The following is a 115343-nucleotide window of genomic DNA, read 5'->3' as shown; positions in this document are numbered from 1 at the left end:
ACGACTATCTCGCCAAGCCGGTCAAGCTCGCCGCGCTGCGCGAGACCTTGGCCCGCTGGTTGCGCGTCGCGCAATGAGGGCGGCTCAGGGAGCGGGCTCGTCGCTCGGAAAGAGCTCGCGATAGAGCGAGGCGTCGAAGACCGCTTCGATCCTTTGGATCCGACCCTCGTGCACGCGCGCCCATTGCGCCGCTTCGACGGCGTGCTTCTCGGAGATCTGGATCCGATAGGTCATGAAATGGCAAACGTCCTCGCCGTCGACAAAGACCTTGCGGATCTCTCTGTCGAGGATGATGCCGCTCGACAGGGTGGCGTACTGGATGAAGTCGTCCGCTCGGTCGAACCTCGCAATCGGACTGCGATAGCAAAACCCCGTGTCGGCGAGAAGGCCGCGCATCGTCTCGTAGTCCCGTGCTAATTGGGCGACGAGATAGGCATCCACGATCGACAGAGGGTCTGGGGTCACCGTTGGCTCCCGGTTCGGCGAGAAGGACGGGGTTCGCTGCGTAGGTGTGGTCGGGGGCGCCGGAGTTTGAAGGATGGGTTTCGCTTCGCTCTACCCATCCTACGTTCACTTCGATTCGGTTTTAGTCCTGGGTTTGCGATTGGGTCTGTGTCTCCGGAGGCGGCGGGAACCAGGTCCGTGCAAGCTCCTCGTGCAGTTCGCCGATCCCGACCTGAAGGTCGTCGATGAAGGCATGCAGCTGCTGTTGATTGAGTCGACGCGGCTCGGTCCCTTCGAGATTACGCTTGAGGCGTCCTGCGACGCGCAAGGCGGATTCGTTGCGTGGTAGCTTCGAAAGACTGGCCCGTAGCGCTTCGATGCAGTGCACGACCGAGCGAGGGAAGCTCCCGTTCTGAAAGAGAAAACGCAGGACCGGACCACGCAGCACGCGAATCTGCTCGCTGCGCCGGTAGGCCTGATAGGCCGTCATGGATTTGAGCACGCTGACCCATTGTATGGTCTCGAAGGGCCGTAGCTCGGTCGTCTCCTCGGGCAGCAGATTGGCGGAGCGCACGTCGATGATGCGCGTCGTCATGTCCGCACGTTCCAAAAAGCGCCCGAGGTGCAGGAAATCATAGCCCTGGTCGTGCAGCATGGTCCCGGAGAGCAGGCCGTTGATGTTCTGCGCACCCTGGATCACCCGCTTGAGATACGCGTGCCGGCCGCCCTTCGTCATTCCCTTGGGGAGGTCCTCGCGGGCGAACAGATAGATCTCGTTGAGCAGCTCCCAGACCTCGCGCGGTACGAAGTCGCGAATGGTGCGGCAATTCTCGCGTGCCGCGATCAAGGCGGAGGCGATGGATCCGGTATTGCGCTCGTCGGCAATAAAAAAGCGCACCACGTTGCGCTCGCTATAGTCCTTGTAATGCTCCTCGAAAAGCGCATTCGCCCCCGTGATGTCGACCAACGGCCTCCAACCCGGCGCGATGCCTTTCGGCAGGTCGAGCAGGAGGTTGGCGTTGACCGTCACGATACGGGCGGTATTCTCGGCCCGCTCGACATAGCGGGCCATCCAGTAGATGTTTTCTGCAACACGCGAGAGCATGCGTTCCGACCCCTATGCTCGATTGGATTCGCGTCGGTCCATGCCGACGGCTCGGCCGCTCATTCCTCGGCCTGCGGCGGCTCTGGCACGATCCAGGTGTCCTTGCTGCCGCCGCCCTGGGACGAGTTCACCACCAAAGACCCTTTGCGCATCGCCACCCGTGTCAACCCGCCCATCGTGACCTGCTGGCGGTCCGCCGAGAGGATAAAGGGGCGCAGATCCACATGACGCGGCTCGAGCTTCTTGCCGATGATGGTCGGCACGGTCGAGAGCTTCAGTGCAGGCTGGGAAATATAGTTGCGCGGGTCTTTCTTGATCAGCTCCGCGAAGTGCTCGCGCTCGGCCTTGGTCGACGCGGGTCCCACCAGCATGCCGTAACCGCCGGACTCGTTCGCGGGCTTCACCACCAGCCGTTCCATGTTTTCCAGCGTATAGGCCAGGGCGTCCGGCTCCATGCAGCGGTAGGTCGGGACGTTCGGGATGATGGGGTCGGCGTCGAGATAATAGCGGATCAGCTCGGGCACGAAGGCATAGACGACCTTGTCGTCTGCAACCCCGGCACCGGGCGCATTGGCCAAGGCGACGTTGCCGGCCTTCCAGGCACGCATGAGTCCGGGCACGCCGAGCGCGGAGTCCGGCAGGAAAGCCTCGGGATCAAGGAAGAGGTCGTCGATGCGGCGATAAACCACATCGACGCGGGCGAGCCCGTCGACGGTGCGCATGTAGACGCAGTCGTCCTTGTCGACGAAGAGATCGCGCCCTTCGACCAGCTCGCAACCCATCTGTTGCGCCAAATAGGAGTGCTCGAAATAGGCCGAGTTGTAGATGCCCGGGGTCAGCACGACCACCGCGGGATAGTCCGCGGGACGCGGCGAGAGGGCCGCGAGGGTGTCGAAGAGCTCCGATGGATAATCATCGACCGGCAGCGGTGCATAGTGCTCGAACAGCTCGGGCAGCACGCGTTTGGTAACCAGGCGATTCTCCAGCATGTAGGAGACGCCCGAGGGGACACGCAGGTTATCTTCGAGGACGTAGAGGGTCCCGTCCGCGTCGCGCACCAGATCCGATCCGCAGATATGCGCCCAGATTCCCAAGGGCGGGTCGACACCGACGCACTGGGGGCGGAAGTTCACCGATTTGGCGAGGACCTCGGCCGGGAAGACGCCGTCTTTGATGACTTTTTGATCGTGGTAGAGGTCGTCGATGAAGAGGTTCAGGGCCTGCACACGCTGGCGCAGTCCGGCATCCACACGCTCCCACTCCGACTGTGCAATGATCCGCGGGATGATGTCGAAGGGCCAGGTCCGGTCGATGGCGCCGCCTTCCTCCGAATAGACGGTGAAGGTGATCCCCATCTCCTTGATCGAGACATCGGCGGCCTCCTGGCGGGCCACCAGCTCCTCGGGGCCGAGTGCCTCGAGATCGGCAAGCAGGCCGGCGATCGCACGGTGCCCGTTGCCCGCGACCAGTTCGTCGTAAAAACCCTCTGAGGGGTAGGCATTCCAATCGATACTCATGCTACTCACTCGCAGACCAGGTGTCGGGGATGGCTCGGTCGGAACGATTTGCGACGCCGATCAATAGGGGACCGACCTCGAAACCTCATGCTCGGAGTATGCTGGACAAGGGCTGCGACGTCTATCCGCTCGCGCGGTGCCGAGGCGGCTGTCTCGCAAGCCGGCCTTCGGACGCGCGCCGCAACCCACGCAACCGATCGCGGCCGCGCGACCACCCGGCATCGACCGCCCGACATCGACCACCCGACATCGACCATACAGACACGATACATCATGACCTACTGCCTCGGACTCGCCCTCGACGAGGGCCTTGTGATGGCCGCCGACTCCCGCACCAACGCCGGCGTCGACTATGTCACCACCTTCAGCAAGCTGCACGTCTTCCAACCTGCGCAGGACCGAATCTTCATCCTCATGTCCGCGGGCAACCTGGCGACCACGCAGGAGGTGCTCAACCGCATCCGACGTGATCTGGACCAGCCGCGCGACGCACGGATCCTCGAGGATCGAGACCACGAGCGATCTCGAATCGACCTCTTGAGCGCGCGTTATCTCTTCGAGGCGGCGGATTATGTCGGGCGGGTCAGCGTCGGCGTGCAGCGCGATCATTCCCCGGCACTGCGTCAGAGCGGCGTCAGCGCCGAGACCACGCTCATTCTGGGGGGCCAGATTGCCGGTCAGCCACACGGTCTTTATATGATCTACCCGCAGGGCAACTATTTTGCGGCCTCGCCCCAGACGCCCTACCTGCAGATCGGCGAGACCAAATACGGCAAGCCGGCACTGGATCGCATCGCCGAGCCCGGGCTGTCGTTGGAGAACGGAGCGCGTCTGTGCGTGGTCTCTTTGGATGCGACCTCGCGCTCGAACATGACGGTCGGTCCGCCGTTCGAGGTCGCCATCTATGCCAAGGACAGCCTGACGCTGACGCATCGGCTCAAGCTGACCGCCGATTCACCGGCGTTGCGCACGCTCTCGCGCAGCTGGAACGAGGGCATCCGCAGTGTCTTCGATCACCTGCCGCGTTTCGATTGGGAAGCGATGGGAGAGACGCCGACCGACCGGCTACCGACCTAAACCGCGTCCGGAGCGAAATACGTCGTTTTCGCTTTGTGCTTAGCGTCGGAGCTGGCGCCGCCAAGCCATTTCAACACATTACGCATACCGCACCGGGCGCGGTTTAAACGCGTCAATCGTAGTGCTCCCGCGGCCGGGCCACCCGCCCGGTTAGAAAGGAGCACGCCGGATCGACTCGGGCGCGGCCGGCAAGCGCAGTACGACCGAGCAACATCCGAAACAGCATGGTCTCGCGGTTGGTCAGGGTGATCTCGATCGGCCAGTCTTGTCCGGCCAGCATGAGCCGGCTGCGGATAATGTAGCGATCTTCGCGGTGGCCGCCGGAGTCCGTGACCCGCCGTTGGTCGATGACCAGCGCCTCGCCGTGGAGCACGACATCGGTGCGCTTCTGCAGCGGATGCACGCCGAAGCGGACGTAACGCTCGCGGCCTCGATGGAAGCCGTCGACATAGAAGGCATGGAGGGTCGAGGTGCGCGCCCCCGTGTCCACCTTGGCCTTGACGAGGCTCAACCCCAGCTCCGGGAGGGCGATCCATTCACGCCAGCCCAGCAGCAAGGTCTCGGAGGTTGTGCCGTGGGTCATCGCCAAACCTCGCTCAACGCGGTCAAATACACCATCCGCACGCCGCTTCGTCTCCCGCTCGACATCGACTGCCAAGGCCCGATGTTAAACCGCGCCCGGCGCGGTCTGCGATGTTTTTCGATGAGATCTCCCAAGCCAAACGCAACATGAAAATGACGCATGTCGCTCTGGACGCGGTTTAGATCCGGCAGTTGAGCGCTTCGTGCTGCAAGCAAGGCTCTGACGTCGTTGGTGATCTTGGTCGTTTGACGGCTCACCTGCCGGGTGATGGCCGCTACGGCCCCTGGAGCACGCCCCACGCGGCGTCCGACTGCGCTGCAACGCGTTGTCGTAGAACCACTACGGCGCCTCGTCGCGCCTTGCCGGACACCACGCGCGACGCACTCCAGGGGCCGTTCAACTGCCGGATCTAGGTTAAACTGGCGGGACCGTTCGGGCGAGCTCGATCAACGTATTCCGGAGACATTATGTTTAGACCGATCCAGATGACCCTGCTCGTTGCCTTGGCCCTGCCGCTGGCTCAGAACGCCGTTGCGGAGCAGGGAACCGCCAAGATTCTTGCACCCTGGGAGGCGAACGGTCAGCTTTTTCAGATTGCCGTGGACAAGCTCCAATTCATCGGCACCTTCGAGGGCATCATGTACATCGAGCACGGCGAAGGACTCTTGGATGCGGCGCTCTTCACCTGTCCCTCGACCCAGATCATCCATGTCCTGAGCAACCAGCTCGAGAGTCACGGCTTCTGCACCATCGAGAGTCCGACCGGTGACTCGGTCTACGCCGAGTTCACCTGCAACGGCGAGCCCGGCTCCTGTAAGGGCACCTTCACGCTTACGGGCGGAACCGGCCGGCTCGCCGGGATCACCGGTCAGAGCGATATGATCGTGCGCACCGCGCTGAGCGGCACCGCCATGAACGAGGCGACCGGCGGTACAGTGTCGGCGGCGAAGGGGCTCGCCATCTGGCCGGAGATGCGGTTCGAGTTTCCCGGCAAGAGTGCGAAATCCGGCATGCTCGGCACCGGCCCCGGCTCAAACGGAGGGGAAATCATTCCGGAGATGTTGAATCCGGTCGATCCGGGCAGCAGCGTCGTTCCCGAGGCATCCGCCGAGGGAGCAGCCTCCGGGACGTCGCCGGCGAGCGGGTCTGCGCAGGGCGCCACGACGGGCGAGCGCTGACCGGGTGGCCCGCCGAGACTCGCCGAGTCGGCGACGGGGAATAGGCCGTTTGTCGGGCGCGGCCTTCACCGGTGCGCTGCTTATGGCGTTGCTTTCAGGTGTTCCGGCCTTCGCGGCCGGACCCCGCGAGATCGTTGGAATCCCGATCGTCGAGGACGACGGCTCATTCTCGATCAAGGGGCAGTCGATCGAGCTTTTCGGGATCTATCTTCCGCAGACCGAGCGCCAGTGCCGTCGGTGGGAGCGCCCCGTCCGCTGTGCGCCGCGCAGCACACTCGCGCTCGATTTCCGCGTCAGGGGGTTCGTGAGCTGCGAGCCGCGCGGCCGATCCGAGGCCGGACGCATTCAAGCGATCTGCCACGTCGATCGCACCGGGCTGAGCCCGGGCGAGGACTTGGCCGCCTATCTCATCCAGCGCGGCTGGGCGCTCGCACTCCCGGGTGCGCCGTTCGAATATCACGCGATGGAGCGTATCGCTCGGACGAAGCAGCTCGGCGTCTGGGGTACCGCCGTCGATTCGATCAGCCCGCGTTGATCTGCCGCCGCCGCGATCAGGCTTCGGGCTCGAACGCCAAGGAGACCGAATTGATGCAGTATCTGAGTCCTGTCGGTCTCGGCCCGTCCGGAAAGACATGTCCGAGATGGGCGCCGCAGCTGTTGCAGATGACCTCGGTGCGGCGCATGCCGTAGCTGACGTCGTCCTCGGTCGCGACGGCATCCGGTGAGGTCGGCTGCCAAAAGCTCGGCCAACCCGAGCCGGAATCGAATTTCTCGCTCGCGTTGAACAGCGGCTCGCCGCAGCAGGTGCAGCGGTAGATGCCGGGATCCTTGGATGCGTGATACTGCCCTGTGTAGGCCGGCTCGGTGCCTTTCTCCCGACAGACGCGATATTGTTCGGGCGTCAAGGTTTCACGCCATTCGAGATCTGTCTTCTCGATCTTATGACCCATAGTAACCTCGTGTGATTCGGTTTCGACGATCCGCTCGACAATCGGATTGGTCATGAGCGGCATTGGCTTGAGCCTCGGGCGAGGCGACCCGTATACTGGCCCCATCCTCGGGTCCGAATCATGATGATTCGCGACCCCGACCGCGACTCGGTTCCGCTTCCATCCCGATCATGATGTTATCCGTGACGCCCCGCCCGAATGCCTTGCTCGCACGAGCGGGTGGTATGGACGAGCGAGGGCGGAGTCCAGGGAGTCCGGCCCTGCTGGACTGCGCTGCGCTTGTCCACCCTACGTCGCTTGTCCACGCTGCCGGCAGCACTCTTTTCGGTGGGATGGTCGGGTTTGCGCGTTCTTCGCTAGATGCAAGGGTGGGGTCGCATCGCCGCGATGTCCACTCGCTGCCGCGCCGGTCCGTACACTGGGTCCCGGGCCGTTCCCCGATCGACGCGAAACCCGTGTCGACCGACGCAGATCCGGCGTATGCACACGAGGCGATTGCCTGAGATGTTCCTGCGGAACCGACACCCTCTCTGGATCCGCCTGGTCTTGATCCTCGCTGCCATTTCGCTGTTCGTCTTGGCCTACCAGTGGGGGAATCAGTACCAGCGCCGCAGCGCCGCATCTCCGGTGATCGGCGGGTTGCTGATCCGCCCGCCCGCGAGCCTGCCGGATTTCGAGCTGCGCGAGGCCCTAGGCCGTACCTACAGCCAAGAGGATCTGTCGCAAGGTTGGACCCTGCTCGCCTTCGGCGATCTGTCGCGCGCCTCGGGACAACTCGCCGTCCAGCGTCTGATCGATGTCTACAACCGGGTGGCCGACGAGCGCGCCTTGCGCAAACAACTGCGCTTGGTTCTCGTCACCACGGGTGATGATCCGAACCTTTCCCGGGATTTCGCCGGTCTCTTGCCTGCGCTGAAATTACTCGGCGGCGACGCCGAGCAGATCGAGCGTCTTCGGGCCGACATCGGCCTCGGCAGCGCGGAGACACCGGCGATCTTCGTCGTTGCACCGGGTGGATATGTGCTTGCCTTCCTTCCCGAGACGGAAGGCGCTGCACAAATGGCCGACGATCTAAAGGCCATCCACGCCGGCTCGGAACTCTTATTGCCGGAGACACCATGACGGAACCCTTACGGGGCGTGGGGGCGCGGCTTTTCGTCGCCCTGCAGCATATTATTCCTCAGCACCCGTTGTCGGCCCTGATGTATCGGCTGGCGCGCGTTCGGTGGCGTCCGCTCAAGGATCTGTTGATCGCGATTGTCCTGCGTCTCTACAGGATCGATATGGCCGAGGCGGCAGAGTCGAACGCGAGGGCCTATGTGCACTTCAACGCCTTCTTCACGCGTGCGCTGAGACCCGACGTGCGGCCGCTTGATCCGGACCCGCTGGCGGTCGTAAGCCCCGTTGACGGTACGATCAGTCAAAGCGGTCGGATCACCGCGGGCCGTGTGATCCAGGCGAAAGGTCGGGATTACAGTGTCGAAGAGCTCCTCGGGGGAGACTCCGAGCGGGCACGTGTCTTCGACGGCGGCACCTTCGTGACCATCTATCTGGCGCCGAGCGATTACCACCGCATCCACATGCCGCTCGGCGGCGATCTCGCCTGGATGCACCACATCCCGGGACGGCTGTTCAGCGTGAACAACGTCACGGCGGATCTGGTGCCGCGTCTGTTCGCCCGCAACGAGCGGGTGGCCTGCCGATTCGAGACCGACGTCGGTGCGATGGCGATGGTCCTCGTCGGGGCCATCTTTGTCGGCGGGATCGAGACCGTCTGGGCCGGCGAGGTGACGCCTGCACGAGACGGGGGTCGGGGCTCGCATGCGGGCACCGGAGTCGACTCGGTCCGGCTCGAGCGCGGCGCCGAGATGGGTCGCTTCAATCTGGGCTCGACCGTGATTCTGCTCTTCGAGCCCGGTCGGGTGCGGTTGGACGAGACGCTTGTGCCGGGACGCAAGGTTCGACTCGGGCAGCGGCTCGGCCGACCTGCGGCGGCGTCCGAGCAGGTCGAGACCTAAACCGCGTCCAGAGCCAGATGCTGATTTTCGAGTGAGTGCGACGTTTGGTGCCTTCACAACCCTTATCGGGGACGCGGTTTAGAATGGTATATTTTTTAATCTCTTAAACCGCGCCGACGCCAACGGTCGTCAAGTCTGCCGGGGCCGATCCCATCCAAAACCATCGCATATCGCGCTGGGCGCGGTTTAACGCGAGCCCGAAGCGAACCGGAGGCGCTTGCATGTCCCATCTCTTCCTTGCCGTGACCGCCCACGGTTACGGGCACCTGGCGCAGGCGGCGCCGGTGGTTCATGAGCTGGCGCGGCGTTTGCGCGGTCTGCGGATCACCCTGCAGAGCGACATCGATCCGGGCTTTGCGCGCAGCCGACTGCCGCCCGGGTTTACGCAGATCCAGGAGGCGACGGATATCGGCCTGCTCATGGACGGTCCGCTCGGCACCCGCTGGTCGGAAAGCCTGATCCGATATGCGGATTTCGAGGCCGACTACGAACGGCGGCTCGAGCGCGAGACTTCACTGCTGCGCCGCGAGGCGCCTGACCTGGTCTTGGCCGATGTGCCCTGGCTGCCGCTCGATGCGGCGCGGCGGGCGGGCATCCCGGCGGTGGCGCTGTGCTCGCTCAACTGGTACGACATCCTGCGCGAGAGCCCGGTTGCCGATCAGGTCCCCGCACCTGTGATGGCGCGGATGCGGGCGGTCTATGCCGCGGCCGAGCGCTTCATCCGACCGGCCCCCTCGATGGCTATGTCGTGGCTGCCCAATGCGATCGATGTCGGCCCCATCGCGAGCCGTTATCCGGATCGTCGGGAAGAATTGCGGGCACGCTGCGGCGTGTCCGCCGATCGCCCCTTCGCCCTGATGCAGTTCGGTGGCTTCGAGGGGTTCGATCCGCTCGCGGTGTGGCCCGAGCAGGATCAGGTCCATTGGTTGGCTCAGGATCTACCCGCGGGGCCGAGGCGCGATGCGACCGCGATCTCCTCCCTGGGACTGCGCGTGCCCGACGTCATGTCCTCCTGCGATTTCATGTTGTGCAAGCCCGGCTACGGCAGCTATTCCGAGGCCGCCGTCAACCGGATCCCCGTGCTCTATGTCAGACGCGGCGATTGGCCGGAGGAAGCCGCCCTGATACCCTGGCTGGCAGAGCGGATGCCGACACGCGAGATCACGCGGGAGGATCTTCTGGCGGGACACCTCGCCGAGGCCATCCATGCGTTGCGCACCGCCGATCGACCGCCTGCCGTAGAGCCGACCGGCATCGAGGAGGTGGCGGATCTTCTGGAGCCACTGCTCGTCAAGCGGCTCCGTCCTGCGGGTCATGCGTCCCGGGTCGCTCACTCCGGTTCGACGGGCGCCGCCTTGCCAACCTCAGTGGTGGAGGGGTCATGACATCCTTCGGTGCCGATCCAAAGCGGGTCCGACGCCTGGCGTTTCTGGCGCTGGCCTTTATGCCGCTTGTCTCTTGGGGCAGCGTGGCCGGTCAATCCACCTCGAGGGAGGGTGCCGAGACGCCGCAGGCCGGAACGGAATCAGCCAAGAGCGAGGCCGACACCCTAAAGCCAGCCAAGGCCGCTCCCGCCAGGCCGGCATTGCCGGTGGCGCCGAGCGGACCGCGTCCGAGCCGAGCGGAGGTCATCGCCATGATCCCTGCGGTCGCCCGTCGACATGGGGTCGAGGAGGAATTGGTCCGCGCGGTGGTCGCGGCGGAGTCGAACTACAATGCCCACGCGGTCTCGCGCGCCGGCGCGGTCGGGCTGATGCAGTTGATGCCGCCGACGGCGGCGGACTACGGAGTGACCTCTCTCGCCGATCTCTTCGACCCCAAGATCAACCTCGACACCGGCACACGTCACCTCAAGCGTCTCCTGCGCAAATACAACAACGACTACGGTCGGGTCATCATGGCCTACAACGCCGGCGAAGGCGTGGTCGATCGCACCAACAGCCAGGTGACCTATCTTGAGACGCTCAACTACACCGAGGCGGTGATTACCTATTACCGCCGCAACGGCGGGACTGCGCCGACGCAGGTGGCCTTGAATCAGGTCCGGACCCTGCGCGGGACGCGTGACTTGGGCCAGGCGCGACGCCTGATGAAAAAATATCTGGATCCGTCGCTGTTGTCGCTCAAGGTCAAGCCGACGCTCGACCTGCGGCGCCTCAACCCGGCCCTTCACGAAGTGGGGCCAGAGAGCAAGCCGATGTTCGAGCTGGGCGCGTCCGGTCGGCCCTGAGTCCGGTTACGGATGGCGCATCGTCGGCATCGCTCGAGAGGAGTCTCGGCACATGGTTTACGGGTTCACGGCACTTCTGCTGATCCCGCTCGTCTGGGGTCTCTGGATCTTCAATCGCTTGGTGCGCCTGCGCAATCGCGTCCGTGCGGCCTGGAGCGATATCGATGTTCAGCTCGTTCGGCGTCACGACCTGATCCCGATGTTGGTCGAGGCGGTGCGCGGTTATGCGGCGCATGAGCAGACACTCTTCACGGCCGTCGCGGCGCTGCGCACCCGTGCGGTGGAGACGGAAAGTCCCGCCGAGCTGGCGACCCTGGAGGCGGCGCTGGAGCAGTCGCTCGGTCGGTTGATCCTGCTCGAGGAGGCCTATCCGGATCTCAAGGCGAGCGAGAATTTCCTGCGCCTTCAGCGCGATCTCGTCGATGTCGAGGAGCATCTCCAATACGCCCGCCGTTTTTACAACGGCGCGGTGCGCGAGTTGAACGACGGCATTCAAAAGGTGCCGGATCTGCTGATCGCCCGGCTGTTCGGATTTGCGTCGGCCGAATTCTATCTGGCCCGCGCGTCCGAGCGCGCAGCACCGCGACTCGAGGACGAGACATGATCGACGGCCTTCCCGTTCAGGTTGCCGGGCGCACCGCCTTGTCCCGGATGCAGGCATGGGCGACGCCGAGGGGGCGATCGCTCCTCGGTTTCCTGCTCCTCCCCCTGCTTCTGCTCGCGATCGGCACTCAGGCCGGTGCTGCGGAGGAGATCCTCTCCTTCCACAGCGATCTCTGGATTCAGCCCGACGGCAGCCTCGACGTGACCGAGACCATCGCCATTCGCGCCGAGGGCCGCGAGATTCGCCGCGGCATCGTGCGCGAGTTTCCGACCCGCTATCGCGACCGCCTCGGTAACCAGGTCCGGGTCGGTTTCGAGCTGTTCGGCGTGGAACGCGACGGCAAACCGGAGCCTCATTTCATCGAGCGCGTCTCCAACGGCGTGGAGATAAACACCGGCAACGACGATCTCCTCGCCGTCCCGGCGACCTATACCTACCGCATTCGCTATCGCACGACCCGCCAGCTCGGGTTCTTCGACGGGCACGACGAGCTCTACTGGAACGTCACCGGCACCGGTTGGATCTTTCCGATCCTCGCGGCGAGCGCCACGGTGCGTCTTCCGGCCGATGCCCCGGTCGCGGACCTCTCGGCCGAGGGCTATACGGGGCTTCAGGGCGCTGTCGGTCGAGACCTGGTCGCCGAGGTCGTCTCGCCCGACGAGATCCGCTTTGCGACGACAAGACCCCTCGGTGTCGGCGAGGGTCTGACGATCGTTGCAGGCTTCCCGAAAGGTCTGATCGCGGAGCCGACGGATGCCCGGCGCCTCGGCTGGCTGCTGTACGACAATCGCGGGGTGTTGGTCGCCCTGGTCGGGCTCGTCCTCCTGCTCGTCTATTACGGCACGACCTGGTGGCGCGTCGGGCGCGACCCGCAGGCCGGCCCGATCTTTCCGCACTACCGACCACCCGACGGACATTCACCCGCGGGTCTGCGCTATCTGAGCCGGATGGGCTACGACCACCGCTGTTTTGCCGCCGATTTAGTCGAGACGGCCGTGAAGGGCCATGTGGTGATCCATCAGGAAAAGGCCGGCTGGCGCGACACGTGGCGGCTCGAGCGTTTGCGCGGCGCCGATCCGGCAACGCTCACGCCGAGTCAAGCGACCCTGCTGAGGCTGCTCTTCGCCAAGGGCGATCAGCTGGTGCTGACCAACACGCAGGCGGATCGGGTCGGCCCGGCGCAGAGCGGACACACGCAGAGCCTCGCGCAGCTCTATAGCCCGCGCTTTTTTCTCGTCAACGGCGGCAAGCTCGGCATAGGGATCGCCTTCTCCGTGCTCTACGGCGTTTTGGCCTGGATGGTCGCGGGCGGAGACGGGGTACCGGCCATGCTCGTTCTGTTCGGGCTTGCCTTCGGTGCCCATGTCCTCTTTGCTTGGCTGCTGAAGGCCCCGACCACCGAGGGGCGACGGTTGCTCGACCGGATCGAGGGTTTGAAGCTTTACCTGAGTGTCGCCGAGCGCGACGAGTTGAAGGCGCTCCCCGGACCGGGCAGCGATGCGCCGCCCCTGCTGGATGCCGAACGCTACGAGGCGCTCTTGCCGTATGCGCTGGCCCTGGATGTCGAAGAGGCATGGACCCGCAAATTCACCCTTGCCGTCGGCGCCGCGGCCGCGGCGGCCGCCGCGGGGGCCATACACTGGTACCGAGGCCGCAGCACCGCGGGGGATCTTTCCCGCATGAGTCGGTCGCTCGGCCAGACCCTCAGTCGCCAAATTGCCTCCTCCGCGACACCGCCCGGCAGCAGCTCGGGCGGTGGCGGCGGCTCCTCCGGAGGCGGCGGCGGGGGCGGCGGAGGACGCGGGCGGTAGGACAAGCGCTGTAGGATGGGCGAGCGAGGCGGGTAGGGTGGACGAGCGAGAGCGAAGTCCACCGAACCCCGCGCCGACTCCGGCGGTCGTCAAATCTGCCGGGGCCGATCCCATCCAACAGCATCGCATACCGCGCTGGGCGCGGTTTAATCCATCAGATCGGCCTCGACCCCGAGCGCGCTCAACGCTTCGCGGCGCGCGGCAAGATAGCGCTGGAAGCTCGGCTCCCACAGATAGGCACCTGTGGCGACATAGTCCAAGGCGCCGTGGATGTGGAATGCCTTGAAGTAACCCTCGGTGCGGAAGACCTCGCGCCCGGCGGCATCGAAGAACACCAGGCTGGGTGTGTACTTGATGCCGAGCTCCGCGGCCCAGTCGCGGATCGGGATCTCGCGTCCGTCGACTGTCTGGACGGGGTCGCGTGAATAGGTATCCAGGATCACCCCGTCGAAGGCGCTCAGCGAGTAGACGACCGGCTCGCGCTCGAGGATGTCCTCGTGCAGCTCGTCGCAGTCTCGGCAGGTGGGCTGCTCGAACATCACCACTAGAGGACGCATGGAGGCATCGCGGTTGTCGGCAAGCCGGAATGGGGCGGTCAGGAAGCCCCCCCGGGTGTGCAGTGTGCCCTTGGCCTCGGCGGAATCGAGTCCGGCGGCATAGTCTGCGAATGACTCGCCGACCTGCTCGCGCCGCTCGGCGACATAGGCGAGCGCGGCCTTGAAGCGATGGGGCGGGAAGTAGCCGTTGATCCGCAGAACGACCTGCCCGGCCTCGTCGAGCAACAGCATCGTGGGTGTGAACTGAACCCTCAGATCGGCTCCGAGTTGTTTCTCCGTGGTGGACTCGCCTGACAGGCCGGTCACCTCGCGGTCACCCCAGAGATTGATGGCGACGACATCGAAGCTCGCCTGCATCAGACGGGCAATCGACTGATCGGCGAGGTTCTCCTGCAACAGCTTGGCGCAGTAGGGGCAGCCGTCCTGATAGAAGTAGAGGATCAGGCGTTTGTCCTGCACGGTGGCCTCGGCGACGTCCTCGCGGAGATCCAGAAAGGACACCTTGAACCACTCCGGCTGCTCGTGATACCCGGGGTTCTGCATCCCGGGGCCCAGCTCGGCGGGTCCGTCGCTTGCGGCTGCGGCGAGCGTGCCGAACAGAAGCAGGCTCCAGGCCAAGCGGTGGATCCCGATCGAAGGCGTCTTCATCGTTCCAGTCTCCTCTGTGGTCCAACGGGGCTACCGAGCGGCGGGTGCGCTTTCCGGTTCCCCTTATTTTGGTGCGGCTCGGGCGACACGGCGCCTTTGCTTGAGATGTTCGGCGATTGCGGAGGTTCCTGAGTCCGGTGTCGGAAATAAGTCGAGCACCGAATCCAATCGTTGTCGTTGTCGTTCTCGATTACGACAACGACAACGACAACGACAACGATAACGACAACCCTGGCAAAGGTGTTCTCTCGTCGAGTTGTTTGACTTGCTTTTGAACTGCTCCTACACCGCGTCCAGAGCGAGATGCTTATTTTCCAGTGAGTTCGACGTTTGCTGCATCCACTGCTCTTAGCGGGGACGCGGTTTAGAATTCAATATTTTCTAAGACTTTAAACCGCGCCAGCTCCGACAGTCGTCGGGGCTGGCGCGGCCAAGCCATTCCAACACATTACGCATGTCGCACCGGGCGCGGTTTAACTGTTTCGATCGGGTGTGACTCTGTCGGGGCAATCGAAACGCCGCTCTTCGGCATAGGGAAAGACGTCTTCCAGGTGGCCTGCCCTGATGTGCTCCTGACGCGCCCGCCACCAGGCCGGGTCGAACAGCTCGCTGTGCAGCTCCCGGAAGACCTTGCGGATGCGCGGGTCGGTCAGCAGGAAGGTCTCGAACTCCTCGGGGAAGACGTCGTTCGGCCCCGCGCTGTACCAGACCTCTTCGGCCATCTCCATCTCGGGGTAGGGCGCGGGCGGAATCTCCCGAAAGTGGCACTCGGTCAGGTAACAGAGTTCGTCGTAGTCGTAGAAGACGACGCGACCCTGACGCGTCACGCCGAAGTTCTTGAAGAGGAAATCACCCGGGAAGATGTTGGCCGCAGCGAGCTGCTTGATGGCGTCGCCGTATTCGCCGATCGCGTGGCGGATGTCCTCGTCGTCGGCCGTGTGCAGATAGAGATTCAGCGGCGACATGCGTCGCTCGATGTAAAGGTGCTTGATGATGAGCTGATCGCCGTCGGACTCCAGACTCGTTGCGCAGTCGGTCTCCAGCATCTCGATGAGGGCGGCCGAAAAGCGGTGACGCGGAAAGGCGACGTGCGAATACTCCCAGGAGTCGGCCATCCGCCCGACGCGGTCGTGCAACTTGACCAACTGGTATTTTTCTTTGACGGTCTCGCGAGTCATCTCCTTCGGCGGAGGGAACCGATCCTTGATGACCTTGAAGACGAAAGGAAACGAGGGAAGGGTGAAGACGCACATCACCATCCCGCGGATGCCGGGGGCAATGACGAAGTCGTCGGCCGAATACCTCAAATGCTTGAGGAAGTCGCGATAGAACTCCGCCTTGCCGAACTTCTGCAGGCCGATGGCGGTATAGAGTTCCGCCTTCCCCTTGTGCGGCATCAAGGGTCGCAGGAAATCGACGACGGCGGCCGGCACCTCGGTGTCGACCATGAAATAGGCGCGCGAGAAGCTGAAGACATCCGAGATCTCGTCCCCGCCCGAGAGCAGGGTGTCGACATAGAGTCCTCCGGGTGCTCCCTCGTGTCCCTCGTCGTTGAGGATCGGGATCGCGAACGGGATCTGGGCCGCCCCGTTGATGGCCTTGCCGATGATGTAGGCGGCCTTGTTGCGGTAGAAGGGCTCGGAGAGGACGGCAAGCTGGAAGTTCTGGTGCAGCGCGCGCCTGCGCGGGAAGCGGTCGCGCACGGCGCGCATCAGACAGCGGATGTCATGCCGGCGATTTCGGAAGGGGCGCTGAAAACCCATGTCGCCGAGGATGCGGGCGATCACCCGGGCGAAGCCGTCGCGCGCCGGGTAGTAGGGGCGAAAGATCGGGATCTCGGCCTCGAGGTGCTCGGTCGAGATCATCGGCCACACGAAGATGTAGCTGTTGTTGTAGTAGCGCCGATCGAAGAGCCGGCAGAACACCGAGTTGTAATAGGTCTCGGCCAGCTCGGGTTGGTGATGCAGCGGCAGGAGGCGCATGTACTCGATCTTCACGCGGCGCCACAGGATGTCGGTCGGGTCGCGCAGATGAAACTCGCGGCGCAGCAGGGCGACCGTCTCGCCGACTCGCGCGTCGTAGTAGCTGATCCGCTCGCGCGCTGCAGCCTGCACCGCCGGCCAATCCGCCGTTTCAAAACGCTCCCGCGCCCCGCCGGTGATCTCGCGGAACAGCCGATAATGACGCCCGAATCCGTCGAGCATCGCCTCGGCAATCTGTTTCGCCTCGGTCCACGCCATGGTCTTCCCTCGCTGTACCTATCCGGATTGAGCGTCGCCGGGTGGTGTCCCGGTTAAACCGCGCCCAGCGCGGTATGTGATGTTTTTGGATGGGATGGGCCCCGGCAGACTTGACGACGGCTGGAGCCGGCGCGGTTTAATCGAGATCCAGCGGCCCGTCGGCGACCAGGATACCGTCTTCGTCGCAGTAGACCTGATCACCCGGGGCGAAGCGCACGCCGGCGAACGTGACCGGGATGTCCCGTTGCCCTTCGCCGCGCCTGAGACTCTTGCGTGGATGTGTCCCCAATGCCTTGACCCCCAACGGCATGGCGCCGATGTCGCGACTGTCGCGGATGCATCCGTAGAGGATGACCCCGGCCCAGCCTTGCTCCACGGCACCGGCGGCGATCAGGTCGCCGAGCATCGCACAGCGCATGGAGCCGCCGGCATCGACCACAAGGATGCGGCCGTGGCCTGGCTCGGCCAGGGTCGACTTCACCGGAGAGTTGTCTTCGAAGCACTTGACCGTCACGACCGGCCCGCAAAAGCGGGTCCGGCCGCCGAAATCACGGAAGATCGGATCGCAGATGCGAGCATGCGCGTCGTATCGATCGGAGAGGTCAGCGGTCTTGAATTCGTGCGACGCGGATGGTGACTCTATGGGCATGAGGGGGTATGGGCGGGTTTGTCGGCGGAGCGCCGAGTATAACCGAGCGCACGCGTATTTTCGGCGCAATCGAGCGGCCACCTCAACCTTTAGGGGCTCGTGACGCCTAGGGGCTCGTGACACTGCTCCGCGGTGTCACGCATGCCCCGTGGCGCTCTGCGCCACGTGCCACGATTGCCGGAGTCACGAGCAAGGGTATAAACCCGAGCTGTCTAGTCTGAGATTTATCAATGCATCGCATCAGAGCGATGCCTAGACTGCGCATCAACCTCATTCCCCGAGCAGACCTCGGGTGCCTCGGTCGCGAAGACCGATGCGCTCGGCGATGCTGCTCGAAGCACCATCGGAGCCAGACCATGACCCAGCAGACCCGGACCGCGACACGCTCGACAGGCACCACAACAGCAACCACGCCTTATTGGTTGTGGGCCCCGGTGCTCGCGACGACGACCATGCTCGCCGTTCTCTTGTTCATGCCGATGCCGTGGGCGCTTTGAGCGAGGATGTCGGGAGGATGATGGAGACTCCACATCGGCAACCCGGTCGGTTGCAGCACTTTCCGATCTCCTTCTTCGCGATGGTGATGGGCCTGTCGGGCCTCACCATTGGCTGGGAGAAGGCTCAGATGGTCCTCGCACTCGACTTGGGTATCACCCCCTGGTTGATCGGCGTGACGAGCACGCTCTTCATTGTCTTGATGCTGCTGTATACGGCGAAGCTCGCCCTGTATCGGCATGCCGTGATCCAAGAGCTACGCCATCCGGTGAAGCTCAATTTTTTTCCGACCATCTCGATCAGTCTGCTCCTGCTGTCCATCGCCTTTTTACCCGTCATGAACGACGTGAGTCGGGCACTCTGGATGGCGGGGACGGCGCTTCATTTGGTCTTTACACTCTATGTCGTGAACGTCTGGATCCATCACGAGCACTTTCAGGTGCATCATATGAATCCGGCCTGGTTCATTCCGGCGGTCGGGAACGTCTTGGTGCCTGTGGCGGGAGTGCCTTTGGGGTATCAAGATATTTCATGGTTCTTCTTCAGTACCGGAATGCTCTTCTGGCTGATCCTGATGACGATCATCTTTTACCGGGTGCTGTTTCATCATCCGATCGAAGAGCGCTTGATGCCGACGCTTTTTATCCTGATCGCGCCGCCCGCCGTCGGGTTCATTGCCTATTCACGGCTTGTCGGTGAGCTCGATGCCTTTGCGCGGGTGCTCTATTTCATCGGTCTGTTTCTGACCTTGCTGTTGTTCACGCAGGCAAACCGATTTCTGAAACTCGGGTTTTTCCTCTCCTGGTGGGCCTACTCCTTTCCCCTGGCGGCAATCGGTATTGCAAGTCTCTTGATGTTCGAGCGCACGGGACAGGACATCTACCGCTATCTCGGGCTCGGCCTTGTGACCCTGCTGACCGGAATCGTCGCCTTGTTGTTGGCACGCACCGCCATTGCGGTACGACGCAACGGGATCTGCGTGCCCGGTCATTGAGGTCAGCGGCGGGCGCGGGGCGACGGATTTGCGAATCCGTCGTTTCGATGTCCCGATGCCTCCGAGTCGACCGATCCTTCTCGGTCGCCGAGTCTCCGAACCGATTTCGTACTCGAGGAACCACCATGTCCGACGTCGCCCCCGCGGTGAAATCGAATCCGATCTATGCCTTTGTTTTTCTGATTCTCTCGTTCGCGGCAGGGCTTCTGTTGGCCTATCTGCGCGGGCCTCAGACACTGCCGGCCGAGCCGCCGAGCGAGATCCTTGCAACGCTCGACTTCGCCGGGTCCGACGGGACTGTCTCGACGTCCGTCGGGACGGATGCCGAAGTCGAGCCGGGTTCACTGGATGGGCGTCTGGGCGATGCCGAGGCCAGGATCCAACGTCTGGAACAGGACCTGGTTGCGGTAGCGGAGCAGCAAGCGGCGTTCGCACTCGTCGTTTCGGAGCAAAAAGACCATCTGGCCGAGATGCTCGCCGAGCCCCGTGCAACGCCTGCGGCCGACAGCGCCCGGGCTGACGTGAATGACGCAGCCTTCGCGAACCGGTTGAAGGATGACCTTGCGCGTCTCGGCGCGCGTTTAACCGAGCGCGGCCATTTAGTGACATTGACCGAATCGGAGTTGCGTTTCCCGGTCGGCGAAAGTGCGCTTGCGTCGGGGCGTTCCGAGGGACTCGAGGCGATCGCCGAGGTCCTCAAGCGACATGATCGCCTAGTGGCCCGTGTCGAAGGTCATACGGATCGTTCCGGCAGCGCAACCCGGAACCTGACGCTTTCGCAGGAACGCGCCCGCGCGGTCAAGGATGTCTTGGCTGCGAGGGGTATCGGCGCCGAACGCATCGAGATCGTCGGGATAGGGGAGACTCGACCCATCGACGAGGGCCGGAATGCCGAGGCGCGGCAGCGCAATCGGCGTGTCGAGGTGTACCTGATCGAGCGTTGAACCGAAACCGCGCCCGGTGCCATATGCGTCGTGTGTTGGATTGGCTTGGCCGCGTCGGCTCCGACAACTGTCGGAGCCGACGCGGTTTAGATCCGGCCGTCGCGGGCATCACCCGGCCGGCGAGCCTGCGGACGACCGTCATCGTCAAGTCGATCAAACCTTCGCATGCAGCAGGAACGGGGCCGCCGCCTGTAGGCTGAATCCCTCGAACAGGTTGTCTTTACGCGAGGATCTGCGATTCCTTAATGTCAACAATATTAGAAAATGATAATGTTATGATATATCGAATTGATTCGGGAAACGCACATGCGCAATCCACGATCGACCCCGCCCCATGAGACCGGCACGCTGTTGCCGAGCACCGACACCCGGCCTGCACCGAGCCGGATGGCGTACGGCCTCGGGGTTACTCGGCCTTGTCGGCCTCGTCCTGGTGTCCTTGGGCGTCTACTGGTCCATTCATCCAACCGGGTTGGATGGTGCCGCGGCCGCGCTAGCCGAACTCTGCGAGCCGGCCGGCGATGCAATCTCGGGCGTCCATACGGTGACGATGGCGGTCGGGATCGGCGATGCGCTCCTGACGAAGCCGGGTGGGTTTCTCTACAACGATCGCTCGCCGCCGGGCGTCTTTCTCGACAACACCCAGAGCTGGGAATGCGGCAACCTGATGGCGCTTCGTGACTTCGTGCGCGCGCTGCGGAATGATTTCACCCGTTCCCAGAGTCAATCGGTCGAGAAACGCCTCGGCCATTTCGGCGTGCGTTTAAGCGCCAGTGTTTCGGACAGCGACTTGGCCTCCTACATTGCGAAGGCGAACGCTGCGCTCATGGATCTGCGGATCCTCATGCAGCAGGGCTAGGCCTTCGGCTTTAGAGGATCCCGTTCTCTGGTGTGCCCGAGGACTTCGGCCTGGAACAATCGGATCCCGGCGACCACGTCGTTGCGCTTCTGCAGCAGTTTCGCGATCGGATCGCCCAGCGCCTCGCGATCGAGGCGATCGAGCGCGAGCAGCTGCTCGGCCTGTCGATGGACCTGTCGGTGCAGGGCGTCGAGCGCGCGGAAGCTCGGCATCTCGCCGTAACGCGCTTGGCCGTTCCCCAGGTACCAACGCCCGAAGTCGCACAGGTCGGGGTGGAGCTCCGGCGCTCGGGTTGCGGTGTCGGTCGAGATGTGGCGGACCAGGCGATTGACCCAGTCGCGATGGATCGCCTCGAGGCTCAGGAGCGCGAGATCTTCGGTCGACCAATCCACCTCGGGGCGGTGACTCCAGAGTTGCGGAGGACGGAAGCCCTCGATCCAGGATGCGAGCCGCTCCGGGGGCATGGGGTCTGCAATCCCGTAGCCTTGCGCCAGGGTGCAGCCCAGATCCATCAGCAACAAGCCATGCGCAGCGGATTCCACACCCTCTGCAATCACCTCGCGCTGGAAGGCGTTGGCGATCCCGATCACGCCCTTGACCAGACTGCGTCCGTCGCGTGAACGTAGGATGTCGCGGACCACGGTCTGATCGATCTTGACGACCTGGGCCGGAAGACAGCGAAAATCGGTCAAGGACGCATAGCCGTTGCCGAATCCGTCCAGGGCGAAGTGAACGCCGAGCACGGCGCATGCTCGGATGACCGATGCGGTGGTTTCGATATCGCGCAGTGCCTCGGACTCGATGATCTCGAACAACAGGCGCGCCGGGTCGATGGACGGATAGCGCGCCAACACCTCCTGCAGGGCCGCCACGAATCCGGTGTCCTGCAGCGAGCAAGCCGAGAGATTGAGGCTCATCGTCAGATCCAGCCCGGCCTCCTGCCACTGTGCCAAGAGTGCGAGCGCGCGATCCATCACCCACCCGTCGAGGTCATGGAGAAGCTCGTCGCCCTCCATCAGAGGCAGGAACTCCCCCGGCGGCAAGAGTCCGCGCTCGGGATGCTGCCACCGGACCAATGCCTCCACGCCGACGACCTGCCCGGAGCGCATGTCGACGCGCGGTTGGACGTGCAGTCTCAGCTCGTTGCCTTCGATCGCCTCTCGGATTCGGACCAGCTCGAGCCTGTGGACTTGATCGGGTTGGTCCTTGACCGCCTTGAAGAACTGGTAGCGATTGCGTCCCTGCTGCTTGGCCTGATACATCGCGTGATCGGCGTGACGCAGGAGGGTGTCTGCATCGCCTGCGTCCTGCGGGAAGAGTGTCACGCCGGCACTCCCGGTGACGGCGAGCGAATGGCCGTCGATCAGAATGGGTTGGGCGAGCGCGGCGAGCACGCGTTCCAGAAGCGCGGCGCAGTCCGACAGAGACTCCATGTGGTTCATCAGAAGCACGAACTCGTCCCCGCCGAGCCGGGCCACCGTGTCGTCCTCGCGCACGCATCCGCGTAGTCGGCTGGCGACCGTCACCAGCACCCGGTCGCCCATCTTGTGCCCGTGGGTGTCGTTGATGGGTTTGAAGCCGTCGAGGTCCAGATAACAGACCCCGAGCAAGAGACCTTGCTCGCGGGCACGCACCACCGCCTCGTCCATGCGTTCGGCCAAGAGCCGCCGGTTCGGCAGCCGTGTCAAGGGGTCGTAGAGGGCAATTTCTTCGAGTCGCCGTCGGCTGTCGAGCAGCTTCTGCTCGTTGCGACGCCGCTCGAAGGCACCGCCGATCAGGTCGCCGAGAAAGCCCAGTGCGCGCATCTCCGAGTCGCGCCAGCTGCGCGTGTCGCTGAGCATCTCCATGGCGACGAATCCGCCGATCCGACCGGCCACGCGAATGGCGACCGCGGCCACGGATCGGACCTCGAGCTGCTCGAGCTGCTCGCGGTCGACACGCCAGGTCTCCGGGAGCTTGGTCACGTCGTCGATCCGGATGTCGTCGCCGTGCTGCAGGGTCTCCATCCAGCGTGGAATGAGCGATGTCGGGACCGGCGGTGCCCCGGCGTCTGCAAGCCCCAGACCGCTCGCCGTCCATTCCTGGGTATTGCGCATGGTCGTGCCGTCGCGGCTCAGGACGAAGACATAAGCCCGCTCGGCACCCATGCGTCGTGCGATGGTCCCCAGGGCATTCTCGACCAGCGGGCCGACGGCATCGGCGGGGGCGGCCACCAAGGAGCGCGATGTCTCGACCAGAACGGTTTCCAGAGTGACCAGGTACGAGAGTGCTCGCTCCGCCTGTTTGCGCTCGGTGATATCGGTGCCCGAGCCCAGCCCGCCGATGACCCGTCCGGCAGGGTCTCGGATGCGGCTGTTGTTCCACTCGATCAGACGCTCCGAGCCGTCGGCGCAGAGGAGCGTGCCCTCGACCGCGACTAAGGCATCGGCGTGGTCGTTCGTGATACGCGCCAGGATCTTGCGTGTCTGCTCGCGCTCGCGTTCGGGCACGAACGAGTCGGCCCAGTCACGTCCGACAATCTGCTCGCGGTCGAGGCCCAAGACCTCGCAGCACTTGCGGTTGACGAGCTGGACGCGCCCTTGCGAATCCATTCCGACCAAGAGGACGGCAGCGATGTCGAGGATGGGATCGAGGCTGTCGATGCGTTCGTCAACGGGGTCTGACCCGCCGTCCGCGCTCGGATCTGCGTCGCACGCATTCGGCTCGGACGCGGTTCGGGACGACGCGCCCGGATCGCGGTTCAGGAGTACGGCCAGCCCCAAGGCGAAGAGTATCGACAGGGCCCAAGGCAAGACACCGGCCCATGACAGCAGACGGAGCCGCTCTGCGTGCTCGGCTGCGGCGAGATCCAAGACGAGATAGACCAGAGGGGCTTCGGGCGGTGTCGCGGGATCCTTGTCGGGACTGCTTGTGTGTTCCGTGCGGCCGGCGCTGATGACGCCGAGCAGGCGCTTGGGCGCTGTCCGGATTTCGAACTGCGTGTCCATCGGCGATGCGACGGCCGCGCCGATGAGCTCTGGCGGGATCGCGAGGGACGCGCCTGCGAGTGTTGCTGGTGAGTCCGCTTCGGATGCTGATGCGCCGCCGTCCGGTCGGTCGGTGTGCTGTGGATCAAGGTCAAGGTGGCCGAGCGCGAGGACGTAAGGCTGCGTTCTCTCCGGGGCGAGGATCTGCTCTGCGGCATTTGGGCTGCCCTCGGACGACTCCGTCGCAAGCCGGGAGGCAAGTCGCAGCAACAGCGCCTGCGCTGATGCCTCCTGCGCAATCAGAACGCGTGCCGGAATGCCGTGCGAAAGCTGATAGGCGAGATGCAGGGCCAGCGCCAGACCTAGAACGAGCGCGACCAGTCCGATCGGCGATCTTTGCGCCTGTGTGCGAATCATTCGGGGGAGGTTGCGGTATGGACCCTAGCTTCGCAGCGGTACACACGAAAGGCGAGATGGTTTTCTTCCGCTCACTCTATCACGGGCGCTATGACAGACGACAGCGATCTGAATGGAGCGATTGCGGAGGCACAACAAAAAGACCGGCGGAGTTTGTCGCTCCGCCGGTCGATTTGGATCGGCCGGATCACCGACCGATGGCGCTTGCAGCCCCGAGTCCGGGCTCGGACTCGGGGCGGGACTGAGGTCTGCTCAGGTGAGGTCTGCTCAGAACTGTGCCTCTTCGGTCGAGCCGGTCAGGGCCGTCACCGAGGATGCACCGCCTTGAATGGTCGTGGTGACGTCGTCGAAGTAGCCGGCGCCGACCTCCTGCTGGTGCGAGACGAAGGTATAGCCCTTCTCGCGCGCAGCGAACTCGGGAGCCTGCACCTTCTCGACATAGTGGCGCATGCCTTCGCCGCGGGCGTAGTCGTAGGCGAGATCGTACATGTTGAACCACATGCTGTGGATGCCGGCCAGGGTGATGAACTGGTACTTGTAGCCCATGGCGGCGAGCTCGTCCTGGAACTTGGCGATGGTGGCATCGTCGAGGTTCTTCTTCCAGTTGAAGGACGGCGAGCAGTTGTAGGCCAGCAGCTTGTTGGGGTTCTGAGCGAGGACGGCTTGTGCGAACTCGCGGGCGAAGCCCAGATCCGGGGTGCCGGTCTCGCACCAGACCAGGTCGGCGTAAGGCGCATAGGCCAGACCGCGGCTGATGGCCTGCTCCAGACCATTGCGGACCATGTAAAAGCCGTCGTCGGTGCGTGCGCCGGTCACGAACGGACGGTCGTTGTCGTCGACATCGGAGGTCAGGAGGTTCGCGGCCTCGGCATCGGTGCGGGCCAAGAGCAGGGTCGAGACACCCATGACGTCGGCTGCGAGCCGCGCGGCGACCAGCTTCTGCACCGCATCGCGGGTCGGCACCAGTACCTTGCCGCCCATATGGCCGCACTTCTTGACCGCGGCGAGCTGGTCCTCGAAGTGCACCCCGGAGGCGCCCGCGGCGATCATGTTCTTCATCAGCTCGAAAGCGTTGAGTACGCCGCCGAAGCCGGCTTCGGCATCTGCCACGATCGGCAGGAAGTAGTCGATGTAGCCCGCATCACCCTGTTCGATGCCCTTGGACCATTGGATCTCGTCGGCACGCTTGAAGGCGTTGTTGATGCGCCGCACCATAGTGGGGACAGAGTCGTAGGCGTAGAGTGACTGGTCCGGATACATGGTCTCGGAGGTGTTGCCGTCCGCGGCGACCTGCCAACCCGACAAATAGATCGCCTCGATTCCGGCCTTGGCTTGCTGCATCGCCTGACCACCGGTGAGGGCGCCCATGCAGTTGACGTAGCCCTTCTTCGCCTCGCCGTGAACCAGCTTCCACAGCTTCTCGGCGCCGCGCTTGGCATAGGTTTGCTCAGGTTGAACCGAGCCGCGCAGACGCACGACATCTTCGGCGGAGTAGCCACGGGTTACGTCGGTCCAGCGGGGGTTTTCGGCCCAGTCTTGCTTCAGGGCTTGGATCTGTTCTTGGCGGGTCATGGTGGTGCTCCCATTGAGTCTTTTAGCCGATCCGCTCGACCCGAATTGCCGGGTCGCCCTGTCGGGTATCAGTGGTGTGCCCTTCAGGTTTGCAGATGTTTGACCGTCCTACTCGGTCTTAAACCGAGAAACTACCGGGGCTTCGACCATTTGGCGAGGCAATTATCCTAATTTTCTTTATTGTTTTTGATAACTCCCAATGAACGCCGACGCATTCAGGACAGAAGCGATGGAGAAGGGCCTCTCGCGGGGCAGTCTCGATCCGGATCCGATCCGCTTGTTCGAGCAGTGGTACACCGCCGCGATCGAGACGGCGCTGCCGGAACCCAACGCCATGAGCCTCTGCACGGTGGACGAGGGCGGTCAGCCCTACGTCCGCACCGTGCTGCTCAAGCTCTTCGACCGCGAGGGGTTCGTTTTTTTCACCAACTTCGAAAGCCGCAAGGCCCGGCAGATCGACCGCAACCCGCAAGTCGCGGCACTCTTCCCCTGGGTGGCGTTGGCGCGGCAGGTCCAGATCACGGGACGCGCGGAGCGTATCCCGACCACGGAATCGCTGCGTTACTTCGCCACCCGACCGCGCGGCAGCCAGATCGGCGCCTGGTCCTCGCCGCAGAGTCAGGTGATTACCTCGCGGTCGTTGCTCGAGGCCAAGGTCGCGGAGATGAAGCAGAGGTTTGCGCACGGGGAGATCCCGCTCCCGGATTTTTGGGGCGGCTATCGCATCGTCCCGAGCCGGATCGAGTTCTGGCAAGGGCGCGAGAGTCGGCTGCACGACCGTTTTCTCTACAGCCGCGAAGGCGACGGGTCCTGGAGGATCGAGCGGCTCGCACCTTAAACCGCGCCCGGTGCGATATGTGTAGTTTGTTGGATTGGATTGGCCGCGCCGGCTCCGGTAACTGTCGGAGGGTGCGCCGTTTAAGCTATTAAAAAATCTTAAATTTTTAGCCGCGTCTCGCCGAGATCAAGGACATCTCCGAAGCCAAACACAACATGAAGATGACGCATGTCGCTCTGGACGCGGTTTAGCCTTTGATGCGAAGGACACGTCGTGTCGTCTCAGAGCGCCCCGGCGTCCTTCAAGAGCCGGTGAACCGCCTCGGCGACCTGCCGATAGCCGGCCGCGTTAGGATGGATCTGATCCGCTTTCAAGTCACGGTCGGCGAGGACATCGGCCAGCACCTTGTCCTCGAGCGGGATTTCGAGATCGTCCGCCAGCTCCCGATAGAGTGGATGGGTGCCGAGGAACAACCCCGGCTTCGGGATGCCGAGCAGCACGACCGACGCGCCCCGGTCACGCGCAAACATGACCATCTGCCGGAGATTGGCCTTGGTCTGCTCCAGGTCGCGTCGGCGCAGCATGTCGTTGCCGCCGTGACCGAGGATCACCAGGTCCGGCTGCACGACGTCGAGTATTCTAGGCAGGCGAGCGAGACCGGCGTCGCTTTCCTCCCCCGGCACGCCCGCGTTCACGACCTCGCGACCGCCCAGCACCGCCAAAACCTCCGCGAAACCCTCGCCGCTGCCTGCCCCGGTACCGCGCGTGAGGCTGTCGCCGAACGCCAGGATCACCGCGTCGCTCGGCAACCGCGGAAGCTCGGGCGCACGGCTGCATCCGACGAGCATAAACGTCGTCAACAACAGGATAAGAACGCGATGGGTCATCTCGAGAAAACTCGACCCGTTCATGTGAAGGTGCCGATCCCTTTCATCGGGATTGCCGAGATCGAGAGCGTGGATGTCGCAACCATCCTCCAAAGACGGTCTTGCAGGTCAGTGAGAGCGGGAACTGACGAACTGGTCGCAGCGGTCCGTCGCGACGAACTCGATGATGGCTCGGGCATCATCCGAGCAGCTTTTGAAGACAAGACGTTCCAGGATTGAGGGGCCATGCCTTAGGATGAGGGTGCCGATCAGTTCGTCGACAAAGGATTGTGTCACTTCGATCCCGGCGAAATCGAAGACGACCTCGCGACCCTGTGCCAATGCTTCCGCGGCCTGTTCGCGCACAGGCACAGCGGCGGCTCGCAAACCCGCGAAGTTAACCTTGATGCCGTCCCGCAGTGATAGGCGGGTGCGCTGTGTTTCGATGCTCATGTTTCGATAATGGGGTCGAAGCCGGTGAAAAGTAAAGCCTGTCTACTCGAAACGAATCGGTACACGAGGCATGTCCTCTAGTGTCGGCAGCAGTCTTCCGATCCTTATCGTCTCAAGCTTAATACGCCGCAGTTCCAGAGCGACCGAGACCCCTTGCCAGAATGTGCCGACCGGCAGAGAGCCACCGGCCGTTGCTGGGTTGTGGTAAGCGTCGCCGCTGGCAATCAGCGCCCGTCCATCGGCGGCACGAGCGATGCGCAAAACGGTCGTCAAACCGACGCCCTCGTTGACGGTATCCGTCCGGATTCCCAAATCCCGGTTGCAGCTCACCCTTGGCTTCATCGCGGTCAGGATCGCCTCGCGGTGGGTCTTTCGTCGCAGATCGGGGTGGTCACGCAAGGTCCCCAGAAACCCGCATCCGTTGTCGGTGACGGCAAGCCTGAACAGATCGTTGCGCTGGTAATACTGACCAGCGATCCACACCCGCGCCCCTTTGTACCCCGCGCGTCGTGCATGTGTCAGGGCGTTTTCAAGCAACTCGCTCAAGACATACTTGATCGGCGAGCCCAGGCGAGTAGCTTCGGTCTGACCGCTCATGTCGTCCGGTTCTTCGTTGAGATCTATCCCAGGAACCGCTCCGATCAAAGCGTTCGCCAACCGCCCCGCGGCGTCACTCGCTGCGGTGTGATCGTCTATACACGTCAGCTCGACGAGTGAATCTCGCCGGTCCCAGCGCTGACCGGCGGGCGTGAAGCCTTGTAAATCAACGCCTCTGAACAGGTCCATTCGTTGAAGGTAGCTACCCACATCGGCGCTCACGCGGTGAACGACAACTCTTTGCCCCCAGCCCTGAAGCTCTTGAAAAGTTGCGCCCAGTAGGGTGAGGCCAAAAGGGTCGACAAAGCGCAATCGTGCAGCATCAATGACCACATCGCTTTCTTCGTCTTGGATCGCCTGACAAACCGCAATGGTCTCTCCGCAAGACCGGGCAGTCAGAAACCTGGGCAATTGGATCACCGAAACGGAACCTCCGGTTGTGCTGCCGTCGCCCATGTCGCCTCAACCTCTATGGAATCAGCCTATCGAACCCGCTGAGACAAGCTCGCGACTTTGTCTTCGAAAGACTGGAGCCTCACCTGCCCATAGGGTTGGAAGTGGGTTGATCGGATCAGTGCAACACCGCTCTCCTGCCCAACGATTAAATTCTTGACCATCCCCTGTTCTTTCTTGTCCGCCGCGTACACCCTCGCCATGATCGACGCATCGGCATCCTCGAGCGCCAGAACAATCTGGGTGCCTGCGTTGGCGAAGATCGACGGATGGAAGTCGCGAGTCTCCTGGGACGACAAAATCAGACCCAATCCATATTTCCGCGCTTCCTTGGCAAGGTCGGTGATCTTCGGGTCGTTGCAGAGCTTGTGCGCCTCATCCACGCACACCATCAAGCGCAAGGATTTGGACATGCCGTTGATCATCATGGCGGCGTAGACCTTTTCCAGGAGGAAGCGAGACGCAGCCAGCATCAGATCTTTGATGCCGGCCGTCAGCAAGATTACGGTGGTCCGCTGGAAAAGGTCATCGAAGCTAAAGCTTGCCTTGGATTGATTGAAGACCCCGCTCATGAACAGCGGTTGCAAACGCACCTGCAGGTTCCTGATCTGTCCGCCGTGGCCGGACCACTGCTCCAGCACCGCCTCCAACATCTCCAACGTCGGCGGTTCCTTGTCCGCAGGTGCCGGCTGCATGATGTCGAATCCAGTCTGGACGTAGCACTCTTGAATCGCCTCGCGCAGTTTGCCGAGCTGGATGTCGCCTGATCCTGAAAACACGGCATTCAGTGTGTCGGCCAGCCGAAAGACCATTTCGACCGGTCGCCGTTTCTGCCCGGTTCGGGGGTCGATCGGGATCTCGAAGGGATTGATCGGCAATCCCTCCATGACGTCGAAGACCTGGGGCCGGACGACGTCGAAGAACTCCCCGGTCGCGTATTCCCCCTGAAAGTCGAAAATGATTGAAGGGACGCCCTGTCGGTCCAGCTCATACAGCAGGCTCTTCGTAGTCTCGCTCTTCCCGGAACCGCTCTTGCCGACAATCAGCAAGTGTTGGTTCAACAGGCGGCTCGGTGTCGTCGCGGTCGGATCCCAACGCACGTCGACCCCAGTCACCAGATCACGACCGAGCAACACGTGAATCTGCCCACCGGAAGTCTCCGATTCGCTCTTGCGGCTCGGTTCCCGTTGCTTCTCTTCCGCTGCTTTTGCGGATTCCGCGGTCGATTGTGCGAGTTTCTCGCGGCTTAGCTCCTCCTGAGTCTCGGCGGCTGGGCTATCTTGCTCGGTTTTGGCGGATCCGCTTACGTCGACATCCTCAAGGGGCTTAGCTACATCCTGTGGGGCATCGCTGGTCTGTCCGTCGGCGTCTTCGCCGTTAGGCTCCTCATCGTCGCTGATACCCAGCAACTCAGCGATTCCGGCTCGACCATAGGTCTGTATGCGATTCTCGTGGATCATCTTGACGTCGACGCCGTGGAAGGCGCTGCCGTTAAAGATAAAGCCCTCGTGGCCGAAGCCCCGCTGGCAGGCTGTTTTCATAACCGGGACTACCCCACCACCCGTCGCCAATAACTCATGCGCCAGTAATAGAGCACCGTGGTGTCGGGCCAGGGATAAGAGTCGCCGTAGGCGATGCCGCGGACGGGTTGCTCGATATTGTCACGCGAGGGGTCGATGGGCCGCCAGCCGTCGTCGCGTATCTCGCCCTCGACCGGGGTGCGGGTGTTGCCGATGCTCCGGCGCTCGGACGCACCGTAGTCGCGAAAATTCAGTTGGGCCTCTTCCAGGCTCACGGTGTTGCTGCTGCCCGGCATCCGGGCGAAGCGCAATTGGGTCAGATCGTCCTCCCATCCGCAGATCGGGCAGACTTGATTAAAGCCGGGCTCACGATCGTGGACGCGGTAGCCGCAGCAGGGGCAGGGGAATTTGGTGTCGTGGGTCAATGCGGTCTCCGTATGGGTGGGTTGGCGTCAGCCTCCAGCCTCCAGCCATCAGCCATCAGCTATCAGCTATCAGCTATCAGCTATCAGCCATCAGATTTCAGCCGCAAGCCACCGGAATACTGGCCTCGCGACGGCGTGACGCCCAACGAAAAAAAGGGGCGCGAGCGCCCCTTCGTTTTCTTCCATAACCTTGGGTCAGCGCCTGAGCCCTGTCCGAAGCGACATGCGCCGTTTTCAATCAGCCGGCGATTGTCTACCGATGACTTTGGCTTCGCATCGACCCGGTCTGAGCCGCAGATCCGTCATCATCCCGAAGCAATCCTAAACCGCGTCCGCTCCGACGCTTACAGGTGCCCCGAGACCAAGCCCCAAGCGAAAACAGCGCATGTCACACGAAGACGCGGTTTAGTTGACCTTGGGCTCGAGTTCGCCTTTCGCATAGCGGTTGGTCATGGCCTCGAGCGACATGGGCGTGATCTTGCTGGCGTTGCCGGCGGTGCCGAAGGACTCGTAGCGGTCCTTACAGATGCCCTTCATGGCCTTGGTGGCGGCGATGAAGTATTTGCGCGGATCGAACTCCTTGGGGTTTTCGGCCAGGAACTTGCGGATGGCGCCGGTGGAGGACATGCGCAGGTCGGTGTCGATGTTGACCTTGCGCACGCCGTTCTTGATGCCCTCGACGATCTCCTCGACCGGCACGCCGTAGGTCTCGCCCATGTCGCCGCCGTACTGGTTGATGATGGCCAACCAATCCTGCGGGACGGAGGAGGAGCCGTGCATCACCAGATGGGTGTTGGGGATGCGCTTGTGGATTTCGCGCACGCGCTCGATGGCGAGGATGTCGCCGGTGGGCGGACGGGTGAACTTGTAGGCACCGTGCGATGTGCCGATGGCGATGGCGAGCGCATCCACACCGGTTTTCTTCACGAAGTCGGCGGCCTCTTCCGGATCGGTCAGGAGCTGGCTGTGATCCAGGATGCCTTCCGCACCGATGCCGTCTTCTTCGCCGGCCTGTCCGGTCTCGAGCGAGCCCAAGCAACCCAGCTCGCCTTCGACCGAGACGCCGCAGGCATGCGCCATCTCCACGACGCGACGGGTCACGTCGACGTTGTACTCATAGGAGGTCGGGGTCTTGCCGTCCTCGCCGAGCGAGCCGTCCATCATGACGGATGAGAAGCCGAGCTGGATGGAGCGCTGGCAGACGGCGGCCGAGGTGCCGTGATCCTGGTGCATGCACACCGGGATGTGCGGCCATTCCTCGATGGCGGCCAGGATCAGGTGCCGCAGGAAGGGGGCGCCGGCATATTTGCGTGCACCGGCCGATGCCTGCACGATCACGGGAGAATCCGTCTCGTCGGCGGCCTCCATGATGGCGCGCATCTGCTCCAGGTTGTTGACGTTGTAGGCGGGCACGCCGTACTGGTGCTCGGCGGCATGGTCGAGCAATTGACGCAGCGAAATCAGGGCCATGTAGATTCTCCTCGTATCGGACTGACAGCTAAAAACGGGCAGGTAAGCAGCAAGGATCGCTGGCTCAGTCTTTCGTCAGGAGCTTGTGCTCGCCGACCCGCATGATTTTCAAGATATTCGTTTGGCCTTCAACCCCCGAGCGATCGCCCTTGGTGATGATCACCAGGTCGCCGTCGCGCACCGTGCCGCGCCGCATCAGCTCCTCGATGACCTCGCGATTCACCTCGTGGATGTCCGTGCTGGCCACATCGAAGCTTACCGGATAGACACCGCGAAGAACCCTGACTTTGCGTCGGGTTGGGGCCGAGCGGGTGATGGCGTAGATCGGGATCCCCGAGCGGATGCGCGACATCCATTTCACCGTCGAGCCGGTCTCGGTCAAGGCGGCGATCGCCTTCACCCCCAAGTGGTTGGCGGTGTACATGGCGGCCATGGCGATGGCCTCGTCGACGCGGCCGAAGACCGAATCGATGCGGTGTCCCGAGCGCGTGACGTGCTTTTCGGCTTCCAGACAGATGCGGTCGAGCGCCTCGACCACCTTGGCCGGGTTCTTCCCGATCGAACTTTCGGCGGACAACATGACCGCGTCCGTGCCGTCGAGCACCGCATTGGCCACGTCGAAGACCTCGGCCCGGGTCGGGATGGGGTTTTCGATCATGGACTGCATCATCTGGGTCGCGGTGATGACGACGCTGTTGAGCTCGCGGGCGCGGTTGATCAGCATCTTCTGCGCGGCCGGCAGTTCCGCGTCGCCGATCTCCACGCCCAAGTCGCCGCGCGCGACCATGATGACATCGGCCGCGTTGATGATGTCGTCGATCGCCCGGAGCGACTCGGCGCGCTCGATCTTGGCGACGATGCCGCCGTGACCGCCGGCCTCGTAGAAGAGCTCGCGAGCGAGCCGGACATCATCGCCGTTGCGCACGAAAGATACGGCCAGGTAGTCCGCATCGATCTCGGCCGCGAAGCGGATGTCGTCCTGATCCTTCTCGGTGAGCGCCGGGGCGGATAGACCGCCGCCCTTCTTGTTGATGCCCTTGTTGTTGGACAAGATGCCACCGACGACCACCTTGCAGTCGATTCGCCCGCCGTCGACGGCTTCGACCCACAGCTCGATCGCGCCGTCATCGAGCAGGAGCGTGTCGCCGTGCCGAACATCGTCGACCAGCTCGGGGTAGGTTGTTCCGACCCGATGGCGGTCGCCGGCATCCAGAGGGCAGTCGGCGTCGATGGCGAAGCCCTCGCCCCGTGCGAGCAGGATCGGGCCGTCGGCGAATTTGCCGATGCGGATCTTGGGTCCCTGCAGATCCATAAGGAGCGCGATCTCGCGCCCGGCGGCGGCCGCGCGCTCGCGGATCCGCTCCGCACGCTCGCGATGCCGATCGTGGCTGTCGTGCGACAGATTCAGGCGAACCACGTCCACCCCGGCGGCGATGATCTCGTCCATCACCGATTCCGGGTCGGTCGCGGGGCCGAGCGTGGCGACGATCTTCGTGCGTCTTGGCATGTGTAGCCTCCGGCCGCCTGCCCCCGGCCTCCAGCCCCGGCTTCCGAGCACATCGCTGGAGGCTGGAGGCAGGCGGCAGGAGGCAGGTTGCGCTGATCAGTCCTTCGCCCGGGCCTCGAGCATGGCCACTGCAGGCAGCGTCTTGCCTTCCAGGTATTCCAGGAAGGCGCCTCCGGCGGTGGAGATGTAGGAGACCTTGTCGTAGATGTCGTACTTCTGAATGGCCGCGATGGTATCGCCGCCGCCGGCCAGGCTGAAGCCCGCTGCCTCGGCGATGGCCATGGAGACTGTCTTGGTGCCGCCGCCGAACTGATCGAACTCGAACACCCCGACCGGGCCGTTCCAGACGATGGTTCCGGCCTTGGCGATGACCTCGGCAAGCTCTTGGGCGGATTTAGGTCCGATGTCGAAGATCATGTCGTCCTCGGCGACATCGGCGGCGTCCTTGGTGACCGCCGGCTCGTTCTCGTCGAACTTCTTGCCGCAGACCACGTCGACCGCAATCGGGATGGTCGCGCCGCGCGCCGTCATCTTCTCCATCAGGGCCTTGGCGACGGGGATCAGGTCATGCTCGCACAGCGACTTGCCGACCGGGAAACCGGCAGCGGCGAGGAAGGTGTTGGCGATACCGCCGCCGACTACGAGCTGATCGACCTTCTCGGACAGGGCCTCGAGCACGGTCAGCTTGGTCGAGACCTTGGATCCGCCGACGATGGCGACCATCGGGCGTGCCGGAGCGGCGAGTGCCTTCTGGAGCGCATCGAGCTCTTCGGCGAGCAGCAGGCCCGCGCAGGCGATCGGTGCCTGTTGGCCGACGCCGTGCGTGGATGCCTGGGCGCGATGGGCGGTGCCGAAGGCGTCCATGACAAAGACGTCGCACAGTGCGGCATACTGCTTGGCCAGGTCGGCGTTGTCCTTGCCTTCACCCTTGTTGAAGCGGACGTTTTCCAGCAACACCAGCTCGCCGTCGGCGACCTCGGGGGCCTGCTCGAGATAGTCGCGCACCACCCGCACCTCGCGGCCGAGCTTCGCACTCATGGCATCCGCGACGGGCTTGAGCGAGTCGGCCTCGGAGAAGACACCTTCCTCGGGGCGACCCAGATGCGACATCACCATCACCTTGGCACCGGCCTTCATGCAGTGCTCGAAGGTCGGCATGGAGGCGGTGATACGCGCATCGGAGGTGACCTTGCCGCCCTTGACCGGGACATTGAGGTCCGAGCGGATCAGGACCCGCTTCCCGGCGAGATCCAGATCGGTGAGCTTGATGAAGGACATGGTGCGATTCCTCGGTAGAGTGAGATATTTCGTGAATGTGAAATCCGGGATAAGGCAGTCGATTACATTAATATCAATGGCGGTCCAGGCTTGCTTCGAAACAACGATCAGTCTGAGTCAATAACTTGCTCGCGCAACCGTTGCCCGCGGAGAGACCGCGGAAACGCCAGGGCCGATCTTATTGCGAGGGTAGACAAATCGAGACGACACCACTCAAATATCCTCCGGGGTCAACCCCGTGTGCTTCGCAACCCGAGCGAGCATTCGGGGACCGATGGTCTCGCCATCATGAAACGCGAAGACATAGTCCGGCCAACCAGCCCGCGACAAGGTTCGATGGGAGCCCGATTGACGCTTGATACTCCAACCGATGCCCATCAAGGCGGAGAGGAGTCTTCTGCCTTTGACCGAAGGCCATTGACTCATGCCGCAGCTAGATCGATGCGGATGGCCATGGGGCGGGTTTCGCCGACTTCGATCTGCTCCGCGAGCACGCGAAGCGCGAGTACCTCCGCTTTCGCCATGGCTTCTTCGGCGTCTTTGCCGTAAGCAAGCGCGCCCGGGATTTCGGGAATCTCGGCGATCCAGCGGCCGTCCTCTTCTTGCTCCGATTCGATATGGAAGTGCATGGATTCTCCGGTTGCGACTCGGCCGTCTCGGTCCGCTCCAATACGTTCGTTCCCACGCAATGCGTGGGAACGAACCAATTGTGTCGACGACGCTTACTTCGAAACGTGCTCCACCATCCGCAGCATGTTGCAGGTGTAGCCGTACTCGTTGTCGTACCAGGCGACGACCTTCACGAAGGTCGGGTCCAGCGCGATTCCTGCCTCGGAGTCGAAAACGGACGGTGTCGGGCAGCCGCGGAAATCGGTGGAAACAACCTTTTCATCGGTGTAACCCAGCACGCCGACCAGGTCGCCCGACTCGGACGCCGTCTTCATGGCCGCGCAGATGTCGGCATAGCTGGCCTCTTTGGTCAGCTCGACGGTCAGGTCCACGACGGAGACGTCGGAGGTGGGCACGCGGAAGGCCATGCCGGTCAGCTTGCCGTTGAGCTCGGGCATCACCTTGCCGGCCGCTTTGGCCGCGCCGGTGGAGGAGGGGATGATGTTCTCCAGGATGCCGCGACCGCCGCGCCAGTCCTTCATGGAGGGGCCGTCGACCGTTTTCTGGGTCGCGGTGGCGGCGTGTACCGTGGTCATGAGGCCGCGCTTGATGCCCCAGTTGTCGTGCAGCACCTTGGCGACCGGTGCAAGACAGTTGGTGGTGCAGGACGCGGCGGAGATGATCTCCTGTCCGGCATAGGTCTTGTGGTTCACACCGTAGACGAACATCGGCGTGGCGTCCTTCGAGGGCGCGCTCTGCACGACCTTCTTGGCGCCGGCTTCGAGGTGCTTGCGGCAGGAGGCATCGTCGAGGAAGAAACCGGTGCATTCGATGACCAGCTCGGCGCCGACGTCACCCCACTTGAGGTTGGCCGGATCACGCTCGGCGGTCAGACGGATGCTCTTGCCGTTGACGATCATGGTGTTGCCGTCGACGGCAATGTCGCCCTTGAAGTTACCGTGGACCGAATCGTACTTCAACATGTAGGCCAGATACTCGGGATCGAGCAGGTCGTTGATGGCGACAACCTCGATGCCCGGGAAATCCTTCGCGATTGCGCGAAATGCCATACGACCGATACGACCGAAACCATTGATGCCGACTTTAAGTGTCATTGAGAGAAACTCCTCTGAGCGAATAAAAACGATCGGGGCTCCGGGCTTGCTTGCCCGATGCGGAATGGTCGGGAGACCGAAGGCTCGAGCCCGAAAACGAACGCGTGATCGGCGTGCGGGCTGCTGCGCCGACAGGCCGATACGGCGCAACGCCGGCCGCCGAACGACTGATCGTCAGGCGGCCGATGCGCGAGACAGCCGGCTAGATCAGAGCACGCTCCGGACCTTGGCGACCAGATTCTCGACGGTGAACCCGAACTCCTTGAAGAGCGGGCCGGCAGGCGCCGACTCGCCGAAGCGGTCGACACCCAGGATTGCGCCCTGGTGACCGACATATTTCCACCAGCCGTCCGTGACCGCTGCTTCGACCGCGACGCGGGCGGTGACGGCCTTGGGCAGAACCGATTCGCGATAGGCGGCATCCTGCGCGTCGAAGGTGTTGGTGGACGGCATGGACACCACGCGGATGGCCTTCTCGGACATGGCTTCCGCGGCCTTCACGGCCAGCTCGACCTCCGAGCCGGTGGCGATGATGATCGCATCCGGGGTGCCGGCGCAGTCGCGCAGCACATAACCGCCGCGCGCGATGGCGGCGAGCTGCTCCGGGGTCCGGCTCATGTGCGCGAGGTTCTGGCGCGAGAAGATCAGGCAGCTCGGGCCGGTGCGCCGCTCGATGGCGAGCTTCCAGGACACTGCCGACTCGACCGCATCGCACGGACGCCAGACGCTCATGTTCGGGATCATGCGCAGCGTGGGGATCTGCTCGACCGGCTGATGAGTCGGGCCGTCCTCGCCCAGACCAATGGAGTCATGGGTGTAGACGAAGATCGACGGGATCTTCATGAGTGCGGCCATGCGCAGGGCATTGCGGGCGTACTCGGAGAACATCAGGAAGGTCGCGCCGTACGGCACGAAACCTCCGTGGAGCGCGATGCCGTTCAGCATGGCCGACATGCCGAATTCACGCACGCCGTAATAGACATAGTTGCCGGGCGCGTCGCCCTTGCCGATGCCCTTGCAGCCCTTCCAGAGGGTCAGGTTGGAGCCGGCGAGGTCCGCGGAGCCGCCGAGCAGCTCGGGCAGGAGCGGGCCGAAGCCGTTGAGCGCGTTCTGCGAGGCCTTGCGCGAGGCGATGGTCTCGCCCTTCTCCACCACGGCGGCGATGAAGGCATCCGACTGCGCCGCCCAATCGCTCGGAAGATCGCCCGCCATGCGGCGCTTGAACTCGGCGGCCTCTGTCGGGAATTTCGCGGCGTACGCGGCAAAGCGGTCGTTCCACGCAGACTCGGCCGAGGCGCCGCGCTCCCTGGCGTCCCAACCCTGATAGACCGCGTCCGGGATGACGAAGGGCGGATGGTTCCAGCCCAGCGCCTCGCGGGTGAGGGCAATCTCCTCCTCGCCGAGCGCCGCGCCGTGACACTCTTCCTTACCCTGCTTGTTCGGCGAGCCGTAACCGATGATGGTCTGACAGCAGATCAGGCTCGGACGGTCGGTGATCTCTCGGGCGGTTTCGATGGCGGCCTTCACGGCCTCCGGGTCATGGCCGTCGACCTTGGGGATGACATGCCATCCGTACGCCTCGAATCGCTTGGGCGTATTGTCGAGGAACCAGGCCGGGGTGTCGCCGTGGCCGCGAACCTCGCCGTCGATCGAGATGTTGTTGTCGTCGTAGACCGCGATCAGCTTGCCCAGTCCCAAGGCGCCGGCCAGCGAGCATGCCTCGTGCGAGATGCCTTCCATCAGGCAGCCGTCGCCCAGGAACACATAGGTGTAGTGGTCGACGATATCGTGGCCGGGCTTATTGAACTGAGCGGCCAGCGCCTTCTCGGCCAGTGCCATGCCGACGGCATTGGTGATGCCCTGACCGAGCGGGCCGGTGGTGGTTTCCACGCCCGGGGCATAGCCGTACTCGGGATGTCCGGGCGTCCTGGAGTGAAGCTGGCGAAACTGCTTGAGGTCCTCGATCCCGAGCTCATATCCGGTCAGATGCAGGAGGGCGTAGATCAGCATGGAGCCGTGGCCGTTCGAGAGGACAAAGCGGTCGCGGTCCGGCCAGTCCGGGTTGCCCGGATTGTGCGTCATGAAGTCGTTCCAGAGCACCTCGGCGATGTCGGCCATGCCCATCGGCGCGCCCGGGTGACCCGAATTGGCCTTCTGGACCGCGTCCATCGCGAGCGCTCGTATGGCATTGGCAAGATCTTTACGTGAGGACATCAGTCCCTCCTAAGGTTCGGAATCAATGGTCAATCGGTCAAGCGTGCCGCGAGTCACAACCGCCGATTCGATCGGCGGTGGGCGCATGACGGAAGGTGGCACGGCGTCGGAATGCAGTGTGCAAGGCAAGCGGCCGAAGCGATCACGACGTCGTTCGGCAGTGTCTCGCGTGCGCGAACGAGATGGCCGGGTCGAAACCCTTTCGAAGGTGCGTCATTGTGGACGAAGAGCGCCGACCCGCAAATCAAAACAAACTTATACCGTCAAAAAGGAAGTTATTAGTTCCTAATATTAAGAATTGCGCGAGGAAATGACCAGGATTTTCGACCGCCTTTTTTCGCGATGAGGCGTTCGGCCTGCGCTCACGCCGTCTTCCACTTGATGGAGCAACCGACGCTCGGGATCTGCTCCGCCGGACCTTTACCGGTGTGAGCGACCTGCGACATGGCCGCGTGAAGGTCGCGTGCGGTGTCTTCCGGGGCCGTCTCCTTGCGACTGGCATCGAGGCGTCCGCGGTACTGCAGCTCGAGCGCGGCGTTGTAGCCGAAAAAGTCGGGCGTGCAGACCGCACCGTACGCCTTGGCGACTGCTTGGGTGTCGTCGAGCAAATAAGGAAAGGGGAAGCTCAGCGTCTCGGCGATCCGTTGCATATTTTCGAAGGAGTCTTCCGGATAGTCGCGGGTGTCGTTCGACATGACGGCGACGCAGCCGATGCCGATGGCCATCAGATCGCGCGCATCCCGAACGATGCGCTCGCGCACCGCCTTCACGTACGGGCAGTGGTTGCAGATGAACATCACGAGCAGTCCGCGCTCGCCGGCGCAGGCGTCGCGCGTCCAGATCCTGCCGTCGGTGCCGGGGAGCGCGAAATCCGGGGCAGGGCGCCCGAAGTCGCAAACGGGGGTTTCAAGGGATGCCATCAGAGATCTCCGAGTAAACGCCTAGGTCGGACCGGACATGTCCGCATGTTACCGTAAGGTTCGCGGTTTCAAAATCCTTGGCGGCGATGCGCAGCCCGGGCGGCGCGCGTATCCATCCCGCGGGTCGATTTTGCGGTTTTCCGTCGAATCGCTATCATATTGCAACCAGACACGCACCTCTTGGGGCAAAAGGCAGGCCATCGACATATGAGTAAGGACTATATCTTCACCTCCGAATCCGTCTCCGAGGGCCACCCGGACAAGATGGCGGACCAGATCTCCGACGCCGTGCTCGACGAGATCTTTCGCCGCGATCCGAACCACGCCAAGGCGCGCGTCGCCTGCGAGACGCTGGTCAAGACCGGATTCGTGGTGCTGGCCGGCGAGATCACGCTCACGGACGGGAACCTCAAGATCGACTACGAGAGCATCGTGCGCAAGGTCGTCACCGATATCGGCTACAACGGCTCCGAGGTCGGTTTCGACGGGCAAACCTGCGGGGTTCTGGTCGCGCTCGGCGAGCAATCCAAGGATATCAACCAAGGCGTCGACCGCGAGAGCGAAGAGTCCCAGGGGGCCGGCGACCAAGGCATGATGTTCGGCTATGCCACGAACGAGACCGATCAGCTCATGCCGGCGGCGATCGATTACGCGCATCGCCTGGTCAAGCGCCAGGCCGAGGTCCGCAAGAACGGCACCCTGCCGTGGCTGCGTCCGGATGCCAAATCCCAGGTCACCTTCCGCTACGTCGACGGGAAGCCGGCTGCGGTGGAGGCCGTGGTGCTCTCGACCCAGCATAGCCCCGAGGTCAGCCAAAGTGTGCTGCACGAGGCGGTGATGGAGGAGATCATCAAGCCCGTGCTCGGCGGCACTGGCTGGATGAACGGCGAGACCAAGTATCACATCAACCCGACGGGGCAGTTCATCATCGGCGGTCCGGTCGGCGACTGCGGCCTGACCGGACGCAAGATCATCGTCGACACCTACGGCGGCATGGCGCGCCACGGCGGCGGTGCCTTCTCCGGCAAGGATCCCTCGAAGGTCGACCGCTCGGCCGCCTACGCCGGTCGTTATGTCGCAAAGAACATCGTCGCCGCGGGTCTTGCGGAGAAGTGCGAGGTTCAAGTGTCTTACGCCATCGGTGTTGCCGAGCCGACGTCTCTGTCCATCGACACCTTCGGGACAGCCAACATCAGCGAGCATCGCATCATCGAGCTGATCCGTGAGCACTTCGATCTGCGTCCCTACGGAATTACCCGCATGTTGGATCTCACCAACCGCGACCTGATCAAGTACCGCGACACGGCCGCCTACGGTCACTTCGGGCGTTCGGAGCCGGGCTTCACCTGGGAGCGCACGGACAAGGCCGAGATGCTGCGCGAAGCGGCCGGGATTTAACACCCATGACCGATTTGGATTGATCTTCCTTTTTCACCTCGCTACCGAGGAGCGTTGCGACCCGGGCCATCGGAGCCCGGGCCAGGCTCGGCGGCGGGGTCGACACGACAACGGCGCTCACTCACGATTCATCAGGAGCTGATAACCATGAGTGAGTTTACCGACTATAAGGTTGCCGACATTTCACTGGCCGATTTCGGTCGGAAGGAAATGGACATCGCCGAGACCGAGATGCCGGGGCTGATGGCCTTGCGCGAGCAGTTCGGCACGTCCAAACCCCTCGCCGGAGCGCGCATCACCGGCAGTCTGCACATGACCATCCAGACCGCCGTGCTGATCGAGACGCTGGTTGCGCTCGGCGCCGAGATCCGCTGGTGCTCATGCAACATCTTCTCGACCCAGGATCACGCCGCCGCCGCCATTGCCGCGGCCGGCATCCCGGTCTATGCCTGGAAGGGCGAGACACTGGACGAGTACTGGTGGTGCACCGAGCAGGTCCTGAACTGGCCCGACGGCGGTGGCCCGAACATGATCCTCGACGACGGCGGCGACGCCACCCTGATCGTCCACAAGGGTGTGGAGTACGAAAAGGCCGGCGCCATCCCGGCACCCAAGGCCGACGACAACGAGGAATGGCAGTCCATCCTCGGGCTGCTTGCGCGTACCTTCGCGCGCAACCCCAAACATTGGCACGGCATCGCCGAGGGCATCCGCGGCGTCACCGAGGAGACGACCACCGGCGTGCATCGTCTCTATCAGATGTTCCGTGACGGGCAACTCCTCTTCCCCGCCATGAACGTCAACGATTCGGTGACCAAATCGAAGTTCGACAACCTCTACGGCTGCCGCGAGTCGTTGGTGGATGCGATCAAGCGCGCCACCGACGTCATGATCGCCGGCAAGATCGCCTTGGTCTGCGGCTACGGCGACGTCGGCAAGGGTTCCGCGGCATCGCTGCGGGGTCTGGGCGCGACCGTCTGGATCACCGAGGTCGATCCCATCTGCGCGTTGCAGGCCGCGATGGAAGGCTATCGCGTCGTCACCATCGAGGATGTCGTCGGTATGATCGACATCTTCGTCACCGCGACCGGCAACACCGATATCATCACACACGATCACATGGTCGCCATGAAGAACCAGGCGATCGTCTGCAACATCGGCCATTTCGACAACGAGATCCAGGTTCAGTCGCTGAAGCAGTACGAGTGGGTCAACATCAAGCCGCAGGTCGATCAGATCATCTTCCCGGACGGGCATCGCATCACCCTGCTGGCCGAAGGGCGGCTGGTCAACCTGGGCTGCGCGACCGGGCACCCGAGCTTCGTGATGTCCAACAGCTTCACCAATCAGGTGCTGGCTCAGATCGAGATCTTCACCAAGCCCGAAGAGTATCCGATCGGCGTCTATGTGCTTCCCAAGCATCTGGACGAGGACGTTGCACGTCTGCATCTGGGCAAGATCGGCGCGAAGCTCACGACCCTGTCGAAGGCGCAGGCCGATTACATCGGCGTGGCGGTCGAGGGGCCGTACAAGGCCGAGAACTACAGGTATTAAACCGCGCCCGCTGCGCCCCGGCGATGTTTGCGGGTTTCGCGAACTCGTGGGTCCTTCTAGGCGTTGGAGTCGGCGCGGTTTAAGTCTTTGAAGAAGAGCCTTGGATTGCGCCGTCTTCAGCCGCTTCGGGCTCCTGCCCCGTGAATCGAAGACGGCGACGGTGCCTGTCGTCGTCTCCGTCTGGATCTGCTCATGACATCGCTCGCCGGGGTCACGCCTATGTCGAGCACTTTGCGCTACCGGCGCGGAGCGCCCGGTCGGCGACGACGCCGTGCGCGGCGCTGCACATCCCAACCCATTCGCCGCCGGCTCGAAGCCACCGATCGCGTGTCGTGAGCCGCGCTGGAGGCTGGAGGCCGGAGGCCGGAGGCTCTAACGCCATGCCGCTCCAATCACAGCAAACCCCGACCTACAGCGTCGAACTCTTCCCACCCAAGACCCCGGAAGGGATGGAGAAGCTCAAGCTCGAGATCGCACAGCTCGACAGCGTCTCGCCGGGCTACTTCTCGGTGACCTACGGTGCCGGAGGATCGACGCGCGACCGCACCTTCGAGACTGTCGACTGGCTGCGCGGACACAACATCGAGACCGCGCCACACATCGCCTGTGTCGGCTCGGCACGGGCCGAGATCCGCGAGATCGTCGGTCGTTACCGAGAGCAGGGGATCCGACGTCTGGTCGCCTTGCGAGGGGATCTTCCCTCCGGCATGGGCGGGGGCACCGGCGGTGATTTCCGTTATGCCAACGAGCTGGTGTCCTTCATCCGGGAAGAGTTCGGGGACGCCTTCAAGATCGAGGTCGCGGCCTATCCCGAGTATCACCCGCAATCCGGGAGTCCCGAGCGCGATCTCGCCAACTTCAAGCGCAAGGTCCAGGCCGGTGCGGATGCCGCCATCACCCAGTACTTCTACAACCCGGATGCCTACTTCGCCTTCATCGAGAGCTGCGAGCGCGTCGGCGTCAGCCTGCCGATCATCCCCGGCATCATGCCCATCACCAATTTCACGCAGCTCGCACGCTTCTCCGACGCCTGCGGTGCCGAGATCCCGCGCTGGGTGCGGCGCCGACTCGAAGGTTACGGCGACGACGTGGAGAGTCTGCGGGCCTTCGGGCACGAGGTCGTGCTCAACCTCTGCCGTCGCCTGATCGACGGCGGTGCGCCCGGTCTGCACTTCTATACGATGAATCAGTCGGGTCCGACGCTGCGGCTTTGGAAGGATCTCGCACTTCCGCTCCCCGTCTGACCGCGACCGAGGCCGGGCCGTGCGGAGGACTCTCCGGATTCGAGGCGACGTCGGTGCGCGGATGTCCGCAAGACCGTGCATGCCCGGAAGACCTGTTGGGCCTGTAGGGGCGAATGAATTCGCCCCTACACCCCGGTAGATCCTTGTCCGGAAATCACCTTGAAGGACGCGTGACATCGCTCCGCGGTGTCACGCATGCCCCGTGGCGCTCTGCGCCAAGTGTCACTGTGGTCGCACTACGAATGAGGCACTCGTTCGGGACAGACGCCACTTTAGCCAACGTAATAAATAAGGTTTGTCACTCGGGGTTATGTCGCGATCCCGGTCGTGAGATGCGTCCTTGTCGTCGTGGAAGCTGCTGTTTTAGCTCGAATGCCGTGCTCGGTGGTGTCTCGCGTTCGTTGAGGAAAGGGGGCGCCGGTTTCGTCCGACGGACCTGGATCACGGCTCGGTCGACCTGCTCGGTGCCGTTTAATACGTTGCGTCGGCACGCCATCGACCCCTATACTCGATCTGCTTCTACCGGTAATGAGCGGCCCGGCTTCTTCGCAGGGCCAGCAGTTACTCCGATGGGCCGTCGAGCCCGCAACCTCCCCTTCTGCCCGGATTTGTGCAACACGGCAAATCGCGCCGGTCGGTTGTTTGCGCCCTGTTCACGGCTGACCTCGGAGCCCGGCCCAACCCCGAGAAGGTTCGGCCACCGGCTCCACATCAAGCCCGCAGTCGGAGGCTAGAGTATCCCCGGCTTCGGAGACCCCATTGCGGGCACGCCCGCGCTCAACGTTTCCTGATTAGAGGTAGGACGAACATGAATAAAACGATCAAGTTTGCAGGTCTTGCAGCCGTTGTCGCTCTGGCCGGCGCTTCCTTCTCGGCCAGCGCCTGGTGGGGCGGCCCGGGTTACGGCGGTCCCGGCGGCTACGGCGGTGGCCCCGGCTACGGTAGCGGTATGATGGACAACTTCGGCGACATGTTCGGTGACGGCACCGGTGATTTCAACATGAACATGAGCGGAAGCGGCCGTTCCTACGGACGCGGTCAGGGTCGTGGCTATGGCCGCGGTTATGGCGAGGGCTACGGCTACGGCGCGCCCGGCTATGGCTATGGTGCCCCCTACGGCGCGCCTGGCTATGGCTATGGTGCACCCTACGGCGGGCCGGGCTACGGCGCTCCTTACGGCGGCATGCCTGCCCCGATGGCCCCGATGGCTCCTCCTGCCGCTCCCGCACAATAAGGACGAATCAGTCGTCTAACGGTCTCTCGGCGCAAGCCGAGGCCGGAGTCGACTCGGATACAGGGACGTATCCACCCCCCCTTCAGCTCGACCTCTCCCTGCGTTGCTCTCGTTAACCTCGACCGATTCCTGATCTTCTCTCCACATCGCCTGCATTTATGGTGATAATTGAGAAACACCGGATCCGGTCGGACATCCGGGCACATCACGGCGAGGCTCGGCATGGTTGAAAAGCATCTGTATCTATCCCTGATCCCGCAGGCCCTGATCGCGTCGATGCTTGAGCCGGAGGCTTTCGGCAGCTATTACGCGGTTGGATCCAAGGCCCACGTAAAAGGCGAGGCGATCTTCTTCGAGGTCGATCCGGCGTTCCGCTCCGATGATTTCCCCTTCCATCTGGTGGACGAACGCTGCATCACCCAGCCGGATGGTGCGCCGAAACGCTCGGTCTATCTCTCGATTTACCGTGTCTTGTCGCGTATCCCGGTCTCCGCACTCGGCAGCCTCTATCTGGTGACGAACGACGGCAAGACGCTCGAGCTGCCGCGCTCGGTGTATCTCCCGGAACCCGGCGGTCGCCTCCATCTCTATCAAGAGTTTTGTCCCATTACCCCGATGGTCGCCAGCCGCTCGGAGCCGCACGACTTCTGCAACGCGATCACTGATCCGTCGCATCCGGTCCACGTGCCTCGCTTGGTCTTCTCCGAGCTGCGTATCGGCGAGCTTGCGACCGACCCGGAGAACGGCGCGGCCGACGATTTACCCTATTCGAACCTCGCCCATCTGCGCGACGTGCTCTACGAGCTGAAACACAACGACACCAAACCGAGCAAGCTGGTGCTCAAGCAGGTCAAGGAGGGCGTGCTCTATCGCATGGTCCAAGGCGGCTTCTACGTCGGCGACCAGACCGACTTTGCCTTCTACCGCTTCCCGGATCTCGACGCGCTCGAGAATCGTCATCGCGGCTGGTGGCGCTCGGCCCAGGTCACCGGGCTTGAGTGACCCGTCGTCCGCGACCCTCCTGAGTCCCCGACTCGGATCCTGCCCGACGCACCTCCGGCGGCGGGTTCTTTTGGCCTCCCACGTCCATTGGAATACCCATGAACGAGCCTGTCTTTTGGATCGCACCGATCGCCGCGCTGTTGGCGATGATCTATGCCCGGAAGTTTTTCAAGGAGATGCTCCGGCAGGACCAGGGAACCGCGTTGATGCAGGAGATCGGAGACCATGTGCGCCACGGCGCCATGGCGTATTTGCGCCAGCAGTACAAGATCATGTTCCTGGTGTTTTTGGTCCTGACCATCGTCTTCGGCGTACTCGCCTACTACTACCACGTCCAGAACCCCTGGCTGCCATTCACCTTCGTCTTCGGGGGCTTCTTCTCGGCGCTCGCCGGCTATTTCGGCATGCAGACCGCGACCCGTGCCTCCACGCGCACGGCCGCGGCCGCCCGGACCTCGCTCCCGGAGGCGCTGAAGATCGCGTTCCGAAGCGGTGCCGTCATGGGGTTGGTGGTGGTCGGGCTCGGGCTCGGCAACATCGTGGTTTGGTTCATCCTGGCCGACCTGCTGGTCCCGGACAGCGCAGCCGGAGAAGGGGTCCGCATGGTGCTGGTCACCACAACCATCCTGACGTTCGGCGTGGGTGCTTCGATGCAGGCCATGTTCGCGCGTGTCGGCGGCGGTATCTTCACCAAGGCTGCGGATGTGGGTGCCGATCTCGTCGGTAAGGTCGAGTCCGGCATCCCGGAGGACGACCCGCGCAATCCGGCCGTCATCGCGGACAACGTCGGGGACAACGTGGGCGATGTCGCCGGCATGGGAGCCGACCTGTTCGAGTCCTATTGCGGCTCGATTCTTGCCGCCTCCGCGCTCGGGGCGGCCGCCTATGTCCTGGACCCCACGCTCCAAATGAAGGCCGTGGTTGCGCCCATCGCCATTGCCGGCATCGGCATCCTGCTTTCGATCGTCGGGGTGTATCTGGTCAAGACCAAGGAGGGTGCGACCCAAAAGGATCTGCTCGGATCCCTCTCGCGCGGCATCAACGCCAGTGCGCTCATGATCGTCGTGGCCTCCGCGGGGTTGCTGCTGCTGCTCGGAATCCCGAACGTCTGGGGCATCTGGGGTGCGGTGGTGACCGGCCTGGTTACGGGTATCATCGTCGGACGCTCGACCGAGTATTCAACGTCGCCCAGCTACGGACCCACCCGGCTCATCGCGGCTCAGGCCGAAGGGGGACCGGCGACCTTGATCATCGCGGGTGTCGGCGTCGGGATGCTGTCCACCGCGATTCCGGTCCTGGCGGTCGGCACCGGGACCATGCTGGCTTTCCTCTTCGCCTCCGGATTCGATCTCACCCAGATGAACCTCGGTCTCTACGGCGTGGCCATCGCGGCGGTCGGGATGCTCTCCACGCTGGGTATCACGCTCGCCAGCGACGCCTACGGGCCGATCGCGGATAATGCCGGCGGCAACGCCGAGATGAGCGGTCTGGGTGCCGAGGTGCGGGCACGCACCGACGCGCTGGATTCGCTCGGCAACACGACGGCGGCGACCGGCAAGGGGTTCGCGATCGGCTCTGCGGCCTTGACCGCGCTCGCACTCATCGCCTCCTATATCGAGGTGATCCGTATCGAGCTGGTGAATGTCGGGCAGACGGTCCTGACGCTCGGCAACGGCGCGACCGTTGCGACGGCTCAGGCGACCCTGACCGATTTCATGACCTTCTTCAATGTCACCCTGCTCAATCCGACCGTCCTCGTGGGCCTGTTGATCGGCTCGATGGTCGCCTTTGTCTTCAGCGGATTGACGGTCCAGGCGGTCGGGCGCGCAGCCATCATGATGGTCGAAGAGGTGCGCCGGCAGTTTCGCGAAGATCCGGGCATCCTCCAGGGAACCTCCCAGCCGGATTACGAGCGCTGTGTCGCCATTTCCACCGTCGGAGCGCAGCGCGAGATGGTGCTGCCGGCACTCTTGGCGGTCATCGCGCCGGTCGTGGTGGGCCTGGTCTTGGGTGTCGCGGGCGTGATCGGCCTGCTGATGGGAGGGCTTGCGAGCGGCTTCGTGCTGGCGGTCTTTCTTTCGAATGCCGGCGGCGCTTGGGACAACGCCAAGAAATACATCGAGTCCGGCTATCACGGCGGCAAGAACTCGCGCGCACACCGGGCGTCCGTGATCGGCGACACGGTCGGCGATCCCTTCAAGGACACCTCCGGACCGAGCCTGAACATCCTGGTCAAGCTGATGAGCATCATGGCCATCGTGATGGCCGGGGTGACCGTGACCTACAGCCTGCTCTGAGCCCGGCTCGGGAGATCTGAGCAGGCGAGTTCCCGGGGAGGAGCGATCGTCTCGCAGGCGTGTGTCGTCGGGCCTCGCCCATCAACCCGGCCACGTTGCCAATCGCAGCGGTAGGGTGAACAAGCGGTAGCGCAGTCCACCAGCGGCGGTGCGGAGATCGGTGGACTTCGCTCTCGCTCGTCCACTCTACCGGCCGAGCTTATGTTATGAACACTGCCTTTCGTCGGGATATGAATTCCCGGACATCGCCTCAGTGGTGGTGGTAGAGATCGTCCAGCGGGCTTTCGTGGGCGAGAGGGGTGCCGAGCTCCGCCCAGGTGAAGAGATTGAAGGCGCGATGTCCGTTGTGGTCGAGCACCCGGAGGCTGTCCGACTCGGTAAACCCGTTCATGACCTTCTCGAAATGGCCCTTGTAGCGCTCTTGGGCCAGCTCCATCGGGATCTCGTAGGCGAGGAATTTCGGGATGCCTTTATCTTTCAGCCGTTCGAGCAGGTCGGGGTTCTCGAGCGAGTCATACGAGGTGACGATCACGATCGGACCGTTGCCGGTCACCAACATTGCGCATTTCATGGGGCTTCTCCACCAGATTGATCGCCCAAGCCGGGCGAAATAAATAGCATGTCGTGAGGATCGATTCGGGTTTGGACACCATCGTCGCCGGCAAGATGAGGTCCGGCCCGGAGCGCGCGGATTTTAACACTGAAGGAGACAAGGCGGCGCGGCGCGAAGGCGTTCGGCGCCGTGCAGGGAGCGGGCGGGTGTCCGGGCGTCTCCCGGCTAGGACCTCGAGCGTTTTCGCGGACATTTCTTGCAGGCTTTGTCCGTCTTGTATCGCTTGCAGCACTTGCTTGATCGCTTGCCCATTGCCGGCCGCCCCGAGTCTGATCAAAACCTGATGGGAGGAGGATGCGGCCCGGCATCGCGCCGGTCAATCTTCCTCTTCGACCTCGGCAAGGACGACACCGGTGGCGTTCGCCGGATCGTCGGTCAAGACCAGGCAATGCTCCCGCCCATCGACGAGGTAGAGGTTGAAGCCGTCGGCGGCGCGTACCGGCTTGCTGACGCCGATATCGTCATCGCTGCAATGGGTGAAGTGGATATCCGCGAAGGCCTCGCGCAAGGCGCCGATGGTCTCCGCGTTGAGACCTGCGCGGCGCACCACCTCCGTGATCTGGTCGAGGCGCTCCTCCGCGATCATGCCGCATCCTCCGAGCGCGCAAACCTGACCCGCTGCTCGGGCGTCTGGCCCATTGCCTTGGCGAGCCAGGGCGGAGCCTTCTCGCCGAGAATGCGCTGCAGGGCGACCATGCGCTCGCGCGCGCTGCCGCCGGCCGCGTCTTTGATGGGGTGGATATCGGTCTTCACGACCTTGGCCGCCGCCGGCCCCCCGATCGAGGCCACGTAGAGCACCTGGCAATCGGCGATCAAGGCGGCGCGCTGGCCGTTCTTGTCCTCGACCGTGCCGGATTCGTCGACCTCGCGCACATCGATCAAACGGACCTCGTCTGCGGAGACCTGGTAGACCAGGAAATGCCGTGCGGCCCCGAAGTGTCCGTCGAGTTCATCCCCGCCGTTCGACGCACAGGCGACGCGGACCGAGCCCGGCATGTCGCCCTCGGTATAGGGCTCGATCGGCGGAGCCGGGGCGACCGTTTGACCGGTCTCGCCCTTGAGGATAGCCAGTATGGACTTGAGCAGATCCGCATCCAGATCCGCCAGCTCGCCGTCCGCAGCCTGCTTGAGATCCTTCACCCGCAGGGTGTCCAGCGTGGTCGCGGTGGGCGGCAGGCCCACAGCATCGGCGAGGACGCGAATCAAGCGTGCCGGATCCGGTTCGGGCAGCGTGCGTGCGGCCAGGCCGATGCGCAGAGCGATATCGTCGGTAAGAGAGTCGTTTGACATCGGATTAGACCCAGTCTGATTCGTAATGAAGCCGGTCGCAAGCCTCGAGCACAATACGATTGCGCCAAAGCTCAACCGTAGGATGGGTAGAGCGCAGCGAAACCCATCCTCCCGCCACCCAACGCTAACCCGTAGGATGGGTAGAGCGCAGCGAAACCCATCCTCTCGCCACCCAGCGCTTACCCGTAGGATGGGTAGAGCGCAGCGAAACCCATCCTCTCGCCACCCAAACCCACAGACCGCCTGCAGCAACGAACCGACCAGGTTCAGACCTGATGACGCCGGAGTCTGGAGGATGGGTTTCGCCGTGCTCTACCCATCCTACGTCCTTGTTCGATAATCATCACGCCGGGACGATGCAGTCCTCTTCCATGCAGGCATCGAGACACTGGGGCACGCCGGGCTCGCCGTCGCCCTCGCACTCGCTGCAGGTGCCGGCATCGATCCGGTAAACACCCTTCCAGGCCGTGATGGATTGCGTCGGGCACAAAGGCTCACAGTCACCGCAGGCGGTGCAGAGCTCACGTACGATTTTCAGGGCCATGTCAGTTCTCCTGATTACTCTTCGCCGCGCTTAAAACGCAGCGTCGTCGGAAATGCGGGGGGCGGGCTGATCGGGTCGATATACCAACGCGACCCGTCCGTCAGCTCCACCTCGCCGCCCCATTGTTCGGCGTCATCCAGCTCCACGGAGGCAATCGTCTCCTCCATGTCCTTTTTTGCGACATAGAAGAGCAGGTCTCCCGCGTCGCTTTTACGAATCATCACATTGGGCATCAGTGGGTTGCCTCTCGTCGTCTTGAATGGGTCTGCCGAACGTTCAGCTCTCGGGCGGCGCACCGCGCCGCCCGAGCGGGACTATCTCACCAGGTCGTAGTTGTAGTCCGTCACGCCCATCTCGCGCGTCTCGTCGTCCAGACGCTCGAGGACCGCGTTGACCAGGGTCGTGAGGATGTACATGCCACCCTCGTAGCCCATGGTGGTCATACGGTGCAGATGGTGCCGATCGAAGATCGGGAAGCCGATCCGGATCAAGGGGACCTCATGCTCCTTGCCCTTGTGCAGGGTGTCGCGCTGGATGAACTTGCCGTAGCTGTTGCCGATCATGAAGTCCGGCTTGTCGGTGAAGCACAGCGAACGGAAGTGCCAGAGGTCGGAGCTGGTGTAGACCTTGCCTTCCTTGCCGTAGGGCGACGAGGCAAGGACACCTTCAACCTCTTTCTTCCAGCGCTTGTTGGCGTGGTTGCAGAGGATATGCGTCGGCTCGGCACCCAGCTCGAGCAGGAACTTGGTCATTCCGAGGACGAAGTCGGCATCGCCGTAGAGCGCGAACTTCTTGCCGTGCAGCCAGGTGTGGCTGTCGGTCATCATGTCGACCAGACGGCCGCGCTCTTTCGCCAGGGACTCGGGGATCGGCTTGCCGGTCAACTCGGAGACCTTCATCAGGAACTCGTCGGTCCACTCCAGACCCATCGGGATCTTGATGGCGTTGACCGGGTGCTTCCAGGTGATCTCGGCGTACTTGCGCGTCTTCGGCAACTGCCAGGGCTGCAGCAGCAGGGTGTCGATCGCGTTCGGCGCGTCCTTCACCTCGGAGATGCTGGTGCCGCCATCGTACATGCGGTACTCGCCGTCGGCCGGGGTGTCGAGCACCTCGGTCGGGTCGCACAGCAGGCTATAGTCGACGCCCATCTCCTGCATCATGCGGTGCATGACGCGGTAGTTGCCGAGATAGGTCTCGAAACCGGGGACCAGGTTGATCTTGCCGTTGGAGCCGACGACCTTGTCCTCCATGGCATTGATCGTGAAGTAGCGGATGATCCCCTCGAACATGTTGTCCCAGCCGGTCGTATGGCTGCCGACAAAGCTCGGGGTGTGCGCGAACGGGGTCGGGAACTCGGACGGGACGTACCCTTCCTTCTTGGCGTTGCCGATAAAGGCGTTGAGGTCGTCGCCGATGACTTCGGCCATGCAGGTGGTGCTGACCGCGATCATCTCGGGCTTGTACAGGGCCTTGGCGTTTTCCAGCCCTTCCATCATGTTCTTCTGGCCGCCGAAGACCGCTGCGTCTTCCGTCATGGAATCGGACACGCAGGCGATCGGCTCCTTGAAATGACGGTTGAAGTAGGTGCGGAAATAGGCCACGCAGCCCTGCGAGCCATGCACGTAGGGGAGCGTCTTCTCGAACCCGAGCGCGCAGAGCACGGCGCCGAGCGGCTGACAGGCCTTGGCCGGGTTGACGGTCAGGGCCTCACGCTTGAAGTTGAGTTCCTGATACTCCTTGGTCGTGGTCCACTGAAAGACCTCTTCGATCTTCTCGTCGGAGTGGCGCTCTTCCACGCCGTCGCGCTTCTTCGCAAGGTTGTCGACATAGTCGGCATCCCTGAACAAGGGATAGCTGGGTTTGATCTGGTCGATGTGTTGGCTCATGGGTGTGCTCCTGCCGCGCCGCTAATCCGCGGACGACGACATGCTTGGGACTGAGTTCGGTGTCTTTTTCGAGCCGCCAGCCTCCAGCCGCCGGCCTCCAGCCGGTTGCCGGCGACGAAAGGCGGGTGGCTGGCGGCTGGTGGCCGGAGGCTCGAGATCAGGCGCTGGCGGCCAGCGGTGCGGCCTCTTGCTCGGCGGATTGCTGCCAAGGTGCCTGCATCTGCTTCCAGCAGGGGTTGTTGATCGTCATGTCCATGTCGCGGGCGAAGATGGCGAAGCCGTCATAGCCGTGGTACGGACCCGAATAGTCCCAGGAGTGCATCTGGCGGAAGGGGATGCCCATCTTCTGGAAGATGTACTTCTCCTTGATGCCGGAGCCGATCAGGTCGGGCTTGACCTTCTTGACGAACTCTTCGAACTCGTAGCCCGTGATGTCGTCGTAAAGCAGGGTCGCGTTGCCCATTTCCTTGATGGTGCGGTCGTAGTCGTCGTTGTGGGCAAACTCGTACCCGGTGCCGACCACTTCCATGCCGAGGTCTTCATAGGCGCCGATGACGTGGCGCGGACGCAGACCGCCGACGTAGAGCATGACCCGCTTGCCTTCCAGACGCGGGCGGTACTTGGCGATGATCGCCTCGTACTCGGCCGTGTATTTCGCGATCACCTGCTCCGCGTTGGCCTGGATGGTCTCGTCGAAGAAGGCGGCGATCTTGCGCAAGGACTCGGCGATCTTGGTCGGGCCGAAGAAGTTGTACTCCATCCACGGCACCCCGTACTTCTCTTCCATGTGACGGGAGATGTAGTTCATGGAGCGGTAGCAGTGGATCAGGTTCAGCTTGACCTTGGGGGTCAGCTCCATCTCCGAGAGGGTGCCGTCTCCGGACCACTGAGCCACCACGCGCAGACCCATCTCTTCGAGCAGGATGCGCGAGGACCAGGCGTCGCCGCCGATGTTGTAGTCGCCGATCACGGCCACGTCGTAGGGACCGATTTGGAAGGACTCGTCGCCGTCACGGTTGCCGATGACCCAGTCGCGGATCGCGTCGTTGGCGATGTGATGACCCAGGGACTGGGACACGCCGCGGAAACCCTCGCAACGCACCGGCACGACCGGCTTGTTCAGCGCCTTGCTCTGCTTCTTGGCGACCGCCTCGATGTCGTCGCCGATCAGGCCGATCGGACACTCGGACTGGATGCTGATGCCCTTGCTCAGCGGGAAGAGACCTTCGATCTCGGTGATCAGCTTGTCGAGCTTCTTGTCGCCGCCGAAGACGATGTCCTTCTCCTGGAAATCCGAGGTGAAGTTCATGGTGCCGAAGGTGTTCACGCCGGTCATGCCGACGTAGTAGTTGCGACGACCGGCGCGCGAATAGGCACCGCAGCCGACCGGGCCGTGCGAGATGTGGATCATGTCCTTGATCGGACCCCAGACCACGCCCTTGGAGCCGGCGTAGGCACAGCCGCGCACGGTCATGACACCGGGCAAGGACTTGCGGTTGGAGGTGATGCACTTCTTGGACTGCTCGACCGATTGGTCGTTGACCGCCAAATGCTTGGCGCGGTCTTTCTTCGCCTTCTCAGGATAGACCTCGAGCACCTCTTGGATGAGTGCCTGGGTCTCTTCGCGAGTCAATGCTGACATACTGGCTTTCCTCGATTCGGCGCCGCGGCAAATCCGCCGACGGTCGCGCGTTGAGAAATGGATGAACAAGGGAGCGCGGCATCGATCCGCCGCGTCCATTCAAAACAACAATCCCCGCAGGAAACCTGCTCCGGCATAACCTGCGTTGTCTTCATAGAAGCGAGACCTCGCTTCCCACACCCGTCATCGCCAAGCCACGCCAACTCATCAATGAGTTTTCAATCATCCTGAACCGCGCCCCACCGAGGGCAGCAGGGATCACCAAGGCCCAATCCCTACGAAGACATCACATGTCACCGACAAGCGCGGTTCAGGCAGCAACCGCTTCTTCTTCCGCGGTCTTGCCGACGATGCTCTCGTCCTCGCCGTCCATCAGACCGAAGTCCATCAGCAGATCTTCGAGCGCATCCATGGTGATCGGCGTGGGGATCACGAACTTCTTGTTTTCGATGATCTTGTTGGCCAGGTCGCGATACTCTTGGGCCTGCTTGGACTTGGGGTCGTACTCGATGACCGTCATGCGGCGGATCTCGGCACGCTGAACGACGTTGTCGCGCGGTACGAAGTGGATCATCTGAGTGCCCAGCTGACGGGCCAGCTCCATGATCAGCTCGTCTTCGCGGGCGGTGTTGCGGCTGTTGCAGATGAGGCCGGCCAGACGCACCGAGCCGGAGCTGGCGTACTTCACGATACCCTTGGCGATGTTGTTGGCCGCGAACATGGCCATCATCTCGCCGGAGCATACGATGTAGATCTCTTGCGCCTTGTTCTCGCGGATCGGCATGGCGAACCCGCCGCAGACCACGTCGCCGAGCACGTCGTAGAAGACGAAGTCCAGATCATCTTCGTAGGCGCCTTCCTCTTCGAGGAAGTTGATGGCCGTGATGACACCGCGACCGGCGCAACCCACGCCCGGCTCCGGGCCACCCGACTCGACGCACTTGATGTTGCCGTAGCCGACCTTGAGCACGTCTTCCAGCTCGAGGTCTTCGACCGAGCCGGCATCGGCCGCCATCTGCATGATGGTATTCTGTGCCTTGGCGTGCAGGATCAGACGGGTGGAGTCCGCCTTGGGGTCACACCCGACGATCATGACCTTCTTGCCGAGCTCGGCGAGACCGGCTACGAGGTTCTGAGTGGTGGTGGACTTGCCGATTCCGCCTTTGCCGTAGATGGCACATTGACGCATAGCCATGGATGGTCTCCTGTAGGTCCGCTCTCGCGGGCGTTGAACAAATTTGCCTCACGAGCCTTAAGGCAAACCATGTGCCAACCACGCCAATGCGCTCCATAATACTGTTTTAAATGGAGTTTCGTATCGCCTACGGATGTCGCCGGTTTGGTGGCATCCCCGACAAAGCCGCAAGGCATGTATGGACAACAACCGACAAACCGAACAACCGCCACCCGCCACGCTCCCGGCCAACGCCCGTCTCCCCATCAATCGCTGCAACCTGCCGGCCGTGATCCTGGGCAGCCTGACCTACCAGCAACACCCGGTCCCCCTGGAGCTCGACGGTATCCGCCACTTCCACGCGGACCTCTTCCGCACGCTCGCGCCGATCCCGCAACACGCGGCACGCGCTCAAGCCTTTCAGGACTACGTCAGCGCCCACTTCCTTCTTGATCATCTCGACGAGGCCGGACTCGCGAAGGGAAAGACCAAGAAGAAACGGGTCAACGCCAACTACCTGCGCATGGCGCGCGGCTGGTCCTTCGACTCGGACGGCCGCGAAGGCGCCATCCTCAAACGCTGGGTCGAGAGCCGCTTCGGCCTGCTCGCCCGACACCACGCCGGCCCGCTCCAAGGACGTAACAGCGAGGCGTACCAGCACTACGTCGCCGAGGGCACCCGCGGCCTCTACGCCACCAACGCCCTCGAGGCCCAGCTCGACCTCCTCTATACCTATTGTCAGTACGAGCTCCTCCAGGCTCACCCCGAAGAGACCCACCTCAGCCTCTACCGAGGCATCAACCGCATCGACGAGCACGAGATCCTCGAAACCCTCGGCAGCGGGCGCTATCGCGTCCTCTTCAACAACCTCAACAGCTTCACCAGCAGCCGCGAGCGTGCCGACGAGTTCGGGGACTACATCCTGATCGCGGAGGTACCTTTGCCGAAGATCTTCTTCTTCAATCGGTTGCTGCCGGGGATGCTGAAGGGGGAGGATGAGTTTGTGGTGGTTGGGGGGGTGTATGAGGTTTCGATTAGTACGCTTTGACGGGGGCGGGGAGTAGGAAGAGGATGGGTGATCTGCGACCTGACGACCGCGTCCGGAATCCTGTGCTATATTTCCCGCACACGCCACGGAGGAAACAAACGTCATGGACTCGACGAAGACAGCAAGAGCCGAACCACCTGGAGATCGAGGGGTTCGGTATTTTTGTTGCCAAGCTTTTGGCTTACGGCTGGTTCCGGAGACACCCTCAGATGGTTATCCTGACCTGTCCGGGCCAATGCCGCTGCCTGATACCGGCGAGACCCAGGGCGACCGTATCCTGGGCGTCGGTTATGTCTTCTACAATGTGCGTGTGAAAAACTCCGCCGCTGTCCGGGGTAAGCGCGGGGGTTTTCGGATCATTTATTACCTGCATACAGCCGATGATATCCTGTTGGTGACGATCTACTCGAAGTCCGAGCAGGCAGAGATCACCGCCGCGGAGCTGAGCGGATCCTCGCAGGATCTTAGGCGCAGCGGAAGAAGTGATTTCAAGACCCTATGTCTCCACCAATTCCCTAGACATCAAGCCACCAACTGAAATTTAGCAAACGGATGCAACGAAAACCGTTGTCGAAACGAATGACCCTGGTCATCGCGTTTCTGTTCAGCCTCACGCTGCTGTCTTGCGAAACGAGCAACACGCAAGCGATTACTTTGGTTCAGCAATCGATTGTCGAACTCGAAGGAGCCACGACCACGATCGAGGACTGGGCGGCAGCGGTGGCCGGTGCCAGAGGATCGTTGCAGTGGAGGGCAGGTATTCCCGCGCGCGAAGATGTCGCAACAAGCCTGAGACTCGTGCAGCTCGACATCCAGCGCACGTTCAAAGGACAGGCGAAGAAAGCGACGATCCAATGGCTCGTGAACCTCAGCACGCGGTATATCCAGCCAACGGCGATCGAAATCGACGGTGAAGCCCAGAATCTCTTGATCGGATTTGCGACCTTGGAGCTTTGGCAGTGGATGAACCTTGTTGCGCCGAGAGACGACGAGACGGTCCCGGTTCCAAACGACGAGCAGAGCTTGCTACTTGCTGATCAGCAGGCTGAGGCTGAGGCTGCGCCGAAGCCCGAAGTTCCAACTCCGGCCAACGTCGTAGCCGCTGCACAGCCGGACGTAACACTCCAGGATCACGTCAGCGGGCCAGGAACGGCGTCCCTGTCGCCAGTCTATATGGTGGTGGGTCCCCTTTCTCCGGGTGACGCGCTTAACGAGCGCGCAGCACCATCTGCACAATCTGCTGTCATCGACCGTTTGGCTCCTGGGACATTGGTGACAGTCGGCGAAAGACGCGTTGTTGGTGATACTGCATGGCGCGAGATCGCCGGTGACGGCGGCGGATGGGTCGCCGAGCGTTATCTGCGGCCCGCCGAGTTTGAAACCATCGGGTACTCTTTGACCCCGGTTGCCGGAAGTTGCAGCGGGTTCGAGCCTTACTGGTTCCTGAACTGGACGCGCACAGCTTTGTCCGTTGAAGTCGATGGCATGCGTGAGCAACACCCCATTACCTCGGTCGAACTTGCACAGGGTTACACTTACGGCCTCCTGATCGCCGGCAAAAACCCTTCAAACCGCATAACGTTTCGATTCGAGGCTGATCCCTGCCCCGATCTCCCAGTCGACGGGTTTATGTTCGGTCGAGGGACGTTGACCATCACGCGTGACGGGAAGACGCGTTGGTTCGTGGGGTGCTGTACGCCAGATTCGGCCGCGGTGCGAGGTACTGCTCTTGCCGATACAATAATGCAGAATATGCAAATGCCGCCAAATACCAAATTTCCATTTCCAGACGGTTACTATTGCGATGATACCATATCCATGGATGACGCAATCCTCGTGATAGAGTACCCGAACATCGGGTACCCGCTCGCTGATTATGGATGCAAAATTGATCATCACTCGGAGATCGACAAAGGGTTCCTTGTAGAACAGTTATGCGGTGCCACCGAGGATAATCGGGATCCCAAACGTGAAGAGCATTGGAAGCTCTCCGATAAGAAATCCGTGATATATGTTGATGGGACAAGATTAAGAGAATGCAGCTATTAGCAAGGTGTCAAGTAAGGGCGCGAAGTCTAATAGTGCCGATTGAAGCACCTGGTTTTTTATCCTTGGCATACTCAATAAATGGAAATAGCGTCTTTGACCCGACGACGACAGAACAACTCAAGCCTAATGGATCCAGCGATAGCCGATCATTCGAGGACTTCGGATTTATTGCGGCTCCCTATGAGGATGTGCCTTTAGGATCTCATGGTGGGGTAGAAAGAATGGTATCGACATATGCCAATACCATGGATAAAGCAAGCGCGTACGTCGGATCAATCATGAACGGTGAAGCAGTAAGTCCAAGTTCTTGAGTTAACCAGAGTCATGATTCATGGAGCCCAACCAGATTCTCCGTTCTGGACGCCAATTTCTTTGGTGCAAGCAGCAAATAAATACAGGCTATGAGCAAAATTCATAGAATATGGGTGCTCCAAAATGATAGAAGAAATATCTCTGGTTCTCGGCGCGGCTAAGTCTCTGCTTGGTTTGGCAAAAGAAACGAAAGACCTCTTGCCTGATAGCAAGAGCAAGGAAGAAATTGAGAGAGCAATCGCCAAAGCAGAAAAAGACCTTGCCATAGCAGAATCATCTACGGCGCAAGAACTCGGTTTTGATCTATGCAAGTGTACATTCCCTCCTCAAATAATGCTTTATGATAATTCATCCGGCAATAATGTTTGCCCAAGGTGCCATAACACTACTATGGCCAAGCCTAGAATATATATCGATTAACCCGTAGGCCAGTTCTGGTGCCGTGGCGCTGCGCACTAAGAATTGCGGTTCAGCCATCCATCGGCTCCTGTCGCCTTCAGGTTTCGAGAAAGGCTTGAGCTTAGGGCGGGCTCTCCTGCCGGCAAGATGGCCACAGATTAGCCAGCAAAGGCCGCGGGGTCACCATTTAGCTGACCCCGATCAATGGCACGACCTCTTTTCTCGCATCCATGCACGCGTGTGACGGTCGGGAAGTGCGACATTGGTACCGTCGACGTGCCCGCGCTTCTCGTTGAGAGGCCGCGGAGTGACTCCGATCCGCGCCAGTTTAACGGCTTCACAGGATTTGGCGCCACGCCCCCTAGTTCATCTGAGCCCGACAAAATTACAGATGCCCCGGAAAGGTCCAAGTCGACCACGACCGCCTCCGGAATCCCGTGCTATAGTTCCCGCCCACGCCATGGAGGGAGCGAACGTTATAACGACAGACCAAGCCAAGCTGCCTGGAGCATCGAGGGGTTCGGCTTTTTTGGCTATAGCATAGAGTCAAACCGAACCTTACACATGATCCTGACGATAGCGCCCACACTTGGGATTTATTTCGATGCGGCGCACACTTTCTCGATTCTGAAGCTTGGTTATGATAGTCAATGTTAGGCCGACCGCTTGTTTGACACTGAATACAATACTGACTCTAAATATTAGATCCGAAGGCGGACTATAAATGGCGAACTGCTATCAGTGCGGGGCGCATATTGCGCCAAACCAAGGATGTCGCCGAAAAGTTGCGACCGGGAATAGCATCGGTCTTTCGTTTGGGCGCCGAATCACTCCCTCAGTGCGAGCCTACTATGGCCCTCGGACACTCTGCCTTTATTGTGCTGCACAATATGACCAGGCCGAGAAAAAGAAAACGAAGGCTATCCTTATAATATTGGTTGGCATCGTCTCGTTATGGCTTTTTGGTATGTGGAGCGACACCCAAAACACATCAAGAACATTTGATTACGATGCAGCTGAAAAATTAGATTTGAGCAATAATGATGCCCCGACGATCGCATTTCCAGTAGCGTTGGAACCTATTTCGGTCAAGATCGAGAACCTGAACTGCTACCCGATAGATTTTTACATTAATCACGAACTGGCCGCAAGTGTTCCCTCGGGTATGGCTCGCGTTGCAATCACTCGGCCCGGACCGCTTGAAACAAAATTGTGCCATGCTGATACGTCGACCTGCGGCAACGCTGTCATTATCAACTGGCGCGAAGGTATGACCTACACGATCGCTCGACATGAAAGTTGCTATAAGCAGAACGCTGCCCTAAGGTAAATGCAAGGGCGCTTTCTAACTACGACTCCTTTCCTTATTAAGTGTACGTGGGACTAGGCTCGTGTGGTCCAGCCCATGAGATGATGCCTGTAATCAATAACACGTTAGGTGCTCGCCATGATGATCGAAATTGACATTGAAACGTATGACAGAGAACTCAAATTTGATATGGCTGGTGTCGAAGGGTATCTTACATCAGGAACTATTGTTGAAATTCCCGGTGGACTCAAGGTGAAATACGATGGCGCTCTTATGCGCAAAGCGTTTGGCTTTCCCGAAGTTTTGCAATTAATTGTTGATGCCAGCACAAATGTTGAACTTGGCTTGCTTGCGGCTTGGCTTTACGACAAGGCCAACGGTAAGAAGGTCGAAACGATTACTATAAATCGCAAAGTAGTTACACTGATAACTCGAGATGGAATCCTTCAAGTTCTCGAAGAAGAAATTAAAACCGATAAGTAATGTAACTGAAGTTTCCGCAATTCGGAGGAGCTTTGTTCATAAGCGCGGCCAAGTCCGAGTCCGAAGGTCAGAGTCACGAAGGTCCACTAAAAGGGGTCCTAAAAGAGTCAGGTTTAATTTCTGCCAAACTTCCCCCATGCCCAGACGTCCCCGAGTCCATCTTGAAGGTGTGCCGTTGCTCTATATGATGCCTTTGGAAATCTAATGTCGACTACGACAAACCCCTAACACAGCTCACCAATAAAGGGCCTCTACTGCCCTACCATCTCAATACCCGCTTCGGCGGGTTTTTTTTTGCCTGGAGAAAATACCATGCTGCGCTTCACGTCGCACGACGACCTTCCGGAAGCCCACCCGGCCTACCCCCTGATCCGGGACGCCATCCAGTCCTTCAGTCACCCGGAGTACAACCCCGAGGAGGAGGGCTTCGTAGTCCTGATCGAGCCCGATGACGTCCATCGGCCCTTCTGGGGTGATCACTACCTGCACACCATCCCATGGGAAGCGATCCAGTATCAGGTTGGCTATTTCAGGGCGGTCTTCATTCCCAACAACGAGTTCAGCTTAGTGGTCCTGATCCCTGATGCGCCTTGGGTCAATGGCCCGCTGAGGGAGGTGATCGACGCAAACCTGTAACACGGCAACAAAGCCAACTTACATGAAGAGGACTTATGCAATGGCAACAAAGAAACCTGTATCAAAACCGATCCGTGTCCTGAAGGTCGGTACCTGCCCCAGTCTCAGCGGGGCATCGAACCTTGCTTATCACGTCGGCTATGACACCGAGATCCGCTTTCGGATCTGGGGCAACTCCGGGGGCGGCCTGTTCGGTCGGGAGTGGGTGAGCTGGAGCACCCTTGAGGCGGCACTGGAGAGCCCGGTCACAGCCGGAACGCTCAAGCGGGCAGGGGTCTGCAAGGGCAAAAGCGCCAATACCCCCGGCTTCTTGCTGGCGGTCCTGAAGGCTGAAGGTCTGGTGGTGCCCCTGGAGACCGGAGGGCATACGAAGGCGGATCCGAGCGGCTTCCTGACGGAGATCGGGAAACTCATCGATGCCGGGACCGATATCGAGGTTCCGACGCGATGAGCATCCTTGCCGGAGCGTTGATGCTGATCGGGATGATTTCCTCAGCCGCCCCCAGGACACGGGGCTTGGCCCTGATCGCACTGGGGTTCCTGCTCTGGATGAATCCGGGAATCTTCGTCGCGGCCCTGATCCTGAGCGGCATCTTTTGGTACGCAGTGAGCCGAACCAAGTAGGAGACACAACAATGACGACACGTACGATGGTACCGACCGAGAAGCGGGTCCACCATGCCGCCGAGATCTTCGGGCGCTACTTCTCCTATCCGGTGGAACCGACGATCTATACCGTCGCTGATAGGCTCAGTGCCGACTACCAAGGCGGTTACTGGACCTTCTGGGCGCTCGACAACCAAGGCTTCTACATGGCTCCGGACGTCGAGGAGACCTTCGCGGTGATCTGCGAGAACGGTTTCGAGGGGTCGCTGTCCGCCGATGCCTTCGGGATCACATGCTGTCTGTACACCTACAGCGACTTGAGTTTCCAAAAGGATCGGGGTTTGGCGTGCAGGTGTGCCGAGCAGTACCACCGACTGCGGGTGTATGTCTACGACCATCCCGAAGCGGAGGGCATCCTTCGGGCCACCGACTGAGGCTGAGACGGCCCTAGGCTGGAGTTTCCAGCTTGGGGCAACGGACACGTTGGCGCTTGCCCAACATACGGTCTCTGCGTATCTTCGGAGCAGTCAAACATCTTTCTTCAACCCAATCACGAACGCCCTCATGACGACATCAATAAGCACCCCTTTTTCCCTAACCGTTTTCACCGGTGAAACAGGATCCCGATTGACGAAAAGCTATCGACTCTCCGAAGACGGGAAAATCATTAAGGACGGACAACCATTCTTTATCGAAGGCCATGCCGAAACGGTTTCGCTCCAATCGCTGTCGGATCTCGCCGAGGTGATTGACAATCTAAAGCAACATCAGTGTATCGCAACCGGTGTCTTTGATGTTCCGAAGTGTCGTGTCGTCACCAAGGATGCTCTTGATGAAAACGCTGTTGCCTCCGGTGTCAGAGCGCGATCGAAGGACTATATGAAACAACCGGAAATCGGTGTGGTGCTTTTTGACTACGATCCCAGCCTGAATATGCCAGACCGTCTGAGACAATACACTCCGACACAGGTTATTGATACGATAAGAGCGGACTTACCGGAACTTAGGAAGGTCGGCTATATAGGACGTGCAAGTAGTTCATCAGGCGTTCACGAGACAAATCAACAACCCGGCATGCCGAAAGGCTTTCATATCTACTGCCTATTCAAGAATAGCGATCTTAAGGCGCTCAAGACATATCTGGAGGTCAAACTCTGGAATGAGGGATACGGTTACATCGAGTTTGCCAGAAACGGCGCACTCTTGGTAAGGACACTTATTGATCTTGCAGTCCTCAGTCCGGAGCGGTTGATCTACGAAGCTGCCCCGATTCTCGGGTCCGGACTATCGAGAGAGCCAAGCCCCTGGAAAGAGGGGAAGGGCGGTCCAATCGACTGCGATCTGAATCTGACCGAAGAGGAAATCTGCGAATACAGAGACAAAGTGGAAACTGCGAAAGCAAAGGCTCAAGAACAGTCACTGAGGCACAAGGAAGCCTACCTCGAAGAGAAAGCATCTCAACTGGCTTCTGATCAACAGATCCCGTTGGACGAGGCAAAACAACGGATCTCCGTGGAGTATCGCCAAGAGGGTGAACAGATCTTTCTCCCGTCCAACTTTATTCTAGAAGTTAAAGGGAAGGCACTGACATTCGGTGAATTGTTGGAGCGGGCCGATCTTGATGGCGCAACCATGCCAGATCCCATTGAAGGACGTGCTTATGGCACATCGACCGCTAAATTTTACTACAACAAGGGTCTCAATCCTTGCGTCAACTCGTTTGCGCATGGCGGGCAGGTCTACAGGCTCGAGGACTCATTCAATGAAATTTCGGAGCTTCAGGTAGAAGAAGCGCCGCAAGATGATTTGATGAAAGCACAGAATCTCGTCAACAGCATCTTGGACGACGTTGAAGGAGATGTGGGTATTGTTTTTAGAGATGACGTCATAGCTGCGCTGCGAACAATCAAACATCGAGATCCCCCAGATTACGAGCGCCTCCGTACTCTTTTTAAGAAACTCAATCCGGGGGTTTCGGTTCAGAAGTTGGATAAACGCACTGCCTCAAGATCGAGTACGGGCAAGTCGACGCACGACGGTTATGCACGAGAACTCCTCCAGATCTACACAGTCGAGTCGTGGGGGCCAATTGGGTATGAGGATCAGCTTTATGTCTTAAACGCCGATACTTCGGTATGGGTCTATGTTGAGAGCAACGAACTCATCAAGACTGTCTCTCAAGAGTTCGATGGGCAGCCAAATTGCACTCGGTCGAACGACTACAAAGATATTGTAAAGCATGCCATTACCATATCGAGCCAACCGGGATTTTTCGATGATTCACCAACGGGCGTGGCATGTTCGGAAGGATTTTATCGCGTCGAAGCAGGTCGGATGATCAGGGAGGATTTATCGCCGTCTCATCGACAGCGCCTCCGTTTGGACTATACGCCCAAAGAGATTCCGATACCAAGATTCGATCAGTTTCTTGCAGAGACGTTCGGCGTTGAGGATGAGGAAGAGCAAAGGCAGCAAGTGCAAGTTGTACAGGAAATCTTCGGTGGGATTATGCTTGGGATTCTGCATCGGTATCAGAAAGCCGTCCTTTTCTATGATCCGATCGGTCGAGCCGGCAAAGGAACGATTGTGGACATCATCAAAAGCCTATTGCCGAGACGATTTATCACATCTGTGTCTCCCTATAAATTCGACGAAGAATACTATCTGGCAAGCATAATGACATCGCGACTGAATGTTGCGGGGGAGTTGGATAGCAAAAAGACCATTCCGGAAAACGTCCTTAAGATGATCACGGGTGGTGATGATATCACTGGGAGACACCCGGCCGGTCGACCTATGACGTTTAAGAGTCAGGCGGCGCAGTTGTTTATGAGTAACCACATGATCCGAACCTCGGACAAAGGAGAGGCGTTCTTTGCCCGATGGCAATTTGTCGAGTTTCCGAATAGCCGACTCCGTAGCAATCAGCCGCTGGACCCCGATCTAGCGCAGACAATCATCAGTGAAGAGCGGTCGGGTATTGCGTTCTGGGCGCTGCAAGGAGGTATTCGTCTTCTGGAACAAAAGCATTATAGTCCATCTAAGGCCCATGATCGACTCATGAAGAATTGGCGTCGATGGGCCGACAGCCTTGTGTATTTTATTCAGGAAGCTTGCGAGACCGGCGATAAGGAATTCTCGCTCAAGCGTAGCGACTTTTATAGTGCATATGAACAGTGGTGTGATGAGTTTGGGATAACTCCTGATAGGAAGCGGGATGTCATGGATCGGATTTTGAAGTTTCCCGAATTTGCTATTACGTCCAGAAGAACGAATGGATATGACATGTATTACGGGGTCAAGCTTAAAGCATTTGAGAAAATTGAAGTCTAAAACACGTCCTTGTTAAAAATGCCCCGGAACGTCGCCGGGGTTCAGTGAGTCCAGGGAGCGTTTTCGGCCTGCCCCGGAGTTCAAAGCGGGAGTAGCCATCAAAGGTCCGTGCCCCTCCGTCCGTTTTAGACGGGGTCCACCCCCCAAAAAACGTTCCCTAAGCTCACTGGGGCCGCCACTGCGCATTTCGCCACGACAGCCTCATTCTGGACGGAGAGCGGGGCTCGAAAACACTCCCTGAACTCCCTGGCGTCTCAAACTGCCCCCTCAGGGCCACCCCCGTTGCGCCCCAGTACGACCCCCATGCCCCCCGCACCGCCGCCCCAGCGGGCCGCTCCGTCGCGTGTTCGGATGATTCAGATTCCATCAACCCAGTATGCCGAGTGACATCGGCAGGAGACACCTATGCCCGTCGTCAGGCTCGATGCCGCTTTTGTCAGAACCGCAATCTGCCCCCAAGGCAAGTCCAAGATTGACTACTACTCCGACAGCTTGCAAGGCTTCATCCTGGAGGTCAGAGCCACCGGCAACAAAACGTACTATCTGCGGTACAGAGACACCTTCGGTCGGCTCCGAGCCCAGAAGATCGGCAGTGCAGATGCCGTGTCCTTCGAGAAGGCCCAGAAGGCTGCGATCCAGCTCAAGGCCAAGATCACCTTGGGCGAAGATCCCGGCAATGAGAAGAAGCGCTTAAAGCAGATCCCGACCTTGGAGGAGCTGATCCGCGATCGCTACATGCCCCACATCCAGACCGCCAAACGCAGACCGGACTTCGATGAAGGAATCATCCGACTGCATCTCCTGCCCAAGTTTGGGCGCTATCGGCTGGCGGAGATCGACGCCGAGAGTATCCAGGCATGGCATCAACTGAAATCCGCCTCGGGATTGAGCCCTGCGTACTGCAACGCCATGGTCGGCGTGCTCAGACGGATCTTCAATCTCGCCAAGCGATGGGGCGTACCGGGAGCGGAGGTCAATCCCACGGCCAATGTCACGCTGCTGGAGGTCGACAACATCAAGGAGGTCTACCTGACGGCAGAGCAGACGGAGCGCTTGATCACGGCGGTCAACAACAGCAGCAACACCCAGCTCCGGTACATCGTGCCCCTCCTACTGCTCACCGGAGCGCGCAAACGGGAACTCCTGGATGCCAAATGGGAGGATATCGATCAGGACCGCCGGGAATGGAGGATTCCCATAACCAAGAGCGGGAAGCCCCGGAAGGTGCCCCTGTCCAAAATGGCCATCGAGGTCTTCGAGACGGTGCCCAGGTTCCCGGACTGCCCGTATGTGGTCCCGAATCCCGCAACCCTGCAGCCCTTCAAATCGATCTGGGGAAGCTGGACATCCGCCCGGACGCAAGCAGGAATGCCGGGGCTCAGGCTCCATGACCTTCGGCACTCGTTCGCGTCGGCCCTGGTCAATGCCGGGCGCAGCATCTATGAGGTCCAGAAGCTCCTCGGACATGCCAAGGTCACGACGACCGAGCGCTATGCCCACTTGGCGAATCAGACCCTACTGGACGCGACGGATGCAGCAGCACACGTGACCGGAATCACTGTTTCCGGACATTGACACCAAGCCCGCCGACTTGGTTGATCGAGAACGCGGGCCTTTATGATCCACTTAAGAGATTCAATCTGGATCAAGAATAAGGGATCACTTGGAGATCCTTCGAGAACCCTTGAAGACCCTTTTGGACCTGGATTGAAGGTCTCTATCGAGCCTGTCCGTCGTGAGACATCATTAACTTAACAGGCAAGACGAGACATCAACATCTGATGTGTCGGAACTTCCCCGACACGGTGGGATATCTGTGGGTTCACGAAGCGATGACGGACAGGTTCCACGGATGGCCTTGGGTATGCTCGACGTGACCGAGCGGGCAACACTGATTGTCAGTACGAGCTCCTCCAGGCCCACCCGGAGGAGACCCACCTCAGCCTCTACCGCGGCATCAACCGCATGGACGAGCACGAGATCCTGGAGACCCTCGGCGGCGGGCGCTACCGCGTCCTCTTCAACAACCTCAACAGCTTCACCAGCAGCCGCGAGCGTGCCGACGAGTTCGGGGACTACATCCTGATCGCGGAGGTGCCTTTGCCGAAGGTCTTCTTCTTCAATCGGTTGTTGCCGGGGATGTTGAAGGGGGAGGATGAGTTTGTGGTGGTTGGGGGGTGTATGAGGTGAATATCAGTACGCTTTGAGTCGGCTGGCTTGGGCGGCGGCGGTGGGACGGTGGTGGGTGATCTGGCGGGGGCGAACTCTAGGCAGCGTCCGTGATCCTGATCAATGAAGTACTCTGAAGAGCGATCAGTCCGTGTTGTCGGCGCGTGCACGACCTGTTAGCGTCCCCGGTGGCACCGTCGTCTACCGTGATAATAGCCCTTCCGCTCAGATAGGAAGGTGACCTGCGTATTCCGGCCCAATCCGGCCACCCATTCTGATTGAAAGCGGCCACCCATTCTGGTTCAAACCGGCCACCGATTCCGGCTGAATCCGGCCACCGATTCCGGTTGATCCGGCCACCCCGGCCGGGGTCTCGCCACACGGGATAACCCTGCGTAGGGTGCCTCCTCTTTTCAGGAGGTGCTCAGATGCCAAGACAGAGGTTATCCATGCGAAAAGTCGAAGAGGTGTTGCGGTTGAAATGGGGTTCCGGGCGGTCGGTGCGGGAGATCGCCCGTGCGCTCGGTATCGGGCGAACAACGGTGTCGGAGTACTTGGATCGGGCCGAGGCGGCAGGGCTGTCCTGGCCGTTGCCCGAGGGTCTGAGTGCGGGCGAGTTGGAGCGGCGGCTGTTCAAGCCGGGCGGGCGCCCCGCCGAGCGCGGGCTGGTCGAGCCCGACTTCGATGTCGTTCACCGGGAGCTGCGGCGCAAAGGCGTCACGCTGTTCCTGCTCTGGCAGGAGTACCGCGAGCGCCATCCCGAGGGCTATTCCTACAGCCAATTCTGCGCCCGCTACAGCGTCTGGAAGGGTCGGGTGGATGTGGTCATGCGCCAAACCCATCGGGCCGGGGAGAAGCTCTTCGTCGACTACGCCGGGCAGACGGCGGCGGTGATCGACCCCGACAGCGGGGAGATCCGCACCGCGCAGATCTTCGTGGCGGTGCTCGGGGCCTCCAACTACACCTATGCCGAGGCGACCTGGACGCAGACGCTCCCCGACTGGATCGGCGCGCAGGTGCGCGCGCTGAACTTTCTCGGCGGTTGCCCGGACATCATCGTTCCCGACAATCTGAAAAGCGCCGTCAGCAAGGCCCACCGTTACGAGCCGGATCTGAATCCGACCTACCAGGATTTCGCCGCCCATTACGGGCTGGCGGTGATCCCGGCACGGGTGCGCAAACCTCGGGATAAGGCCAAGGCCGAGGGCGGCGTGCTGTTGGTCGAACGTTGGATCCTGGCGCGCCTGCGCCATCAGGAGTTCTTCTCCCTTGCCGAGCTCAACGGGGTCATTGCCACCCACCTGCAGGCGCTCAATACCCGTCCCTTCAAAAAGCTCGACGGCTCGCGCCTGAGCCAATTCGAGGCGATCGATCGCCCGGCCCTGCGCGCGCTGCCGGCAACTCCCTACGAGTACGCCGAATGGCGCAAGGCACGGGTGGCGCCGAACATTCACATCGAGGTCGACGGGCACCACTATTCGGTCCCGCACGCCCTGGTCAAGCGCCAGGTCGACGTGCGCATGACCACCACCACAGTGGAGGTCATGCACCAAGGCCAGCGGGTCGCCAGCCATGTCCGCAGCGCCCGTCGGGGCGGCTATACCACGGTGACCGACCACATGCCGGAGCGCCATCAACGCGCCCTGGAGTGGACCCCGGAACGCCTGCAGCGCTGGGCGCACACCATCGGCCCGGCCACCGCTGCCGTCACCACGCAACTGCTCGGCGCGCGGCGCCATCCACAACAGGCCTTCAATGCCTGTTTCGGGGTGCTGCGCCTGAGCACGGCCTACAGCGAGGCCCGCCTGGAGGCGGCCTGTGCACGCGCGCTCACCCTCGGCACCGTCAGCTACAAAAGCCTCGCCACGATCCTGGAGAAAGGGCTTGATCAGCGGCCCTTGCCGACCCCCGATCAGCAGAGTTTGCCGCTGGATCACGCCAATCTGCGCGGCGCCGACTACTACCACTAACCGTCACCATGACCCCGTCGAACGACGGGGTCCTCACCCGTTACGGAGACCAGCGCCATGTTGCTTCACCCCACCCTGGAGACCCTCGCGCAACTGCGCCTCGACGGCATGCTCAAGGCTCTGCAGGAACAACTCGAGATGCCGGAGATTCAAACCCTGAGCTTCGAGGAGCGCCTCGGCCTGCTGCTCGATCGCGAGCTGAGCACGCGCGAGAATCGACGCCTCAAGACCCGGCTGAAACAGGCCAAGCTGCGTGAGCCGGCCGCCATCGAAGATCTCGACTACCGCACGCACCGCGGCCTGGACAAAGCCCTGATGAGCCGCCTGGCGACCGGTCAGTGGATCGGCGAGCACCTCAACGTCATCCTCACCGGGCCGACCGGCGTCGGAAAAACGTGGATCGCGTGCGCACTGGCCCACAAGGCCTGCCGCGACGGCTTCACCGTGCGCTATCTGCGCCTGCCCCGGCTGCTGCAGGATCTGGCGATGGCCCGCGCCGAGGGCCGCTACACCAAGCTGCTCGCCGAACTGGCGCGCACTGAGCTGCTGGTCCTGGATGACTGGGGATTGGCCCCTTTGAACGACGAGCAGCGGCGCGATCTGCTCGAAATCCTCGACGACCGCTTCAAGACGCGCGCCACCCTGGTCACCAGCCAACTCCCGGTCGCCCTTTGGCATGACTACCTCGGCGATCCGACCCTCGCCGACGCCATCCTCGATCGCCTCGTGCACTGCGCCTACAAGATCAATTTGACCGGAGACTCGATGCGCAAACACTCCACCGGGTTGACAGACGATCCCGCCCTCGCGTAACTACACCCATCCCGTGTCGCGGGGCCGCTTCGGACCGGCCGCTTTCCTTCGGACTGACTGGCTGGATTGAATCAGAACCAGTGGCCACTTTCCTTCGGACCGGGTGGCCACTTTCGCCGGAATACGCAGGTGACCCAGGAATCGTCTGGGCAATCTTTCCTGACTGAGATGGATTTCGCCTATTTCACCTGACCGACACTCTGTTTCATCAACTGTTAGGGCAAGAATAAAGACTTCAATGAGAAAGTTTGTTTGGGATACATCAGCAATCGTAAATATCAAGGAGCCTAACTCTGATGGGTATTCGCCTGCACATAGCTTTTACAAAGATTTGAATGATGGCTGGGTAGAAGGAGAGTATTTGAATATTTTTCCAGCATTAGCCGTATTTGAGGTAGAGGCAACTGTTTCAAAAAAGCATCGTAACCGTCAGCCCATACTGCGGGAATTTTACCTCATGGGCGAAAATGCGATTCTATATGATGTAGGCCGAGAGTTAATATCGAAGTGCGTTGATCTCTTCACGCTTGATGGTTTCGATACGCTGCAAGGGGCTGATCTTGTCTTCGCCTGCATTGCGTATATAGAAGACGCTTACTTGATAACCATGGATCGAAAATTGGCAATGCACGCATCCAAGCAAATTAAGGTCATTGATCTAAACGAAAGCATCGATTCAGAAAACTATCGTAGCTTATTCGAGTAAGGCCTTAAACAGCGCGCTCGTTTGGGACGCTGCGCCGCGTACCACAGCTTCACCGTTAATTTCTAAACAAGGAGCCCTCTGTGAATCAAGTCATCGCTGAATTTTGTGTAAAAACCTACTCATTTCTGTTGCCCGTTGCTTGGGTCGGCATCGCCATAGTTGTGCTCGTATTGCTTCCAATGGCGTTGTTTCGCGCAACACGTCCTGCCGCTGGTACTGGGATTTTCTTTTCATCTTATTTGTTTGGCCTCACAACGTGGTTTCTCGGAGCAACCGTCACATTTGTAACTTGGGGATGGGTTGGCCTGCTTATTGGTCTATTCATTGCTGGTGTTGGGGTCGTTCCAATTGGTATTCTTGCGGCATTTATTTCACTTAAAGAACCAGCCTTGGGATTCTCGCTGATCGTAATGTTAGTTATAGTGTTTGCAACACGCATGGGCGGTATGGCACTGGTTGAATCGAACGGCAAGGTATAACATGGTGCTCAACACGGACCTGAATAAGAGGGTCGTAACTGCTGAGAGCTGAAACTCGGTTCTAATCTTCAAGGCTTTCACGTTGCCAGGCGCTTAATGCATCTCCCTCGATTTGATTTTCCGTAACTGTTCAGGTCAGCTTGCCAAACAATCCCCTGGGGCGGTAAGTTTGCGACATGCCTAAGACGCCACCGACAACCGACCGCCCCGACAGCAAAGATGCCGAGCTGACGCGGTTGCGAGCGCAGAACGCCGAGCAGGCGAAACAGATCGCCGAACTGCTCCAGCGCATCCGCGATTTGGAAGCGCGCTTGGGCAAGGATAGCCACAACTCCAGCAAGCCCCCATCCTCGGACCCGCCGTTCAAGAAACCGCCGCCGCGCTCGCGCCGCGTGCGCAGCGGCATGAAGCCCGGTGGTCAGAAGGATCATCCCGGTGCCACCCGAGCACTGGTCGAGGATCCCGAGCACCGCATCGTTCTGCCCCTGGAGGGGCTTTGCGGCTGCGGGCGCGACTGCGCCGAGCTGGCTGTCGAGGTCTTGCCCGAGCGCCGTCAGGTCATCGATCTGGTGGTGCACCGCGAGGTCACCGAGTATCGCGCCGTGACCGGCGTGTGTGCCTGCGGCCAGGTGCATCGCAGCGCCTTCCCGGAGGCGGTCGGTGCACCGGTGCAATACGGCCCCGGACTGTCGGCCTTGTCGAATTACGGTGGAATTACGGTGACACTTTACTATTTACACCATTTCCGGCTCGGCTTATGCTATGCCCATGTCTCGGCTCCCACGCATCATCGTACCCGGCATCCCCCACCATGTGACGCAACGTGGGAACAGGCGCCAGCAGATCTTCATGGAAGACGACGACTATGCGCTCTACAGAGATTGGCTAGCCCAGGCGTGTCGATCAAACGGCGTGGAAGTCTGGTCCTATTGCCTGATGCCAAACCATGTTCACTTGATTCTCGCGCCTTCTGACGAGACCGGACTGTCTCGCGCTGTCGGGGAAACGCATCGTCGATATAGCGGGTACATCAACGCACGATTGCGCGTCACTGGTCATTTGTTTCAAGGGCGGTTCGGTTGCGTGGCGATGGATGAACCACATTTGATGGCAGCTTTCCGCTACGTGGCTTTGAATCCCGTCAAGGCGAGGCTGGCTGCGACGGCTGCCGACTGGCCTTGGTCCAGCACGCCAGCACATCTCCGGCGCCAGGACGATGGCTTGGTTACTGTTTCTCCACTGCTGGATCGCGTCGATAGTTTCGCGGACTTCTTGGAGGTACCAGCGGATCCTGAACAGGTTGCGGCTCTCACGAAGGGTCAAACTGTAGGGCGACCATTGATGGGTGACCAAGAGCTCGGCGAGCTCGAAATACGACTTGGCCGCACGCTACGTCCAGGCAAACGTGGCCGGCCGCCCTCGCAGAAGAATGACCCGAGACAACTAAAATTAGTGTAAATGGTACAGTGTCACCGTAATTCCCGAATTCCCGGGAATCTTCGTCGCGGCCCTGATCCTGAGCGGCATCTTTTGGTACGCAGTGAGCCGAACCAAGTAGGAGACACAACAATGACGACACGTACGATGGTACCGACCGAGAAGCGGGTCCGCCATGCCGCCGAGATCTTCGGGCGCTACTTCTCCTATCCGGTGGAACCGACGATCTATACCTTTGCTGACCGGCTCGGGGACGGAGAGAGGGGTCTTGTTATCCGGCATTTTCGCATTCGGTGCAGCAAGCCCGGTCGGGCGCTTCAAGCCGCCGTTGCACGGGGCATGAGGGTCGACATCAAGGCCCGGCAGGAACAGCCGTGTTACTGTACGAACAGCCGATGACCGAATCCCTGTGCGAACAGCCGATGACCGAAGCCGGGCATCCGCCATAGGACGACGCACGAGCCGTTCTCGTTCGTGCCTAGGTCAGCGGAAATCCCATGGATTCACGAGGTCAAGCTCGGGGATCGCCCGGAAGTCGGCGATGTTCCGGGTCGCCGGTATGCTGCGGTTGACGATCGCGGTTGCAGCGATCATGCCGTCGGGTACGCTCAGAGGGCGGCTTCGCCTGTTCGCTTCGCCCATGATCGTTCCGTATGCGAGGGCTGCGGCTTCGGTAAACGGATAGATCCGGTCGGCGAATCGGTTGCGCCAGTCCTCCAGCCCTCGAGTCAGCCGCGCTGCACGCTGGTCCGTACGGATCTTGTGGATGCCGAAGGCGATTTCCGCGATGGTCACGGTAGGCAAGGCGATCTCGGCGTCGAAACGGATCAGCCAATCGCGGACGTGTTTGTCGGGTGTCTTGCGCAGCGTTTCCGACACCACGTTGGTGTCCGCGAAGATCACAGGTCGATGCCCGTATGGGGCTCGCGTTCCTCGCGGATCAGCGCCTCGAGATCGATATCGGTCGCGCAATTCCGCGCGAGCTTCTCATAGAAGGTCCGCGCAGGCTGGTTTCCGAGCTGCCGCGCCTGGTACATCTCCAGCGCCCGTTCGACCACTTCGGCTACCGAGCGGCGTTCGTAGCGCGCAAGCCGATGTGCCAGTTCTCGTGCCTTGGCGCTGCGAACGGAGAGTTGCGGTTCCGCCATCGATCGGCTCCTGTCGTCTTAAGGGTTCCGAGGAAGGCTCCAGCTTAGGGCCGAGCCTTCCTGCTGGCAAGATGGCAACAAGAAGGGTTGGAGGGGCGAGATTCGCAATTCGGCTTGGAGGCGGCGATCACGCGGCGGGGAGAGAGGGGTCTCCCATTGCGCACTTATCGCTTCGCTCGGTGAGCGGAGCGGGGTATGTAGTACCTATGAGACCTAACCCCGCGTCCACGGACTCGGATCGCGGCAGACATCGCAACCCTGTGCTAGATTTCGACTGGCGCAGTGCGACGGAGGCGACACGAATGCCTTCGACGAGGAGAGTCGACCTGACCGGGGGAATGGATCAATTGATCCCGGCACGTTGTTCTGCAACCGGCCCCTTCTTATGCCGAGACGTCCCGATGCCCAGCATCACCCTGAACGCCCATTTCGACGGCCACTCGATCGCTCTCGATGAGCCGTTCGAGCTTCCCGGCAACGCTCGGCTATTGGTGACAGTGGTGGCACCTCCGATGGACGGCGACCGAGCACAGTGGTCCGACCTCGCCGGGTCGGGCCTCGCTCTTGCGTATGGGGACGACGAACCCGAGTACAGGGCGACTGATGTGAGACGTCCGTGAACGAGGGCGACGTGGCCCTGACGCCGCTTCCCCAAGCGGACGGACGCGTGAAGAACCGCCCGACGATTGGCCGTGCTGCCCGAGAGCCGGTTGCTTGGTGCGATCGGCATACTCGCACCTGACCGGCATCGTCGCCTGTTGGAGCGGCTGTCGGGATATCTGGTGCGATAGGCGGGGCGAACGAATCCCTGTTTGTCACGCGGAAATCGTTGTCTGTACCCGATTCTTGGATGTTGTTAGCCATAACGCCTGGCGCTATAGTTAAGTCAATCATAAAAAAGCTTTCGCGACAGGGCGACCGAGCGGATCTGGGGCGGCGAAGGCGATCGCCGACTCCCGCCGGAGGTCCGGAAGGTCGCCCGGCGTAAGCTCCGTATGTTGAACAATGCCCGGTCCCTGGACGATCTGCGCATCCCGCCGGCAAACCGCCTGGAGGCCCTGCGCGGGGACCATGCCGGGCAGTACAGCATTCGCATCAATCGGCAGTGGCGCATCTGCTTCCTCTGGAGCGGCGGGAATGCGGACGCCGTGGAGATCGTGGATGAACACTGAGGCACGACCATGACCCCTGTCCTGGACAACGTGCACCCCGGCGAGGTGCTGCTCGAAGAGTTTCTGATACCCATGGGCATCAGCCAGAACGGCCTGGCGCGCGACCTTGGTGTGCCGCCGCGGCGCATCAACGAGATTGTACACGCTCAGCGTGCCGTCACCGCCGATACGGCCCTGCGCTTGGCTCGCTACTTCGGAACCTCGGAGGGGTTCTGGATGGGTCTCCAAGCGGACTACGATCTTGAGGAGGCCCGCAAGCGGCTAGGCGAGCGCCTGGAGCGGGACGTCAGGCCGCGGGCGGCGTAAACCGCTCGCCGGAACCACGTTCCGCCGCCCCGGGATGCTAACCGGTGAAGTAGTTGAGGACATCCATGCGTTGATGTGGGACGCCGATAATATCAATCCCACCCTCGCTCATGAGATAGAAAATGACGTGAGAGCCTTCCGGGTAGCTGCAGTATCCGTTACCGACCTCCGGACGAGGCTTCCCGAGACTTGGATTCTCCGCAAGCCAGGAGAACCGCCGGTCGATAGCTGAAAGATAGATATCGCGTTGCTTGTTGCTCCAGGTCTGGACCGTGTAGCGGGCGATAGCGCGCAGGTCTGCAGCAGCTCGTGGGGTAATCCGATAGCGGCCAATCATCCCTCACGATCTATTTCCGCCAACAGACCTTGAAGGGAGTAATTCTCGACGAACTCGCCACGACGTGCCTGCGCCTCGCCTTCGGCCAGATGTGCACGCAACGCAGCCAATCTGGCGTTGTGCTCCTCCATGTGACGCAGCGCATCGCGTACCACCTCACTTGCCGAGCCAAACCGACCGGTCGCGATCTCGTTCTTGATGAAGACTTCCCAGTGTTCCCCTAGGCTCAGGGATGTTGTCGCCATGAGACACCTCCTATATTCATTTTTAGCAGATATGAATATAGCAGGAAATCCTTAAGGCCAAGGAACAAGTGGGCGAGAGGGCCGCAGGGTCTTGTAATGCAATATTGTGGCGTTCGGTGCGGCAAGCCCGGTCGGACACTTCGAGCCGCCGTTGCACCGGGCATGAGGGTCGACATCAAGTCCCGGCAGAATCAGCCGGGGTACCGTACAAATCGCCGATGACCGAAGCCGGGCATGCACCTTAGGGCGACGCATGAGCCGCTCTCGTTCGTGCCTAGGTCAGCGGAAATCCCATGGATTCACGAGGTCAATCTCGGGGATCGCCCGGAAGTCGGCGATGTTCCGGGTCACCACGGCGCTGCGGTTGACGCTCGAGATCGCAGCGATCATGCCGTCCGGTATGCTCAGAGGGCGGCCTCGCCTGCTCGCTTCGCCCATGATCGTTCCATATGCGAGGGCGGCGGCTTCGGTGAACGGATAGATTCGGTCGGCGAATGGGGTACGCCAGTCCTCTCTATCCCGATGGCCGCTCGAAGTGTCCTAATTGAAGGCGCGCGCGGAACAACTCAGCGGTAACGAATATGCAGATTCATTTTGGCTTTGAAATGCAGTGCCGGTGCATCGGCCCGACGCCGATGCTCCCGGCACTCCGCATCCAGGATGCGCTGGCGTTCGACGTCACGCCAAACACGCCGGACCGCTTCAAGGTCCGGACGGACGAGGTCGTCGGACCATGACCTACTGCGTCGGTGTGAAGCTCGACGAGGGCCTGATCTTCGCCAGCGACTCGCGCACCCATGCGGGCGTGGATAACTACTCCAAGTTCTGCAAAATGACGGTGTTCGAACGCGCAGGCGACCGAGTCCTGGTGCTGCTCAGCTCGGGCGGTCTGGCCGCCACGCAGACGGTGATCACCCTGTTGCGTCGGCGCGCCGCCGGCGAGGCACCGCATATCTGGAGTGTCGACTCCATGTTCGAGGTGGCCAATCTGGTGTCGGATGCGATGCGCGACATCGAGCGACGCGACGGACCCTTCCTGGAGAGCGGCGGGCTGAAGTTCAACGCATCCTTCATTCTCGGCGGCCAGATCGCCGGCGAGGAGATGCGGCTGTTCCGGATCTATGCCGAGGGCAACTTTATCGAGGCCGGCACCGACACCAACTTCCTCCAAACCGGAGAGGCCAAATACGGCAAGCCGATCCTCGACCTGGGCGTGAGCTCCAGCGCGACGCTGGAGGACGCCACCAAGTGCGTTTTGGTGTCGTTCGACTCGACGATGCTCAGTAACCTTTCGGTGGGCATGCCGATCGACCTGTTGTGCTACGGCCGAGACAGCCTGAAGGTCACGATGAAACGCCGCTTCGCCGATGGCGACGTCTACTTCGACGCGCTGACCCGGCAGTGGCTCGAGGGCACGCGCAAGGTCTTCCGTGCACTGCCGCCGCTGGAGTGGTAGCGACACGGTGTCTTGGTGCGCAGGGAAAGCCTGGTCGCTTGGAAGGCGACAAGTCTGGTTGGCCCCGCGCGGCCATGCGGTGACCGCGAGTCGTTCCGGCAATGGACACCGAGACTCCGCCCCGCACCGAGCACCGCGCCGTCCCCGAGGCCGCCGTTCGGGCCGCCATGGCACAACCCGAGGCGATGACGCTGTTCTCCACGCCGGGCGAGGTGTGTTTCGACGTGGCCGGCGACCTGGTGACGGAGGATCTGGATCGCATCCTGGCGGCGGTATGCGGCGCGTACGTCCGAGGCGCGTAGCGGTCTTTTCCCTTGCCGTGACGGATTGAGACGCATTCGGTTCAAAACATCGCTGTCGAGCGCTCCAAGACCCAAAAGACCGCCAACGAGCCGATGACGTAGCTTGGGAGATGCCGAGCGGCTGTCGGCAGGCTCACAGGAACACTGCGCCGAACGGCCGCCGCGGTCAGGATCACCGCGACGCAAAGAAGCTGCCCGACCTCGATGCCGATGTTGAACGCGGCCAATGCGAGCGGCACCTCGTGTGCCGGTAGGCCGATCTCCGTCAGCGCACCCGCGAAGCCGAGCCCGTGCAGCAGCCCGAACGTGAACGCCATCACCCAGGGAAACCGTTGTATCCAGGTCGCGTGCCCGGGCCCGGCACGGGTCAACTCCACGGCGACAACGACGATGGTCAGCGCGATCAAGGCTTCGACCGGATGCGACGGCACCGTGACGACACCCAGCACGGCGAGCGCGAGCGTCACGCTGTGCCCGGCGGTGAAGGCGGTGATGGTCCAAAACAACCGCCGATAGCCCTGCACGAGCAGCACGAGACCGAACACGAACAGCAGGTGGTCGGGACCGCCGAGGATGTGCTCGAAGCCGAGGAGGAGATAGTCGCGCAGGACGTCGAGCCGACCGGCACTCTCGGGAACGGTGAAGGTGGGATTGTCGCCGCGCAGGACCGCCTGGACTAAACGCCCGTCCGCCAGGTGGACGCGCAGCACTGCATCGGTGCTGCGTTCGCGTAGGCCGTCGACGCCGATGTCCGAGCCGACCAGGCCGCCGTCGGCGCACTGCGCGCGCCAGCGCAGCGTGACGCGCGAGCCCGCGCGGCTCGCAACCGGGGCGGACATCGGAGTGCACCCAGCCGGGAGGATGGCCCGCAGCGGAACGCCTGCGGTCTGCGCCACGGGCAACCGCCAGAGCACGTCCAGCGTGCCCGTCGGCGACTCCCGGATCTCCAGCAGCGCCGGGTCGAGCGGATGGGCGGCGACGGTCGATGCCGCGCCCGCGGCCCCCAAGAGTGCGGTCCACAAGATCAGCGTCGGGATGGGGCTCCGAGCGGTCAACCTCATCGCTGTGCCGCCAGTTCGACGCCGGGCGTGGAGAGATCGTCTCGCCCCTCGACGCGAATCGCGTAGCGCTCCCGCAGGCGTGCCAAGCCATGCGCCAAGCGTTGCGTCGCACGCTCGGTCCCGACGGCCTCCAGGAGCTGTTGTTCGACCGCGGCCAGCTCCGGCAGGCGCGGATCGCGCTTCTCCTCGATCAGGACCAGGTGCACTCCATAGGGCGAGGCAATGGGGTCCGACCAGACGCCGGGCTCGAGGGCGAAGACCTGCTCGGCGAACGCCGTGCCGAACCGCGCCGTGATGCGTGGCCGTGAATAGGCTTGAAACCGGAGTCCGAGGAGGAACGGATCCGACAATGCGACGGCGTCGGCCGGGGGCAGCGCACGGGCTCGCGCGAGTGTCGCCCGCGCGGCGTTCTCGAGGTCCGCACCCTGAACGCTCTCGTCCAGGAAGAGATGCGAGAACGTCAGCTCGGCCGGCTGCAGGTAGCGCTCGCGATGGCGGTCGAGATAGTCCTGCAGATCCGCGTCCGTCAACGGCGGCGCCGATGGGTCCTGCGCGAGGAGGATGCGCATCTTTTCGATCAGAAGGCGGCGTATGACGATGTCGTCGTCGAGTCCGAGCGCACGCGCCTCGCGGACCAGCTCCTCAGGCGCGCGTCCGGGGCGATCGCCGACCGCGCGCATCTTCTCGACGAGTCGGCGGTGCACGCTGCCGTCCTGAAAGTCGAGTGCCAGCACGCGGGCCTCGCGATAGAGCATCTCCTCTTCGAGGGTTTGCGCGATCAGGGCGGACATCTGCTCCGGGGTGGCGGCCATCCCCCAGCGCCGGACAAAGTCCTCCTCCATGACGCCGATCTGCTCCGCCGAGATGACGATCGGCTCGCGCTGCACGGGTGGTCGTTCGGGCTCGGGTGGAGACCACAGCTCGCTCGCGGCGAAGAGGCTCGCCCCGATCAGCACGAAGTGAACGAACGGATGCCGGAGCCATTGCCCGAACCACTGCCGGGTCGTGCGCCGATCTCTTCGGCGCGACTCGATCCTGTCCGGACCGCGGACGACGGACCGTGAAGACTGGTCGTGCTCGCTCACGGGGTGTACCAGATCGGCGAGGTCCAGGCGCGTTGCTGCACGGTCTGCGGCACGATGCCACTGCAGCATTGTGTGTATTCAAACTCCTCGTAGCTGTCCGGCAGCGTACAGACGCCGCGACCGCACTCCGCGTCGCTGTTGCAGCCGCGCGCGTGCAGCGTCCGGACTTGGCCGCGGCAGATTCCCATGGGCTTGCTGCAATCGACGCCGCGCGCGTTGCAATAGTATTGGTTCCAGCGACAGCTCGGGTTCTCGAGCACGCGCACGTAGTAGAAGGCGTGCCGGGCGGGGTCGAAATCGGGATCCGTCCAGAGGGTGCAGAGCTTTTTTAAGCCGCCGCCGGTCGGTCGGCAGGTGCGCAATTCGACCTTGTCTTTGTCGTCGGTCGTGCCCGCGACGTCGTACACCTTTTCGTGTGTCTGCCCGGCGGCGTCGACCCAGCCCTTGATGATCTGTGCCCGCTGCAGCGGCGTGCCGGGGTGGCCCGACCAGCCGGGGTCCATGAGTGCGCTGATCGCGAAGCTCGGGGCCTTCGCACCACGGCGGGGAGGGCGCGGCTCACGTTTGAGTGTGCCGCCCATGGGCACCCCGCCGGCGTAACCGCGCGCCGCGAAATCGCCCGTCTCGCAGATGTTCGAAGGCAGTCTGAAACCGCCGAAGACGCGCACGATCGGACGGGTGCCGCTGGTGGCGTAGGTTTCGCGGTTCTTAAGTGCGGTGAAGATCGCATCGCGCGAGTTCTCCTCGGCCCAGGCGACGGTGAGACCGCCCGCGTTGGTCTCGAGGCCGAGGAAAAAGCGCTCGTTCAGGGCCTCCGACGAGGTGGCGAAGCTCTGGACGCCGTGCGCCCCGCTCTTCGCGTATTGCTGCTCGTCCGATTGCCCGGGCGTGCCGTTGTGGTTGTCGAGCCCGCCGACGAACCCGAGCTGGAAGGGATTCACCCCTTGCTCGGCGGCATAGGCGATACCGCTCGCGAGTGTGTTGCGCACGTAGCTGCGCGGCGGAATGCTGTCGGTGGTCTGCATGATGTCGGTGAGATAGCCGTCCGCCGCTCCGCCGAGCCGCGCCCAACCTTGGTTCTCGAAGTCACACAGCTCGTCGGGCGGATTCGTCCAGGCCATCCCGGTCTTGGCGTTGTACCGGCATTCCGACTGGCCCTTGATCTGCATGAGCTCGACCAGCGGTTCCAATTGGTTGCGCAGGTAAGCCTCCGCCAGCCCGTCGGGCGTGTTCTCCGGGAGGATGAACATGCTGCCGCGGCTCATGTTCGGGTTATGAGGGATGGTCAGGACGTCGCAGCGCGGTTTTGCCGGATTCTCGATGCAGGCGTCCTTCAGGCGCTGGAGCATCACCGCGGGGGAGGCCACCGGCCAGCCCGGCGTCGAGGTGCACGCGGCGCCGAAGCCGCAGCCGAGCGGACTCTCGACGTTGCTGATCGGCGCGTCGATCACGTCGTCGTTGCGGAAGATGACGTTGCGGTGCAGGTTGTCCGCGCCCGAGTTGCCGGTGAAGTTGTTGATGCAGGAGGAACCGCTCGGGCAATCCGCCGACGGCGGCGACCCGGCGTCGGGCACGTCGGGGATGGCGTTGTCCTGCGCCTGATCCCAGCAGGGCAGGGCGTCGGCGTCGGCGCATCGGCCGTTCGCGGCCATCGCCGTGTACTCGTAGGCGATGAAGGACGTGAAGGTGCAGGATGAGGTGCGGTCGTAGGCGGCCTCCGCGTCGTCGCGGATCTTGTCCCAAACCAGCTTGGCCTGACGCGTGCAGAGCGACCCGTCCGGGCCGCAGAAGGGCGGGCGTGTCGGGTTCTGGCTGACGTTTTCGAGCCCCGCGAAAATGCCGGGCGCGGCACCCTGGCGCAGGCGCGAGAGTTCGTCCCGGGCGATGCTGCAGAGTGGGCTGTCGTAGCCCTTCGGTCGGCACATGTTGTCCGAGGCGCACTCTTGCCCGGTGACGGCCGGATCGCAGTCCTGATCGCCGGCGCAGGTCTCGGTCGCCTCGAAGGTGCAGATATTGCTCTCGCCGAACTGCTCCGCGTGGTCGGTGATCGCGGCGAAGTCGAGCGCGCGTCCCTCGGGGAACTGGATGGTCCGGGTGGCCATGAACTGGCAGTGCTCGCCGGGCATACAGTAGGGATGCTCGGTGACGTAGGTGCGCATACTCGGCGGCGGCGGGAGCTGGGCCTGCTCGGCCGTGCGCGTGTCGGCCCAAGGCGGCAAGCCCACGCGACCGCCCTTTGCGTACCAGTAAGCATCCGCCGGGGTATTGCGGGTGTCGAGCACCACGGCATCGAACGAGTAGGCCGTATGTAGATGGGTCTCCCCGAAGAACGGCTGCTTGGTCGGTTCGTAGCTCGCGCACCGCTCGCGGACTTCGGTTCGCTCGAACGGTGGTTTCGGGGCGATCGGACCGGCGCGCGCCGGTCCGGTCGCTGACAGTGCAAGCAGCAGTGTCCAAAGGACACAGGTCTGGATCGACGGCGATCTCATGGTGGGCTCCTCGTCTCACTCTCGGACTCGCTGGGGAGTCGGGCAAACGTCGGGTGCGCGTCCGTTGCGATCGCGAATAAACCGGTTCTTCTGGGCTGCTCGGGCTTACTTCGGTAAAGGCATGGCCGTTGCGACAGGTCTTGGTGGTGCGTAGCGCCCTGCCCATCGGGGTCGCGATGGGCAGGGGCCGCTTGGGCGTAATGGAATCAAGCGTAGCAGGGGACCCATGGCCCCGCCATCAAAGCATGTAGGTGTTGTAGGGGCGGCTTAAGTGATTTCCGGGAAAGGATCTGCCTGCGTGTAGGGGCGAATTAATTCGCCCCTACATCCCCTGCATGTCTTCCAAACATGTGCGGTTGGGATGCTTGTTCCTGAAAATCACCTTGAAGTCGCCCCGACATGGTCGTTCCCGTCCCCGAGATCACCTTCGGCCGACCCCGTCGCCACCGGTCGGTCGGGTGAGCGGATCCATTCACTCCAAGATCCGGCATAGAGGCGTGAGCCATGCAGCCCGGCGAGCTCCATCGCCAAGAGGTTGTGGCAGGCATTCACGCCCGAGCCGCAGCTGTGAACGACGGATGACGGGGGCGCCGGGCCGATCGCTTGGGTGAAGCGTTCGCGCAGACGCTCTGCGGAGAGGAACCGCCCGTCCGTATCCAGGTTGTCCGTCAGCGGCAGATTGATGGCGCCGGGGATGTGACCCGCTACCGGATCGATGGGCTCTTGGTCACCACGAAAACGCTCGGGTGCACGTGCGTCGATCAGGGTCAGCCGGCCCGGGGTCAGATCGGCGGCCAGCTCGGCGGCGAGCGACTCGGTGGTGATCCATCGCGTGTCGTCGGGCCTTGCGTTGAACTTCCCTTTCTCATGACGAGGGACCTCGCGCTTCAGCGCGCCGCCGGCGGCGATCCAGGCTTGAAGCCCTCCGTCGAGCAGGGCGACCCGGTCGTGCCCGATCCAACGCAGCAGCCACCAGAGCCTGACCGCGAATCCGCCGCCCGCATCGTCGTAGACGACCACGCGAGTCCGCGACGTGACGCCGGAATCGCCGAGCCAGGCAGCGAGGCGCGCTGGATCGGGCAAGGGATGGCGCCCGGTCTTCGGACCGATCGGGGAGGACAGATGCCTGTCGAGATCGGCGTAAGTGGCCCCCGGAAGATGACCCGCGGCATAGGCGCGACGTCCCGCCGCCGGGTCGGCCAACGAGAAGCGGCAGTCAAACAGTCGCAGGTCCGGATCGTCGAGCCCGGCGAGCAAGGTCGGCGCGTCGACGAGGTATTGCGGGGCCCGGCTCAAGCGTTGAATGCCTCGAGCCCGGACAGACGCATCCGGTGAGTCCCTTCGACCGGGCGGCGCGGTGTTTTCCCCTCCACGGCATGCGCGATGGCGCGGATGTGATCCGGCGTGCTCCCGCAGCAGCCGCCGATGATGTTGAGGAAACCCGACTGCGCCCACTCTTGGATCTGCTCGGCCATCTGATCCGGTGTCATGTCGTAGCCGCCCATCTCGTTGGGCAACCCGGCGTTCGGATGAAAGGTGGTGTAGGACTCGGCGACGCGGGCCATATCCTCGACGTGTGGTCTGAGCAGATCAGGACCCAAGGCGCAGTTGAGCCCGATGGCGAAGGGCTTGACGTGGCGGAGGCTGTTGTAGAAAGCCTCGACCGTCTGGCCGGAGAGTGTGCGCCCGGATGCGTCCGTAATCGTACCCGAGATCATCACCGGCAGGATGACGCCGTCTTCCTCGAAGACCTGATCGACCGCGAACGCGGCAGCCTTGGCGTTGAGTGTGTCGAAGATGGTCTCGATCAGGATGATGTCGACATCTGCGGCGATGAGCGCTCGGGTCGTCTCGGCATAGACCTCGACGAGCTCGTCGAAGTGGGTGTTGCGTGCGCCCGGGTCGTTGACGTCCGGCGAGATGCTCGCGGTCTTGCTGGTCGGGCCGAGCACGCCTGCGACGAACCGCGGCTTGTCCGGGGTCTTGGCGGTCCAGGCGTCCGCCACCTCGCGGGCGAGCTTGGCCGCGGCGGTGACGATCTCTGCGGTATAGTCCTGCAGACCGTAGTCGGCCTGGGAGAGACGATTGCCGTTGAAGGTATTGGTCTCCAGGATATCGGCGCCGGCCTCGAGATACTCGTCGTGGATGGCGCGGATGATCTCGGGCTTGGTCAGCGACAGCAGATCGTTGTTGCCTTTGAGGTCCGATGGCCAATCTTTGAAGCGCTCGCCCCGATAGTCGGCCTCTTCGAGTTGACAGCGTTGGATCATGGTCCCCATGGCGCCGTCGAGGATGAGGATGCGTCGGTTCGCGAGTTCGGTGAGTCGGATGCGTGAGTCTGGCATGATGGCAATGATTCGAGGATCGATGAAGATGGCGTTCGAGTATAACGGGTCAGTCCGAACGGTCGCGAGCCGATGCGCGTTCGTCTGATCGCGGTCGGGCGGCGCATGCCCGCCTGGGTGGAGACCGGTTACGCGGAATATGCCAAGCGTCTCCCCTGCGAGTGTGCGCTCTCCGTGGTCGAGATTGAGCCGGGCCAGCGCGGCAAGGGCAGCGGAGCGGAGCGTGCCCGCGCCGACGAGGGCGTCCGCATTTTGAAGGCGATCCCGAAAGGCGCGCGGGTCGTGGCGCTCGACGGGGCCGGCGAGTCCTGGAGCACCGAGGCCCTGGCCGAACAGTTGCGGACCTGGCTGGCTGGGGGTCGCGATCTGGCCTTGTTGGTCGGCGGCCCGGACGGTCTGGCCGAGCCCTGCCTGGCGCGCGCCGATCAGCGCTGGTCCCTGTCTCGGCTGACCTTTCCGCACCCGCTGGTGCGGGTGATCGTCGCCGAGCAGCTCTACCGGGCATGGACGTTGGTGCAGGGGCATCCGTACCATCGCGGCGGCGCAGATTGACGCTGCGAGTCGGCAGCGGTCGGCTGTTAGCTGATCGCGATCAGCTGTCAGCTGTCAGCTGTCAGCTGTCAGCTGTTAGCTATCAGCTATCAGCTCCTTCACCCCGAGCCAAGAGCACTCATCATTTAAGCGCTAAGGAGCGATTCAAGAACAACCGATGTGCCGGCGGTGTGTTGGGCACCCTGCGCTTTGACCAACCTACGGGGATCGCCATCCCCAGAAACCGCCTAAGAGCTGACAGCTGACAGCTGACAGCTGACAGCTGACAGCAGAATGCAGAAGGCAGGAAGCAGGAAGCAGGAAGCAGGAAGCAGGAAGCAGGAAGCAGGAAGCCAACCGCAACCTTTGGATTCGATCACCATGCCCCAGCCCCGATCCGCCATCGAAACCGACCACCACCTTTATCTCGCCTCGCGCTCGCCGCGGCGGCTTGCGCTCTTGGAGCAGATCGGAATGCGTGTGGCGCTCGTCGCGGCCGAGACGGACGAGACGCGGCGGCCGGGCGAGTCGCCCGAGACCTATGTTCGACGTGTCGCCTTGGAGAAGGCGCGAGCCGGTCGCGCCGCGGTTCCCGATGACGAGGGGCGGCCGGTGCTGGCGGCGGACACGGCGGTGGTCCTCGGAGACGTGACACTGGGTAAGCCCGCGGACCGGGCGTCCGCCGCGCGTATGCTGGGCGCCTTGTCCGCGCGCTCGCACCGGGTCTTGACGGCGGTGGCCCTGATCGCCGACGAGCGCGAGCTGACCGATCTGAGCGACAGTCGGGTGACCTTTCGCGCCTTGCAGGAGTCGGAGATCCTGAGCTACTGGGAAACCGGGGAGCCATGCGACAAGGCCGGCGCCTATGGCATTCAGGGTATCGGCGCGCTCTTCGTCTCGGATCTGCAAGGCAGTTATTCGGGCGTCATGGGACTGCCGCTGTTCGAAACGGGTCGACTGCTCGCTGCGGCAGGGATCCATGTGATCGCGCCGGCGTCCGGCGGTTGAACGTCGTCTCGCCTTTTAATCCGCGTCCTCGCGAAGGGCCGTGGATGCACCAAACGTCGAACTCAGTCGCAAATGAGCATCTCGCTCTGTACGCGGTTTAGAAACAATCGCCGCCTGTCTTTCCGGGACGAACGCAGGTAGGCTCAAAATGATATCAAGATAGGCCAACGAGCGATGTTCCCGTGAGCGAAGAGATCCTGATCAATGTTACGCCGCCGGAAACCCGGGTCGCCGTGGTCGAGAACGGCGTGGTGCAGGAGATCATCATCGAGCGCGCGGAGCGTTGCGGTCTGGTCGGCAACATCTACAAGGGCCGGGTCTGTCGGGTCCTGCCCGGGATGCAGGCGGCGTTCGTGGACATCGGCCTGGATCGGGCCGCCTTCCTTCACGCCTCCGACATCATGGGCCCGCAAGGCGTGCCGCGCAGCGATCAGATCCACGAGCTGGTGCACGAGGGTGATCGGCTCGTGGTGCAGGTCGTGAAGGATCCGCTCGGCTCCAAGGGCGCGCGGTTGACGACCAACATCTCGGTGGCCTCCCGTTACCTGGTCTGCATGCCTGCTCTGGCGAGCACCGGAGTCTCGCAGAAGATCGAGGACGAGGACGAGCGGCGCCGTCTGCGCGACATCCTGCAGCGCTACGTCGATGCGCACGAGGGCGAGGGCGGCTTCATCGCGCGCACCGCGGCGGACGGCGTGTCCGAGGAGTCCCTGTTTCGCGATATGGCCTTTCTGGCCAAGCTCTGGCGCGGGATCCGCGAGCGCTGCGCGGCGGCCACCGAGATCGGTCTGGTTCACGACGATCTGCCGTTGGCCATGCGTGCACTGCGCGACCTGGTGACGCCCGAGGTGGAGCGGGTGCGCATCGACTCGCGGGCGATGGTCGACAAGGCCATGGCCTTCGCAACCAAATACATCCCCGAGATCAAGGAGCGCATCGACTACTACCAGGGCGAGCGTCCGCTGTTCGATCTCTACGGGGTGGAGGAGGAGATCCGCAAGGCGCTCCAGCGCAAGGTGCAGCTCAAGTCCGGTGGCCATCTGGTGATCGACCAGACCGAGGCCATGACCACCATCGACATCAATACCGGCGCCTTCGTCGGCCACCGCAACCTCGAAGAGACCATCTTCAAGACCAACCTCGAAGCGGCCCAAGCGATCTGTCGTCAATTGAGGCTGCGTAACCTCGGCGGCATCATCATCATCGATTTCATCGATATGTCCGAGGACGAGCACAAGCGCCAGGTGTTGCGTGCCTTGGAGAAGTGTCTCGCCCGGGATCACGCCAAGACCCACATCACGGAGGTCTCCTCGCTCGGTCTGGTGGAGATGACCCGCAAGCGCACCCGCGAGTCGCTCGAGCACGTGCTCTCCGAGCCTTGTCCCTACTGCGGCGGTCGCGGCTCGGTGAAGACCGCTCAAACGACCTGCTACGAGATCTTCCGCGAGATCCTGCGCGAGTCGCGCCAGTTCGATGTCGAAACCTTGCTGGTGCTGGCCTCGCAGGAGGTCATCGACCGGCTCCTCGATGAAGAATCGGCCCATCTTGCGGAACTCGAGGCCTTTATCGGCCGTCCGATCCGCTTGCAGGCCGAGGCGCTCTACACCCAGGAGCAATACGACGTGGTTCTGATCTGAGGGGCGGCCCTCGACCATTCGGCATGTCTGTCCCGCACACCGGCAAAACCCGTTTCATGCGACGTCTCGTCTCGGTCGCCGTCGTGATCGCAACGACGGGGTTGGTGCTGGTCGCACTCGCTGTCACGGCTGCACGCGTTGCGCTCCCGCTGACCGAGGCCGACAACCGCTGGGTCGCCGACATGCTCGGGGAGCGGCTCGGTTATCGTGTGCAGCTGGGCTCGGCGTCCCTGCGTCTCTCGGGCCCTGGCCCGCGCCTGAGCGTGCGCGACATCCGTCTGTCGGACCCCCGCAGCGCAAAGGATGTTCTCGTCCTCGACGGCCTCGAGATCGCGATCGATCCTCTTGCATCCCTGCGCATGGGTGTGCCGCAGATCACCTCCCTGACGTTGATCGGCTCGCGGCTTGCCCTGCGTCTGGATCACGCGGGCCGTCTCAAGTTCGACGGTCTGGAGCTGCTGGGCGGCGGCGATCCGCGGACGCTGGAATTCCTGCTCACGCAAGCGCAGGTCGAGCTGGTCCTGGGCGAGATCCTGATGCGCGACGATCGGCCCGAGACGCTGCTGGAGGGGCTGCGTCTGACGAACGCCAGACTGCGCCTGCTCAACGACGGCGATCGCCATACCTTGAGCGTCAGTGCGGAGCTTCATCCGCTCGGTTCCGCCGTTGGGTCGACGCGCGGCGATCCGGGCCTGAACCGTCTGAGTCTGATCGCGGAGTTGTCGGGTCCGTCGGCCGATCCGCTCTCCTGGAGCGGACGCGTCTATGCCGGCCTCGATGCGGGCGACCTGGGCGGGATCCTGCGCGGCAACGGGTTTTCGGCGGTCGGTGTTCACAACGAGCGGGTCGCGATCGCGGGTTGGTCGCACATCTACGCCGGGCGTTTGGAGCAGGCATTGATTCGGTTCGATCTGGCCGGTTTGCGTCTCGAACCGCCCGAGCAGAGCGATGCACCGGCCAGCGCGCAGGCGCTGCGCGTCGAGCATCTCGACGCGATGGTCCGCGCTCGGCCGAGCGGTGACGGTTGGCGTCTGGAGATCGGCTGTCTACGCGGACGTGCGGCAAGCGGCGATCTGCCGCGGATCGATCTGGATCTTCTCTTGACCGCGCAGCTCGCGCCCGAACGCCTGCGTCTGGCGAGCGCTCCGCTGGATCTGGCCGCTGTGGTGTCCATGCTTGAGGTCTCCCCGTGGGCGCTGCCGCAGTCCCTGTCCGATCTGATCGCCTTCGAGCCGCGCGGGCGCGTCGAGGATCCGCTGCTGCACGTCGACTGGGATCCCGGGCAACCGCCGCGCTGGGAGGCGAGTGCGACGGTATCCGGCCTCGGCTGGGATCGCGCCGGATCGCTTCCCGGGGTCGATGGACTCGCCGTGCGGTTGCGGGCCGATCGCGAGGGGGGCGAGGCCCGCGTTGGCTCGGCCGGGCTGGCGTTGGATCTGCGGCCGCTTTTCAGCGAGCCGCTCGCGCTCGACGGGCTGTCGACGCGGCTCGACTGGCGGATCGACCCGTCCGGCGCGGCTCGGATCTCGGCGCGCAATCTGACGTTCGAGAATGCGGATCTGGCCGGTCGGGCGAGGCTCGCGCTGGATCTTCCGGCGGACGGTTCCAGCCCTCTGATGGATCTGCGCGCGAGCTTCTACGACGGCGACGGCTCGCGCGTGCGCCCCTATCTCCCGGTCGGCATCATGCACCGGGATCTGGTGGGCTGGCTGGAGCGCGCCATCGTCTCCGGTCGGATCCCGCAGGCCGATCTGATCTTCCGCGGTCCGCTCGCAGCCTATCCTTTCCGCGGGCATGAGGGGCGTTTCGAGCTGCTGCTCGAGCTCGAAGACACGGTCCTCGATTATCTCCCCGACTGGCCCGAGATCCGCGAGGCGGCCGGTCGGCTGCGCTTTCTCGACCAGTCCCTGACCATCGAACTCGACAGCGGCCGTATCCTCGACAGTCGACTCGTGCAGGCGCGCGGCGAGATCCCGGAGCTTTGGGGTGCGCAGGGCATGACCATCGTCGGCGAGACCGAGGGTCCCTTCTCCGACGGTCTGCGCACGCTGACCGAGACCCCCTTGGCGAAGGACCTGGGACGGCTTGCCGGGAGCCTGGAGGTGACCGGGGACACGCGGCTGCGGCTTGAGATCGATCTGCCCTTCACCAAACGCAGGCAGCTGGGGGTCGCGGGTCGTCTGTCTTGGCCGAAGCCGGCGACCTTGGCGATTCGAGGTACCCCGGTCGCGCTTTCACGCCTCGGCGGCGAGGTGACCTTCACCGAGAAGACCATCGCGGCGCAGGCAGTGGAGGCAACGCTCTGGGAGCGCCCGCTGAGCCTTTCGATCGCCACCCTGAATCCGGGTGTTGCGGACGCGTCGGCGACGCTGATCAAGGCCCGGGCACGCACACCGGTCACTGAGCTCGGTCGGCGCTTTCCGAGCCCGGCCTGGGGGCTGCTGAGCGGCGAGATCGATTGGAATCTCGACGTGACCATCCGCAATCGCGACGTCCGTGCTGCGGCGCTGCCGCTCGACTATCGTCTGGCCTCGCGGCTGAACGGGCTTGCGATCGATCTACCGGCGCCCTTGGGCAAGGGTGCCGAAGCGACGCGTGAGCTCGCGCTCGTCGGCGCGCTGGTGCCGGGCAGCTCCCTGCGTGTCTCAGGGCGTCTCGGCGAGGTGGCCGGCGATCTGATACTCGATCTCGGGGCCTCACCCCCGCCCGCGATGCGCGCACATGTGCGTCTCGGGGGCGAGGCCGCGCCGTCTCCCGAGGGCGAAGGGGTGTTTTTGGACGGGCGTTTGGACGATCTCGACCTGGTCGCCTGGCTGGGGCGCCTGAACGCGCTCTCAAGCGCCAAGCAGGCTGGCGAGTCGCCTCGCGCGCTCGGCGCCGACGCCTGGTTGCGCGGTGCCGATCTGCGGATCGATCGGCTCGCGTTGGGCGGACCGCAGTTGACCGAGGTCGATTTGCGTCTCACCCCGATCGACAGCGGGCCGTCGGGCAAGGGCTGGGCGGTTGCGGTGCGGGCGAACGAGCTCGCAGGCGAGATCGCGATCCCGGCGACGGACACGGCGTCCGTGCGGGTTGCGCTGGAGCGTCTGGATCTGCTCGCCTTTCAGGATGCGCCGCAGCGGGGTGACGCCGAACGTTCGGCCTTGGCCGTCGAGGATCCGTTCCGCACGCTTCCCCCGATCGACCTGCGCATCGCGCGGTTGACCCGGGGCGATGCCCTGCTGGGAACGTTGCAGCTCGACCTGCGCCCGGATGTGCTGGGTCTTCGCCTGCCGAGTATCCGGCTGCTCGGCGAGGGCCTGGTCTCGGCCGAGGGCGAGGCATCGTGGATCAGATCCGCGAGCGGCGGTCGCAGCGAGGTCTCGATGCGGGTTGAGTCGCTCGATTCGGGTGTCCTGCTCAAGGCGCTGGATTCACAGAACCGGCTCGAAGGCGCACCGATGCAGGCACAGGTGATGCTCGACTGGCCGGGCGGATTCGGGGATTTCAATCTGGCGCGCGCACGCGGTTTCGTGGATGTCGAGGTAGGCTCGGGCCGGCTGTTGGACGTGGAGCCCGGTGTCGGGCGGGTGCTGGGGTTTCTGAATCTGAGCGCCTTGAAGCGGCGCCTGACGATGGACTTCACCGATCTCTATGGTCAGGGTTTTGCCTTCGAGGAGATGCGCGGCCGGATCCAGGTCGCCGAGGGCAAGGCGACCCTCGACGCCTTTACCATCGATGGTCCGGCGAGCAAGGTGATCGTCGGCGGCTCGAGCGATCTGGTGAATCAGCGTTTCGAGCAGAGCGTCGTCGTGGAGCCGAGGATCGGCTCGAGCGTTGCGCTGGCCAGCGCGGTTGCGGGCGGGCCGGTCGTGGGGGCCGCCGTCTATCTGGTGGATCGGATTGCGGGCAACGCTATCGATCGTCTCGGGCGTTACCGCTACCGGGTGACCGGGGCCTGGAGCAATCCGGATGTCAGCCGGGTTGGCTGGGATCCGGCGGTCGGTGCCGAGATCTCGCCCACGCCCACGCCCGCGCCCGGCGATGCGCCCCCGCCCCCGCCGCCCAACCACTTCCTGGATTAAACCGCGTTTCACCGGGATCTAAGGATATCTCCGAAGCCAAACGCACAATGAGCACGACGCATGTCGCGCTGGACGCGGTTTAAGCCCGATCGAGCGGGATTGTTTCGGCCGAACAGCAGGGGTGGTATCGTTCCGAATCGATCGGGTGAAGGCGCGGCGCATTGGGTCGCTCGGGCATGCACGAGCGGATGCCGCGTCCACGACCCTTTCCCTCAAGTTGCCGATCGGATCGCGTCGCAGGCCGAATCGGATTGGCCCGCCCCTTCGCCTGCCGGGGCAGCAGTGATTGCGGTAGAGACGATGAAGACAAAACCGAAGGTCGGAGCGGTCCAGATGGCGACCGGTCCAAACGTAAACGCCAACCTCTTCGAGGCGGAACGCCTGATCAAGGCGGCGAAGGAGAAGGGTGCGAGTCTTGTCGTGCTTCCCGAGAACTTCGCCTTCATGGGCAAACGCGATCAGGATCAACTGGCGCTGCGCGAAGAGGACGGCGACGGACCCTTGCAGGCGTTTCTGGCGCGGGTGGCCAAGCAGCAGGGCGTCTGGCTCGTCGGCGGCACCATTCCGTTGGCCGCCCATGATGCCGGCAAGATTCGGGCGGCCTGTCTGGTGTTCGACGATCGCGGCGAGCGGGTGGCCCGTTACGATAAGGTGCATCTGTTCGATGTCTGTCTGCCCGAGGGCGGGGAGCGTTACCAGGAGTCGACAACGATTGAGCCGGGAGAGGAGACCGTCGTCCTGGACACGCCGTTCGGACGTATGGGTGTCGCGGTCTGCTACGACCTGCGCTTCCCGGAGATGTTTCGTCGCATGCTCGACGGCGGTATGGAGATCCTGGCGATCCCCTCGTCCTTCACAGCCATCACGGGGAAGGCCCATTGGGAAACCCTGGTGCGCGCCCGGGCCATCGAGAATCTCGCCTACGTGATCGCGGCGGCGCAAGGCGGCTTCCACATCAACGGCCGCGAGACGCACGGTCACAGTATGATCGTCGACCCTTGGGGCACGGTGCTCGCGCAGGTGCCCAGAGGATCAGGCTTCATCTGCTGCGCCCTGGACGACGACTATCAGGACTCGGTCAGACGCAACTTCCCGACGATCGATCATCGTCGTTTGAAATGCCGCGCTTGAGACCGCAAATTTTAGCGTATACGAGCAGAACGGCGTTTGCATCCGCGTACGACCCTCTCTCCCCGACGGAGCCCGACAACACCCGATGATGACCGACCCGATTGCGATTGCACGCACGAGTATCCTTGAGCCTGCAGGATTGACCGAGCAGGACCTCGACCGTCTGCTCGGTCTTTTGGCCGGCTCCGCGGTGGATGCCGCGGATATCTATTTCCAGTCCAGCCGGCTTGAGTCCTGGGTTCTCGAAGACGGCATCATCAAGGACGGCAACTTCAGCATCGAGCAAGGCGCCGGGCTACGGGCGATCAGCGGAGAGAAAACCGGCTTCGCCTACTCCGACGAGCTGCGCTTCCCGGCCTTGGCACAGGCGGCCGAGGCCGCCCGAGCCATCGCGCGGATCGGCCAAGGCGAGCAGGTGCGCATCGGCGAGGTTGCGAACAAGCGCAGCCTCTACGACCCCACCAATCCAATCGCCAGCCTGCCCGACCCGGACAAGATCGCGCTGCTGCAACGGGTCGATGCCGAGGCACGGCGTGCCGATCCCCGCGTGCGCGAGGTGGTCGCCAGTGTTGTTGCCGTACAGGATACCGTCCTGGTTTTGGGCGACGACGGTGCCTTGTCGGCCGATGTGCGCCCCCTCGTGCGGCTGAACGTGAGCGTTGTGGCCGAAGACGGCGGGCGTCGCGAGCAGGGATCGAGCGGGGGCGGTGCCCGTGCCGATCTCGATTATTTTCTCCTCGAGGACCGCGCCCTGTCCTTCGCGCGCGAAGCCGTGCGTCTGGCCGTTACCAATCTCGAAGCCGGCGATGCGCCTGCCGGGACCATGACGGTCGTGCTCGGATCCGGCTGGCCGGGCGTGCTGCTGCACGAGGCGATCGGGCACGGGCTCGAGGGCGACTTCAACCGCAAGGGCAGCTCGGCCTTTGCCGGACGGATCGGCGAGCGGGTGGCCGCGCCCGGCGTGACGGTCGTGGACGACGGTACCTTGCCGGGTCGGCGCGGGTCTCTGAATATCGACGACGAAGGGACCATGACCCAGAATACGGTCCTGATCGAAGACGGCATCCTCTGTGCCTACATGCAGGACAAGCTCAATGCGCGCCTGACCGGGACGCACTCCACGGGCAACGGTCGTCGGGAATCCTACGCGCACTTGCCGATGCCGCGCATGACCAACACTTACATGCTTGCGGGCGAGCGCGATCCCGAGGAGATCATCGCCTCGGTGGACAAAGGCTTGTACGCGGTCAATTTCGGCGGTGGACAGGTGGACATCACCTCGGGCAAGTTTGTCTTCTCCGCAAGCGAGGCCTACCTGATCGAGAACGGGAAGATCGGGCGCCCCGTGAAGGGCGCGACCCTCATCGGCAACGGGCCGGATGTCCTGACCCGAGTGAGCATGATCGGCAACGATTTACGACTCGATCAAGGTGTCGGGACCTGCGGAAAGGAGGGCCAGAGCGTCCCGGTCGGGGTCGGCCAACCGACCTTGCGGGTCGACGGCCTGACCGTCGGCGGGACGAGCGCCTGACGGGGGAGGTCCGCTCTCTCGACACGACCAGACCACCTCAGCCGTGCCCGGAACCTCTCTCACCCAAGGACTTGCCATGTCGATTGCCGCCACCGAAGACACCGCGGAACGTCTCGCGCGCTTGAAACAGACGATCGAGGATCTCCTCAAGGAGGCGAAACGACGCGGTGCGACGGCCGCCGAGGCATCGGTGGGCAGCAGCGCCGGTCTCGAGGTCTCGGTCCGGCTCGGCGAGGTCGAAACGGTCGAGCACACACGCGACAACGGCCTCGGGATCACCGTGTATTTCGGAAACCGCAAGGGTTCGGCGAGCACGTCCGATCTGAGCACCGGCGCACTGCGCGACGCGGTGAAGGCGGCTTGTGCCATCGCCGAGCACACTCAGGAAGATCCCTGCGCCCATCTCGCCGACGCGGCCCTGATGGCCGCCGAGATCCCGGATTTGGATCTGTATCATCCCTGGCATCTGGGGGTCGAGGACGCGATCGAGATCGCGGCGGCCTGCGAGGACTCGGCCCGCGGGTTTGATCCGCGGATCGTCAACTCCGAGGGCGCGAGCCTCTCCACGCACACCGGGATCCAGGTCTACGGCAATAGCCACGGATTCGTCGCCGGCTACCCGACCAGTCGCCACGGGCTCAGCTGTGCGGTGATCGGCCAGGAGGGCGAGAGCTTGCAACGCGATCACTGGTGGACCAGCGCTCGGGCAGCAGCCGACCTGGATTCGGCACGCATGGTCGGCGAACGTGCGGCGGAGCGAACGGTCGCCCGGCTCGGGTCGCGCCGTATTCCGACCTGCCAGGTTCCGGTCCTGTTTCGCTCGGAGGTCGCGACGGGTTTGATCCGCAGCCTGGTCTCGGCGATCCAGGGCGGCAGCATCTACCGGCGCACCAGCTTTCTGCTTGACCATCTCGGCGAGCGTATCTTCCCGGACTTCGTGCGGATCCACGAAGAGCCGCACCTTCCGCGGGGGCTCTCGAGTGCGCCGTTCGACGGGGACGGTGTCGCGACGCGCGCCAAGGACCTGATCACCGACGGGGTACTTCAGACCTATCTTCTGGATGCCTATTCCGGGTGTCGGCTCGGCATGCAGACGACCGGCAACGCGGGCGGCGTGCGCAACCTGCGCATCGGCATGGGCGAGTTCGATCGCGACGCCCTGCTGCGCGAGATGGGTACGGGGCTGATGGTGACCGAGCTGATGGGGCACGGGGTGAATCCGGTCACGGGTGACTACTCGCGCGGCGCTGCGGGCTTCTGGGTGGAGGGCGGCGAGATCCGTCATCCGGTCGAAGAGATCACCATCGCGGGCAACCTCAAGCGCATGTACGCGGGCCTGGTGGCGGTCGGCAACGATTGCGATTATTCAGGCAGCACGCGCACCGGCTCTTGGCTGATCGAGAAGATGACGATTGCAGGCGAATAGGGACGGTCGTTGCACGGGCTCGGCGCGCCGGCCTTGATTGTTTGACCGGCCGGTAGGGTGGACGAGCGAAAGCGAAGTCCACCGAACCCCGCGCCGGCGTCGCTGGACTGCGCTACGCCTGTCCAACCTATGGCACGACGTGATCGACGTCGCCGGCGTTTTGAGCACGGCCGGTGCCCCCGTGCGCCGCGATCGGTGCGGCCGAGTCAGGACACCGACCGACGTTACGGCGACCGTCGCTCCCACCGATAGACTCGCACAATGGATACAACCGACCCACTTACGGAAACCTTGGTGCTGATCGCATCGGCACCCGAGTCCGCCTCGGCCCTCACGCTCTATGCCCTTGCTTGCACGCTGGAGTATCAACAGGCCGGCTGTTTGTTCAAGCTGACCAAGCTATTGGATCTGCCTGCCGATCACCGACCGCTCGCCTACGGCCTGATGGAGCTTCTGGCCAGCGGCGAGGTGGGTACGGAGCGCTGGATTGCCGCGAAGGCGCGGATGGACGACCTGATCCGCGGAGCGCCCCGGCGCGCGTGATGAACCGTGATGAACTGGGCGGTTCGCGCCGTTCAACTGCCGGATCTAAACCGCGTCCAGAGCGAGATGCTCACTTTCGCGCGAGTTCGACGTTTGGTGCATCCACGGCCCTTAGCGGAGGCGCGGTTTGAAATGATTTATTTTTTAATAAGTTAAACCGCGCCGGCTCCAGCGAACGTCAAGTCCGGCGAGGCCAATCCCATCCAAAAAACATCGCACACCCCGCTGTGCGCGGTTTAGGTTCAAACGTTTTTGTCTCTTCGTCGGTCGTGCTCTTGAGCTGATCGCGCAGCGCGTCAATATTGAACGAAACATGGACAGCCTCAGGTGCTGTTGTCGGCTCTCTACTCGGGATCAATCGGAAGGATCAATTCGGATGTCAGTCAAAACAATCGGGATCGTTGGTGGCGGTATCGGTGGACTCGGTGCCGCTTGGCTGCTGGATTCGCGTTACGAGGTGACCCTGCTCGAGCGCAATGCGTATGTCGGTGGTCACAGCAATACGCTCGAGGTCGCGGACCCGCGCGGGGCCTTTCCGGTGGACACCGGGTTCATGGTCTTCAATCGGCGCAACTATCCGCTGTTGACCGCCATGTTCAAGCATCTCGATGTCGCGACCTATCCGACCAGCATGTCCTTCGCGGCCAGTCTGGAGGGCGGGCGTATCGAGTACGGCGGCGACAGTCTCAATACGCTGTTCGGCGCGCGTACCAATCTACTGGACTGGCGATTTCTGTGGATGGTCAAAGAGATTCTTCGATTCAACGCAGCGGCCAAGAACTTCATCAACTCCAACCCCGGCGACACCCTGACGGTCGGGGATTTCCTGCAGCGCGGTCGTTACTCGGATCGGTTCGCCAGCCACTATCTGCTCCCCATGGCAGCGGCCATTTGGTCCTGTCCCACGCAAGACATGCGCGACTTTCCCTTCCTGAGCTTTGCGCGATTCTTCGCCAACCACGGTCTGCTTGATCTGGTCGATCGTCCGGACTGGGAGACGGTGCGCGGCGGCAGTCGCGCCTACGTTCAGGCGATCCTGGCGCGGTTGCGGGGGCGTTGTCTGGCCGACACACCGGTGCAGCGGGTGCGGCGTCGTGAGCAGGGCGTCGAGGTCGAGACCGCGGCGGGGGAGCGTTTGCACTTCGACGCAGTCGTGATGGGTTGCCACGCCGACGAGGCACTGTCTTTGATCGAGTCCCCAACACCGCTCGAGCGCGACATCCTCGGCGATTTCCGGTATCAGACCAATCAGGTCTTTCTGCACACCGATTCCGGACTGATGCCGAAACGCCGCCGGGTCTGGTCGTCGTGGAACTATATCCAACAGCCGGGGGAGGGCGCCGATCGTCCGGTGACGGTGACCTACTGGATGAACAGCCTTCAGGATCTGCCGTCCGACCGCGATGTCTTCGTCAGTCTCAATCCGCGTGTGGCGCCGCGCAGCGATTTGATTCTCGCCGAGATGACCTACGAGCACCCGATGTTCGACGCGAGTGCCACCGAGGCCCAGCGCCGCATCGGCGAGATCCAAGGCCGCGACCGGATCTGGTTCAGCGGGGCTTATCTGGGATACGGATTCCACGAGGACGGCCTGCGTGCCGCGGTCGATGTGGCGCGCGGGCTCGATGTCCGTCCGCCCTGGGAGACGGCGGCGCCATCCGCTGCAGCGGGCGACGGCGCAGGGGCCGGCTACGCGGCAGGGGCCGGGCCGAGCAGCATGACGGTGTTGCCCTCGTGAGCACGGTTGCCGGTCGAATCATCTTCGGCGATGTCATGCATCGTCGGCTCTTTCCGGTGCGTTATCGCTTCGTCTACCGGGTCTTCAGCATGGTGCTGGATGTCGAGCGGGTCGGCGAGATCGCGCGTGATTGCCGCTGGTTCTCTCATAACCGCTTCAACCTCTTCTCCTTTTACGATCGCGATCACGGCGGGCGCGACGGAGGTGGACTCAAGCCCTGGTTGCTCGAGCGACTGCGCGCGCGCGGGCAAGAGATGGAGATCGCCCGCATCGAGCTGCAGTGTTTTCCGCGCGTGCTCGGATTCGTCTTCAATCCGCTGAGTGTCTGGACCTGCTTCGATCGCTGCGACAGGCCGGTCGCGGTGCTGTGCGAGGTCAACAACACCTTCGGCGAGGCCCACAGCTATCTGTTGCACGAGAAGGGCGCTCCGATGGACTGGCCGATCCGTCACGCGCATCGCAAGGATTTCCACGTCTCGCCTTTTGTCGACATGAACGCCGACTATCACTTCCGGTTTACACGGCAAGGCGATCGTCATGCGATCGTGATCCGCGAATATCAGGACGAGTCCTTGATGCTGGTGGCCGTCCAGCAGGGGATCGCGGAGACGATCACGGACGCCAAGCTGCTGCGCGCCGCCTTCGCCTATCCATTTCTGACGCTGAAGGTTGTCCTTATGATCCATTGGCAGGCTTTGAAGATCTGGCTCAAGGGAGGGCGCTACCATTCCAAGCCGACTCCACCCCTAGAAGAGGTGTCCTGATGTCCGCAGAGGAGTTGATCGAAGAACCTCTCACCCGCCGATGGAGCTGGTCGAGCCGTCTGATCGGCGGGTTTTGTCGGCACCTGGCGTTCGGCCAGCTCTTGGTGCGTTTTCCCGACGGAAGCGCCACGCTGCACCGCGGCCGGTTCCCGGGCGCGAGCGGTGTCATGGAGGTGCAGTCGCCGCTCAAGATGGCCGGGCGGCTGCTCACTCGAGGCGAGGTGGGATTCGGCGAATCCTACGTGGAAGGGCATTGGACGACGCCCGATCTCGCCGCACTGCTCGAGGTGCTCTACGACAATATGGAACATCTGGGCGTGGGGCCGCGCGGGATGCGTTGGTCGCGCCTCTGGGATCGATTGAGCCATCGGCTGCGTGAGAATCACCCCATCAACAGTCGCCGCAACATTGCCCACCACTACGACCTAGGCAACGACTTCTACACACGCTGGCTCGATCCGAGTATGACCTACTCCTCCGCGCTCTTTGCCGACCCGGCGCGGGACAGTCTGGAATCGGCCCAGGAGCGTAAATATCAGCGCTTGCTCGACGCGCTGGACGCCAAACCCGGCGAGCGTATCCTGGAGATCGGCTGCGGCTGGGGCGGTTTCGCGGAGCTGGCGGCACGGCGAGGTCTGCACGTCACCGGCGTGACCCTCTCGCGCGAGCAGCTCGCTTATGCGCGCGAACGCCTCGAGGCCGCCGGTCTCTCCGATCGCGTCGACCTGATGCTTCAGGATTATCGCGACATCGAGGGGCGCTTCGACCACGCGGTCTCGATCGAGATGATGGAGGCGGTGGGCGAAGCCTTCTGGCCGACCTACTACCAGGCGTTGCGGCGGCTGGTGCGGCCGGGCGGTCGTATCGCCTTGCAGGTCATCACCATCAACGAGGACGATTTCCCCGTCTACCGCAAGCAGCCGGACTTCGTTCAGCTCTACATCTTCCCGGGCGGGATGCTGCCCACGCCCGAGCGCATGACGCGCGAGGCGCAGGATGCGGATCTGCTGATTCGCGAGACGGCGTGGTTCGGGCTCGACTATGCCGAAACCCTGCGCCGTTGGCGTCTCGCCTTCCATGCGGTGGATCAGGAGGTGGCTCGTCTCGGATACGATGCGCGTTTTCGACGGATGTGGGACTACTATCTCGCTTACTGCGAGACCGGCTTCAAGACGGGCTGCATCGATCTGACCCAAACCATCCTCGAGGTCCCGGAGCGCAGCTGAACCTTCCGCAGAATCGACGCGCAATGGAAACGGCATGAGCGAGATCGTCCTCATCAACGTCTCGGGCGAGGATCGTCCGGGGATCACCGCAGCCCTCACCGCCATCCTGGCCCGGTATCGGGTGCCGATACTGGATATCGGCCAGTCGACCATCCACAACGCCTTGGCGCTGGGTCTTCTGGTCGAGCTGCCGGCAGACAGCGCATCCTGCCCGGTGTTTCGCGATCTGCTGTTCACCGCTCACGGCATGGGGCTGGATCTCCGGTTTACGCCGGTCGATCCGGACGCCTACGAAGACTGGGTGGCCGAGCAGGGGCAGCCGCGCCATATCCTCACCCTGCTGGGTCGTGAGATCGATTCGGAGCACATTGCGCGGGTTTCCGCCGTCGTTGCCGAATTCGGTCTGAACGTCGATCGGATCTCTCGGCTGACGGGGCGTCTCTCACGGCGTGTGCCGGAGCGCCATCCGCTCGCTTGCGTGGAGCTGTCGGTCCGCGGTGCGGTTGCGGATCTCTCCGAGCTGCACGCGGGTTTGCTCGCGCTGGGGCAGATTCTCGACGTGGACGTGGCCGTGCAGGAGGACGACATCTTTCGACGCAACCGTCGTCTGGTCTGTTTCGATATGGACTCGACCCTGATCCAGACCGAGGTGATCGACGAGTTGGCGAAGGCGGCCGGAGTCGGTCCAGAGGTCGCCGCCATCACGGAGGCCGCGATGCGCGGCGAGCTCGACTTCAAGGAGAGTTTCCGGCGTCGTATCGCGCTGCTCGAAGGCCTCGACGAGTCCGTGCTCGGCGAGATCGCCGCACGCCTGCCCATTACCGAGGGCGCCGATCGACTGATCGCAAGCCTCAAGCAGCTCGGCTACCGTATCGCCATCCTCTCGGGCGGCTTTACCTATTTCGCCGAGCACCTGCAACGTCGATTCGGGATCGACGACGTTTATGCCAACACACTGGAGTTTCGCGACGGCAAACTGACCGGCACGGTCTCGAGCGAGATCATCGACGGGGCGCGCAAGGCCGAGCTTCTCCGCGAGATCGCGGCCCGCGAGGGGATTCGCCTGGAGCAGGTCATCGCCGTGGGCGATGGTGCCAACGATCTGCCGATGCTGGCGATCGCCGGGCTCGGAATCGCCTTTCATGCCAAGCCGATCGTCACCAAGCAGGCGCGTCACGCCATCGCGAACGTCGGGCTCGACGGGATCCTCTATCTGCTCGGGATGCGCGACCGCGACCTCGAGCGGCTCGCCAGAGGGGCGCTGCTCAACCCCGGCCGATCGGTCTTATGAACGCATCGGCGTCGGGCCGAATGAACCCGGCGACCAGGTGTCGCTCGATTGCCTCGGCCTCCATCGGAGGCGCGAACCACATCCCTTGTCCGCATTTGCAGCCCATCGCCGCCAGGCGCTCGGCCTGCTTGCGGGTCTCGACACCCTCTGCCACCGTATCGAGCTTGAGTGCATGCGCGACGGCGAGCAACGCCTGAATGGTTTCGACGGCATCGGGGTTGTCGTCGAGCTCGCGGACGAATTGGCGATCGATCTTGAGTGTGCTCACCGCGGACCGACGCAGATAGGTCAATGACGAGAAGCCGGTGCCGAAGTCGTCGAGAACGAGCCGAACGCCGAGATCCCGGAGCATGGCGATCTGGGTCCGGTAATGCTCGCCGTACTCCATCATCGCGGTCTCGGTGAGCTCGAGCTCGAGTCGGGCGGGGTCCAGCCCCGTCTCCTGGGCCGTCGCGAGCACGTCATCGGCGAGACAGCCGGCGCGGACCTGCTGGGGCGAGACATTGATGCTGACCCGACCGAAGGCGAGTCCTCGGTCATGCCAGCCGCGCGCCTCGCGTGCGGCCGTGCTCAGCACCCAGCTGCCGAGGACATGAAACAGCCCGCGGCGCTCGGCGAGATGCACGAAATCCCCCGGCGGCAGAACCCCCTCCACCGGATGGCGCCAGCGCACCAGGGCCTCGACCGCCGTGATCCGTCCGCTCGCGAGCTCGACCTGCGGCTGATAGTGCAAAAAGAGCTCGCCGCTGCGTACGGCCTCGTCGATCCGATCCGTGAGGGCGGCATCGCGGCGGACCTGCCGTGTCATGGCGTCGGTATGGAATGCGTAGCCGCCGCGTCCGTTGTTCTTGGCCTTGTAGAGGGCGACATCGGCACGGCCGAGGAGGGTTTCCAGGTCGATATCCGGCTTGGGGACGAAGACGACACCGACGCTCGCCCCGCAGTTGATGGCATGGCCGTCGATCGAATAGGGTCGAGACAGTTGCTCGACGATCTTTGCCGCCAAGGTGGCTGCATCGGCGATGCTCTGAGCATCGGGTTGGATCACGGCGAACTCGTCGCCGCCGAATCGCGCGACCGTGTCCATCCCGCGCACGAGGGCCGACAGGCGCTGGGCAACCTCCTTCAAGAGCAAATCGCCCACGGGATGACCCAGGGTGTCGTTGACCTCTTTGAAGCGGTCGAGATCGAGAAAGTGCAGAGCAAAGCCGCGATCGGCGCGCCGCACCGAGGTCAGTCGCTTGGCGAGCTGACTCTTGAACAGGGCGCGATTGGGTAGGCCGGTGAGGCTGTCGTAGTAGGCGAGGCGCAGGATCTGCTCCTCGTTGCGTTTGCGTTCGGTGATGTCGTGGAAGGTGACGACAACACCCATCGCGGAGTCGCCGACGCGGATCGGTGTTGCGCGATACTCGACGGGAAACGCCGAGCCGTCGTGTCGCTGCAGGACTTCGTCGCTGACCACGATGTCTTTGCCGGTATGCATGACCGAGAGCATTCGGCACCGGGTGGCGTCGCGGTCGCCTTCGTCGGGGTCGTCATGGGTGACGGCCGGGCAGGGTTTGCCGACCAGATCGGCCGGGTCGTATCCCAACAGGCGTGCGCCCGTGGGATTGATGAAGGTGGTGACACCGTCCGGGTCGAGTCCGAACACCCCCTCGCTGGTCGACTCCAACAGGAGCCGCGCGCGCTCCTCGGCGGCGATGCGTGCCGCGCGATCGCGCGCTTGCTGCAAGGCGACGGCCACCAGCGCCGCGCCTTGCGCGATATAAATCAGCTGCTCCGCGTCGGGTTTGCCGGGGGCTCGCGAATAGATATCGAAGGTCCCCAAGATGTCCCCGCCGGCATCGCGAATCGGCTCGGACCAGAAACCGCGGACACCGGTCTCCTCCGTGATGCCTGCCAGCGACTGCCAATAGGGATGATAGAGGACGTCGGCGATCACGAGGGGCTCGCCGATCGGGTGCGGAGTCGCCCCCTTGGCCGGGTCGTCCGTCAGGCGGTCGATCGCCTCGACAAGCCGATCCGGAAGACTCGGGGCCGTGCCGACACGCAGGCGGTGGGTGGCGCTGTCCATCAGCATGATCGAGCACATGAGGCTCTGGTCGAGCGCCTCGATCGATGCGGCGATCGCGTCGAGCGCCTCTTGCACGGGAGCGCCTTCGGCGATCAACTGCATGATGTGAATACGGCTTTCCTGGAGCATCCAGGCGCGTCGGTTCTCGGTGACATCGCGCACGGTTCCCGTCATATAGACGGGACGACCTTGCTCGCGGGTCAGCGTTGCGCGCCCGTGGAGGTAGCGTACCTCGCCGTCGGGTAGCAGGATCCTATGCTCGCAGTCGTAATCCCCGGTTCCGAGGATGGCGGCTCGAACCCTATCCTCGACCCGCGCGCGGTCTTCCGGGTGAACGCAGTCGAGGAAGCTTCTGTAATTCCCGGGGAAGCCATCGGGCGGTACGGCGAAGATGCGATAAACCTCGGCGGACCATTCGAGTCGGTCGTTCTCGGCATCCCACTCCCAGGTTCCGAGATGCCCGAGCCGTTGTGTCTCTTCGACCAGACGCTCGCTCCGGGCCAAGCGCCCTTCGAGCCCGGCGTGCGCCGCTTGCGTCTGTGCGATCCGTGCGGCGATGTCGCCTCGGAGGCGGCGTTCACGCCACGCTGCAACGACGGCCACTGCAGCCAGAAGGGCCAGTGCTCCGCCCGTGCCTGCCCCGATAGAGGCGGACGAGGACACAGACGGCTCGGCTGCCGAGGCCAGTGTCGGCAGCCATAGCGCCGACAACCACATCCATCGAGCCGAAGGGGGCGAAGCGATCGGTAACTCTGGCCTCTTGTCCATTCGGGCATCAAATAAGGTTGAGTGTTGTGAATCGGGCGTGTTTCCCGAACCGGGTCGTGCCGTTCTCGCGAACCGGCTCGGCACCGGCACTGTGTTCGTGAATCTTCGCAGGGCCGACCTGCAACCGGAGTATCCGCATCCATCGCCTGATGGGATAATGCCGGCCCGACCGTCCAAACCGCAATGGCTCATCGCCGGAGATCCGCAGATGCCCGACCTCGACCGGACCTACCGGATCGGCCCGATCCACCTGGCGCCGTCCGTCCTGCCTCGGAACGGCTGGACCTTTTTGGTTGCGGCGTTTTTCTCGATCGGACTGATGATCTTCATCTCCATCGGTCAGACCTACATCCTCAACGAGCATCTCGGTGTTCCGGAGTCGACGCAGGGCGCGATCAGCGGCCAGCTTGTCTTCCTGACCGAGATCGTCACCCTGTTGCTGTTTTTGCCGGCCGGCATCCTCATGGACCGGATCGGGCGTCGAGGGGTCTACGCGGCGGGATTTCTGGTCCTGGCCTTGACCTATGTCCTCTATCCGTTGGCGGAGTCGGTCGAGGCGCTTTATGTCTATCGGGTTCTCTATGCGATCGGCGTGGTCGCGGTCGCGGGCGGGTTGTCGACCGTCCTTGCCGATTATCCGGCAGAACGTTCCCGCGGCAAGTTGGTGGCCATCGTCGGTGTCATGAGCGGCTTGGGTGTCGTGCTCATCAGTCAGGGTCTCGGTGCCATGCCGAAGGTCTTCACCGGCGCGGGCTTCGACGGCGTCACCGCGGGCAGGTTGACCCATTTCATCGTTGCGGGTCTTGCAGTCGCGGTTGCCCTGTTGCTCCTCTGGGGCCTTAAGCCAGGTGTGCCTGTGCGTCTCCAGGACCGCCCGAGCGTGCGCGAGCTCTTGGTCGGCGGTTTTGCGCACGGGCGCAATCCACGCATCCTCCTGGCCTATTCGTCTGCATTCATCGCACGCGGCGACCAATCGGTCAACGCGATCTTCCTCGTCCTTTGGGGCACCTTGGCGGCCAAGGCGACCGGCATGGAGTCCGCCTCGGCGGTGATGAGCGGAACCCTGATCTTCGTGATGGCGCAGGTCTCGGCACTCGTCTGGGCGCCCGTTCTCGGCCCGCTGCTCGACCGGATCGACAGGGTCACCGGCCTCGCGATCTGCATGGCGCTGGCGGCCTTGGGCAATCTCAGTCTGTTGGCGCTCGAGGATCCGCTCTCCTCCTATGGTCCGATCTTCTTTATCCTGCTCGGGATCGGCCAGATCAGTGTCTATCTCGGCGGTCAATCCTTGATCGGCCAGGAAGCCCCGGCCGGGCAGCGGGGCTCGGTGCTCGGCGCCTTCAACGTCGCCGGCGCGATCGGTATTCTCTTGATTACGCCGGTTGGCGGATATCTGTTCGATCGGGTCGATCCGCGTGCACCCTTCATCGTGGTCGGCGTGATCAATGTCCTGCTGGTCTTTGCGAGCATCTATGTTCGGATGAGGCACTCACCCGAATCGCAACACGCAAGCGCTTCGGAGCGAGCCTAAAGCGCGCCGGTTGCGGTATGCGTAGTTTGTCGGAGCTGGCGCGGTTTAAGTCCCCGCGGGTACCGATCTACCGGCGGGGCATAAAATAAGGTCGCACAAAAAAGCCGGCTTGAGCCGGCTTTTTTGTAACCTGTATTTTGGTCGGGGTGACTGGATTCGAACCAGCGACTTCTGCCTCCCGAAGACAGCGCTCTACCAAGCTGAGCTACACCCCGAAATGGTTCCTCAATGTTTACGGTCGACCGAGAAATCGGCCAGTGTTGCCATGGCATCCCTGGCGGGACAGGGCGGCAACGCATTTAACGATCGCTTTGCTCGATCCGCGAAGTCTTCCGCAAGCCGCGTAGTATAGGTAATGGCATCGGTCGACGCAATCGCCTCCACGACGGATTCCATGTGCTTGCGGCCGCCTTCTTCGATGGCCTTGCGCAGCAATGCCTTCTGCTCGGGTGTTCCGACTTCCATCGCGCGAATGACCGGGAGGGTCGGTTTGCCTTCATCGAGGTCATCGCCGACATTCTTGCCCAGCTCGGCGTTTGCCGGACTGTAATCCAGCGCGTCGTCGATGAGCTGGAAGGCGATCCCGAGGTTCAGGCCGTAGCTCGCCGCGGCTTCTTCGACGCCGGGGCTCGATCCGGCGAGTACGGCGCCGAGTCGCACGCCCGCTTCGAACAGCGTCGCCGTCTTGCGGGTGATGACTTCCATATAGCGGGTCTGATCCGTGTCGGGGTCGTGCGTATTCAGGAGTTGAAGCACCTCGCCTTCGGCGATCCGGTTGGTCGCATGCGAGAGGATGTCCATGACCCGCATATTCCCGACATCGACCATCATCTCGAAGGCGCGGGAGTAGAGGAAGTCCCCGACCAGTACGCTGGCGTCGTTGCCCCAGACGACATTGGCCGTCTCGCGGTTGCGTCTGAGCTCGGAGGCATCCACCACATCGTCATGCAGGAGCGTCGCGGTGTGGATAAACTCCACGACGGCCGCCAGGTCGATGTGCCGCTCGCCGGAATATCCGCAAGCGCGCGATGCGAGCAGGACAGACAGCGGGCGCAATCGCTTGCCGCCGCTGTTGACGATGTAGCTGCCGATTTGATTGATCAGCACCACGTCTGACCGGAGTCGACGCAGGATCAAGGCGTCAACGGCCTTGACGTCTTCGGCGACGGGTTGTCGGAGCGCGGTGATATCCATGAGGTGTCTATGGACTGACTGATCGTGGCGGCGGATGCTAGGTGTGGGATGGGGGTCTGTCAAGTCGGAGGCGGGTTGCGAGGCCCCGTACTTTGGATTCCCCTGCGGTTTGGCCGGCACAACGGTCGCGGCGCGGTGTCGCTTGCCGATGCGGCTCCGCAAACGGTCTTGACCGGGTGTTAACCATCGAGTAGTATTCCGCTTCTTTTGTTTCGGCGCCAGTCGCCGATCTCGCCGAATGGTTTTGGGGATCTTCAGACATGTACGCGGTCATTCAAACCGGTGGCAAACAATACCGGGTTTCAGAAGGCGACACCGTCAAAGTAGAAAAGATTTTGGCGGAGCAGGGCGCTGTCGTCGACTTCGATCAGGTCCTTCTGGTGGCCGACGGGGACGATGTCAAGGTCGGCAAGCCCTATGTCGAAGGCGTCAAGGTCAGCGCAACGGTCGAAAGCCACGGGCGTGCGAAGAAGGTCATGATCGTGAAGTTTCGGCGGCGCAAGCACCATCTGAAACGCCAGGGCCATCGTCAATCGTTTACCGCCCTGAAGATTACGGCGATCAGCGCCGGCTGAAGAGGAGACTCCCATGGCACATAAGAAAGCTGGCGGCAGCTCGCGCAACGGGCGTGATTCGGAATCCAAGCGACTCGGCGTCAAGGTCTTCGGTGGGCAGGTCGTCAAGGCCGGAGCCATCATCGTGCGCCAACGCGGTACCCGATTCCACAGCGGGGTCAACGTCGGCTGCGGACGTGACCATACGCTCTTCGCTCTTCGCGACGGGGTTGTGACCTTTGTCGAGCAGGGGCCGAAGAATCGGAAGTTCGTGACGGTGGTCGAAAAGCCTGCGAGCGTCGGCTCGGTCTGATCGGTTCGGGCGCTACCCATCGCAACGGGCACGCGAGCCTCGCCGTTTCGGCGGGGCTCTTTTCGTTTCAGCGATGAGGTTGTTTGAGTTATGAAATTCGTCGACGAGGCGTTCATTCGGGTCGAGGCAGGAGACGGCGGCAGCGGCTGCGTCAGTTTTCGTCGCGAGAAATACATCCCGAAGGGCGGACCCAACGGCGGCGACGGGGGCAACGGCGGCAGCGTCCACCTCGTCGCCGACGTCAACCTGAATACCCTGGTCGATCTGCGTTACCAACGCGTGCATCGCGCGGAGCGGGGGCAGAACGGCAGGAGCCGGGACATGACCGGGCGTGCGGGCGCTGATCTCGTTATCCGGGTCCCGGTCGGGACGCGCGTCTTCGAGCGCGAGACCGGGGAGTTGATCGGCGAGCTCTTGGAGTCCGGCCAACAGATGTTGGTTGCCCAAGGCGGCTTTCACGGCATCGGGAACGCGCGCTTCAAATCCAGCACCAATCGAACCCCGAGACAGTTCACCCCGGGGACACCGGGCGAGCGCAGAGACCTCCAGCTCGAGCTGATTCTGCTCGCGGATGTCGGCTTGCTCGGTTTCCCGAATGCAGGCAAATCCTCGCTGATTCGCCAGGTCTCCAGTGCGCGCCCCAAAGTCGCGGACTATCCCTTTACGACGCTTTATCCCAACCTCGGTGTGGTGCGGCTCGGTCGCGACCGCAGCTTCGTGATTGCCGACATTCCCGGCGTGATCGAGGGTGCGGCGGACGGTGCGGGGCTGGGGAGCCACTTTCTCAAACATCTCTCCCGCACACGCTTTCTGTTGCACCTGGTGGATGTCGCCCCGTTGGACGACGCGGTAGACCCCGTCGAGCAGGTTCGCAAGATCGAGGCGGAACTCTCCGCGTTCGGTGAAGGACTCGCGCTCAAGGAGCGTTGGTTGGTGCTCAACAAGATCGACCGCCTCCTCCCCGAAGAGTACGCGGCGCAGCGCGAGAAGATCATCTCGCGACTCGAGTGGACATTGCCCGTCTACGGGATCTCCGCAATGACGGGGGAGGGTACGGCGGCGCTGATGGGTGATCTGATGAGTCGATTGGAGGCGTTGGCTGCGGAAAGAGCTGCCGCAGAGCAGGCAGGCGGAGATCGCGCGAGGGGCGCCGATGCCGATCCCGCACCACTCGAGACCGATTGGCATCCGCTCGACTGAACCGGTTGGACCTTTCCTATGATTTCACGCGCCATGATCCCCTTCACGCGTCGATGGGTCGTGAAGATCGGAAGTGCATTGTTGACCCGCGACGGCGCAGGACTCGAGCGCAGTATGCTGGCCCCCTGGGTCGAGCAGATCAGCGCGCGCCGAATGGCGGGCAACGAGGTGGTTCTGGTGTCTTCCGGTGCTGTCGCCGAGGGGATGGCACGGATGGGCTGGCAGGCGCGTCCCAAGGCGCTCCATGCGCTGCAGGCGGCCGCTGCGATCGGGCAGATGGGACTCGTGCGCGCGTATGAAGACTGTTTTCAAGCGCGCGGACTGCACACCGCCCAAGTGCTCCTGACACATGACGATCTGGCTGATCGCGCCCGGTATCTCAATGCCCGCAGTACCCTTCGGACCCTGCTCAAGCTCGGTGTGATTCCCGTCATCAACGAGAACGATACGGTTGCAACCGACGAGTTGCGCTTCGGCGACAACGATACCTTGGCGGCTCTGGTCGCTAACCTGATCCAGGCCGACCTTCTGATTCTCCTGACCGATCAAGATGGCCTATTCGACCGGGATCCGCGCGCTCACGCCGATGCTTGCTTGATTCCCGAGACTCGGGTCGACGATCCGCAACTCGATCAGGTCGCCGGAGGTAGCGTCACGGGTTTGGGTACGGGCGGAATGATCACGAAGGTCCGTGCGGCTCGTCTTGCCGCGCGCTCGGGTACGCCGACGGTGATCGCGCCCGGGCGTGGAGAAGACGTCCTGAGACGGATCGGAGAAGGGGAGGGCGTCGGCACCCTGTTGGTGCCCTTCCAGGGCCCTCAGGCGGCGCGCAAGCAGTGGTTGGCCGGCCACCTACAAGTCCGTGGTCGTCTCACGCTCGACGTCGGCGCGGTCAATGCATTACGCGAGAAGGGGAAAAGTCTACTCGCCGTGGGTGTGAAAGAGGTGCAAGGCGCCTTTAACCGTGGCGAGGTTGTTGCCTGTGTCGATGAATCGGGCCGCGAAGTGGCGCGCGGTTTGGTCAACTACGATGTGCAGGAAGTTGCGCGAGTCAAAGGTCAGCCGTCGAGCCGATTCGAGGTGATCCTCGGCTATCTCGACGAGGAGGAGTTGATCCATCGCGACAATCTGGTGTTGCTTTAAACCGCGTCCAGAGCGAGATGCTGACTTTCGAGTGAGTTCGACGTTTGGTGCATCCACGGCCCTTAGCGGGGACGCGGTTTAAAAATTTATATTTTTCAAAACTTTAAACCGCTCAGCGTCCGACGGTCGTCGGAGCCTGAGCGGCAAGCGAATCCAACAAATTACGCTTACCGCACCGGCCGCGGTTTAGGTCTTCGATTGCTTTCCTTCAATCCCCCCTCGTCGCCCGACCTTACCTGGTGCCGAGTCCGGTTGCCTTGGCGACCGCATCGGCGATCCGGATTTGATCCTCGTCCGACAGATACGGGTGCATCGGGAGACTGATGACCCGCTGTGCTACGCGTGCGCTGACAGGGGTGCCGAATCGCTCCAGGCTTGGTTGAAACACGGGTTGGTCGTTCAAGGGGACGGGGTAGTGTACCGCCGTCGGAATCCCTTCGGCCGCCAATGCCTCGGCGACGCGATCGCGCTCGTCGATCTGAATGGTGTACTGCGCATAGACCGACTCGTTGCCCGGTGCGATGAATGGCGTCAAGACGCCGCCTCCGGCAACAGCCTCACTCGACACCGCCCCATGAGCCTGAAGCAACTCGGAATAGCGCGCTCCGATTCGGGCTCGTGCATCGATCTCGTTCACGAACAGCGGTAGCTTCGCCAGCAGAATGGCCGCCTGAAGCGTGTCGATGCGGGCATTCAAGCCGACACGCGGATGGTGATAACGGCGATCTTGACCGTGATTTCGGATCTCCTTCAGCCTTTTCGCCGTTTCATCGTCGTTCGTGAAGCAGGCCCCCGCGTCGCCGTATGCCCCCAGCGGCTTGGACGGGAAGAAGGACGTGCAGCCGATCGAGGACAGAGCACAGGACCGCTTTCCTTTGTACGTGGCTCCGAAGCTCTGAGCGGCGTCTTCGATTACGGGCAGGCGATGCCGTGCGGCGATCTCGTTGATGGCGTCCATGTCTGCGCATTGGCCGTAGAGAGAAACCGGCATGATGGCGCGGGTCCGTCCGGTGATGGCCTCTTCGATCCGGGCAGGGTCGATGTTGTAGGTCACGGGGTCGATGTCGACGAAGACCGGGCGCACGCCGAGCAGCGCGATCATCTCGCCGGTCGCGATGAAGGTGAACGGGGTCGTGATAACCTCGTCGCCCCGACCGATCTCCAACGCCATCATGGCCGCGAGCAACGCGTCTGTTCCGCTCGAAAGACCGATGCAGTGGCGCGTGCCGACGAAGGCCGCGAGCGCGATTTCCAGCGCTTCGATTTCAGGTCCCATGATGTACTGTCCGTGCTCCAGGACAGCATGAATACGGGCCTTCACGTCGTCTTCGATCAGTCGATACTGTGACTTCAAGTCGATGAATTGCATTCGTTCCGCCTTAAACCGCGCTCAGCACGGCATGCGATGTTTTTGGATGGGATCGGCCCCGGCAGACTTGACGACTGCTGGAGTCGGCGCGGTTTAAGATCAGGATACCGGGTTTCTGTCGAGCCGTCTTTTCCGCGCGCATAAAAAAAACCCCCGTCGTGGGACGGGGGTTTCGGGGTAAGGCCCTGGCGGTGACCTACGTTCGCATGGGGAGGCCCCACACTATCATCGGCGAGACACCGTTTCACGTCTGAGTTCGGGATGGGATCAGGTGGTTCCAGTGTTCTATGGCCGCCAGGAAAACGGGCGGTCGCGCCCCGCTCGGGGACGCGTCCTGTTCGGTGAGATCGTTGCTGTGCGAGGTGTCGACACCCGGCGCAACGCGCTTGGGTGTTATATGGTCAAGCCACACGGTCAATTAGTACAGGTTAGCTTCACCCATTACTGGACGTCCACATCCTGCCTATCAACGTCGTCGTCTTCAACGGACCTTCAGAGGCATCAAGTGCCTAGGGAGACCTCATCTCGGGAGGGGCTTCCCGCTTAGATGCTTTCAGCGGTTATCCCGTCCGAACATAGCTACCCGGCAGTGCCACTGGCGTGACAACCGGAACACCAGGGGTTCGTCCACTCCGGTCCTCTCGTACTAGGAGCAGCTTCCCTCAAGTCTCCAACGCCCACGGCAGATAGGGACCGAACTGTCTCACGACGTTCTAAACCCAGCTCGCGTACCACTTTAAATGGCGAACAGCCATACCCTTGGGACCGACTTCAGCCCCAGGATGTGATGAGCCGACATCGAGGTGCCAAACACCGCCGTCGATATGAACTCTTGGGCGGTATCAGCCTGTTATCCCCGGAGTACCTTTTATCCGTTGAGCGATGGCCCTTCCATACAGAACCACCGGATCACTAAGACCTACTTTCGTACCTGCTCGACGTGTGCGTCTCGCAGTCAAGCACCCTTATGCCTTTGCACTAAACTCCCGATTTCCGACCGGGATTAGGGTACCTTCGTGCTCCTCCGTTACGCTTTGGGAGGAGACCGCCCCAGTCAAACTACCCACCATGCACTGTCCCTGACCCGGATCACGGGTCGAGGTTAGAACGTCAAACAGACCAGGGTGGTATTTCAAGGTCGGCTCCACGGCAACTGGCGTCACCGCTTCAAAGCCTCCCACCTATCCTACACAAGTCGGTTCAACGTCCAGTGCAAAGCTGTAGTAAAGGTTCACGGGGTCTTTCCGTCTAGCCGCGGGTACTCGGCATCTTAACCGAGATTTCAATTTCACTGAGTCTCTGGTGGAGACAGCGCCGCCATCGTTACGCCATTCGTGCAGGTCGGAACTTACCCGACAAGGAATTTCGCTACCTTAGGACCGTTATAGTTACGGCCGCCGTTTACCGGGGCTTCGATCAAGAGCTTCTCCGAAGATGACCCCATCACTTAACCTTCCGGCACCGGGCAGGCGTCACACCCTATACGTCCGCTTACGCGTTTGCAGAGTGCTGTGTTTTTAATAAACAGTCGCAGCGGCCTGGTCACTGCAACCCCTCTCGGCTCCGGCCGCAAGGACCTTCACCTGACAGGGGCGTACCTTCTCCCGAAGTTACGGTACTATTTTGCCTAGTTCCTTCACCAGAGTTCTCTCAAGCGCCTTGGGATTCTCACCCTGCCCACCTGTGTCGGTTTGGGGTACGGTCACACCGAACCTGAAGCTTAGAGGCTTTTCCTGGAAGCATGGCATCAACCACTTCGTCCCCGTAGGAACTCGTCGTCACGTCTCGACATTGAACCCCCGGATTTGCCTAAGGGTCCTGCCTACACGCTTAAACCGGACACCAACTGCCGGCTGGCCTAGCCTTCTCCGTCCCCCCATCGCAGTTCGGTCTGGTGCAGGAATATTAACCTGCTTCCCATCGACTACGCCTCTCGGCCTCGCCTTAGGGGCCGACTCACCCTGCGCCGATGAACGTTGCGCAGGAAACCTTGGGCTTTCGGCGAGGGGGATTTTCACCCCCTTGGTCGTTACTCATGTCAGCATTCGCACTTCCGATACCTCCAGCATGCCTTGCAGCACACCTTCAACGGCCTACGGAACGCTCCCCTACCATGCGCATAAATGCGCATCCGCAGCTTCGGTACATGGCTTAAGCCCCGTTACATCTTCCGCGCAGGCCGACTCGACCAGTGAGCTATTACGCTTTCTTTAAAGGATGGCTGCTTCTAAGCCAACCTCCTGGCTGTCTGGGCCTTCCCACATCGTTTCCCACTGAGCCATGATTTAGGGACCTTAGCTGGCGGTCTGGGTTGTTTCCCTTTTGACGACGGACGTTAGCACCCGCCGTCTGTCTCCCGTGATTGCACTTGCCGGTATTCGGAGTTTGCATCGGTTTGGTAAGCCGGGATGGCCCCCTAGCCGAAACAGTGCTCTACCCCCGGCAGTGATACACGAGGCGCTACCTAAATAGCTTTCGGGGAGAACCAGCTATCTCCGGGCTTGATTAGCCTTTCACTCCGACCCACAGCTCATCCGAATCTTTTTCAACAGATCCCGGTTCGGGCCTCCAGCGCGTGTTACCGCGCCTTCACCCTGGCCATGGGTAGATCGCCCGGTTTCGGGTCTACTCCCAGCGACTGATTCGCCCTGTTCAGACTCGCTTTCGCTAC

Annotated in this window: 103 protein-coding genes, 1 tRNA gene, 2 rRNA genes, 3 pseudogenes and 1 riboswitch (2 of these 110 running past the window's edge); of the genes and pseudogenes, 63 read left to right on the top strand and 46 right to left on the bottom strand. The window is 62.4% G+C overall.

Annotation, left to right across the window (positions count from 1 at the left end; genetic code table 11):
- Nucleotides 1-77, top strand: the 3' end of a protein-coding gene (locus tag BDD21_RS02880; protein ID WP_120795865.1) for an ATP-binding protein. The gene continues 1798 nt to the left of window position 1, outside the view; only the last 77 of its 1875 coding nucleotides appear in the window; its start codon lies off the left edge, out of view; its stop codon occupies nt 75-77.
- A 7-nt stretch (nt 78-84) separates the two neighbouring features.
- On the opposite strand, the gene BDD21_RS02875 is transcribed toward BDD21_RS02880, so the two are convergent.
- The 3 genes from BDD21_RS02875 to BDD21_RS02865 form a co-directional block, all read right to left on the bottom strand.
- Nucleotides 85-465, bottom strand: a complete 381-nt coding sequence (locus BDD21_RS02875; protein ID WP_120795864.1) for a nuclear transport factor 2-like protein — start codon at nt 463-465, stop codon at nt 85-87.
- Nucleotides 466-586: 121 nt separating this feature from the next.
- A complete protein-coding gene (locus BDD21_RS02870) occupies nt 587-1549 on the bottom strand; it encodes an alpha-E domain-containing protein (RefSeq protein WP_120795863.1) in 963 nt (320 codons plus the stop codon).
- Between the two features lie 59 nt (nt 1550-1608).
- The gene (locus tag BDD21_RS02865) at nt 1609-3066 is read right to left on the bottom strand and encodes a circularly permuted type 2 ATP-grasp protein (RefSeq protein ID WP_120795862.1); all 1458 of its coding nucleotides are present in this window, start codon (nt 3064-3066) and stop codon (nt 1609-1611) included.
- A gap of 273 nt (nt 3067-3339) precedes the next feature.
- Between BDD21_RS02865 and BDD21_RS02860 the strand changes: the two genes are divergently transcribed.
- Nucleotides 3340-4143 (top strand): proteasome-type protease, encoded by an 804-nt coding sequence (locus BDD21_RS02860; protein WP_120795861.1) that lies wholly within the window; start codon nt 3340-3342, stop codon nt 4141-4143.
- Nucleotides 4144-4255: 112 nt separating this feature from the next.
- Here the strand turns inward: BDD21_RS02860 and BDD21_RS02855 are convergent, their stop codons facing one another.
- Nucleotides 4256-4726 (bottom strand): ATP-dependent zinc protease family protein, encoded by a 471-nt coding sequence (locus tag BDD21_RS02855; RefSeq protein WP_120795860.1) that lies wholly within the window; start codon nt 4724-4726, stop codon nt 4256-4258.
- A 467-nt stretch (nt 4727-5193) separates the two neighbouring features.
- On the opposite strand from BDD21_RS02855, the gene BDD21_RS02850 reads away from it, so the two are divergent.
- A complete protein-coding gene (locus tag BDD21_RS02850; protein ID WP_245969375.1) occupies nt 5194-5904 on the top strand; it encodes a hypothetical protein in 711 nt (236 codons plus the stop codon).
- 82 nt (nt 5905-5986) lie between these two features.
- Nucleotides 5987-6439 carry a thermonuclease family protein gene (locus tag BDD21_RS02845; protein ID WP_120799709.1) on the top strand — a complete coding sequence of 151 codons (453 nt, stop codon included), beginning with the start codon at nt 5987-5989 and terminating at the stop codon, nt 6437-6439.
- Nucleotides 6440-6455: 16 nt separating this feature from the next.
- Here the strand turns inward: BDD21_RS02845 and msrB are convergent, their stop codons facing one another.
- Nucleotides 6456-6854: a peptide-methionine (R)-S-oxide reductase MsrB gene (gene msrB, locus BDD21_RS02840; protein WP_120799708.1), complete on the bottom strand. Its 399-nt coding sequence runs from the start codon at nt 6852-6854 to the stop codon at nt 6456-6458.
- 504 nt (nt 6855-7358) lie between these two features.
- On the opposite strand from msrB, the gene BDD21_RS02835 reads away from it, so the two are divergent.
- From BDD21_RS02835 to BDD21_RS02810, 6 genes are all read left to right on the top strand, one after another.
- Nucleotides 7359-7976 carry an SCO family protein gene (locus BDD21_RS02835; RefSeq protein ID WP_120795859.1) on the top strand — a complete coding sequence of 206 codons (618 nt, stop codon included), beginning with the start codon at nt 7359-7361 and terminating at the stop codon, nt 7974-7976.
- On the top strand, nt 7973-8872 hold the full coding sequence (gene asd / locus BDD21_RS02830; protein ID WP_120795858.1) for an archaetidylserine decarboxylase: 900 nt from the start codon (nt 7973-7975) through the stop codon (nt 8870-8872). Before BDD21_RS02835 ends, asd begins: the two co-directional genes overlap by 4 nt.
- A gap of 221 nt (nt 8873-9093) precedes the next feature.
- Entirely contained in the window at nt 9094-10257 is a 1164-nt protein-coding gene (locus tag BDD21_RS02825) for a glycosyltransferase family protein (RefSeq protein ID WP_120795857.1), read from the top strand.
- Nucleotides 10254-11102 (top strand): lytic transglycosylase domain-containing protein, encoded by an 849-nt coding sequence (locus BDD21_RS02820; RefSeq protein WP_120795856.1) that lies wholly within the window; start codon nt 10254-10256, stop codon nt 11100-11102. The genes BDD21_RS02825 and BDD21_RS02820 overlap by 4 nt, the downstream gene beginning before the upstream one ends.
- Nucleotides 11103-11154: 52 nt before the next feature.
- Nucleotides 11155-11706: a LemA family protein gene (locus tag BDD21_RS02815; protein WP_120795855.1), complete on the top strand. Its 552-nt coding sequence runs from the start codon at nt 11155-11157 to the stop codon at nt 11704-11706.
- Entirely contained in the window at nt 11703-13517 is a 1815-nt protein-coding gene (locus BDD21_RS02810) for a DUF2207 domain-containing protein (protein ID WP_120795854.1), read from the top strand. Before BDD21_RS02815 ends, BDD21_RS02810 begins: the two co-directional genes overlap by 4 nt.
- 146 nt (nt 13518-13663) lie before the next feature.
- On the opposite strand, the gene BDD21_RS02805 is transcribed toward BDD21_RS02810, so the two are convergent.
- From BDD21_RS02805 to rraA, 3 genes are all read right to left on the bottom strand, one after another.
- On the bottom strand, nt 13664-14722 hold the full coding sequence (locus BDD21_RS02805) for a thioredoxin family protein (protein ID WP_120795853.1): 1059 nt from the start codon (nt 14720-14722) through the stop codon (nt 13664-13666).
- A gap of 473 nt (nt 14723-15195) precedes the next feature.
- Entirely contained in the window at nt 15196-16962 is a 1767-nt protein-coding gene (gene aceK, locus BDD21_RS02800; protein ID WP_120795852.1) for a bifunctional isocitrate dehydrogenase kinase/phosphatase, read from the bottom strand.
- Nucleotides 16963-17098: 136 nt separating this feature from the next.
- Entirely contained in the window at nt 17099-17611 is a 513-nt protein-coding gene (gene rraA / locus BDD21_RS02795; RefSeq protein WP_120795851.1) for a ribonuclease E activity regulator RraA, read from the bottom strand.
- 356 nt (nt 17612-17967) lie between these two features.
- Between rraA and BDD21_RS27705 the strand changes: the two genes are divergently transcribed.
- From BDD21_RS27705 to BDD21_RS28480, 4 genes are all read left to right on the top strand, one after another.
- A complete protein-coding gene (locus BDD21_RS27705) occupies nt 17968-18108 on the top strand; it encodes a hypothetical protein (RefSeq protein WP_170164674.1) in 141 nt (46 codons plus the stop codon).
- Between the two features lie 20 nt (nt 18109-18128).
- On the top strand, nt 18129-19100 hold the full coding sequence (locus BDD21_RS02790; protein WP_120799707.1) for an SLAC1 anion channel family protein: 972 nt from the start codon (nt 18129-18131) through the stop codon (nt 19098-19100).
- A 125-nt stretch (nt 19101-19225) separates the two neighbouring features.
- On the top strand, nt 19226-20044 hold the full coding sequence (locus tag BDD21_RS02785) for an OmpA family protein (protein ID WP_170164673.1): 819 nt from the start codon (nt 19226-19228) through the stop codon (nt 20042-20044).
- Between the two features lie 334 nt (nt 20045-20378).
- Nucleotides 20379-20903 (top strand): DUF2333 family protein, encoded by a 525-nt coding sequence (locus BDD21_RS28480; protein ID WP_245969373.1) that lies wholly within the window; start codon nt 20379-20381, stop codon nt 20901-20903.
- Here the strand turns inward: BDD21_RS28480 and BDD21_RS02775 are convergent.
- Nucleotides 20900-24286, bottom strand: a complete 3387-nt coding sequence (locus BDD21_RS02775) for an EAL domain-containing protein (protein WP_120795849.1) — start codon at nt 24284-24286, stop codon at nt 20900-20902. The genes BDD21_RS28480 and BDD21_RS02775 overlap by 4 nt on opposite strands.
- 267 nt (nt 24287-24553) lie before the next feature.
- Entirely contained in the window at nt 24554-25858 is a 1305-nt protein-coding gene (aceA, locus tag BDD21_RS02770) for an isocitrate lyase (RefSeq protein WP_120795848.1), read from the bottom strand.
- Nucleotides 25859-26057: 199 nt separating this feature from the next.
- On the opposite strand from aceA, the gene pdxH reads away from it, so the two are divergent.
- A complete protein-coding gene (pdxH, locus tag BDD21_RS02765; RefSeq protein WP_120795847.1) occupies nt 26058-26696 on the top strand; it encodes a pyridoxamine 5'-phosphate oxidase in 639 nt (212 codons plus the stop codon).
- Between the two features lie 221 nt (nt 26697-26917).
- On the opposite strand, the gene BDD21_RS02760 is transcribed toward pdxH, so the two are convergent.
- The 13 genes from BDD21_RS02760 to BDD21_RS02695 all read right to left on the bottom strand — a co-directional run bounded on the left by BDD21_RS02760 (nt 26918) and on the right by BDD21_RS02695 (nt 40063).
- On the bottom strand, nt 26918-27523 hold the full coding sequence (locus BDD21_RS02760) for an arylesterase (RefSeq protein WP_170164916.1): 606 nt from the start codon (nt 27521-27523) through the stop codon (nt 26918-26920).
- 108 nt (nt 27524-27631) lie between these two features.
- The gene (locus tag BDD21_RS02755; protein ID WP_120795845.1) at nt 27632-27955 is read right to left on the bottom strand and encodes an STAS-like domain-containing protein; all 324 of its coding nucleotides are present in this window, start codon (nt 27953-27955) and stop codon (nt 27632-27634) included.
- Nucleotides 27956-27997: 42 nt separating this feature from the next.
- Nucleotides 27998-29008, bottom strand: coding sequence for an ATP-binding protein (locus BDD21_RS28190; RefSeq protein WP_211334961.1), 1011 nt, complete (start codon nt 29006-29008; stop codon nt 27998-28000).
- A gap of 26 nt (nt 29009-29034) precedes the next feature.
- The gene (locus BDD21_RS02745) at nt 29035-30546 is read right to left on the bottom strand and encodes an ATP-binding protein (protein ID WP_120795844.1); all 1512 of its coding nucleotides are present in this window, start codon (nt 30544-30546) and stop codon (nt 29035-29037) included.
- 8 nt (nt 30547-30554) lie between these two features.
- Complete coding sequence (locus BDD21_RS02740) at nt 30555-30950, bottom strand: CPCC family cysteine-rich protein (protein ID WP_120795843.1); 396 nt, start codon at nt 30948-30950, stop codon at nt 30555-30557.
- Between the two features lie 405 nt (nt 30951-31355).
- Nucleotides 31356-32420, bottom strand: coding sequence for a class II fructose-bisphosphate aldolase (fba, locus tag BDD21_RS02730; RefSeq protein WP_120795841.1), 1065 nt, complete (start codon nt 32418-32420; stop codon nt 31356-31358).
- 64 nt (nt 32421-32484) lie between these two features.
- Nucleotides 32485-33927, bottom strand: coding sequence for a pyruvate kinase (gene pyk, locus BDD21_RS02725; RefSeq protein WP_120795840.1), 1443 nt, complete (start codon nt 33925-33927; stop codon nt 32485-32487).
- A gap of 96 nt (nt 33928-34023) precedes the next feature.
- Nucleotides 34024-35205 carry a phosphoglycerate kinase gene (locus tag BDD21_RS02720; protein ID WP_120795839.1) on the bottom strand — a complete coding sequence of 394 codons (1182 nt, stop codon included), beginning with the start codon at nt 35203-35205 and terminating at the stop codon, nt 34024-34026.
- Between the two features lie 213 nt (nt 35206-35418).
- Entirely contained in the window at nt 35419-35631 is a 213-nt protein-coding gene (locus BDD21_RS02715; RefSeq protein WP_120795838.1) for a type II toxin-antitoxin system HicA family toxin, read from the bottom strand.
- On the bottom strand, nt 35628-35834 hold the full coding sequence (locus BDD21_RS02710) for a type II toxin-antitoxin system HicB family antitoxin (protein ID WP_120795837.1): 207 nt from the start codon (nt 35832-35834) through the stop codon (nt 35628-35630). The genes BDD21_RS02715 and BDD21_RS02710 overlap by 4 nt, the downstream gene beginning before the upstream one ends.
- Nucleotides 35835-35927: 93 nt before the next feature.
- Nucleotides 35928-36929: a type I glyceraldehyde-3-phosphate dehydrogenase gene (gene gap / locus BDD21_RS02705; protein ID WP_120795836.1), complete on the bottom strand. Its 1002-nt coding sequence runs from the start codon at nt 36927-36929 to the stop codon at nt 35928-35930.
- Between the two features lie 207 nt (nt 36930-37136).
- Nucleotides 37137-39143 carry a transketolase gene (gene tkt / locus BDD21_RS02700; protein ID WP_120795835.1) on the bottom strand — a complete coding sequence of 669 codons (2007 nt, stop codon included), beginning with the start codon at nt 39141-39143 and terminating at the stop codon, nt 37137-37139.
- Nucleotides 39144-39505: 362 nt separating this feature from the next.
- On the bottom strand, nt 39506-40063 hold the full coding sequence (locus tag BDD21_RS02695; RefSeq protein WP_120795834.1) for a thioredoxin family protein: 558 nt from the start codon (nt 40061-40063) through the stop codon (nt 39506-39508).
- Between the two features lie 207 nt (nt 40064-40270).
- Between BDD21_RS02695 and metK the strand changes: the two genes are divergently transcribed.
- The 6 genes from metK to BDD21_RS02665 all read left to right on the top strand — a co-directional run bounded on the left by metK (nt 40271) and on the right by BDD21_RS02665 (nt 48792).
- Nucleotides 40271-41461, top strand: a complete 1191-nt coding sequence (gene metK, locus BDD21_RS02690) for a methionine adenosyltransferase (protein ID WP_120795833.1) — start codon at nt 40271-40273, stop codon at nt 41459-41461.
- Nucleotides 41462-41501: 40 nt separating this feature from the next.
- Nucleotides 41502-41587, top strand: a riboswitch (S-adenosyl-L-homocysteine riboswitch).
- A 21-nt stretch (nt 41588-41608) separates the two neighbouring features.
- Nucleotides 41609-43015 (top strand): adenosylhomocysteinase, encoded by a 1407-nt coding sequence (ahcY, locus tag BDD21_RS02685; protein WP_120799705.1) that lies wholly within the window; start codon nt 41609-41611, stop codon nt 43013-43015.
- Nucleotides 43016-43395: 380 nt separating this feature from the next.
- Nucleotides 43396-44259 (top strand): methylenetetrahydrofolate reductase [NAD(P)H], encoded by an 864-nt coding sequence (gene metF / locus BDD21_RS02680; RefSeq protein ID WP_120795832.1) that lies wholly within the window; start codon nt 43396-43398, stop codon nt 44257-44259.
- 808 nt (nt 44260-45067) lie between these two features.
- A complete protein-coding gene (locus BDD21_RS02675) occupies nt 45068-45493 on the top strand; it encodes a sulfur globule family protein (RefSeq protein WP_120795831.1) in 426 nt (141 codons plus the stop codon).
- Nucleotides 45494-45715: 222 nt separating this feature from the next.
- A complete protein-coding gene (locus BDD21_RS02670; RefSeq protein ID WP_120795830.1) occupies nt 45716-46495 on the top strand; it encodes a hypothetical protein in 780 nt (259 codons plus the stop codon).
- 98 nt (nt 46496-46593) lie between these two features.
- A complete protein-coding gene (locus BDD21_RS02665) occupies nt 46594-48792 on the top strand; it encodes a sodium-translocating pyrophosphatase (protein WP_120795829.1) in 2199 nt (732 codons plus the stop codon).
- Between the two features lie 250 nt (nt 48793-49042).
- Here BDD21_RS02665 and BDD21_RS02660 read toward each other — a convergent pair whose 3' ends face one another.
- The 8 genes from BDD21_RS02660 to nifH all read right to left on the bottom strand — a co-directional run bounded on the left by BDD21_RS02660 (nt 49043) and on the right by nifH (nt 55962).
- On the bottom strand, nt 49043-49363 hold the full coding sequence (locus BDD21_RS02660) for a hypothetical protein (protein WP_120795828.1): 321 nt from the start codon (nt 49361-49363) through the stop codon (nt 49043-49045).
- 358 nt (nt 49364-49721) lie between these two features.
- Nucleotides 49722-49991: a DUF6129 family protein gene (locus BDD21_RS02655; protein WP_120795827.1), complete on the bottom strand. Its 270-nt coding sequence runs from the start codon at nt 49989-49991 to the stop codon at nt 49722-49724.
- Nucleotides 49988-50695 carry a dinitrogenase iron-molybdenum cofactor biosynthesis protein gene (locus BDD21_RS02650; RefSeq protein WP_120795826.1) on the bottom strand — a complete coding sequence of 236 codons (708 nt, stop codon included), beginning with the start codon at nt 50693-50695 and terminating at the stop codon, nt 49988-49990. The genes BDD21_RS02655 and BDD21_RS02650 overlap by 4 nt, the downstream gene beginning before the upstream one ends.
- A 343-nt stretch (nt 50696-51038) precedes the next feature.
- Nucleotides 51039-51239: a 4Fe-4S binding protein gene (locus tag BDD21_RS02645; RefSeq protein ID WP_120795825.1), complete on the bottom strand. Its 201-nt coding sequence runs from the start codon at nt 51237-51239 to the stop codon at nt 51039-51041.
- Between the two features lie 14 nt (nt 51240-51253).
- The gene (gene nifT, locus BDD21_RS02640; protein WP_120795824.1) at nt 51254-51472 is read right to left on the bottom strand and encodes a putative nitrogen fixation protein NifT; all 219 of its coding nucleotides are present in this window, start codon (nt 51470-51472) and stop codon (nt 51254-51256) included.
- Nucleotides 51473-51553: 81 nt separating this feature from the next.
- Nucleotides 51554-53125: a nitrogenase molybdenum-iron protein subunit beta gene (gene nifK, locus BDD21_RS02635; RefSeq protein ID WP_120795823.1), complete on the bottom strand. Its 1572-nt coding sequence runs from the start codon at nt 53123-53125 to the stop codon at nt 51554-51556.
- A 157-nt stretch (nt 53126-53282) separates the two neighbouring features.
- Nucleotides 53283-54767 (bottom strand): nitrogenase molybdenum-iron protein alpha chain, encoded by a 1485-nt coding sequence (nifD, locus tag BDD21_RS02630; protein ID WP_120795822.1) that lies wholly within the window; start codon nt 54765-54767, stop codon nt 53283-53285.
- A 310-nt stretch (nt 54768-55077) separates the two neighbouring features.
- Nucleotides 55078-55962, bottom strand: coding sequence for a nitrogenase iron protein (gene nifH, locus BDD21_RS02625; protein WP_120795821.1), 885 nt, complete (start codon nt 55960-55962; stop codon nt 55078-55080).
- A gap of 178 nt (nt 55963-56140) precedes the next feature.
- Between nifH and BDD21_RS02620 the strand changes: the two genes are divergently transcribed.
- From BDD21_RS02620 to BDD21_RS02540, 20 genes and pseudogenes are all read left to right on the top strand, one after another.
- Complete coding sequence (locus BDD21_RS02620; RefSeq protein ID WP_120795820.1) at nt 56141-56989, top strand: NAD(+)--dinitrogen-reductase ADP-D-ribosyltransferase; 849 nt, start codon at nt 56141-56143, stop codon at nt 56987-56989.
- A gap of 103 nt (nt 56990-57092) precedes the next feature.
- Nucleotides 57093-57527, top strand: coding sequence for a hypothetical protein (locus BDD21_RS28185; RefSeq protein ID WP_211334960.1), 435 nt, complete (start codon nt 57093-57095; stop codon nt 57525-57527).
- A gap of 41 nt (nt 57528-57568) precedes the next feature.
- On the top strand, nt 57569-59038 hold the full coding sequence (locus BDD21_RS02610; protein ID WP_170164672.1) for an SH3 domain-containing protein: 1470 nt from the start codon (nt 57569-57571) through the stop codon (nt 59036-59038).
- Nucleotides 59039-59473: 435 nt separating this feature from the next.
- Nucleotides 59474-59770, top strand: a complete 297-nt coding sequence (locus BDD21_RS27360; RefSeq protein ID WP_147430982.1) for a hypothetical protein — start codon at nt 59474-59476, stop codon at nt 59768-59770.
- Nucleotides 59771-60473: 703 nt separating this feature from the next.
- Entirely contained in the window at nt 60474-61079 is a 606-nt protein-coding gene (locus tag BDD21_RS27355; RefSeq protein WP_147430981.1) for a hypothetical protein, read from the top strand.
- Nucleotides 61080-61196: 117 nt separating this feature from the next.
- Nucleotides 61197-61541 (top strand): hypothetical protein, encoded by a 345-nt coding sequence (locus BDD21_RS02605; RefSeq protein ID WP_147430979.1) that lies wholly within the window; start codon nt 61197-61199, stop codon nt 61539-61541.
- Nucleotides 61542-61853: 312 nt separating this feature from the next.
- A complete protein-coding gene (locus BDD21_RS02600) occupies nt 61854-62177 on the top strand; it encodes a hypothetical protein (protein WP_120795817.1) in 324 nt (107 codons plus the stop codon).
- Between the two features lie 40 nt (nt 62178-62217).
- Nucleotides 62218-62628 (top strand): hypothetical protein, encoded by a 411-nt coding sequence (locus BDD21_RS02595; RefSeq protein ID WP_120795816.1) that lies wholly within the window; start codon nt 62218-62220, stop codon nt 62626-62628.
- Nucleotides 62625-62801 carry a hypothetical protein gene (locus tag BDD21_RS27700; protein ID WP_170164671.1) on the top strand — a complete coding sequence of 59 codons (177 nt, stop codon included), beginning with the start codon at nt 62625-62627 and terminating at the stop codon, nt 62799-62801. The genes BDD21_RS02595 and BDD21_RS27700 overlap by 4 nt, the downstream gene beginning before the upstream one ends.
- Before the next feature lie 11 nt (nt 62802-62812).
- On the top strand, nt 62813-63217 hold the full coding sequence (locus BDD21_RS27695) for an antirestriction protein (protein WP_170164670.1): 405 nt from the start codon (nt 62813-62815) through the stop codon (nt 63215-63217).
- Between the two features lie 130 nt (nt 63218-63347).
- Nucleotides 63348-66116, top strand: coding sequence for a DNA primase family protein (locus BDD21_RS02580; RefSeq protein ID WP_147430977.1), 2769 nt, complete (start codon nt 63348-63350; stop codon nt 66114-66116).
- Between the two features lie 405 nt (nt 66117-66521).
- The gene (locus BDD21_RS02575) at nt 66522-67691 is read left to right on the top strand and encodes a site-specific integrase (RefSeq protein WP_120795812.1); all 1170 of its coding nucleotides are present in this window, start codon (nt 66522-66524) and stop codon (nt 67689-67691) included.
- Nucleotides 67692-68006: 315 nt separating this feature from the next.
- Nucleotides 68007-68323, top strand: a pseudogene (locus BDD21_RS02570) (NAD(+)--dinitrogen-reductase ADP-D-ribosyltransferase); the annotation flags it as partial.
- Nucleotides 68324-68713: 390 nt separating this feature from the next.
- Complete coding sequence (gene istA / locus BDD21_RS02565) at nt 68714-70255, top strand: IS21 family transposase (RefSeq protein WP_120795811.1); 1542 nt, start codon at nt 68714-68716, stop codon at nt 70253-70255.
- Between the two features lie 57 nt (nt 70256-70312).
- Entirely contained in the window at nt 70313-71068 is a 756-nt protein-coding gene (gene istB / locus BDD21_RS02560; protein ID WP_120795810.1) for an IS21-like element helper ATPase IstB, read from the top strand.
- Nucleotides 71069-71306: 238 nt separating this feature from the next.
- Complete coding sequence (locus BDD21_RS27350) at nt 71307-71774, top strand: hypothetical protein (RefSeq protein ID WP_147430976.1); 468 nt, start codon at nt 71307-71309, stop codon at nt 71772-71774.
- A gap of 80 nt (nt 71775-71854) precedes the next feature.
- Nucleotides 71855-72253, top strand: a complete 399-nt coding sequence (locus BDD21_RS27345; protein ID WP_147430974.1) for a hypothetical protein — start codon at nt 71855-71857, stop codon at nt 72251-72253.
- 176 nt (nt 72254-72429) lie between these two features.
- Nucleotides 72430-72687: pseudogene (locus BDD21_RS28475) on the top strand (DUF6444 domain-containing protein); the annotation flags it as partial.
- A gap of 328 nt (nt 72688-73015) precedes the next feature.
- On the top strand, nt 73016-73711 hold the full coding sequence (locus BDD21_RS02545; protein ID WP_342769585.1) for a transposase: 696 nt from the start codon (nt 73016-73018) through the stop codon (nt 73709-73711).
- Between the two features lie 111 nt (nt 73712-73822).
- Nucleotides 73823-74089: a hypothetical protein gene (locus BDD21_RS02540; protein ID WP_120795807.1), complete on the top strand. Its 267-nt coding sequence runs from the start codon at nt 73823-73825 to the stop codon at nt 74087-74089.
- Between the two features lie 84 nt (nt 74090-74173).
- Here the strand turns inward: BDD21_RS02540 and BDD21_RS02535 are convergent, their stop codons facing one another.
- Both BDD21_RS02535 and BDD21_RS02530 read right to left on the bottom strand, forming a co-directional pair.
- Nucleotides 74174-74593, bottom strand: a complete 420-nt coding sequence (locus BDD21_RS02535; RefSeq protein WP_120795806.1) for a PIN domain-containing protein — start codon at nt 74591-74593, stop codon at nt 74174-74176.
- Entirely contained in the window at nt 74590-74838 is a 249-nt protein-coding gene (locus BDD21_RS02530) for a plasmid stabilization protein (RefSeq protein WP_120795805.1), read from the bottom strand. Before BDD21_RS02530 ends, BDD21_RS02535 begins: the two co-directional genes overlap by 4 nt.
- A gap of 908 nt (nt 74839-75746) precedes the next feature.
- On the opposite strand from BDD21_RS02530, the pseudogene BDD21_RS02520 reads away from it, so the two are divergent.
- Both BDD21_RS02520 and BDD21_RS02515 read left to right on the top strand, forming a co-directional pair.
- A pseudogene (locus BDD21_RS02520) lies at nt 75747-76010 on the top strand (type II toxin-antitoxin system RelE/ParE family toxin); the annotation flags it as partial.
- 9 nt (nt 76011-76019) lie between these two features.
- Nucleotides 76020-76316, top strand: a complete 297-nt coding sequence (locus BDD21_RS02515; RefSeq protein ID WP_120795802.1) for a HigA family addiction module antitoxin — start codon at nt 76020-76022, stop codon at nt 76314-76316.
- Nucleotides 76317-76353: 37 nt separating this feature from the next.
- Here the strand turns inward: BDD21_RS02515 and BDD21_RS02510 are convergent, their stop codons facing one another.
- Both BDD21_RS02510 and BDD21_RS02505 read right to left on the bottom strand, forming a co-directional pair.
- Complete coding sequence (locus BDD21_RS02510; RefSeq protein WP_120795801.1) at nt 76354-76653, bottom strand: type II toxin-antitoxin system RelE/ParE family toxin; 300 nt, start codon at nt 76651-76653, stop codon at nt 76354-76356.
- The gene (locus tag BDD21_RS02505; RefSeq protein ID WP_120795800.1) at nt 76650-76898 is read right to left on the bottom strand and encodes a type II toxin-antitoxin system ParD family antitoxin; all 249 of its coding nucleotides are present in this window, start codon (nt 76896-76898) and stop codon (nt 76650-76652) included. Before BDD21_RS02505 ends, BDD21_RS02510 begins: the two co-directional genes overlap by 4 nt.
- Nucleotides 76899-77479: 581 nt before the next feature.
- Between BDD21_RS02505 and BDD21_RS27690 the strand changes: the two genes are divergently transcribed.
- The 3 genes from BDD21_RS27690 (at nt 77480) to BDD21_RS02495 (ending at nt 78656) form a co-directional block, all read left to right on the top strand.
- On the top strand, nt 77480-77635 hold the full coding sequence (locus BDD21_RS27690; protein WP_170164668.1) for a hypothetical protein: 156 nt from the start codon (nt 77480-77482) through the stop codon (nt 77633-77635).
- Nucleotides 77632-78354 (top strand): proteasome-type protease, encoded by a 723-nt coding sequence (locus BDD21_RS02500; RefSeq protein WP_120795799.1) that lies wholly within the window; start codon nt 77632-77634, stop codon nt 78352-78354. The genes BDD21_RS27690 and BDD21_RS02500 overlap by 4 nt, the downstream gene beginning before the upstream one ends.
- Nucleotides 78355-78455: 101 nt before the next feature.
- Nucleotides 78456-78656, top strand: a complete 201-nt coding sequence (locus tag BDD21_RS02495; protein ID WP_120795798.1) for a DUF1186 domain-containing protein — start codon at nt 78456-78458, stop codon at nt 78654-78656.
- Nucleotides 78657-78697: 41 nt separating this feature from the next.
- Here BDD21_RS02495 and BDD21_RS02490 read toward each other — a convergent pair whose 3' ends face one another.
- From BDD21_RS02490 to BDD21_RS02470, 5 genes are all read right to left on the bottom strand, one after another.
- The gene (locus BDD21_RS02490; RefSeq protein ID WP_120795797.1) at nt 78698-79717 is read right to left on the bottom strand and encodes a HupE/UreJ family protein; all 1020 of its coding nucleotides are present in this window, start codon (nt 79715-79717) and stop codon (nt 78698-78700) included.
- Complete coding sequence (locus tag BDD21_RS02485) at nt 79714-80871, bottom strand: peptidyl-prolyl cis-trans isomerase (RefSeq protein ID WP_120795796.1); 1158 nt, start codon at nt 80869-80871, stop codon at nt 79714-79716. The genes BDD21_RS02490 and BDD21_RS02485 overlap by 4 nt, the downstream gene beginning before the upstream one ends.
- Nucleotides 80799-83291: a DUF3604 domain-containing protein gene (locus BDD21_RS02480; protein WP_120795795.1), complete on the bottom strand. Its 2493-nt coding sequence runs from the start codon at nt 83289-83291 to the stop codon at nt 80799-80801. Before BDD21_RS02480 ends, BDD21_RS02485 begins: the two co-directional genes overlap by 73 nt.
- Nucleotides 83292-83669: 378 nt before the next feature.
- Nucleotides 83670-84587 (bottom strand): sulfurtransferase, encoded by a 918-nt coding sequence (locus tag BDD21_RS02475; protein ID WP_120795794.1) that lies wholly within the window; start codon nt 84585-84587, stop codon nt 83670-83672.
- Nucleotides 84584-85636: a homocysteine S-methyltransferase family protein gene (locus tag BDD21_RS02470; RefSeq protein ID WP_120795793.1), complete on the bottom strand. Its 1053-nt coding sequence runs from the start codon at nt 85634-85636 to the stop codon at nt 84584-84586. The genes BDD21_RS02475 and BDD21_RS02470 overlap by 4 nt, the downstream gene beginning before the upstream one ends.
- 72 nt (nt 85637-85708) lie before the next feature.
- On the opposite strand from BDD21_RS02470, the gene rlmH reads away from it, so the two are divergent.
- The 12 genes from rlmH to serB all read left to right on the top strand — a co-directional run bounded on the left by rlmH (nt 85709) and on the right by serB (nt 102526).
- Nucleotides 85709-86188: a 23S rRNA (pseudouridine(1915)-N(3))-methyltransferase RlmH gene (gene rlmH / locus BDD21_RS02465; protein ID WP_120795792.1), complete on the top strand. Its 480-nt coding sequence runs from the start codon at nt 85709-85711 to the stop codon at nt 86186-86188.
- 360 nt (nt 86189-86548) lie between these two features.
- Nucleotides 86549-87175 carry a Maf family protein gene (locus BDD21_RS02460; RefSeq protein ID WP_120795791.1) on the top strand — a complete coding sequence of 209 codons (627 nt, stop codon included), beginning with the start codon at nt 86549-86551 and terminating at the stop codon, nt 87173-87175.
- A 182-nt stretch (nt 87176-87357) separates the two neighbouring features.
- Nucleotides 87358-88812: a ribonuclease G gene (rng, locus tag BDD21_RS02455; RefSeq protein WP_120795790.1), complete on the top strand. Its 1455-nt coding sequence runs from the start codon at nt 87358-87360 to the stop codon at nt 88810-88812.
- Nucleotides 88813-88835: 23 nt separating this feature from the next.
- On the top strand, nt 88836-92876 hold the full coding sequence (locus tag BDD21_RS02450; protein WP_120795789.1) for a YhdP family protein: 4041 nt from the start codon (nt 88836-88838) through the stop codon (nt 92874-92876).
- A gap of 300 nt (nt 92877-93176) precedes the next feature.
- A complete protein-coding gene (locus BDD21_RS02445; RefSeq protein WP_120799703.1) occupies nt 93177-94007 on the top strand; it encodes a carbon-nitrogen hydrolase family protein in 831 nt (276 codons plus the stop codon).
- Nucleotides 94008-94095: 88 nt separating this feature from the next.
- Nucleotides 94096-95538 (top strand): metalloprotease TldD, encoded by a 1443-nt coding sequence (gene tldD, locus BDD21_RS02440; RefSeq protein WP_120799702.1) that lies wholly within the window; start codon nt 94096-94098, stop codon nt 95536-95538.
- 76 nt (nt 95539-95614) lie between these two features.
- The gene (pmbA, locus tag BDD21_RS02435; protein WP_120795788.1) at nt 95615-96964 is read left to right on the top strand and encodes a metalloprotease PmbA; all 1350 of its coding nucleotides are present in this window, start codon (nt 95615-95617) and stop codon (nt 96962-96964) included.
- A 261-nt stretch (nt 96965-97225) separates the two neighbouring features.
- Entirely contained in the window at nt 97226-97507 is a 282-nt protein-coding gene (locus BDD21_RS02430) for a hypothetical protein (protein WP_120795787.1), read from the top strand.
- 376 nt (nt 97508-97883) lie between these two features.
- Nucleotides 97884-99245, top strand: a complete 1362-nt coding sequence (locus BDD21_RS02425) for an NAD(P)/FAD-dependent oxidoreductase (RefSeq protein WP_245969369.1) — start codon at nt 97884-97886, stop codon at nt 99243-99245.
- Nucleotides 99242-100009, top strand: a complete 768-nt coding sequence (locus tag BDD21_RS02420) for a DUF1365 domain-containing protein (RefSeq protein ID WP_120795786.1) — start codon at nt 99242-99244, stop codon at nt 100007-100009. Before BDD21_RS02425 ends, BDD21_RS02420 begins: the two co-directional genes overlap by 4 nt.
- On the top strand, nt 100009-101235 hold the full coding sequence (locus tag BDD21_RS02415; protein WP_120795785.1) for an SAM-dependent methyltransferase: 1227 nt from the start codon (nt 100009-100011) through the stop codon (nt 101233-101235). The genes BDD21_RS02420 and BDD21_RS02415 overlap by 1 nt, the downstream gene beginning before the upstream one ends.
- A 34-nt stretch (nt 101236-101269) precedes the next feature.
- On the top strand, nt 101270-102526 hold the full coding sequence (gene serB / locus BDD21_RS02410) for a phosphoserine phosphatase SerB (protein WP_120795784.1): 1257 nt from the start codon (nt 101270-101272) through the stop codon (nt 102524-102526).
- Here the strand turns inward: serB and BDD21_RS02405 are convergent.
- Nucleotides 102501-105311, bottom strand: coding sequence for a bifunctional diguanylate cyclase/phosphodiesterase (locus tag BDD21_RS02405; protein WP_425470205.1), 2811 nt, complete (start codon nt 105309-105311; stop codon nt 102501-102503). The genes serB and BDD21_RS02405 overlap by 26 nt on opposite strands.
- A 265-nt stretch (nt 105312-105576) precedes the next feature.
- Between BDD21_RS02405 and BDD21_RS02400 the strand changes: the two genes are divergently transcribed.
- Nucleotides 105577-106899, top strand: coding sequence for an MFS transporter (locus BDD21_RS02400; protein ID WP_120799701.1), 1323 nt, complete (start codon nt 105577-105579; stop codon nt 106897-106899).
- Nucleotides 106900-107037: 138 nt separating this feature from the next.
- Here BDD21_RS02400 and BDD21_RS02395 read toward each other — a convergent pair.
- Together BDD21_RS02395 and BDD21_RS02390 are read right to left on the bottom strand one after the other, a co-directional pair.
- A tRNA-Pro gene (locus BDD21_RS02395) sits at nt 107038-107114 on the bottom strand.
- Between the two features lie 10 nt (nt 107115-107124).
- Nucleotides 107125-108093 carry a polyprenyl synthetase family protein gene (locus tag BDD21_RS02390; RefSeq protein ID WP_120795782.1) on the bottom strand — a complete coding sequence of 323 codons (969 nt, stop codon included), beginning with the start codon at nt 108091-108093 and terminating at the stop codon, nt 107125-107127.
- 260 nt (nt 108094-108353) lie between these two features.
- On the opposite strand from BDD21_RS02390, the gene rplU reads away from it, so the two are divergent.
- From rplU to proB, 4 genes are all read left to right on the top strand, one after another.
- On the top strand, nt 108354-108668 hold the full coding sequence (rplU, locus tag BDD21_RS02385; RefSeq protein ID WP_120795781.1) for a 50S ribosomal protein L21: 315 nt from the start codon (nt 108354-108356) through the stop codon (nt 108666-108668).
- Between the two features lie 13 nt (nt 108669-108681).
- Nucleotides 108682-108960 carry a 50S ribosomal protein L27 gene (rpmA, locus tag BDD21_RS02380; protein ID WP_120795780.1) on the top strand — a complete coding sequence of 93 codons (279 nt, stop codon included), beginning with the start codon at nt 108682-108684 and terminating at the stop codon, nt 108958-108960.
- 90 nt (nt 108961-109050) lie between these two features.
- Nucleotides 109051-110160 (top strand): Obg family GTPase CgtA, encoded by a 1110-nt coding sequence (cgtA, locus tag BDD21_RS02375; RefSeq protein WP_120795779.1) that lies wholly within the window; start codon nt 109051-109053, stop codon nt 110158-110160.
- 18 nt (nt 110161-110178) lie between these two features.
- Nucleotides 110179-111303, top strand: coding sequence for a glutamate 5-kinase (proB, locus tag BDD21_RS02370; protein WP_120795778.1), 1125 nt, complete (start codon nt 110179-110181; stop codon nt 111301-111303).
- 232 nt (nt 111304-111535) lie between these two features.
- Here the strand turns inward: proB and BDD21_RS02365 are convergent, their stop codons facing one another.
- The 3 genes from BDD21_RS02365 to BDD21_RS02355 all read right to left on the bottom strand — a co-directional run.
- A complete protein-coding gene (locus tag BDD21_RS02365; RefSeq protein ID WP_120795777.1) occupies nt 111536-112672 on the bottom strand; it encodes a DegT/DnrJ/EryC1/StrS family aminotransferase in 1137 nt (378 codons plus the stop codon).
- A gap of 183 nt (nt 112673-112855) precedes the next feature.
- Nucleotides 112856-112971 (bottom strand): 5S ribosomal RNA (gene rrf / locus BDD21_RS02360).
- A 98-nt stretch (nt 112972-113069) separates the two neighbouring features.
- Nucleotides 113070-115343: ribosomal RNA gene (locus BDD21_RS02355) — 23S ribosomal RNA — on the bottom strand (it continues 614 nt past the right edge of the window).

The sequence above is a fragment of the Thiocapsa rosea genome, assembly GCF_003634315.1.
Taxonomy (GTDB): domain Bacteria; phylum Pseudomonadota; class Gammaproteobacteria; order Chromatiales; family Chromatiaceae; genus Thiocapsa; species Thiocapsa rosea.
Note: the sequence above shows the minus strand (reverse complement) of the source record. Positions and strands in the feature narration are given on the sequence as shown.

Bases quoted from the DNA above. Each gene is read 5' to 3' on its own strand.
- proB (WP_120795778.1), top strand. From the start codon at position 110,179: ATGATTTCACGCGCCATGATCCCCTTCACGCGTCGATGGGTCGTGAAG.
- BDD21_RS28185 (WP_211334960.1), top strand. From the start codon at position 57,093: ATGGACTCGACGAAGACAGCAAGAGCCGAACCACCTGGAGATCGAGGG.
- BDD21_RS02460 (WP_120795791.1), top strand. From the start codon at position 86,549: ATGCCCCAGCCCCGATCCGCCATCGAAACCGACCACCACCTTTATCTC.
- rlmH (WP_120795792.1), top strand. From the start codon at position 85,709: ATGCGCGTTCGTCTGATCGCGGTCGGGCGGCGCATGCCCGCCTGGGTG.
- istA (WP_120795811.1), top strand. From the start codon at position 68,714: ATGCCAAGACAGAGGTTATCCATGCGAAAAGTCGAAGAGGTGTTGCGG.
- BDD21_RS02855 (WP_120795860.1), bottom strand. From the start codon at position 4,726: ATGACCCACGGCACAACCTCCGAGACCTTGCTGCTGGGCTGGCGTGAA.
- BDD21_RS02820 (WP_120795856.1), top strand. From the start codon at position 10,254: ATGACATCCTTCGGTGCCGATCCAAAGCGGGTCCGACGCCTGGCGTTT.
- BDD21_RS02600 (WP_120795817.1), top strand. From the start codon at position 61,854: ATGCTGCGCTTCACGTCGCACGACGACCTTCCGGAAGCCCACCCGGCC.
- BDD21_RS02835 (WP_120795859.1), top strand. From the start codon at position 7,359: ATGTTCCTGCGGAACCGACACCCTCTCTGGATCCGCCTGGTCTTGATC.
- cgtA (WP_120795779.1), top strand. From the start codon at position 109,051: ATGAAATTCGTCGACGAGGCGTTCATTCGGGTCGAGGCAGGAGACGGC.
- asd (WP_120795858.1), top strand. From the start codon at position 7,973: ATGACGGAACCCTTACGGGGCGTGGGGGCGCGGCTTTTCGTCGCCCTG.
- BDD21_RS02430 (WP_120795787.1), top strand. From the start codon at position 97,226: ATGGATACAACCGACCCACTTACGGAAACCTTGGTGCTGATCGCATCG.
- rraA (WP_120795851.1), bottom strand. From the start codon at position 17,611: ATGCCCATAGAGTCACCATCCGCGTCGCACGAATTCAAGACCGCTGAC.
- BDD21_RS02470 (WP_120795793.1), bottom strand. From the start codon at position 85,636: ATGCCAGACTCACGCATCCGACTCACCGAACTCGCGAACCGACGCATC.
- BDD21_RS02870 (WP_120795863.1), bottom strand. From the start codon at position 1,549: ATGCTCTCGCGTGTTGCAGAAAACATCTACTGGATGGCCCGCTATGTC.
- BDD21_RS02865 (WP_120795862.1), bottom strand. From the start codon at position 3,066: ATGAGTATCGATTGGAATGCCTACCCCTCAGAGGGTTTTTACGACGAA.
- metK (WP_120795833.1), top strand. From the start codon at position 40,271: ATGAGTAAGGACTATATCTTCACCTCCGAATCCGTCTCCGAGGGCCAC.
- BDD21_RS02530 (WP_120795805.1), bottom strand. From the start codon at position 74,838: ATGGCGGAACCGCAACTCTCCGTTCGCAGCGCCAAGGCACGAGAACTG.
- BDD21_RS02575 (WP_120795812.1), top strand. From the start codon at position 66,522: ATGCCCGTCGTCAGGCTCGATGCCGCTTTTGTCAGAACCGCAATCTGC.
- BDD21_RS02605 (WP_147430979.1), top strand. From the start codon at position 61,197: ATGATGATCGAAATTGACATTGAAACGTATGACAGAGAACTCAAATTT.
- BDD21_RS28190 (WP_211334961.1), bottom strand. From the start codon at position 29,008: ATGGGCGACGGCAGCACAACCGGAGGTTCCGTTTCGGTGATCCAATTG.
- serB (WP_120795784.1), top strand. From the start codon at position 101,270: ATGAGCGAGATCGTCCTCATCAACGTCTCGGGCGAGGATCGTCCGGGG.
- fba (WP_120795841.1), bottom strand. From the start codon at position 32,420: ATGGCCCTGATTTCGCTGCGTCAATTGCTCGACCATGCCGCCGAGCAC.
- BDD21_RS02495 (WP_120795798.1), top strand. From the start codon at position 78,456: ATGGACACCGAGACTCCGCCCCGCACCGAGCACCGCGCCGTCCCCGAG.
- istB (WP_120795810.1), top strand. From the start codon at position 70,313: ATGTTGCTTCACCCCACCCTGGAGACCCTCGCGCAACTGCGCCTCGAC.
- nifH (WP_120795821.1), bottom strand. From the start codon at position 55,962: ATGGCTATGCGTCAATGTGCCATCTACGGCAAAGGCGGAATCGGCAAG.
- BDD21_RS02365 (WP_120795777.1), bottom strand. From the start codon at position 112,672: ATGCAATTCATCGACTTGAAGTCACAGTATCGACTGATCGAAGACGAC.
- rplU (WP_120795781.1), top strand. From the start codon at position 108,354: ATGTACGCGGTCATTCAAACCGGTGGCAAACAATACCGGGTTTCAGAA.
- BDD21_RS02665 (WP_120795829.1), top strand. From the start codon at position 46,594: ATGAACGAGCCTGTCTTTTGGATCGCACCGATCGCCGCGCTGTTGGCG.
- BDD21_RS02845 (WP_120799709.1), top strand. From the start codon at position 5,987: ATGGCGTTGCTTTCAGGTGTTCCGGCCTTCGCGGCCGGACCCCGCGAG.
- BDD21_RS02760 (WP_170164916.1), bottom strand. From the start codon at position 27,523: ATGACCCATCGCGTTCTTATCCTGTTGTTGACGACGTTTATGCTCGTC.
- msrB (WP_120799708.1), bottom strand. From the start codon at position 6,854: ATGGGTCATAAGATCGAGAAGACAGATCTCGAATGGCGTGAAACCTTG.
- BDD21_RS02505 (WP_120795800.1), bottom strand. From the start codon at position 76,898: ATGGCGACAACATCCCTGAGCCTAGGGGAACACTGGGAAGTCTTCATC.
- nifK (WP_120795823.1), bottom strand. From the start codon at position 53,125: ATGAGCCAACACATCGACCAGATCAAACCCAGCTATCCCTTGTTCAGG.
- nifT (WP_120795824.1), bottom strand. From the start codon at position 51,472: ATGCCCAATGTGATGATTCGTAAAAGCGACGCGGGAGACCTGCTCTTC.
- BDD21_RS27355 (WP_147430981.1), top strand. From the start codon at position 60,474: ATGGCGAACTGCTATCAGTGCGGGGCGCATATTGCGCCAAACCAAGGA.
- BDD21_RS27705 (WP_170164674.1), top strand. From the start codon at position 17,968: ATGACCCAGCAGACCCGGACCGCGACACGCTCGACAGGCACCACAACA.
- pmbA (WP_120795788.1), top strand. From the start codon at position 95,615: ATGTCGATTGCCGCCACCGAAGACACCGCGGAACGTCTCGCGCGCTTG.
- nifD (WP_120795822.1), bottom strand. From the start codon at position 54,767: ATGTCAGCATTGACTCGCGAAGAGACCCAGGCACTCATCCAAGAGGTG.
- BDD21_RS02670 (WP_120795830.1), top strand. From the start codon at position 45,716: ATGGTTGAAAAGCATCTGTATCTATCCCTGATCCCGCAGGCCCTGATC.
- BDD21_RS02620 (WP_120795820.1), top strand. From the start codon at position 56,141: ATGGACAACAACCGACAAACCGAACAACCGCCACCCGCCACGCTCCCG.
- BDD21_RS02790 (WP_120799707.1), top strand. From the start codon at position 18,129: ATGGAGACTCCACATCGGCAACCCGGTCGGTTGCAGCACTTTCCGATC.
- ahcY (WP_120799705.1), top strand. From the start codon at position 41,609: ATGAGTGAGTTTACCGACTATAAGGTTGCCGACATTTCACTGGCCGAT.
- BDD21_RS02655 (WP_120795827.1), bottom strand. From the start codon at position 49,991: ATGATCGCGGAGGAGCGCCTCGACCAGATCACGGAGGTGGTGCGCCGC.
- BDD21_RS27350 (WP_147430976.1), top strand. From the start codon at position 71,307: ATGAGAAAGTTTGTTTGGGATACATCAGCAATCGTAAATATCAAGGAG.
- BDD21_RS02480 (WP_120795795.1), bottom strand. From the start codon at position 83,291: ATGAGATCGCCGTCGATCCAGACCTGTGTCCTTTGGACACTGCTGCTT.
- BDD21_RS02400 (WP_120799701.1), top strand. From the start codon at position 105,577: ATGCCCGACCTCGACCGGACCTACCGGATCGGCCCGATCCACCTGGCG.
- BDD21_RS02675 (WP_120795831.1), top strand. From the start codon at position 45,068: ATGAATAAAACGATCAAGTTTGCAGGTCTTGCAGCCGTTGTCGCTCTG.
- BDD21_RS02860 (WP_120795861.1), top strand. From the start codon at position 3,340: ATGACCTACTGCCTCGGACTCGCCCTCGACGAGGGCCTTGTGATGGCC.
- BDD21_RS02545 (WP_342769585.1), top strand. From the start codon at position 73,016: ATGCCCATGTCTCGGCTCCCACGCATCATCGTACCCGGCATCCCCCAC.
- BDD21_RS02425 (WP_245969369.1), top strand. From the start codon at position 97,884: ATGTCAGTCAAAACAATCGGGATCGTTGGTGGCGGTATCGGTGGACTC.
- gap (WP_120795836.1), bottom strand. From the start codon at position 36,929: ATGACACTTAAAGTCGGCATCAATGGTTTCGGTCGTATCGGTCGTATG.
- BDD21_RS02645 (WP_120795825.1), bottom strand. From the start codon at position 51,239: ATGGCCCTGAAAATCGTACGTGAGCTCTGCACCGCCTGCGGTGACTGT.
- BDD21_RS02785 (WP_170164673.1), top strand. From the start codon at position 19,226: ATGTCCGACGTCGCCCCCGCGGTGAAATCGAATCCGATCTATGCCTTT.
- tkt (WP_120795835.1), bottom strand. From the start codon at position 39,143: ATGTCCTCACGTAAAGATCTTGCCAATGCCATACGAGCGCTCGCGATG.
- BDD21_RS02650 (WP_120795826.1), bottom strand. From the start codon at position 50,695: ATGTCAAACGACTCTCTTACCGACGATATCGCTCTGCGCATCGGCCTG.
- BDD21_RS28480 (WP_245969373.1), top strand. From the start codon at position 20,379: ATGAGACCGGCACGCTGTTGCCGAGCACCGACACCCGGCCTGCACCGA.
- BDD21_RS02595 (WP_120795816.1), top strand. From the start codon at position 62,218: ATGGCAACAAAGAAACCTGTATCAAAACCGATCCGTGTCCTGAAGGTC.
- BDD21_RS02660 (WP_120795828.1), bottom strand. From the start codon at position 49,363: ATGAAATGCGCAATGTTGGTGACCGGCAACGGTCCGATCGTGATCGTC.
- BDD21_RS02485 (WP_120795796.1), bottom strand. From the start codon at position 80,871: ATGCTGCAGTGGCATCGTGCCGCAGACCGTGCAGCAACGCGCCTGGAC.
- BDD21_RS27690 (WP_170164668.1), top strand. From the start codon at position 77,480: ATGCAGATTCATTTTGGCTTTGAAATGCAGTGCCGGTGCATCGGCCCG.
- BDD21_RS02415 (WP_120795785.1), top strand. From the start codon at position 100,009: ATGTCCGCAGAGGAGTTGATCGAAGAACCTCTCACCCGCCGATGGAGC.
- BDD21_RS02810 (WP_120795854.1), top strand. From the start codon at position 11,703: ATGATCGACGGCCTTCCCGTTCAGGTTGCCGGGCGCACCGCCTTGTCC.
- BDD21_RS02805 (WP_120795853.1), bottom strand. From the start codon at position 14,722: ATGAAGACGCCTTCGATCGGGATCCACCGCTTGGCCTGGAGCCTGCTT.
- BDD21_RS02850 (WP_245969375.1), top strand. From the start codon at position 5,194: ATGTTTAGACCGATCCAGATGACCCTGCTCGTTGCCTTGGCCCTGCCG.
- BDD21_RS27695 (WP_170164670.1), top strand. From the start codon at position 62,813: ATGACGACACGTACGATGGTACCGACCGAGAAGCGGGTCCACCATGCC.
- aceA (WP_120795848.1), bottom strand. From the start codon at position 25,858: ATGACCCGCCAAGAACAGATCCAAGCCCTGAAGCAAGACTGGGCCGAA.
- BDD21_RS02450 (WP_120795789.1), top strand. From the start codon at position 88,836: ATGTCTGTCCCGCACACCGGCAAAACCCGTTTCATGCGACGTCTCGTC.
- BDD21_RS02390 (WP_120795782.1), bottom strand. From the start codon at position 108,093: ATGGATATCACCGCGCTCCGACAACCCGTCGCCGAAGACGTCAAGGCC.
- pdxH (WP_120795847.1), top strand. From the start codon at position 26,058: ATGAACGCCGACGCATTCAGGACAGAAGCGATGGAGAAGGGCCTCTCG.
- BDD21_RS02695 (WP_120795834.1), bottom strand. From the start codon at position 40,063: ATGGCATCCCTTGAAACCCCCGTTTGCGACTTCGGGCGCCCTGCCCCG.
- rpmA (WP_120795780.1), top strand. From the start codon at position 108,682: ATGGCACATAAGAAAGCTGGCGGCAGCTCGCGCAACGGGCGTGATTCG.
- BDD21_RS02610 (WP_170164672.1), top strand. From the start codon at position 57,569: ATGACCCTGGTCATCGCGTTTCTGTTCAGCCTCACGCTGCTGTCTTGC.
- BDD21_RS02445 (WP_120799703.1), top strand. From the start codon at position 93,177: ATGAAGACAAAACCGAAGGTCGGAGCGGTCCAGATGGCGACCGGTCCA.
- BDD21_RS02775 (WP_120795849.1), bottom strand. From the start codon at position 24,286: ATGATTCGCACACAGGCGCAAAGATCGCCGATCGGACTGGTCGCGCTC.
- aceK (WP_120795852.1), bottom strand. From the start codon at position 16,962: ATGGCGTGGACCGAGGCGAAACAGATTGCCGAGGCGATGCTCGACGGA.
- BDD21_RS02710 (WP_120795837.1), bottom strand. From the start codon at position 35,834: ATGCACTTCCATATCGAATCGGAGCAAGAAGAGGACGGCCGCTGGATC.
- BDD21_RS02540 (WP_120795807.1), top strand. From the start codon at position 73,823: ATGACGACACGTACGATGGTACCGACCGAGAAGCGGGTCCGCCATGCC.
- BDD21_RS02510 (WP_120795801.1), bottom strand. From the start codon at position 76,653: ATGATTGGCCGCTATCGGATTACCCCACGAGCTGCTGCAGACCTGCGC.
- BDD21_RS02755 (WP_120795845.1), bottom strand. From the start codon at position 27,955: ATGAGCATCGAAACACAGCGCACCCGCCTATCACTGCGGGACGGCATC.
- BDD21_RS02815 (WP_120795855.1), top strand. From the start codon at position 11,155: ATGGTTTACGGGTTCACGGCACTTCTGCTGATCCCGCTCGTCTGGGGT.
- BDD21_RS02715 (WP_120795838.1), bottom strand. From the start codon at position 35,631: ATGAGTCAATGGCCTTCGGTCAAAGGCAGAAGACTCCTCTCCGCCTTG.
- BDD21_RS02500 (WP_120795799.1), top strand. From the start codon at position 77,632: ATGACCTACTGCGTCGGTGTGAAGCTCGACGAGGGCCTGATCTTCGCC.
- pyk (WP_120795840.1), bottom strand. From the start codon at position 33,927: ATGCCAAGACGCACGAAGATCGTCGCCACGCTCGGCCCCGCGACCGAC.
- tldD (WP_120799702.1), top strand. From the start codon at position 94,096: ATGACCGACCCGATTGCGATTGCACGCACGAGTATCCTTGAGCCTGCA.
- BDD21_RS27700 (WP_170164671.1), top strand. From the start codon at position 62,625: ATGAGCATCCTTGCCGGAGCGTTGATGCTGATCGGGATGATTTCCTCA.
- BDD21_RS02825 (WP_120795857.1), top strand. From the start codon at position 9,094: ATGTCCCATCTCTTCCTTGCCGTGACCGCCCACGGTTACGGGCACCTG.
- metF (WP_120795832.1), top strand. From the start codon at position 43,396: ATGCCGCTCCAATCACAGCAAACCCCGACCTACAGCGTCGAACTCTTC.
- BDD21_RS27360 (WP_147430982.1), top strand. From the start codon at position 59,474: ATGATAGAAGAAATATCTCTGGTTCTCGGCGCGGCTAAGTCTCTGCTT.
- BDD21_RS02515 (WP_120795802.1), top strand. From the start codon at position 76,020: ATGACCCCTGTCCTGGACAACGTGCACCCCGGCGAGGTGCTGCTCGAA.
- BDD21_RS02745 (WP_120795844.1), bottom strand. From the start codon at position 30,546: ATGAAAACAGCCTGCCAGCGGGGCTTCGGCCACGAGGGCTTTATCTTT.
- BDD21_RS02490 (WP_120795797.1), bottom strand. From the start codon at position 79,717: ATGAGGTTGACCGCTCGGAGCCCCATCCCGACGCTGATCTTGTGGACC.
- BDD21_RS02720 (WP_120795839.1), bottom strand. From the start codon at position 35,205: ATGTCCTTCATCAAGCTCACCGATCTGGATCTCGCCGGGAAGCGGGTC.
- BDD21_RS02580 (WP_147430977.1), top strand. From the start codon at position 63,348: ATGACGACATCAATAAGCACCCCTTTTTCCCTAACCGTTTTCACCGGT.